The 98346-nt window shown below is 71.8% G+C and carries 100 protein-coding genes and 3 pseudogenes; 30 read left to right on the top strand and 73 right to left on the bottom strand.

The features are described from left to right. Window positions 1-126: pseudogene (locus tag JXZ78_RS29500) on the top strand (IS5/IS1182 family transposase); the annotation flags it as partial. A 10-nt stretch (window positions 127-136) separates the two neighbouring features. Further along, window positions 137-877: a pyridoxine/pyridoxamine 5'-phosphate oxidase gene (locus JXZ78_RS29495; protein ID WP_030022397.1), complete on the top strand. Its 741-nt coding sequence runs from the start codon at window positions 137-139 to the stop codon at window positions 875-877. An 18-nt stretch (window positions 878-895) separates the two neighbouring features. Here JXZ78_RS29495 and JXZ78_RS29490 read toward each other — a convergent pair. The 3 genes and pseudogenes from JXZ78_RS29490 to JXZ78_RS29480 form a co-directional block, all read right to left on the bottom strand. Further along, window positions 896-1395, bottom strand: a pseudogene (locus JXZ78_RS29490) (GNAT family N-acetyltransferase). 53 nt (window positions 1396-1448) lie between these two features. Then, the gene (locus JXZ78_RS40870) at window positions 1449-2042 is read right to left on the bottom strand and encodes an META domain-containing protein (protein ID WP_157851669.1); all 594 of its coding nucleotides are present in this window, start codon (window positions 2040-2042) and stop codon (window positions 1449-1451) included. A 480-nt stretch (window positions 2043-2522) separates the two neighbouring features. Beyond that, on the bottom strand, window positions 2523-2993 hold the full coding sequence (locus JXZ78_RS29480; RefSeq protein ID WP_050502768.1) for a Zn-ribbon domain-containing OB-fold protein: 471 nt from the start codon (window positions 2991-2993) through the stop codon (window positions 2523-2525). 164 nt (window positions 2994-3157) lie between these two features. Between JXZ78_RS29480 and JXZ78_RS29475 the strand changes: the two genes are divergently transcribed. The 4 genes from JXZ78_RS29475 (at window position 3158) to JXZ78_RS29460 (ending at window position 8624) form a co-directional block, all read left to right on the top strand. Further along, window positions 3158-4519, top strand: a complete 1362-nt coding sequence (locus JXZ78_RS29475) for a flavin-containing monooxygenase (protein WP_238783458.1) — start codon at window positions 3158-3160, stop codon at window positions 4517-4519. 70 nt (window positions 4520-4589) lie between these two features. Beyond that, window positions 4590-6860, top strand: a complete 2271-nt coding sequence (locus JXZ78_RS29470; RefSeq protein ID WP_030022403.1) for an acetate--CoA ligase family protein — start codon at window positions 4590-4592, stop codon at window positions 6858-6860. A 94-nt stretch (window positions 6861-6954) separates the two neighbouring features. Further along, a complete protein-coding gene (locus JXZ78_RS29465) occupies window positions 6955-7851 on the top strand; it encodes an enoyl-CoA hydratase/isomerase family protein (protein ID WP_050502769.1) in 897 nt (298 codons plus the stop codon). 68 nt (window positions 7852-7919) lie between these two features. Next, the gene (locus JXZ78_RS29460) at window positions 7920-8624 is read left to right on the top strand and encodes a flavin reductase family protein (protein ID WP_030022406.1); all 705 of its coding nucleotides are present in this window, start codon (window positions 7920-7922) and stop codon (window positions 8622-8624) included. 205 nt (window positions 8625-8829) lie between these two features. On the opposite strand, the gene JXZ78_RS29455 is transcribed toward JXZ78_RS29460, so the two are convergent. From JXZ78_RS29455 to JXZ78_RS29445, 3 genes are all read right to left on the bottom strand, one after another. Then, window positions 8830-9897, bottom strand: coding sequence for an alcohol dehydrogenase catalytic domain-containing protein (locus JXZ78_RS29455; RefSeq protein ID WP_030022407.1), 1068 nt, complete (start codon window positions 9895-9897; stop codon window positions 8830-8832). Further along, complete coding sequence (locus tag JXZ78_RS29450) at window positions 9897-11072, bottom strand: acyl-CoA dehydrogenase family protein (protein WP_030022408.1); 1176 nt, start codon at window positions 11070-11072, stop codon at window positions 9897-9899. Before JXZ78_RS29450 ends, JXZ78_RS29455 begins: the two co-directional genes overlap by 1 nt. Before the next feature lie 315 nt (window positions 11073-11387). Next, window positions 11388-12299 (bottom strand): SDR family oxidoreductase, encoded by a 912-nt coding sequence (locus JXZ78_RS29445; protein ID WP_030022409.1) that lies wholly within the window; start codon window positions 12297-12299, stop codon window positions 11388-11390. A 191-nt stretch (window positions 12300-12490) separates the two neighbouring features. On the opposite strand from JXZ78_RS29445, the gene JXZ78_RS29440 reads away from it, so the two are divergent. Continuing rightward, entirely contained in the window at window positions 12491-13432 is a 942-nt protein-coding gene (locus JXZ78_RS29440) for a cyclase family protein (RefSeq protein WP_030022410.1), read from the top strand. A 314-nt stretch (window positions 13433-13746) separates the two neighbouring features. Here JXZ78_RS29440 and JXZ78_RS29435 read toward each other — a convergent pair whose 3' ends face one another. From JXZ78_RS29435 to JXZ78_RS29410, 6 genes are all read right to left on the bottom strand, one after another. Beyond that, entirely contained in the window at window positions 13747-14220 is a 474-nt protein-coding gene (locus JXZ78_RS29435) for an ATP-binding protein (protein ID WP_030022411.1), read from the bottom strand. A 414-nt stretch (window positions 14221-14634) separates the two neighbouring features. Continuing rightward, window positions 14635-15759, bottom strand: a complete 1125-nt coding sequence (locus tag JXZ78_RS29430) for an acyl-CoA dehydrogenase family protein (protein WP_238783457.1) — start codon at window positions 15757-15759, stop codon at window positions 14635-14637. A gap of 9 nt (window positions 15760-15768) precedes the next feature. Beyond that, a complete protein-coding gene (locus tag JXZ78_RS29425; RefSeq protein WP_030022412.1) occupies window positions 15769-16905 on the bottom strand; it encodes an acyl-CoA dehydrogenase family protein in 1137 nt (378 codons plus the stop codon). Window positions 16906-17099: 194 nt separating this feature from the next. Further along, the gene (locus JXZ78_RS29420; RefSeq protein WP_238783456.1) at window positions 17100-20057 is read right to left on the bottom strand and encodes a serine/threonine kinase C-terminal domain-containing protein; all 2958 of its coding nucleotides are present in this window, start codon (window positions 20055-20057) and stop codon (window positions 17100-17102) included. Between the two features lie 280 nt (window positions 20058-20337). Then, entirely contained in the window at window positions 20338-22557 is a 2220-nt protein-coding gene (locus tag JXZ78_RS29415) for a serine/threonine-protein kinase (protein WP_238783455.1), read from the bottom strand. A gap of 746 nt (window positions 22558-23303) precedes the next feature. Beyond that, window positions 23304-25010, bottom strand: coding sequence for a glycerol-3-phosphate dehydrogenase/oxidase (locus JXZ78_RS29410; RefSeq protein WP_030022415.1), 1707 nt, complete (start codon window positions 25008-25010; stop codon window positions 23304-23306). 210 nt (window positions 25011-25220) lie between these two features. Between JXZ78_RS29410 and JXZ78_RS29405 the strand changes: the two genes are divergently transcribed. Both JXZ78_RS29405 and JXZ78_RS29400 read left to right on the top strand, forming a co-directional pair. Beyond that, window positions 25221-26513, top strand: a complete 1293-nt coding sequence (locus JXZ78_RS29405; RefSeq protein WP_030022416.1) for a nucleotide sugar dehydrogenase — start codon at window positions 25221-25223, stop codon at window positions 26511-26513. A 161-nt stretch (window positions 26514-26674) separates the two neighbouring features. Beyond that, complete coding sequence (locus JXZ78_RS29400; RefSeq protein ID WP_030022417.1) at window positions 26675-27202, top strand: hypothetical protein; 528 nt, start codon at window positions 26675-26677, stop codon at window positions 27200-27202. Window positions 27203-27279: 77 nt separating this feature from the next. On the opposite strand, the gene JXZ78_RS29395 is transcribed toward JXZ78_RS29400, so the two are convergent. From JXZ78_RS29395 to JXZ78_RS29375, 5 genes are all read right to left on the bottom strand, one after another. Next, window positions 27280-28407 (bottom strand): GuaB3 family IMP dehydrogenase-related protein, encoded by a 1128-nt coding sequence (locus JXZ78_RS29395; protein ID WP_030022418.1) that lies wholly within the window; start codon window positions 28405-28407, stop codon window positions 27280-27282. A gap of 73 nt (window positions 28408-28480) precedes the next feature. Further along, complete coding sequence (locus JXZ78_RS29390; protein WP_030022419.1) at window positions 28481-28753, bottom strand: hypothetical protein; 273 nt, start codon at window positions 28751-28753, stop codon at window positions 28481-28483. A gap of 37 nt (window positions 28754-28790) precedes the next feature. Next, complete coding sequence (gene guaB / locus JXZ78_RS29385; RefSeq protein ID WP_030022420.1) at window positions 28791-30293, bottom strand: IMP dehydrogenase; 1503 nt, start codon at window positions 30291-30293, stop codon at window positions 28791-28793. A 266-nt stretch (window positions 30294-30559) separates the two neighbouring features. Beyond that, the gene (locus JXZ78_RS29380) at window positions 30560-31135 is read right to left on the bottom strand and encodes a sigma-70 family RNA polymerase sigma factor (RefSeq protein WP_030022422.1); all 576 of its coding nucleotides are present in this window, start codon (window positions 31133-31135) and stop codon (window positions 30560-30562) included. 281 nt (window positions 31136-31416) lie between these two features. Next, entirely contained in the window at window positions 31417-32028 is a 612-nt protein-coding gene (locus tag JXZ78_RS29375; RefSeq protein ID WP_003948568.1) for a response regulator transcription factor, read from the bottom strand. 388 nt (window positions 32029-32416) lie between these two features. On the opposite strand from JXZ78_RS29375, the gene JXZ78_RS29370 reads away from it, so the two are divergent. Further along, window positions 32417-32749 (top strand): WhiB family transcriptional regulator, encoded by a 333-nt coding sequence (locus tag JXZ78_RS29370; protein ID WP_030022424.1) that lies wholly within the window; start codon window positions 32417-32419, stop codon window positions 32747-32749. Between the two features lie 213 nt (window positions 32750-32962). Here the strand turns inward: JXZ78_RS29370 and JXZ78_RS29365 are convergent, their stop codons facing one another. Further along, on the bottom strand, window positions 32963-33874 hold the full coding sequence (locus JXZ78_RS29365) for a LysR family transcriptional regulator (protein ID WP_030022425.1): 912 nt from the start codon (window positions 33872-33874) through the stop codon (window positions 32963-32965). 79 nt (window positions 33875-33953) lie between these two features. Here JXZ78_RS29365 and JXZ78_RS29360 point away from each other — a divergent pair, with 79 nt between their 5' ends. Together JXZ78_RS29360 and JXZ78_RS29355 are read left to right on the top strand one after the other, a co-directional pair. After that, window positions 33954-34619, top strand: coding sequence for an MOSC domain-containing protein (locus JXZ78_RS29360; protein WP_030022427.1), 666 nt, complete (start codon window positions 33954-33956; stop codon window positions 34617-34619). 85 nt (window positions 34620-34704) lie between these two features. Beyond that, window positions 34705-35478 carry an SDR family NAD(P)-dependent oxidoreductase gene (locus tag JXZ78_RS29355; RefSeq protein ID WP_030022428.1) on the top strand — a complete coding sequence of 258 codons (774 nt, stop codon included), beginning with the start codon at window positions 34705-34707 and terminating at the stop codon, window positions 35476-35478. A gap of 57 nt (window positions 35479-35535) precedes the next feature. Here JXZ78_RS29355 and JXZ78_RS29350 read toward each other — a convergent pair whose 3' ends face one another. Together JXZ78_RS29350 and JXZ78_RS29345 are read right to left on the bottom strand one after the other, a co-directional pair. Further along, window positions 35536-37092 (bottom strand): right-handed parallel beta-helix repeat-containing protein, encoded by a 1557-nt coding sequence (locus tag JXZ78_RS29350; protein WP_106968859.1) that lies wholly within the window; start codon window positions 37090-37092, stop codon window positions 35536-35538. 66 nt (window positions 37093-37158) lie between these two features. Next, a complete protein-coding gene (locus tag JXZ78_RS29345) occupies window positions 37159-39147 on the bottom strand; it encodes a DUF2264 domain-containing protein (RefSeq protein ID WP_050502771.1) in 1989 nt (662 codons plus the stop codon). 302 nt (window positions 39148-39449) lie between these two features. Between JXZ78_RS29345 and JXZ78_RS29340 the strand changes: the two genes are divergently transcribed. From JXZ78_RS29340 to JXZ78_RS29310, 7 genes are all read left to right on the top strand, one after another. Beyond that, window positions 39450-40664, top strand: a complete 1215-nt coding sequence (locus JXZ78_RS29340; RefSeq protein WP_050502772.1) for a LacI family DNA-binding transcriptional regulator — start codon at window positions 39450-39452, stop codon at window positions 40662-40664. 213 nt (window positions 40665-40877) lie between these two features. After that, window positions 40878-42197: an ABC transporter substrate-binding protein gene (locus JXZ78_RS29335; RefSeq protein ID WP_030022433.1), complete on the top strand. Its 1320-nt coding sequence runs from the start codon at window positions 40878-40880 to the stop codon at window positions 42195-42197. Further along, complete coding sequence (locus JXZ78_RS29330; RefSeq protein WP_238783454.1) at window positions 42194-43213, top strand: carbohydrate ABC transporter permease; 1020 nt, start codon at window positions 42194-42196, stop codon at window positions 43211-43213. Before JXZ78_RS29335 ends, JXZ78_RS29330 begins: the two co-directional genes overlap by 4 nt. Continuing rightward, window positions 43213-44160: a carbohydrate ABC transporter permease gene (locus JXZ78_RS29325; protein WP_238783453.1), complete on the top strand. Its 948-nt coding sequence runs from the start codon at window positions 43213-43215 to the stop codon at window positions 44158-44160. Before JXZ78_RS29330 ends, JXZ78_RS29325 begins: the two co-directional genes overlap by 1 nt. 28 nt (window positions 44161-44188) lie before the next feature. Continuing rightward, a complete protein-coding gene (locus JXZ78_RS29320) occupies window positions 44189-45238 on the top strand; it encodes a hydroxyacid dehydrogenase (RefSeq protein WP_030022436.1) in 1050 nt (349 codons plus the stop codon). 141 nt (window positions 45239-45379) lie between these two features. Continuing rightward, window positions 45380-46213: a hypothetical protein gene (locus tag JXZ78_RS29315; protein WP_238783452.1), complete on the top strand. Its 834-nt coding sequence runs from the start codon at window positions 45380-45382 to the stop codon at window positions 46211-46213. A 5-nt stretch (window positions 46214-46218) separates the two neighbouring features. After that, window positions 46219-46584, top strand: coding sequence for a GntR family transcriptional regulator (locus tag JXZ78_RS29310; RefSeq protein WP_030022438.1), 366 nt, complete (start codon window positions 46219-46221; stop codon window positions 46582-46584). A gap of 77 nt (window positions 46585-46661) precedes the next feature. On the opposite strand, the gene groL is transcribed toward JXZ78_RS29310, so the two are convergent. After that, window positions 46662-48284 carry a chaperonin GroEL gene (groL, locus tag JXZ78_RS29305; protein WP_030022439.1) on the bottom strand — a complete coding sequence of 541 codons (1623 nt, stop codon included), beginning with the start codon at window positions 48282-48284 and terminating at the stop codon, window positions 46662-46664. Between the two features lie 103 nt (window positions 48285-48387). Beyond that, entirely contained in the window at window positions 48388-48696 is a 309-nt protein-coding gene (gene groES / locus JXZ78_RS29300) for a co-chaperone GroES (RefSeq protein WP_030022440.1), read from the bottom strand. An 841-nt stretch (window positions 48697-49537) separates the two neighbouring features. Here groES and JXZ78_RS29295 point away from each other — a divergent pair. From JXZ78_RS29295 to JXZ78_RS29275, 5 genes are all read left to right on the top strand, one after another. Continuing rightward, complete coding sequence (locus JXZ78_RS29295) at window positions 49538-50218, top strand: response regulator transcription factor (RefSeq protein WP_030016947.1); 681 nt, start codon at window positions 49538-49540, stop codon at window positions 50216-50218. Beyond that, window positions 50208-51677, top strand: coding sequence for a sensor histidine kinase (locus JXZ78_RS29290; RefSeq protein WP_030016948.1), 1470 nt, complete (start codon window positions 50208-50210; stop codon window positions 51675-51677). The genes JXZ78_RS29295 and JXZ78_RS29290 overlap by 11 nt, the downstream gene beginning before the upstream one ends. A gap of 165 nt (window positions 51678-51842) precedes the next feature. Next, entirely contained in the window at window positions 51843-53051 is a 1209-nt protein-coding gene (locus JXZ78_RS29285; protein WP_030016949.1) for an LCP family protein, read from the top strand. 50 nt (window positions 53052-53101) lie between these two features. Beyond that, window positions 53102-54637 (top strand): FtsW/RodA/SpoVE family cell cycle protein, encoded by a 1536-nt coding sequence (locus JXZ78_RS29280; protein WP_078623882.1) that lies wholly within the window; start codon window positions 53102-53104, stop codon window positions 54635-54637. 55 nt (window positions 54638-54692) lie between these two features. Continuing rightward, the gene (locus tag JXZ78_RS29275) at window positions 54693-55898 is read left to right on the top strand and encodes a class I SAM-dependent methyltransferase (protein WP_050501944.1); all 1206 of its coding nucleotides are present in this window, start codon (window positions 54693-54695) and stop codon (window positions 55896-55898) included. Between the two features lie 28 nt (window positions 55899-55926). Here the strand turns inward: JXZ78_RS29275 and JXZ78_RS29270 are convergent, their stop codons facing one another. The 6 genes from JXZ78_RS29270 to tsaB all read right to left on the bottom strand — a co-directional run bounded on the left by JXZ78_RS29270 (window position 55927) and on the right by tsaB (window position 59497). Then, window positions 55927-56292: a hypothetical protein gene (locus tag JXZ78_RS29270; protein ID WP_030016952.1), complete on the bottom strand. Its 366-nt coding sequence runs from the start codon at window positions 56290-56292 to the stop codon at window positions 55927-55929. A gap of 86 nt (window positions 56293-56378) precedes the next feature. Further along, on the bottom strand, window positions 56379-56651 hold the full coding sequence (locus tag JXZ78_RS29265; protein ID WP_030016953.1) for a hypothetical protein: 273 nt from the start codon (window positions 56649-56651) through the stop codon (window positions 56379-56381). Further along, on the bottom strand, window positions 56648-57004 hold the full coding sequence (locus tag JXZ78_RS29260; protein WP_030016954.1) for a hypothetical protein: 357 nt from the start codon (window positions 57002-57004) through the stop codon (window positions 56648-56650). The genes JXZ78_RS29265 and JXZ78_RS29260 overlap by 4 nt, the downstream gene beginning before the upstream one ends. Before the next feature lie 120 nt (window positions 57005-57124). Further along, on the bottom strand, window positions 57125-58258 hold the full coding sequence (tsaD, locus tag JXZ78_RS29255) for a tRNA (adenosine(37)-N6)-threonylcarbamoyltransferase complex transferase subunit TsaD (RefSeq protein ID WP_030016955.1): 1134 nt from the start codon (window positions 58256-58258) through the stop codon (window positions 57125-57127). Further along, entirely contained in the window at window positions 58251-58784 is a 534-nt protein-coding gene (rimI, locus tag JXZ78_RS29250; RefSeq protein ID WP_050501951.1) for a ribosomal protein S18-alanine N-acetyltransferase, read from the bottom strand. Before rimI ends, tsaD begins: the two co-directional genes overlap by 8 nt. Window positions 58785-58837: 53 nt before the next feature. Next, the gene (gene tsaB / locus JXZ78_RS29245; protein WP_030016957.1) at window positions 58838-59497 is read right to left on the bottom strand and encodes a tRNA (adenosine(37)-N6)-threonylcarbamoyltransferase complex dimerization subunit type 1 TsaB; all 660 of its coding nucleotides are present in this window, start codon (window positions 59495-59497) and stop codon (window positions 58838-58840) included. An 86-nt stretch (window positions 59498-59583) separates the two neighbouring features. Here tsaB and JXZ78_RS29240 point away from each other — a divergent pair, with 86 nt between their 5' ends. Next, window positions 59584-60150 (top strand): hypothetical protein, encoded by a 567-nt coding sequence (locus tag JXZ78_RS29240; protein WP_030016958.1) that lies wholly within the window; start codon window positions 59584-59586, stop codon window positions 60148-60150. A gap of 43 nt (window positions 60151-60193) precedes the next feature. On the opposite strand, the gene JXZ78_RS29235 is transcribed toward JXZ78_RS29240, so the two are convergent. The 7 genes from JXZ78_RS29235 to glmS all read right to left on the bottom strand — a co-directional run bounded on the left by JXZ78_RS29235 (window position 60194) and on the right by glmS (window position 67536). After that, on the bottom strand, window positions 60194-60418 hold the full coding sequence (locus tag JXZ78_RS29235; protein WP_030016959.1) for a hypothetical protein: 225 nt from the start codon (window positions 60416-60418) through the stop codon (window positions 60194-60196). A gap of 141 nt (window positions 60419-60559) precedes the next feature. Continuing rightward, entirely contained in the window at window positions 60560-61096 is a 537-nt protein-coding gene (tsaE, locus tag JXZ78_RS29230) for a tRNA (adenosine(37)-N6)-threonylcarbamoyltransferase complex ATPase subunit type 1 TsaE (protein ID WP_030016960.1), read from the bottom strand. 92 nt (window positions 61097-61188) lie between these two features. Then, complete coding sequence (locus JXZ78_RS29225) at window positions 61189-62460, bottom strand: alpha/beta fold hydrolase (RefSeq protein ID WP_030016961.1); 1272 nt, start codon at window positions 62458-62460, stop codon at window positions 61189-61191. After that, window positions 62457-63617: an alanine racemase gene (gene alr / locus JXZ78_RS29220; protein ID WP_030016962.1), complete on the bottom strand. Its 1161-nt coding sequence runs from the start codon at window positions 63615-63617 to the stop codon at window positions 62457-62459. Before alr ends, JXZ78_RS29225 begins: the two co-directional genes overlap by 4 nt. 97 nt (window positions 63618-63714) lie before the next feature. Continuing rightward, complete coding sequence (locus JXZ78_RS29215) at window positions 63715-65142, bottom strand: NAD(P)H-hydrate dehydratase (protein ID WP_030016963.1); 1428 nt, start codon at window positions 65140-65142, stop codon at window positions 63715-63717. Between the two features lie 181 nt (window positions 65143-65323). Beyond that, the gene (locus JXZ78_RS29210; protein WP_030016964.1) at window positions 65324-65692 is read right to left on the bottom strand and encodes a holo-ACP synthase; all 369 of its coding nucleotides are present in this window, start codon (window positions 65690-65692) and stop codon (window positions 65324-65326) included. Further along, a complete protein-coding gene (glmS, locus tag JXZ78_RS29205; protein ID WP_238783451.1) occupies window positions 65689-67536 on the bottom strand; it encodes a glutamine--fructose-6-phosphate transaminase (isomerizing) in 1848 nt (615 codons plus the stop codon). Before glmS ends, JXZ78_RS29210 begins: the two co-directional genes overlap by 4 nt. Window positions 67537-67730: 194 nt before the next feature. Here glmS and coaA point away from each other — a divergent pair, with 194 nt between their 5' ends. Next, window positions 67731-68729 (top strand): type I pantothenate kinase, encoded by a 999-nt coding sequence (gene coaA, locus JXZ78_RS29200; RefSeq protein WP_030016966.1) that lies wholly within the window; start codon window positions 67731-67733, stop codon window positions 68727-68729. Between the two features lie 36 nt (window positions 68730-68765). Next, entirely contained in the window at window positions 68766-69692 is a 927-nt protein-coding gene (locus JXZ78_RS29195) for a DUF389 domain-containing protein (protein ID WP_030016967.1), read from the top strand. Window positions 69693-69702: 10 nt separating this feature from the next. Here JXZ78_RS29195 and glmM read toward each other — a convergent pair whose 3' ends face one another. The 5 genes from glmM to JXZ78_RS29170 form a co-directional block, all read right to left on the bottom strand. Beyond that, window positions 69703-71061 carry a phosphoglucosamine mutase gene (gene glmM / locus JXZ78_RS29190; protein WP_030016968.1) on the bottom strand — a complete coding sequence of 453 codons (1359 nt, stop codon included), beginning with the start codon at window positions 71059-71061 and terminating at the stop codon, window positions 69703-69705. Between the two features lie 142 nt (window positions 71062-71203). Further along, complete coding sequence (gene rpsI / locus JXZ78_RS29185; RefSeq protein ID WP_030016969.1) at window positions 71204-71710, bottom strand: 30S ribosomal protein S9; 507 nt, start codon at window positions 71708-71710, stop codon at window positions 71204-71206. A gap of 41 nt (window positions 71711-71751) precedes the next feature. Further along, window positions 71752-72195 (bottom strand): 50S ribosomal protein L13, encoded by a 444-nt coding sequence (gene rplM, locus JXZ78_RS29180; protein ID WP_030016970.1) that lies wholly within the window; start codon window positions 72193-72195, stop codon window positions 71752-71754. Between the two features lie 205 nt (window positions 72196-72400). Then, window positions 72401-73657 (bottom strand): glycosyltransferase 87 family protein, encoded by a 1257-nt coding sequence (locus tag JXZ78_RS29175; protein WP_030016971.1) that lies wholly within the window; start codon window positions 73655-73657, stop codon window positions 72401-72403. A gap of 64 nt (window positions 73658-73721) precedes the next feature. Next, window positions 73722-75350 carry an ABC-F family ATP-binding cassette domain-containing protein gene (locus JXZ78_RS29170; protein WP_030016972.1) on the bottom strand — a complete coding sequence of 543 codons (1629 nt, stop codon included), beginning with the start codon at window positions 75348-75350 and terminating at the stop codon, window positions 73722-73724. Between the two features lie 57 nt (window positions 75351-75407). On the opposite strand from JXZ78_RS29170, the gene JXZ78_RS29165 reads away from it, so the two are divergent. Continuing rightward, window positions 75408-76229 carry a hypothetical protein gene (locus JXZ78_RS29165; RefSeq protein ID WP_030016973.1) on the top strand — a complete coding sequence of 274 codons (822 nt, stop codon included), beginning with the start codon at window positions 75408-75410 and terminating at the stop codon, window positions 76227-76229. 19 nt (window positions 76230-76248) lie between these two features. Here JXZ78_RS29165 and truA read toward each other — a convergent pair whose 3' ends face one another. From truA to JXZ78_RS29000, 33 genes are all read right to left on the bottom strand, one after another. Beyond that, entirely contained in the window at window positions 76249-77100 is an 852-nt protein-coding gene (truA, locus tag JXZ78_RS29160) for a tRNA pseudouridine(38-40) synthase TruA (protein ID WP_030016974.1), read from the bottom strand. A 140-nt stretch (window positions 77101-77240) separates the two neighbouring features. Continuing rightward, complete coding sequence (gene rplQ / locus JXZ78_RS29155) at window positions 77241-77735, bottom strand: 50S ribosomal protein L17 (RefSeq protein ID WP_030016975.1); 495 nt, start codon at window positions 77733-77735, stop codon at window positions 77241-77243. A gap of 256 nt (window positions 77736-77991) precedes the next feature. Then, complete coding sequence (locus JXZ78_RS29150; RefSeq protein WP_003956430.1) at window positions 77992-79014, bottom strand: DNA-directed RNA polymerase subunit alpha; 1023 nt, start codon at window positions 79012-79014, stop codon at window positions 77992-77994. A gap of 197 nt (window positions 79015-79211) precedes the next feature. Then, window positions 79212-79616, bottom strand: coding sequence for a 30S ribosomal protein S11 (gene rpsK, locus JXZ78_RS29145; RefSeq protein WP_004571845.1), 405 nt, complete (start codon window positions 79614-79616; stop codon window positions 79212-79214). A 64-nt stretch (window positions 79617-79680) separates the two neighbouring features. Then, window positions 79681-80061, bottom strand: a complete 381-nt coding sequence (rpsM, locus tag JXZ78_RS29140; protein WP_004571844.1) for a 30S ribosomal protein S13 — start codon at window positions 80059-80061, stop codon at window positions 79681-79683. Between the two features lie 216 nt (window positions 80062-80277). Continuing rightward, complete coding sequence (rpmJ, locus tag JXZ78_RS29135; RefSeq protein WP_003956441.1) at window positions 80278-80391, bottom strand: 50S ribosomal protein L36; 114 nt, start codon at window positions 80389-80391, stop codon at window positions 80278-80280. A 58-nt stretch (window positions 80392-80449) separates the two neighbouring features. After that, entirely contained in the window at window positions 80450-80671 is a 222-nt protein-coding gene (gene infA / locus JXZ78_RS29130; protein WP_003956442.1) for a translation initiation factor IF-1, read from the bottom strand. A gap of 194 nt (window positions 80672-80865) precedes the next feature. Beyond that, on the bottom strand, window positions 80866-81702 hold the full coding sequence (gene map / locus JXZ78_RS29125; RefSeq protein ID WP_030016976.1) for a type I methionyl aminopeptidase: 837 nt from the start codon (window positions 81700-81702) through the stop codon (window positions 80866-80868). A gap of 127 nt (window positions 81703-81829) precedes the next feature. Continuing rightward, entirely contained in the window at window positions 81830-82480 is a 651-nt protein-coding gene (locus tag JXZ78_RS29120; RefSeq protein ID WP_030016977.1) for an adenylate kinase, read from the bottom strand. Next, on the bottom strand, window positions 82480-83793 hold the full coding sequence (gene secY / locus JXZ78_RS29115; RefSeq protein ID WP_030016978.1) for a preprotein translocase subunit SecY: 1314 nt from the start codon (window positions 83791-83793) through the stop codon (window positions 82480-82482). Before secY ends, JXZ78_RS29120 begins: the two co-directional genes overlap by 1 nt. A 236-nt stretch (window positions 83794-84029) precedes the next feature. After that, window positions 84030-84485 (bottom strand): 50S ribosomal protein L15, encoded by a 456-nt coding sequence (rplO, locus tag JXZ78_RS29110; protein ID WP_030016979.1) that lies wholly within the window; start codon window positions 84483-84485, stop codon window positions 84030-84032. Window position 84486: 1 nt separating this feature from the next. After that, window positions 84487-84669 (bottom strand): 50S ribosomal protein L30, encoded by a 183-nt coding sequence (gene rpmD, locus JXZ78_RS29105; RefSeq protein WP_030016980.1) that lies wholly within the window; start codon window positions 84667-84669, stop codon window positions 84487-84489. Next, window positions 84669-85274 (bottom strand): 30S ribosomal protein S5, encoded by a 606-nt coding sequence (gene rpsE / locus JXZ78_RS29100; protein ID WP_030016981.1) that lies wholly within the window; start codon window positions 85272-85274, stop codon window positions 84669-84671. The genes rpmD and rpsE overlap by 1 nt, the downstream gene beginning before the upstream one ends. A gap of 45 nt (window positions 85275-85319) precedes the next feature. Then, complete coding sequence (gene rplR, locus JXZ78_RS29095; RefSeq protein ID WP_030016982.1) at window positions 85320-85703, bottom strand: 50S ribosomal protein L18; 384 nt, start codon at window positions 85701-85703, stop codon at window positions 85320-85322. Window positions 85704-85706: 3 nt separating this feature from the next. Further along, window positions 85707-86246 (bottom strand): 50S ribosomal protein L6, encoded by a 540-nt coding sequence (gene rplF / locus JXZ78_RS29090; RefSeq protein ID WP_030016983.1) that lies wholly within the window; start codon window positions 86244-86246, stop codon window positions 85707-85709. Between the two features lie 22 nt (window positions 86247-86268). Next, window positions 86269-86667: a 30S ribosomal protein S8 gene (rpsH, locus tag JXZ78_RS29085; RefSeq protein ID WP_004571835.1), complete on the bottom strand. Its 399-nt coding sequence runs from the start codon at window positions 86665-86667 to the stop codon at window positions 86269-86271. 266 nt (window positions 86668-86933) lie between these two features. Beyond that, window positions 86934-87119 (bottom strand): type Z 30S ribosomal protein S14, encoded by a 186-nt coding sequence (locus JXZ78_RS29080; RefSeq protein WP_004571834.1) that lies wholly within the window; start codon window positions 87117-87119, stop codon window positions 86934-86936. Between the two features lie 2 nt (window positions 87120-87121). Then, on the bottom strand, window positions 87122-87682 hold the full coding sequence (rplE, locus tag JXZ78_RS29075; protein WP_030016984.1) for a 50S ribosomal protein L5: 561 nt from the start codon (window positions 87680-87682) through the stop codon (window positions 87122-87124). Further along, on the bottom strand, window positions 87682-88005 hold the full coding sequence (gene rplX / locus JXZ78_RS29070) for a 50S ribosomal protein L24 (RefSeq protein WP_030016985.1): 324 nt from the start codon (window positions 88003-88005) through the stop codon (window positions 87682-87684). Before rplX ends, rplE begins: the two co-directional genes overlap by 1 nt. 3 nt (window positions 88006-88008) lie before the next feature. After that, window positions 88009-88377 carry a 50S ribosomal protein L14 gene (gene rplN, locus JXZ78_RS29065; RefSeq protein WP_003974257.1) on the bottom strand — a complete coding sequence of 123 codons (369 nt, stop codon included), beginning with the start codon at window positions 88375-88377 and terminating at the stop codon, window positions 88009-88011. Between the two features lie 131 nt (window positions 88378-88508). After that, window positions 88509-88793 carry a 30S ribosomal protein S17 gene (gene rpsQ, locus JXZ78_RS29060; RefSeq protein ID WP_004571831.1) on the bottom strand — a complete coding sequence of 95 codons (285 nt, stop codon included), beginning with the start codon at window positions 88791-88793 and terminating at the stop codon, window positions 88509-88511. Next, a complete protein-coding gene (gene rpmC / locus JXZ78_RS29055) occupies window positions 88793-89017 on the bottom strand; it encodes a 50S ribosomal protein L29 (RefSeq protein WP_030016986.1) in 225 nt (74 codons plus the stop codon). Before rpmC ends, rpsQ begins: the two co-directional genes overlap by 1 nt. Continuing rightward, complete coding sequence (gene rplP, locus JXZ78_RS29050; protein WP_004571829.1) at window positions 89017-89436, bottom strand: 50S ribosomal protein L16; 420 nt, start codon at window positions 89434-89436, stop codon at window positions 89017-89019. Before rplP ends, rpmC begins: the two co-directional genes overlap by 1 nt. A 5-nt stretch (window positions 89437-89441) precedes the next feature. Next, window positions 89442-90272, bottom strand: coding sequence for a 30S ribosomal protein S3 (gene rpsC, locus JXZ78_RS29045; RefSeq protein WP_030016987.1), 831 nt, complete (start codon window positions 90270-90272; stop codon window positions 89442-89444). Beyond that, complete coding sequence (rplV, locus tag JXZ78_RS29040) at window positions 90272-90619, bottom strand: 50S ribosomal protein L22 (protein WP_006604878.1); 348 nt, start codon at window positions 90617-90619, stop codon at window positions 90272-90274. Before rplV ends, rpsC begins: the two co-directional genes overlap by 1 nt. A 44-nt stretch (window positions 90620-90663) precedes the next feature. Continuing rightward, window positions 90664-90945: a 30S ribosomal protein S19 gene (rpsS, locus tag JXZ78_RS29035; protein ID WP_030016988.1), complete on the bottom strand. Its 282-nt coding sequence runs from the start codon at window positions 90943-90945 to the stop codon at window positions 90664-90666. Window positions 90946-90957: 12 nt separating this feature from the next. Beyond that, window positions 90958-91794: a 50S ribosomal protein L2 gene (gene rplB, locus JXZ78_RS29030; RefSeq protein WP_030016989.1), complete on the bottom strand. Its 837-nt coding sequence runs from the start codon at window positions 91792-91794 to the stop codon at window positions 90958-90960. Window positions 91795-91833: 39 nt separating this feature from the next. Further along, window positions 91834-92157, bottom strand: a complete 324-nt coding sequence (gene rplW / locus JXZ78_RS29025) for a 50S ribosomal protein L23 (RefSeq protein WP_030016990.1) — start codon at window positions 92155-92157, stop codon at window positions 91834-91836. Then, window positions 92157-92807, bottom strand: coding sequence for a 50S ribosomal protein L4 (rplD, locus tag JXZ78_RS29020; RefSeq protein ID WP_030016991.1), 651 nt, complete (start codon window positions 92805-92807; stop codon window positions 92157-92159). Before rplD ends, rplW begins: the two co-directional genes overlap by 1 nt. A gap of 8 nt (window positions 92808-92815) precedes the next feature. Continuing rightward, complete coding sequence (gene rplC, locus JXZ78_RS29015; RefSeq protein WP_030016992.1) at window positions 92816-93460, bottom strand: 50S ribosomal protein L3; 645 nt, start codon at window positions 93458-93460, stop codon at window positions 92816-92818. 14 nt (window positions 93461-93474) lie between these two features. Next, window positions 93475-93783: a 30S ribosomal protein S10 gene (rpsJ, locus tag JXZ78_RS29010; RefSeq protein ID WP_004571821.1), complete on the bottom strand. Its 309-nt coding sequence runs from the start codon at window positions 93781-93783 to the stop codon at window positions 93475-93477. 440 nt (window positions 93784-94223) lie between these two features. After that, the gene (locus JXZ78_RS29005) at window positions 94224-95135 is read right to left on the bottom strand and encodes a helix-turn-helix transcriptional regulator (protein ID WP_030016993.1); all 912 of its coding nucleotides are present in this window, start codon (window positions 95133-95135) and stop codon (window positions 94224-94226) included. A gap of 146 nt (window positions 95136-95281) precedes the next feature. Continuing rightward, on the bottom strand, window positions 95282-95581 hold the full coding sequence (locus JXZ78_RS29000) for a hypothetical protein (protein WP_238783450.1): 300 nt from the start codon (window positions 95579-95581) through the stop codon (window positions 95282-95284). Between the two features lie 684 nt (window positions 95582-96265). On the opposite strand from JXZ78_RS29000, the gene JXZ78_RS28995 reads away from it, so the two are divergent. Then, a complete protein-coding gene (locus tag JXZ78_RS28995; protein WP_050501945.1) occupies window positions 96266-97639 on the top strand; it encodes an MFS transporter in 1374 nt (457 codons plus the stop codon). Between the two features lie 250 nt (window positions 97640-97889). Continuing rightward, a pseudogene (locus tag JXZ78_RS28990) lies at window positions 97890-98346 on the top strand (hypothetical protein); the annotation flags it as partial.

The following is a 98346-nucleotide window of genomic DNA, read 5'->3' as shown; positions in this document are numbered from 1 at the left end:
CAGTTCCGCGCGATCGCGACCCGGTTCGACAAGCTCGGCGACCGCTACCGTGCCGGAGTTGTCCTGGCTTCCTTGATCCTCTGGCTCCGCGAGTCCACGGGTGATCATTTGTCAGACAGGTCCTAGGCTGCCGACCATGGTCGAACACCCGGCAGAGAACGCGCCCCGGCACACGGGGACGAGTACGGGAGCGGGCGCGGACAACGGCCCGGACGCCGACGAACGCTTCCACGCGCTCCTCCGCTCCCTCCGCGTCTGGGACTGCGAGCTGCCCGCCGTCGACCCAGACCCGGCGCACGCCCCGGCCGACCCGCTGCCGTTCTTCCGGCAGTGGCTGCGGGAGGCCGCGGAGGCGGGCGTGCCCGAGCCGCACACCATGACGCTGGCGACGGCGGACGCGTCCGGCGACCCGAACGTCCGCACCCTGATGCTGCACGACGCCGACGAGCGCGGCTGGCACTTCGCCACCCACCGCGGCAGCCGCAAGGGCCGCGAACTGGCCACCCGTCCGCGTGCCGCCCTCGGCTTCTACTGGGCGGGCCTCGGCCGCCAGGTCCGCGTACGGGGCCGGGTCACCGAGGCGGGCCCGGAGGAGAGCGCGGCCGACCTCCACCGCCGCTCGACGGGCGCCCTGGCCGCCGCGTTGGTGGGCCGCCAGAGTGAAGTCCTCGCCTCGTACGCGGACCTCGAACGCGCCTCGGAGGCCGCCTGGGACCGGGCCCGGCAGGAACCGGACGCACCCGTACCGAGCTGGACGCTGTACGTCCTGCGCCCGGACGAGGTGGAGTTCTTCCAGGGCGACGCCCGCCGACGGCACGTACGCATCAACTACCGCCGCGAGGGCGCCATCTGGGCCCGCGAACTCCTCTGGCCGTAGGCCCGGCCCGGCCGGTGGTCAGAACCGCTGGTACATGATGTGCAGGCCGACGTAGCCCTTGGTGGGGTGCAGGAAGCCCTCGGGGGGGTCGCCACGATGTCGAAGCCGAGGGACTGCCAGAGGGCAACGGCGCGGGTGTTGGTCTCGACCACCGCGTTGAACTGCATGGCACGGAAGCCCGTCGCGCGGGCCCACTCGACGGCGTACTCGCCGAGCGCGCGGCCCACACCGCGGCCGCCGTGGGCCGGATCGACCATGAAGGAGGCGCTGGCGATGTGCGCGGCGCCGCCCATGTGGTTGGCGTTCATCTTGGCCGTGCCGAGGACCGTACCGTCGTCGTCCACGGCGACGACCGTGCGGCTCGGCGGGGCGAGCATCCACATCGTACGGCCGGTCGCCTCGTCCATGTCGCGGGCGAAGGTGTACGTTTCGCCGGCCGCGACGATGCCGCGGAAAAACGGCCAGACGGCAGGCCAGTCGGCCGCGTTCGCTTCTCGAATCAGCACGCGCGCCAGCATGCCGGGGACGGACGCGGCGGGCCAGCGATTTCCCGGGCCGGGCGGGCGAGCGGCTACGGGCGGGGCGTGCCGCTGAGGTAAAGGGTGGTGATGTAGGGGTCGTCACCCCGACGTATCGTCATGCCGTCGCGATCCGCCACGTACTGGTAGGTCTGCGCCTTCAGGAGCGCGAGCGCCTGCTGTTCGTCGTCCCGTTTCCTTTCGGAACAGGTGTGGTCCGTGGTGAGCCGTGGGTCGTGGAAGAAGACGTGCGTGCCGGCGAAGTCGGACTTGGCGGTGAAGTCGTTGCACCCGAGCTTGCCGGTGACGGTGCCGTCCGGCTGGAAGTCGAAATACAGCTCGGTGCTGGAGTCGAAACGGTACGGGGAGTCGTACATCTGCGCTCGGACCGGCCGGTACCGGGTGCCGAAGAACTCCTCGTGGCTGTTGGGCACCAGAGTGACCGTCTCGCCGCGGTCATTCTTCAGTTCCAGGGAATTCCGCGGGCTTCGGGGCTTCCCGGATGTCTCCGGCTTCCCGGGCCGCCGACTCTCCGGCTCCTCGGGCTCCGGGTCGGCGTCTGCGGGTTTTTCGGTGATCGTCAGCGGGCCCTGGAGGAAGGCCTTGAGTCCTTCCTCGTAGGCCACCACCTCCTCGAAGTCGGTCACCTCGGGGCCGCACCGGGCACTCTTCCGCGGTCCCGGCCATTCCGGAGGCTCGCCTGCCTTCCCTCCCAGAGTCAGCTCGGCCGCCCCCAGCCGCGCTTTCACCCGGAACGCCTCGCATCCGTAGGCACCCGACGCAGTCCCGTCATCATGCACTTCGATCCACGGGCGCCCGACGGACGTCCCGAAGAACTCGTACGGCACCTGCTTGCCCTTGAAGTCCTGCACTGCCCAGACCCCTCGCGACAACAGCCCGCCCGCACCGCCCGGCCCCTTCCGCGCGTCCGGGGTGGCCGAGGCGTACGCCGAGGAACCACGCCCCGGCCCGGCACTCCCGGCGGTCGATGTCGCGCCGCACGCCGAAACCGCGACGAGGGCCACCACACCGGCACCGGCCGACACCAGAGTGCGTCTTCGGAACGTACGCGTCACCATGACCGTAGAACGCGCGTCCCACAGCAGCAGTTCCCAGCCGCGTGGGGTTCAGGCGGGGCGAAATACGGGGACGGCAATTCCTGAAGCGTCCGCGGTACGGAAGCACACCCGTAACGCCATGCCGATGCGCAGGTCCGCCTCCGGGCAGTCGACGACCTCCGTCATCATCCGCGGTCCCTCGGCCAGGTCCACCACCGCGGCCACGTACGGGACGCGCTCGCCGAACGGCGGGAGGTCGTTCCGGTGCACGACTGACCACGTGTAGAGCGTGGCCCGGCCGCTCGCCTCCTCCCACTCCACCTCTTCGCTCCAGCAACGCGGGCAGAACTCGCGCGGGTAGTGGTGCACCGCCCCACAGCCGTCGGCGCGACAGCGGCGCAGCAACAGTCGGCCCTGGGCCGCCGCGTCCCAGTAGACACGGCTGAACGCGTCGATGCCGGGCAGGTCGAACCTGGGCACGGCGGGCGGCGCCGCCACCGCTTCCCCGGACCCGGACGTGGATGCCGCCTTCGGTCTCATTCCGGACCACCCGCTTCAGCTCGACGCACGGCGCACGGTGGCCACCGCCACTACGCCTGACGGCACGTCAGTTCACTTGACGTTGGCCTGGATGCGCAAGGGGGCCGGCACGGGCAGTGCCGCGTACGGCGACATGCGCGCCGTACGCGGTTACCCTCACCGGCATGCCGGACGACGCAGCGCACGCCAGCTCCTCCGCATCCCGTTCCCCCGCGTCCCGTTCCCCCGCGTCCCGATCCCCCGCGGGCAGCGCACCCGCGGACGGCGCCACCGCGCCCGGGACGGCGGCCGCCTCAGTCGTCCCGCCCGCCGCCGTCCCGCCCGTGTACGTCGTCGGGGGCGGGCCGGGCGGGCTCGCCACGGCCGCCGCGCTCGGCGCCTACGGCATCCGTGCCGTCGTCCTCGAAAAGGCCGACGCGGTGGGCGCTTCCTGGCGGGGCCATTACGACCGTCTGCGACTGCACACCACGCGCCGCCTCTCCGGCCTGCCGGGTCTGCCCATCCCGCGCGCCTACGGGCGGTGGGTCGCGCGCGACGACGTGGTGCGCTACCTGGAGCAGTACGCCGCGCACCACGACCTCGAAGTCGCCACGGGCGTCGAAGTACGGCGCGTGGACCGGGGCGCGGACGGCGGGTGGGTGCTCCACGCGAACGGCGGGCGCGAGCCGGCCGCCCGTACGGTCGTGATCGCCACCGGCTACAACCACACCCCGCACCTCCCCGACTGGCCCGGCCGCGACACCTACCCGGGCGAACTCCTGCACGCCGGCGACTACCGCAACGCCGCGCCGTACGCGGGCAAGGACGTCCTGGTCGTCGGCACCGGCAACACCGGAGCCGAGATCGCCGTCGACCTGGCGGAAGGCGGCGCGGCCCGGGTACGGCTGGCGGTCCGCACCGCCCCGCACATCGTGCGCCGCTCGACGGCGGGCTGGCCCGCCCAGGCGACGGGCATCCTCGTACGGCGTCTGCCTCCGCGCGCGGTGGACCGAGCGGCCCGGGTGATGCGCCGCCTGTCCGTACCGGACCTGTCGGCACACGGCCTGCCGATGCCGGACACCGGGCTGTACAGCCGGGTCCTGGAAGGGGCGATCCCCGTCCAGGACGTGGGGCTGATCGACGCCGTACAGCGCGGAGCGGTACGGCCGGTGGCGGCCGTGGCATCCTTCGACGGCGGCGTCGTACGGCTCACGGACGGCGACGCGATCGAACCGGAGGCCGTCATCGCCGCCACCGGTTACCGGCGCGGCCTGGACGGCCTCGTCGGCCATCTCGGCCTCCTCGACACCCGCGGCCGCCCGCGCGTCCACGGCCCCCGCACCCTCCCCTCCTGCCCGGACCTCTACTTCACCGGCTACACCAACCCGATCAGCGGCATGTTCCGCGAGCTGTCCCACGACGCCCGCCGCATCGCCCACGCCATCGCCGAGGCCCACGCCCGCCAGGCCTCGGCCCCCACGCCCACGTCGGCGCCCACACCCACACTCGATCCCGATCCCGATCCCGTACGACCCATTCCTGACTGAGCGTCAGGTGCCCTAACCTGACGAGGCGTCAGTTGGATCGGCACTCGTCACACGGGAGCGGGCGTCAGCGATGCTTGGATCGACTCACGGCAGTCTCACCACTCACTCCAGCCCCGCCCGCGTAGTGGCCTGCGGGGCCACCCCACCGCACACCGTGCACGGCACGGCCGCACCGCCCACGGGCGGACCGCGCACCGACGGCACGCCCGCCGGCACCACGGGGCCCGACCTGGACGTCAGCGGGCGCCCGCTGTACGCCCCCGTCCCCGACCTGGACCGGTTCTTCCGGCCCGGGGCGGTCGCGGTGGTCGGCGCCTCCGACAGCGAGGGCCGCCCGAACACCGGCATCACCCGCCAGCTCATCGCGTGGGCCGAACGTGTCGGTGCCCGCCTCTACCCGGTCAACCCGGGCCGCCGCAGCGTCTTCGGCCTGCCCTGTCTCACCTCCGTCTCCGACCTGCCCGAGCAGGCCGATCTCGCCGTACTGCTGGTCGCGGACCCCGTACCCGTCATCGAGGAACTGGCCGACGCCAAGGTCAGGTTCGCGGTCGCCTTCGCCTCCGGCTTCGCCGAGACCGGGGCGGCCGGTGCCGCCGCCCAGGACCGGCTCGCCGAGGCCGTGGCCCGTACCGGCATCCGGCTGCTCGGCCCGAACACCAACCTCAACGCCTTCGCGTCGTTCCGCGAGGACCTGGACGGCCCCGCCATCGCCCTGATCACCCAGTCAGGCCACCAGGGCCGCCCCGTCTTCTCCCTCCAGGAGCTGGGCATCCGCCTCTCGCACTGGGCCCCGACCGGCAACGAGGCCGATCTGGAGACCGCCGACTTCCTCTCCTACTTCGCCTCCCGTCCCGAGGTCGGCGCCGTCGCCGCGTACATCGAAGGGTTCAAGGACGGCCGGAGCTTCCTGCTCGCCGCCGACCGGGCGGCCCGCAACAAGGTCCCGGTCGTCGCCGTCAAGGTCGGCCGCACCGAGGCCGGGGCCCGTACGGCCGCCTCGCACACCGGCAAACTGACCGGTGCCGACGCGGTGGTGGACGCGGCCATGCGGCAGTTCGGAGTGATCCGGGTGGACGGACTGGACGAGTTGCAGGACACCGCGGCCCTGCTCGCCCGGGCCCGTACGCCGACGGCCGACGGCGTCGCCGTCTATTCGATATCCGGGGGCACCGGCGCCCACTTCGCGGACCTGGCGACGGCCGCCGGGCTCCGGCTGCCCGCACTGGACCGCGCCAAGCAGGACGAGCTGCACCAGTGGATCCCGGACTACCTGAGCGTCGCCAACCCGGTGGACAGCGGCGGGCACCCGGTCGGTGACCGGCGCGGCCGCAAGATCATTGACGCGCTGCTCGCCGACCCGTCCATCGGCGTACTGATCTGTCCGATCACCGGCCCGTTCCCGCCGATGAGCGACAAGCTGGCGCAGGATCTCGTGGACGCGGCGGAGGCGACGGACAAGCTGGTGTGCGTCGTCTGGGGCTCGCCCGTCGGCACCGAGGACGCCTACCGGCACACCCTCCTCGGCTCCCAGCGCGTGGCGACCTTCCGCACCTTCGCGAACTGCGTCACGGCCGTACGCGCCCATCTCGCCCACCACCGCTTCACCGCCGGCTACCGCTCCCCCTTCGACGAAGCGCCGCGCACGCCGTCGCCCTCCGCGCGCAAGGCGCAGGACCTGCTGCGCCCGGGCCAGCAGCTCAGCGAACACGCGGCGAAGCAGCTCCTGCGCGCCTACGGGATCAGGGTGCCGCGCGAGCAGCTCGTCACCAGCGCGGCGGCGGCCGTGCGCGCCGCGAGCCTGGTCGGCTACCCCGTCGTCATGAAGGCGTCCGCGCCGCAGCTCGCGCACAAGACGGAGCTCGGGCTCGTCAAGACCGGGCTGACCTCCGCCAGCCAGGTCAGGGACGCCTATCGGGAGCTGGCCGACATCGCCCGCTGCGAAGGCATCGAACTGGACGGAGTGCTCGTCTGCCAGATGGTCGAGCGGGGCGTGGAGATGGTCGTGGGCGTCACCCCGGACCGCCTCTTCGGGCCGACCGTGACGGTCGGACTGGGCGGGGTGCTCGTCGAGGTCCTGCGGGACACGGCCGTCGGCGTGCCGCCCTTCGGCGAGGACCGGGCCCGCGCGATGCTCGGCGAACTGCGCGGCCACGCCCTGCTGGAGGGCGTACGGGGAGGGCGGCCGGCCGACGTGGACGCGCTCGTCGAGGTCGTCCTGCGCGTCCAGCGGATGGCACTGGACCTGAGCGGCGAACTCGCCGAACTGGACATCAACCCGCTGATGGTGCTGCCGCGCGGCCAGGGCGCCGTCGCACTCGACGCGCTCGCCGTCTGCCACTGACCGCGTGAGCGGACCGGCGGCCCGCACGGCCGCCCGGGCGCTCGCCCTCCCGCGGGCTCTCCCCGTCGACCACAGAACTCGGAGCCGCCTCACCATGGCCCCCACCCCCGATTCCCCCGCTTCCGTCTCCGCTGATTCCTTGATACTCCACACCACTGACAACGGCGTGCTGCAGATCACCCTCAACCGCCCGGCCGCCCTCAATGCCATCACCCCTGACCTGCGCGAACGCCTCATCGAGCAACTTTCCGAGGCGTCCGCCGACCCGGACGTGCGCGCTGTCGTCGTCACCGGAACGGGCAAAGGTTTCTGCGCGGGGGCCGACCTCCGCGGCGGGCCGGGCGGCGGAAGGCCAGGCGGTAGCGGGCCGGGTGGCGGAGGGCCGGGTGGCGGAGGGCCAGGCAGCGGCGCGCAGCCGCCCGAGCGGGTCGCGGGCGACGTGGCCCGTCTGATCCGGCGCGGCGCCCAGCGCCTCGTCTCCGCCGTACTCGACTGCGAGAAACCCGTCCTCGCCGCCGTCAACGGCACCGCCGCCGGGCTCGGCGCGCACCTCGCCTTCGCCTGCGACCTGGTGGTGGCGGCCGAGTCCGCCACGTTCATCGAGGTGTTCGCGCGCCGCGGCCTCGTACCGGACGGCGGCGGCGCGTACCTGCTGCCGCGGCTCGTCGGGCCGCAGCGCGCGAAGGAGCTGCTGTTCTTCGGCGACGCCGTCACGGCGGCCGACGCCGAACGCATGGGGCTGGTCAACCGGGTGGTGCCGGACGCGGGCCTGAAGAAGGCCGCGCAGGACTGGGCGGAACGGCTCGCCGCCGGCCCGACCCGGGCCCTCGCCCTCACGAAGCAGCTGGTCAACGCCTCGATGGACGGCGACCGCGGCACGGCGTTCGCGGCCGAGGCAGCGGCCCAGGAGATCAACATGACGACGGCGGACGCGCGGGAGGGGGTGACGGCCTTCGTGGAGCGCCGTCGGCCCACGTATCGGGGGCGATGATGGGGTGGGGGCGGTGAGGAAGGCCCGCCGCCCTTCCTAACTGACGGCCCGTCAGGTTCAATGGAGCCATGATGGGACACGCCGGTATGGCAGCCATCGCGGTGCGCTATCTGCGGTCGGTGGGCGCGCCGACCTCATCCGGGGCGCCGACCTCGGCCGGGGCCCCGGCCCCGGGCCCGACCCCGGACCGCGCCACCACCACACCGCCGCGCCCTGCCCTCAGGGCCGTACGGGAGGACGAGCGCGCGCCACTGGACCCGACGGCGTTCCGCGACGTCCTCGGTCACTTCGCCAGCGGCGTCACGGTCATCACCGCCCCCGCTCCCGCGCCCGCCCCCGCGCCCTGCGCGGCCGGCGCCCCGCCCGACGCCCCCGCGGGCTTCGCCTGTCAGTCCTTCGCGTCGCTCTCCCTCGACCCGCCGCTGGTCACGTTCATGGTGGCCCGTACGTCCACGACCTGGCCCCGGATCGCCCGCGCGGGCGTCTTCTGCGTCAACATCCTGGGCGCGGACCAGGAGGGCCTGTGCCGCGCCTTCGCGGTCAGCGGCGCCGACAAGTTCGCGGGCGTCACCCACACGCCCGCGCCCGTCACCGGCTCACCGCGCCTGGCGGGCGTCCCGGCCTGGATCGACTGCACGATCCAGGCCGTGCACACCGGCGGCGACCACCTCATCGTCGTGGGCCGGGTCGCCGCCCTCGGCACGGACCCGGGAGCCGCCGGAGCCGGCCCACTCCTGTTCCACCGGGGCGCTTTCGGCCGCTTCAGCGCGTAGGACGGGCCCGCCCTGCCGGAAGCCGGAGGGACCGGAGGGAAGCGGGCGGAGGGCGTCCGTACTGGCGGGCGGCACGCCGGCCCCCCAGTACGGTGCCCCGCCTCCCCGTACGCCGACCCGCCAGCCCGCCCCCTCAGAACGTCGTCTCGTCACCCCTTCACCCCGTCATCCCGCCCTCCAGCCCTCCCGCCCTCCAGCCCTCCCGTCAGAACGTCAGCACTCCCCGCGCCACCCGCCCCCTCCGCAGGTCCGCCACCGCCGCGTCGAAGTCCTTGATCGCGTAAGTCCTGGTCACCAGCTCGTCCAGGAGGAGGCGGCCCTCCTCGTAGAACCTCGCGTACCGCGCGATGTCGCGCTGCGGGCGGGACGAGCCGTAGCGGCAGCCCAGGATGGACTTGTCCAGGTACATCGACGAGACCAGGAACGACGCCTCGGCGGCGGCCGGGGGCACGCCCAGCAGTACCGCCTGACCGTGCCGGCCGAGGAGGTCCACGGCCTGCCGGATCAGCTCCGTACGGCCCACGCACTCGAAGGCGTGGTCGGCGCCGTAGGGCAGGACGCCGCGTACGGCCTCGACGGTGTCCGGCACCGCCGACGCGTCCACGAAGTGCGTCGCACCGAAGAGCCGCGCCACCGCCTCCTTGGCCGGGTCGAGGTCCACGGCGACGCGCACCGAGGCGCCGGCCAGCCGGGCGCCCTGGAGCACGTTCAGCCCGACACCGCCCGTGCCGATCACCACCACCGTGTCGCCCTGCTCCACCCGCGCACGGTTCAGGACGGCGCCGACCCCGGTCAGCACACCGCACCCGATCAGCGCCGCCGACGTCAGCGGTATCGCACGGGGAATCCGCACCGCCTGCACGGCCCGCACGACCGTACGCTCGGCGAAGGCCGAGTTGGACGCGAAGCTGTAGACCTCCCGGCCGCCGTGCCGGAACGGCTTCCCGGGCACCCCGATCGAGGCGCGGCACATCGTCGGCCGGCCACGGTCGCACTCCGCGCACGTCCCGCAGTTGGCCAGCGTGGACAGCGCGACATGATCTCCTGCCACTACATGTGTGACCCCGTCCCCCACCTCCTCGACGACACCCGCACCCTCGTGCCCCAGCACCACCGGCACCGGATAAGGAATCGTCCCATCGACCACTGACACATCGCTGTGGCACAGCCCCGCCGCCCGGACACCGACCAGCACCTCGCCGGGCCCTGGCTCCCGTACCTCCAGGTCGTCCACGACCCGCGGCCGGTCCCCCTCGAACATGACGCCTCGCATCACCGCTCCCGCCCTCCGCCGAGGCCGAGCACCCGCCCGGCAACGATCGTGCGCTGGATCTCGTCCGAACCGCCGTAGACCGTGTCGGCCCGGCTGAAGAGGAACCGCCGCTGCACCGCGTCGAGTTCGTACGCGGCATCCGCCGTCCACGGCTGCGGACCGCACACCGCGCCCGCTCCCCGTACCTGCATGGCCAACTCCCCCATCCGCTGGTGCCAGCCGGACCACAGCAGCTTCGCCACACTGGGCGCGCCCGCGTCCCCGGCCGCCGGCCCGAGCGTGCGCAGCGCGTTCCACCGCATCACCCGCAGCTCGGCCCACTGACGTACGAGCCGGCCCCGCAGTACGGGATCGTCCACCGCCCCCGTACGCACCGCCTCGCGAACGACGTCACGCAACTCTGCTGTGAATGCGACCTGTTGGGCGAGCGTGGAGACGCCGCGCTCCAGCGCCAGCAGCCCCATGGCCACCCGCCACCCGGCGCCGGGGCCGCCCACCACATGCCCGGCGCGCGCCACCGCCCCGTCGAAGAACACCTCGTTGAACTCGGACGTCCCCGTCATCTGCCGGATCGGCCGTACCTCGACGCGCCCCGGCTGGTCCATCGGCACCAGCAGGAAGGACAGCCCCCGGTGCCGCCGCTCCCCCGGATCGGTCCTGGCCAGCACGAAGCACCAGTCGGCCTCCCGCGCGAGCGAGGTCCAGATCTTCTGCCCGCTGATCCGGTACGTGCCCCCGTCCCGCTCGGCCACCGTACGGACCGCCGCGAGGTCCGAGCCCGCGCCGGGCTCGCTGTACCCCTGGCACCACAGTTCCTCGCCCCGCGCGACGGGCGGCAGGAAACGTTTCCGCTGCGCGTCGTCCCCGTAAGCGATCAGCGTCGGCGCCAGCAGTTGCTCCCCGATGTGCCCCACCCGCTCCGGCGCACGCGCCGCGGCGTACTCCTCGGCCCACACCACCTGCTGCGTCAGCGAGGCCCCCCGGTTCCCGAACGAACCGTAAGCACGGTCCCACCCGATCCCGACCCACCCACAACGCCCCAACTCCCGCTCCCAGGCCCGCCGTACGCGAAATGACTCACGCCCGGACAGCCACCCCTCGCGCAGATGCTCAGCCAGCCAGCAACGCACCTCCCCCCGAAACACCCTGTCTTCGACCCCGACCGAAAAATCCACCACAAGCCTCCCACCGAGATCAGCCCCCACCCACCCCTCCACCCACCCCCCAACGGAAGGGGGCGGGCCGGAGCGGCCTGCCGCGCAGTCCCGCCCCCGAACCTTGACAGCCCCGCGCAGCGACCACGGCCCGCCGCAGGCGCAACGGCGCCGCACCCGAAGGCGAACCGCCACCGCCAGTACGCGAAACCGCGCCCAACGGGCGCAGCCCAGCGGCCACAGCCCGCCGCGGGCGCGAACAACGCCGCACCCGAAGGCGAACCGCCACCGGCGAACCGGAAACCCGCGCCCAACGGGCGCCGCGCACCCGGTGCCCTACACGTTGGGACGCCGCCCCCCGGCCGCGTCAGCGGCCATCGCCTCCACCCGGGACAGCAACGGCATCGGATCGACCCCCACCGTCCCCGGAAGAAACTCCGCGATCTTCTCCGGCGTCCACCCACCCTCCGCGTACCCGGAGCGCAGCTCCCTCGGCTGGGCCCACACCGCGATCTTCGGGCCGGCCACCGTGTAGACCTGCCCGGTGATGCGTTCCTGCTGGGCGCGGTCGCTGAGCAGGTAGACGACGAGCGCCGCGACGTCCTCGGGCTCGCCGATCTCCGTCAGCTCCGTCGGTACGCCGGCGGACATCCGCGTACGGGCGACGGGGGCGACCGCGTTGGCGGTCACGCCGTACCGGCTGAGGCCGAGCGCGGCGCTGCGCACCAGCGAGATGACGCCGCCCTTGGCCGCGGCGTAGTTGGCCTGCGAGACGCTGCCCTGGTGGTTGCCGCTGGTGAAGCCGACGAGGGTGCCGGACCGCTGCCGGCGCATGACCGCCGAGGCCGCCCGGAACACGGTGAACGTGCCCTTCAGGTGGGTGGCGACGACCGGGTCCCACTCCTCCTCGGTCATGTTGAAGAGCATCCGTTCGCGCAGGATGCCGGCCACGCACACCACACCGTCCACGCGCCCGTAGCGGGTGAGCGCCGTGTCGACGAGGTGCTGGCCGCCCGCCATCGTGGACACGTCGTCCGCGACGGCGACCGCCTCGCCGCCCGCCTGCTCGATCTCCTTGACCACCGCCTCGGCGACCTCGTTGCTCGGTCCGGCGCCGTCGACCGCCACCCCGTAGTCGTTGACGACCACCTTGGCGCCCTGTGCGGCGCAGGCCAGGGCCACCGCGCGCCCGATGCCGCGGCCCGCACCGGTGACGGCGATCACCTTGTCCGTCAAGAAGTTCCCCATGCCGAGCCCCTTCCCGCAGTTTCTGACGGCCCGTTAGATTTTTGAGCAGAGCCGCACCGAGCACAAGACCCGGCACAGCCCGACGCGCACCCCGGCGCAGCCCGACACCCCGCGAAGCCCCTGAAACCCCCCGCCCCCCGAAGCCCCGAATCATCGAAGTCCCGAAGTCCCGAAGCCACCGAGGAGCCCCCATGCCACTCCCCGCCGAGTTCCACGCCCTGGCCAAACGCGTGAACAACTGGGGCCGCTGGGGCGCGGACGACGAGATCGGCACGCTGAACCTGCTCACGCCCGACGTCGTACGGGAGGCCGCCGCCACCGTCCGCTCCGGCCGCCGCATCGCCCTCGCGCTGCCGCTGCGGCAGGACGGCGTGCAGACCGGCCTGATCCCCGGCCGGGTCAACCCCCTGCACACCATGACCGCGATCAACCAGGAACTCTTCGGCCCGGGGACGGTCGCCACCTCCGACGACGCCGTCACCATGGGCCTCCAGGCGGCCACCCACTGGGACGGCCTGACCCATGTCTCGCACTCCGGCCGGCTCTACAACGACCGCCCCGCCGGCTCCGTCACCGCGCACGGCGGCGCCACCGTCCTCGGCATCGAGAAAGCGCCCCCGATCGTTTCGCGCGGCGTCCTGCTCGACGTGGCCCGCGCCCGCCGCGGGGATTCCGACGGGCCCGGGAGGCTGCCTGCCGGGCACGCGGTGACCCCGGAGGACCTCGACGCGGCGGAGGAGCTGGCCGGGACACGGGTACGGTCCGGCGACATCGTGCTGGTCCGCACCGGGCAGATCCAGCACTACCTGGCGGGCGACCGGGACGCGTACGCCTTCCCGTCCCCCGGGCTGTCGATCCGTACGCCCGAGTGGTTCCACGCCCGCGACGTCGCGGCCGTCGCCGACGACACCCTCACCTTCGAGATCTTCCCGCCGGAGATCGACAACCTCTGGATGCCCGTGCACGCGCTGCACCTGGTGGAGATGGGCATGATCCAGGGCCAGAACTGGAATCTGGAGGAGCTGGCCGGGGCCTGCGCGGAGGAGAACCGTTACGCGTTCTTCCTCACCGCGATGGCCGAGCCGTTCGTGGGCGGCACCGGCACACCGGTGGCGCCGGTCGCGGTCCTCTGAGGCGGGTCACACGGGCCGGGACCACCCACGCGGGGAGGGCAAGGCCGTACGAAGCGGAAGGACGGCCGCAGGAAGCGGGCGAGCGGCCTTACGGGCGGCCGCGACGCCCCGGCCGGGTGGCGGTACGCCCGTGCGCACCCCGAGCGTGGCACCGCGGACCACCACCCGGCTACGGGACACGATCCGCACTCGCCGAGGCCGCGGCCTCCCGGCCCTCGTACCTCGACGTCCCCTCGCGGCGCATCGCTCCACCCCAGCGTGATCACGTGCACACGGCACGTCAACTACCGGTCCGTACTTTCCTCCGGTCAGCGTCAGGCGCGGTGCGGGACGGCACAGTGCGGGTCGTACGTGCCCAGGTCCGAGCCCGCCGGCATCAGCATCGACTGCCCGCGGTCCACCTCGCACCAGATGCTCTTCCCGGCCCCCTCCGGCCGCCAGCCCCAGCGGTCCGCCAGGCCGTCGACCAGCTCCAGACCGCGGCCGTTCGTGTCGTCACCGTCGGCACGCCGGGGGCGCGGCGCGCGGGTACTGCGGTCCGCGACCTCGACCCGTACGGTGCCCACCACGGCGCCCGAGCCCGAGAAGCACATCCGCAGCTCGGCGGGGTTCCCGGTATGCACGACGGCATTGGTGACCAACTCGGAGATCAGCAGGATCAGCGTCTCCGCCAGCGGCTCGTCGTCCCCTATGCCCGAGCCGGCCAGCCGCGACCTGGCCCACCTCCGGGCCCGCCCCACCTCCGCGGGGTCAGGCCGGACTTCCAACTGCACCTGAAGCACCTGCACCGCTCACACCATCCGAACCGGCGGACACATCGCCTCGCGCCTCCTCGGGGTCACACTCCGTGACCCCGGTGATGCACAGCATGGTTGACGTTCAGTCACCCCAACAAGCGCTTCGGGCATATTCCAGCGCAAGGGAGTATGCGTAGTGCATACTGTGCGACGCGCATTGCCGGGAGTCGAACAAGAGGGCTTCACACCCCTCCTTCGGGGGCGGGTGGAGCGCGTTCGGCATCCCGGGTCGGTCACTACGACCCCACGGGAACAGTTGCGCCTCAGAACCACTCGCACCCAAGGGAGCGTACCCGAGCGGGGCGCCGACTCCCCCCTGTGACGAGTTACGCCTAGGACACAACCCGATTCCGACCCTCCGTGACCGCTTGTGTGTACGGAGTCCGACATTCCGCACACAACCCGCTAGACACCGACATCGTCGGCCAGCAGCGCCTCGGCGAGTGCTTCCTCCGCCTTTCCACCGCTTTGCCACTGTTCGACTCGGCACCACGCCCGTTTGAGATGGAGATGCACGTCGGCCTCCCAGGTGAAGCCCGTACCGCCGTGCACCTGGAGACAGTCCCGGGCGTTGCGGACGGCGGCCTCGTCGGCGAGCACCTTGGCGCCGACTACGGGGAGTGACCGTTCAGTGAGCGAAGCCGCATATACGGCACTTCGCGCTATTTCCACTCTTATCAGCATCTCGGCGCACAGGTGTTTCACCGCCTGGAACGATCCGATCCGCACGCCGAACTGCTCTCGGCTCCGGGCGTGTTGCACGGCCATCTCGACCGTACGGGCAGCGCTGCCCAGCTGGAGCGCCGCGGTCAGCAGAGCGGCCTCACGGCGCAGCCGGGGTACGTCCAGAGAGCGCGGCGCGCTGCGCGGGTAGGACGTCACGCGCGCGAGCGGCGTGAGGGGGTCGATCGAGCGGACGGGTTCCAGGACGGGCCAGTCGGGGGCGTTCCAGAAGGCTCTGCCGCGGGCGCCCGACGCCGGGCCACTCTCCACCAGGCCGTCCGCCTCCGAACCGGCGGCCTCCGATCCGTCCGCCCCTCCCAGATCGCCGCGCTCGCCGGGATCGCAGGGAGCCCGGGGAGCCCGGGGAGCCCGGGGAGTGCAGGGAGTGCAGGGATCACCAGGATCACCGCCCTCCAGCAAGATCAACTCATCGCAGTCCCCAGGGTGTTCCCACAGACACTCCCCACCCCGCCCCGCATCGCACAGCCCCGCCACCCGCTCCCCCGTCGCCACCCCCGGCACCACCCCCGCCAGCAGCTGTCCCGCCACCAGCGGGCCCGGCAGCAGCGCCCGCCCGGCCTCCTCGAAGACCAGCACCGCGTCCGGCAGGCCGAGCCCCACCCCGCCGTCCGCCTCCGGCAGCCGCAGCGCGAAGAACCCGGCCGCGCCCAGCTCGCGCCAGAGCGCGCGGTCGAGCGCGGGGGCCTCCACCGCCTCCCGCAGCCGGTCCCTCCCGAAGCGCCGCGTCAGCAGTTCGCGGGTTCCCGCCTGCAAGGCCTGTTGATCAGCGGTGGGTCGGAGGTCCACGGCGCCCGTTCACCGTCCCTTCGGCAGGCCGAGGATGCGCTCGGCGATGATGTCGCGCTGGATCTGCGAGGTACCGGCGGCGATCGTGTACGAGAGGGACGACAGCCGGTCCGCCGTCCACTGCTGGTCCGCGTCCAGCGCGCCGCACGGCCCCAGCACCTCGGCGGCCGCGTCGTACAGCTCCTGGCGGACCTGCGAGTAGCGCAGCTTGAAGACCGAGCCGCCCGCGTCCGGCACCCCGCCCGCGTCCCGGGCCGCGCCGACGTTGCGCTGGATGAGCCGCCACAGGGCCGTGAACTCGGCGTTCAGCCGGCCCAGCCGGCGCCGCAGCACCGGGTCGTCCCAGCGCCCGTTCGCCCGTGCCGCGCGGGCCAGCCCGCCGAGCGTGCGGCGGCAGGCGACGACCTCGCCGACGAAGGCGGTGCCCCGCTCGAAGGAGAGCGTGACCATGGTGACGCGCCAGCCGTCGTGCTCGGCACCGACCCGGTTGGCCACCGGCACCCGCACCTCGTCGAGGAAGACCTCCGCGAACTCGGCCGGACCGACCAGCGTACGCAGCGGCCGTACGGTGATCCCGGGCGCGTCCATCGGCATCGCCAGCCAGGAGATCCCCCGGTGTCGGTGCGCCTCCGGATCCGTACGCACCAGCAACTCGCACCAGTCCGCGATCTCCGCGTGCGAGGTCCAGACCTTCTGCCCGGTGACCACGTAGTCGTCGCCGTCGCGCACCGCGCGGGTGCGCAGGGCGGCGAGGTCGGAGCCTGCCTCCGGCTCGCTGAAGCCCTGGCACCAGACCTCGTCGCCGCGCACGACCGGCGGCAGCCAGCGGGCGCGCTGCTCGTCCGTGCCCTCGGCGGCGATGGTCGGCCCGGCGTGCAGCAGCCCGACGAAGTTGGCGCCCACGTAGGGCGCACCGGCGCGCTCCGTCTCCTCCAGGAAGATCAGCCGCCGGGTGGGCGAGGCGTCCCAGTGCACGGCGCCGTACCCGGCGTCGTACAGCCGCCGCTGCCAGCCGAGGTCGTAGGCGCGCCGGCCCGGCCAGTCCAGCGGGTCGGGCCGGGCGGGCAGGTCCGGGAGTGTCTTGGCGAGCCACTCCCGCAGGCGGGCCCGGAACTCCTCCTCCTCGGGCGCGTACGTCAGGTCCATCAGGCGAGGCCGAGGCCGAGGTCGGGCGTGCGGATCGCGTTGCCGCGCATCGACTTGTACACGGTCTCCTCCTGGTCCCCCGCACGCGGTTCTTCCGACCGGTGCCCGACGGGCGCGTGTGCGCCGCTTCCTGACGGGGCGTCAGTTACGAGGCTAGCCGCGCGCCCCGGAGCCGACAAGGCGCGGACCGACGGCTAGTTGGGGCGGTAGGAGCCCGTCGCCTGGTCGTAGAGGCGGTCGACCTCGCGGCGTTCGTTGTCCGGGCCGATGACCTGGACGACGTGGTAGCGGCCCTTGTGGATCATCGCGAGGTTGCGTACGTAGACCTGGCGGCCGCTGCTGTCCTGCCAGGTGAAGGTGCCCTCGGCCATCGCGGCCCGGCCGACGTCGATGCGGCGCAGGCCGGAGGAGCCGGACCAGCTGGACTCGCGGTACGGGGCCAGTTCCGCCTCCTTGTCCTGCTGGTAGGCCATCGGATCGGTGCCGTAGCGGGACGTGGTGTCGCGGCCGGGCACGATCAGCAGCTCGAAGTCGTTACCCAGGTAACGGATCTGGCCGCGCTCGTTCTCCCCGCGGCGCTGCCAGCCCTGGTGGACGGCGACCTGGAAGCCTTTCGGGTCCTTGCGCACCGCGAAGCCTTCGGCGAGGTCGGCGGGTTCGGTCGTCTGCGGCTGCTGTTTGCGTGAGCCCTGGTCGCCGGACCGGCTGCCGGAGCTGTCGTCAGGTGTCGAGCTCTGCGTGCCCACGGCGCCCTTGCGTTCACGGACGCTGTCCGCGCCGCCCTCCCCCGGGCCGGCCTTCGGCATGAACAGCACCGCGACCAGGATCGTGCCCACGACCAGGAGGATCACCAGCCCGACGAGAAGCAGCCCGAGGCGGCGCGGGCTGCGTCCGCCCGGGGACGAGGCGCCCTCGTTCCGCCGGGGCTGCTTGGCGGGGCGGGGCTGCTTGGCCGGGCGGGGCTGCTTGGGGGTGCGGGACGGGCCGGACCGGTGCGAGTGCTGGGTCGCGGCCGCTGCGTGCTGGGTCGCGGCCGCTGCGTGCGGGGGCGGGGGTGGGGCGGAGTGGTGGAGGGACTGGTGGACGGGCGGCTGGTACTGAGGGGGTGACTGGGGCTGGGACTGGGACGGGGACGGGAATGAGGGGTGGGGCTGAGGCTGGGACTGAGGTGTCGGTGGCGTGAGGAGCTGCGGCTGCTGCTCGGCGGGCGCTTCGGAGAGGCCGGGCTGGGCGTGCTGGGTGGTCTCCCGGAAGGCCGCGGCCGGACGCTTGCCCTTCGGCTGCCGCGGCGGCTTGGCCGGGCGCGGGGGCCGGGACTGGCGCGCCTTCTTGTGCCGTCCCTTGCGGACGAGTTCGCCCCGGCGCCGGAGGATCGGGAGCCGCCGCGAGTCGGCCGGCCCTTCCAGCGACGGTACGGTCACGACCCGGCTGCCCACCTCGGGCTCCGGCGCGGTACGGATCAGCGACCGCAGCCAGCCGCGCAGCTCCTCGAAGTCCGGGCGGTCGGCCGGGTCCTGCCGCATCAGCGACTCGACGACCGGCCGCAGCGCGCCGCACTCCTCGGCGTACGACGGCGGTTCCGAGCACACCAGCTGCACCAGCTCGGCGGCGCTGTCCTCGGGGTAGGCGGAGTGCCCCTGCACGATCCGGAACAGCAGTGCGCCGACCGCCCACAGGTCGGTGGCGGGGCCGATCGGCGGCGCGAGCTGCCAGTTGGCGTGGACCGGTCCCGCCTGTTCCGGGGCCCAGCGCTCGGTGACCGCGCCGACGACGTTGATCCGTATCTGCCGGGCCCGCTCGGCGGCCAGGGCCGCGCCCGGGCGCCCGTAGGCAGCGGGCTGGTCCGGACGCTCCGCATACTCCGCCGGGTGCTCCGACTGCTCCGGACGCTCCGACCGCTCCGACCGCTCCGACCGCTCCGGATCATTCGATTCCGCACCCTCCTTGGACAAGGAGGGGCCCGCCTCCGGCGCCGGGCGCTGCACCGGCAGCGGGTGCGGCACCTGGATACCTCCGGGCCGCGGCCCCGGCCCCACCCCCGGTCCGGGCAGGCTGCCGCCGTACGTGACACTGCCCGGCCGCTCCGGCGCGACCGGTGACGCCGGTGTGACCGGTGACGCCGGTGTGACCGGTGACGCCGGTACAGCCGATGGCGTCGGTGACGTCGGCGCGGTGATGTGATCCCGGTACGGGCTGAAGTGCGGGTCGGCGGGGTGTGCGGGATCGGTGGCCGCCATCGCGTTCTCGCCGGTGGCCGTACGGGCGGCCGCCGCCCGGGTGCCCGCCTGGTAGGCGGCTATCGCCCCGGCCCGGGCCCGGCGCGGGTCCGCTTCGGGTGCGGCGTCCGGCTCCCCGCCACCGTCCCCGGCCGTCGCTCCGGGGCCGGCCGGCTCCGCCGCCATCTCATCCGACGCGGCGGCCTGCCCCGGCACCGCCGCACGCTCCCCCGCGTCGGCACCTTCCCCCTCCTCCGGCACCGGGTCGTACCCGCACAGCGCTTCCTCCGCCGCGCCCGCTGCCAGGCCGGTCAGGATGGCCCGCCCGTCGTCGCACACCAGGACCGTGCGGACGGTGATGTTGCGGTGGGTCCAGCCGTGCGCGTGCAGGGCGCGGAGGGCGGTGAGGATGTCGGCGGCGACCTCCGCCGCCCGGTGCGGGGTGAGGGTGCGTTCGGCGAGGAGCGCGGCGAGCGGGCGGGCGGCGACGCGTTCACTGACGATCCACAGACTGCCGTCCTGGGCGAAGACGTCGAAGACCTGGTCGAGTTGCGGGTGGTCGGGCAGCCGGGCCGCGGCGGTCGCGGCCTCCAGGGCGCGCCGTACGGCGGGGTCCCGCGGCGTCCGGTCGGCGCCGGACAGCCGGTGTCCGGGACCGTGCCCGTGCCCGTGCCCGTGCCCGGGCCCATGTCCGGTTCCGTGCCCATGTCCGGTTCCGTGCCCGTATCCGTACCCGCCCGGCGCGGGACGTCCGCCCGCACGGCCGGTGTCCAGGAGCTCCGCGTCCACGACTTCGGGCAGCGGCACCTGGCGTACGAGGACCTCCTGCCCGCTGTACGTGTCGAAGGCGCGGGTCTCGGCGAACTCGTACTCGTCCGCCGGCGGCACCGGCAGGCGGTAGCGCTCGGCGAGCACTCTTCCCGCGTACTCGTCCACGACGCCTCCCCAGCGCGCGATTCACGCCGCCTGCCCGGCTTTGCCCGGGAACTCCCGGTTCCACTGGTTACCCCCAGTGGTCAAAACCGGTCGCATTCCCTCCGATTGCGGCTGCGTACGGTCTTCGGGGTCTCACGATACGTGCCGGGAGCGTGGGTTGAGGAGCGCTCCGGCCAACAGTTCCCCCAGGACTTCGCTCGCGCCCTGCGCCCGTCACCCCGCACACCGCGTCGGCCTGCGCACCTCTGGATACGCGGGTCGGCACGCGGGAAGCGGTGGGTCAGTCCTTCACCTGGAAGGTCGCGAACACGGTGTCCCTCAGCTGACGGCACTCCGCCGCGTCCCAGGCGTCCGCCTTGCAGGTGACCATGATGGCGTAGCCGTGCTGGTCGTCCGCCCGGAAACCGCGGTTGAGCACGCGGACGTCCTGGCCGCTCTGCTTGCGCGTGAACGACCAGTCGGCGACCGTCGGGTACCCCCGCCACTCGATCGGCTTGATGTCGATGCGCCGGTAGTCCTGGACGCTGCCGCGCACGGCGGGCTCCAGGCCGCGCCAGGCGGCCGCGGCGTCGCTGCCGGGCTTGGCGTTGTAGTCGATCTGGACGCGCGGGAAGCCGCCCGACGCGCTGTAGATCGCGCCGGAGTTCTGGCCGGCCGTGTCCGTCTGCTTCCAGCCGGACGGCAGCGCCACGGCGAAGTGGAATCCGGGGTGGCTCACCGTGCCGTAGCCCTGCGGCACCGCCTTGTCCTTGGCGTCGCCGCCCGGCTTGCCGCTCTGGCCGTTCCGACCGCTGTCCGGCGTGCCGTCCGTCGGCCGGCTGGGAGTGTCCCCGGCGGTCGCCGGGGCGGAGCCGGCCTGACCCGTGGCCGCCTTGTCGGCGCCCGCCGCCCGGCCGCCGTCCTTCTCGTCGCCCCCGCTGAGCGCGAAGGCCAGCACCGTGCCGAGCACGGCGAGCACCACGACCACGGCGGCGATGACGAGCGTACGGCGGGGTACGACGTCGGTGACGGACGCCCGCGGCGGGCCGGACGGGCGCGCGCCGTCGTCCGGCTTCGGCTCCGGCTTGGCGGCGGCGGCCGCGGCGGCCGCCGCCTTGCGCACCGCCTGGAGCGCGGTCCGTACCTTCTCCTTCGCGCCCTCCGACTCGAAGCCCGTCCGGCCGGCCGAGCCGACCGCCGTCGGCCAGTTCTTCGGCCCGTTCGTCGAGCCGGTCTGCGCCGACGACTGGCCGGTGGTGCTCCGCGTCGTCGAGGCGGTCGCCGCCTTGGCGCCGGAGCCCGTACCCGCGGCCGTCATGCCCGTACCCGTACCCGCGCCCGATCCGGTGCGCGAGCCCGGTCCGGTACGGGAACCGGAGCCCGTACGCGACCCGGCGTCCGTGAGCGGACCGGCGGCCGACGCCGTGCGGGCAGCCGCGCCCGCCCCCGCGCCCGTAGCCGGCGCGTCCGGCCGCGACGCACCGCGGCCCGCTTCCGGTGCGCGTCTCTCCGTGTCCTTGCCGCGCTGCTTGGGCTTCCACTGCGGGCGCGGCACCGACGGCTTCGACCGCGCCGTCTCCCGGCCGCGGTCCTTGGCCGGCGCGGCGGGCTCCTCGGGGACGACGGGCAGGGCCATCGCGCGGGTCGCGTCCGGAGCGGGCGGTTCCGGTCCGGTGCCCTCCGGCGCGCTGGCCGCGTCCAGCAGCAGCGCCCGCGCCGCCGGGGTGTCGAGCCGCCCCGCCGGGTCCTTGACCAGCAGGCCGTAGATGACTTCTTCCAGCACACCGGCGCTCTTCGGCGGCTCCAGCGGCTCGGTCATCACCGCGGTCAGGGTGGCGATCGCCGACCCCTTGTCGTACGGCGGCACGCCCTCGACACAGGCGTACAGCAGGCCGCCCAGCGACCACAGGTCCGCCGGCGGGCCCGGCTTCTGGCCGCGGGCCCGCTCGGGCGATATGTACGAGGGCGCGCCGACGAGCATGCCGGTGGAGGTCACCGAGGGGTCGCCCTCGACCTGGGCGATGCCGAAGTCGGTGAGCACGACCCGGCCGTCGTCGGACATCAGGACGTTGGAGGGCTTCACGTCACGGTGCAGGATGCCCTCGCGGTGGGCGGCGTTCAGCACGTCGAGGACGGCGAGGCCGACCTCGGCCGCCCGGCGCGGCGTCAGCGGGCCGTCGTCACGCACCACCTCGGCGAGCGAGCGGCCCTCGACCAGCTCCATGACAATCCACGGGCGGTCGTCCTCGTCGACCACGTCGAAGACCGTGACCGCGCCGTTGTTGCGGATCCGGGCGATCGCCTTGGCCTCCCGCAGCGTACGGGTGATCAGGCGGCGCTTCTCGTCCTCCTCGACCCCGCCAGGGAAGCGCAGTTCCTTGACCGCGACCGTACGGCCGAGCACCTCGTCCCGTGCGCGCCAGACCGTACCCATTCCGCCCCGGCCGAGGACTTCGGCGAGCCGGTACCGGCCGGCGAGCAGCCTGCCCTCCTTGCCGTCCATCTCGACCTCGTCGCCCACTGAATCCCCTCTGCAATCCAGCCGAGTTGGCATCTCGAACACTTGTCGATCACCAAACTGGCCCAACTCGGACAACCCACCCTGGCGGAGCCTTCATTCTCTCTCATCCGCGCCCGTGGGGAAGGCCAGGGTCCACGACTCGGCGCCTGTTGTGCACCCGCCATGATGGCCTGTACGGGCGCCGTCCCCGCTGACGAGGGCATCGTCGGCGCGGTGCCGGCAGGCCCCGGGACGGCGGACGGCGGCGGGAAACGCCGGGGAACAGCAGGAACGAGAACGGCACCACGACGCACCGCCCGCCCCTTCCACACCTCCGGCACCCCCGACACCACCGGCCTCATCTCCTCCAGCGTCTCCCGCGTCCCTTCCGTCACCCCGTCCGGTTCCGGTCCCCTTCCTTCCACGCCGGCACCACCCCCTCCGGTTCTCCCCGCGCCGCACGCGCCCCACCCGCCGCACCTTCCTTCGCCTGCTCACCCTCACCGTCACCGGCATCGCCACCGGGACGCCTGCCGGCCGACCTCGCTCGGGAGGTCACCGGGACGCCAAGCCGGCCACCCTCACTCGGGACGCCACCGGGTCCGTCTTCCGGACGTCTCGGGACGCCCTCGGGAGGCCACCGGGTCACCTGCCGGACGCCGTCGGACCGCCACCGGTACACCGCCACCGGTACCAGGACAGAGTTCTGCCGGGCGGCCCCCGACGTGTCGGGTCCGCCCGGCAGAGCGGGCTGAGGCCAGAGGCCCCTACAGCGGCACGATGTCCGGCGCCCCCAGCCGTGCCGCGTCGGCGGTCAGGTCGTCCGGCTGCCGCTGCGACTCGCGCTCCGCCTCCACCCGCTTCTCGTAGTGCTGCACCTCGCGGTCGACCTGGTCCGCGTCCCAGCCCAGGACCGGCGCCATCAGCTCCGCGCACTCGCGGGCGCTGCGGGTGCCCCGGTCGAAGGTCTCGATGGAGATGCGCGTACGCCGGGTGAGGACGTCGTCGAGGTGCCGGGCGCCCTCGTGGGTGCAGGCGTAGACGACCTCGGCGCGCAGGTAGTCGTCGGCGGCGGCGAGCGGCTCGCCGAGCCCGGGGTCGGCGAGGACGAGTTCGAAAACCTCGTCGGCCAGGGAGCCGTAACGGTTCAGCAGATGCTCGACGCGCACCACGTGCAGGCCGGTGCGCGCGGCCGTGCGGGCCCGCGCGTTCCACCGCGCCCTGTAGCCCTCCGCGCCGACGAGCGGCGTGTCCTCGGTGACGCACTCGGCCACCCGCTGGTCGAGCCCGTGCACCGCCTCGTCCACCGCGTCCTTGGCCATCACCCGGTACGTCGTGTACTTGCCGCCCGCGACCACCACGACCCCCGGCACCGGGTGCGCGACCGTGTGCTCGCGCGACAGCTTGCTGGTCGCGTCCGACTCACCGGCCAGCAGGGGGCGCAGGCCCGCGTAGACGCCCTCGACGTCGTCGCGGGTCAGCGGCGTGGCGAGCACCGAGTTCACGTGCTCCAGCAGATAGTCGATGTCGGCGCTGGACGCCGCCGGGTGCGCCTTGTCCAGGTCCCAGTCCGTGTCGGTCGTGCCGACGATCCAGTGCCGGCCCCACGGGATGACGAAGAGCACGCTCTTCTCCGTGCGCAGGATCAGCCCGGTCGTCGAGTGGATGCGGTCCTTGGGCACGACCAGGTGGATGCCCTTGGACGCGCGTACGTGGAACTGGCCGCGCTCGCCGATCAGGGCCTGGGTGTCGTCGGTCCACACGCCGGTCGCGTTCACCACCTGGCGCGCCCGCACCTCGTACTCGCCGCCCGCCTCCACGTCCTGCACCCGGGCGCCGACGACGCGTTCGCCCTCGCGCAGGAAGCCGACCACCCTGGCCCGGTTGGCGGCGTCCGCCCCGTACGCGGTCGCGGTGCGGACGAGGTTCATCACGAAGCGGGCGTCGTCCATCTGGGCGTCGTAGTACTGCAACGCGCCGACCAGGGCGTCCTTCTTCAGGCAGGGCGCGACGCGCAGGGCGCGCTTGTGCGAGAGGTGCCGGTGGACGGGCAGGCCGCGGCCGTGCCCGGAGGAGACCGACATGCCGTCGTACAGGGCGACACCGGAGCCCGCGTACCAGCGCTCCCAGCCCTTGTGGGTGAGCGGGTAGAGGAACGGCACGGGCTTGACCAGGTGCGGCGCGAGCCGTTCCAGCAGCAGCCCGCGCTCCTTCAGCGCTTCCCGCACGAGCGCGAAGTCCAGCATCTCCAGATACCGCAGTCCGCCGTGGATGAGCTTGCTCGACCGGCTCGACGTGCCCGAGGCCCAGTCGCGGGCCTCGACCAGTCCGGTGTCCAGGCCGCGGGTCGCCGCGTCCAGTGCCGTGCCGGCGCCGACGACTCCGCCGCCGACCACCAAAATGTCCAGCTCCCGTTCCGCCATCCGTGCGAGCGCTTCGGCACGCTGGGCCGGTCCGAGTGTCGCTGTCCTCACCGCTGCCTCCCGCTGTGGTCGGGGCCACACTCCCCGTCCGTCGATTTTGGCCGCGCCACCGGCCCGTATCCACCCTCCGGCGGGCCGGGCAACACCCCGCCGCCCCCGATCCGCCAATCCCCATTCTGGGCCAAATGTCCGCTTAGTCTACTTATGCTCTTATGCTTCACCGCCTCATCCGGAACCGCTCGGGAAGGACGGCAGCCAGCCATGCCCGCAGACCTCGCCGTCATCGGACTAGGCCATATCGGTCTCCCCCTCGCCCAGGCCGCCACCCTCGCCGGCGTCCGCACCATCGGCTACGACCCCGGACCGCCGCCGGCGACGGCCGCCCCGGACCCGCCCTCGGCCGCGCCCCCGGAAGGGCGCGCGGCCCACACCGCACACAGTCCGCTCTCCGCGTCCGAGACCCGCCGGCTGCTCGCGGCCGGCTTCCGCGTCACCGACGACCCCACCGTGCTCGGCCGGGTCCGTACGGCAGTCATCTGCGCCCCCACCCCACTCGGCGCGGACGGCGCCCTCGACCTGACCGCGGTCGCCGACGCCGCACGCGTACTGGCGGCGCGGCTGCGCCCGCACACCACGGTCGTCCTGGAGTCCACCGTCTACCCGGGCACCACCGAGGAATTCCTGCGCCCCCTCCTGGAAGAGGGCTCCGGTCTGACCGCAGGACGCGACTTCCACCTCGCCTGCTCCCCCGCCCGCCACGACCCCGGCAACCGCGCGCACCGCTACAGCACCGTCCCGAAGGTCATCGGCGGCCTGACCCCCGCCTGCACGGAGGCCGCGGCGGCGTTCTACGCCCGGCTCACCGACAAGGTCGTCCGCGCGCGCGGCCCGCGCGAGGCGGAGACGGCCAAGTTGCTGGAGACCAACTACCGGCATCTGAACATCGCGCTCATGAACGAGATGGCAGTGCTCTGCCACGACATCGGCGTCGACCTGTGGGACGTCATCCGCTGCGCCGAGACCAAGCCGTTCGGGTTCCAGGCGTTCCGCCCCGGCCCGGGGGTCGGCGGGCACACCGCCCCCATCGACCCCAACTACTACTCCTACAAGGGGCGTTCACTCGGCTACCCGCTGCGCCTGGTCGAGCTGGCGCAGGAGGTCAACAGCCGGATGCCGCGCTACGTCGTACAGCGCAGCGCGACCCTGCTCAACGAGCACGGCAAGTCCGCGCGTGGCGCCCGCGTCCTGCTGCTCGGCGTCACGTACAAGCCGGACACCGGCGACGAGGAAGGCTCCCCGGCCCGCGAAGTCGCCTCCCGGCTCATGGAGTTGGGCGCGCACATCACGTACCACGATCCGTACGTCCATCAGTGGCAGGTCCGCGACCGGCCCGTCCCGCGCGCCGACGCCCTCTACGAGGCGGCCGCCGGGGCCGACCTGACGCTGCTGCTCCAGCACCACCGCACATACGACCTCCAGGGTCTGGCGGTGAAGGCCCAGCTCCTCCTGGACACCCGGGGGGCGACACCGACGGGGGCCGCGCACCGGCTCTGACCTGCGGCGCGCAGTCCGCCCAGCGGCCGGCGGGGGACAAATCCATAGTGGACATGTCAGACCGGTCTGTTAATTTGTTCCGGCGCATCGAACGTGTGCGCGTCCACGCCGACCGGTCCCGCGCCCGACGCCGCGACGGTCTCCACCTCGGGGGAATCTTCATGAGCCAGTCCATGCCGCCCGCGCCTCAGCAGCCGCAGCAGCCCCACCAGCCGCAGCAGGCTCCGTACGGCGCTCCCGCACCGGGCGGCTTCCCGGCACCGATGGCCCCGCCGGCCGCCCGCCAGGGCAACGCCGGCCTGGCCGTCGCGCTCGGTGTCGTCACCACGCTGGTCGCGGCCGGCGTCTACGGCGCGGTCCTCAAGGCCGTCGACGGCGCCTCGATCGGCTACGCGGCGCTCGCCGTCGGCGCTCTGATCGGCGCCGTCATGGGCAAGGTGGGCGGCCGCAACGCCGCGCTGCCCGTGGTCGGCGCGGTGCTCGGCCTGCTCGGGCTCTACCTCGGCCAGGTCTTCGGCATGGCCCTGATCACGTCCGACGCCCTGCGCGCCCCGCTCACCGAGACCGTCTTCGACCACTTCGACCTGGTTCACACCGTGTGGAAGGAGTACCTCGGCGCGATCGACGTGGTCTTCTACCTGCTGGCGGCGGCCGGCGGCTTCCAGGTCGCGAAGAAGCTGGGCGCCTGACACCCCGCGCGCACGCCGAAGGGCCCGGACCGCACGAGGTGTGCGGTCCGGGCCCTTCGGCGTCCGGGCGTCGTGCCTCAGCGGTTGTCGTGCTGCGACGGCGCGACCGTCACCTCGACCCGCTGGAACTCCTTGAGCTCGGAGTAGCCGGTGGTCGCCATCGCCCGGCGCAGCGCGCCGAAGAAGTTCATCGAACCGTCCGGCGTGTTCGAGGGACCGCACAGGATCTCCTCGGTGGTGCCGACCGCACCCAGGTCCATCCGCTTGCCGCGCGGCACGTCCGGGTGGACGGCCTCCATGCCCCAGTGGTGGCCGCGGCCCGGCGCGTCGGTGGCGCGCGCCAGCGGCGAGCCCATCATGACCGCGTCCGCGCCGCAGGCGACGGCCTTGGGCAGGTCGCCGGACCAGCCCACGCCGCCGTCGGCGATGACGTGGACGTAGCGGCCGCCGGACTCGTCCATGTAGTCCCGGCGGGCGGCGGCCACGTCGGCCACCGCGGTCGCCATCGGCACCTGGATGCCGAGCACGTTACGGGTGGTGTGCGCGGCGCCGCCGCCGAAGCCGACGAGCACGCCCGCCGCGCCGGTGCGCATCAGGTGCAGGGCCGCGGTGTACGTGGCGCAGCCGCCGACGATCACCGGGACGTCCAGCTCGTAGATGAACTGCTTCAGGTTCAGCGGCTCGGCGGCCGAGGAGACGTGCTCCGCGGAGACGGTGGTGCCGCGGATCACGAAGATGTCCACGCCCGCGTCCACGACGGCCTTGGAGAACTCGGCCGTGCGCTGCGGCGAGAGCGCGGCGGCGGTGACGACACCGGAGTCGCGCACCTCCTTGATGCGCTGCCCGATCAGCTCTTCCTTGATCGGCGCGGCGTAGATCTCCTGGAGCCGCTTGGTGGCGGCCTCGCCGTCCAGCTCCGCGATCTCCGCGAGCAGCGGCTCCGGGTCCTCGTAGCGCGTCCAGAGCCCTTCCAGGTTCAGTACGCCCAGGCCGCCCAGCTCACCGATGCGGATCGCGGTCTGCGGGGAGACGACCGAGTCCATCGGGGCCGCCAGGAACGGCAGCTCGAAACGGTAGGCATCGATCTGCCAGGCGATCGAGACCTCCTTCGGGTCGCGGGTGCGCCGACTCGGTACGACGGCGATGTCGTCGAAGGCGTACGCCCGGCGGCCGCGCTTGCCGCGCCCGATCTCGATCTCAGTCACGTGTGTGGCCCTTCCATACGATTACGTCCCCAGTATCCCCGACCGGGGACGCTGGGGACGTATCAGGGCTTGATCACTCCTCGTTTTCGAGGAGTACCTGCGATGTGTCCACGACATGGACCACAAGGACGATCAGCAGGCCCTCGCTGATGACGTACTCGATCGCGATGTTCTGGGTGAGCGCCAGCGACCGGGTGTTCTCGTCGTTCGAGATCGGTATCGAGATCTTCGGCCGCGGGTCGTCCGCCAGCTTCTTGAGGCCCCGCTCCAGCAGAGCCCTGTGGTCCTCGGGCAAACTGTCGCGGATCTGGGCCGCGCGTTCGCTGTAGCTCACCGAGTACAACATCTGACCCCCTTGAACAGGCGCCCCAAGCCTACCGGCTTCACCGCCGCGCGTAGTTCGGCGCCTCGGTCACCATCTGCACGTCGTGCGGGTGGCTCTCCTTCAGGCCCGCCGCCGTGATGCGGACGAAGCGGCCCTTGTCCTTCAGCTCCTCGATGCTCGCGGAGCCGACGTAGCCCATGGAGGCGCGCAGGCCGCCGACGAGCTGGTGGGCCACCGAGCCGAGCGGGCCGCGGTAGGGGACCTGGCCCTCGATGCCCTCGGGGACCAGCTTGTCCTCGGAGAGGACGTTGTCCTGGAAGTAGCGGTCCTTGGAGAAGGAGCGCGCCTGGCCGCGGGACTGCATCGCGCCGAGCGAGCCCATGCCGCGGTACGACTTGAACTGCTTGCCGTTGATGAAGACCATCTCGCCCGGCGACTCCTCGCAGCCGGCCAGCAGCGAGCCCAGCATGACCGTGTCGGCGCCGGCCGCGATGGCCTTGGCGATGTCGCCGGAGAACTGCAGGCCGCCGTCGCCGATCAGCGGCACGCCCGCCGCGTTCGCGGCCTGCGCGGCCTCGTAGATCGCGGTGACCTGCGGCACGCCGACACCGGCGACCACACGGGTGGTGCAGATCGAGCCCGGGCCGACACCGACCTTGATGCCGTCCGCACCGGCGTCGATCAGCGCCTGGGCGCCGTCACGGGTGGCGACGTTGCCGCCGACCACGTCGACGCGGACGTTGGACTTCACCTTGGCGATCATGTCGAGGATGCCGCGGCTGTGGCCGTGCGCGCTGTCCACGACCAGGAAGTCCGCACCGGCCTCGACCAGCGCCTGGGCGCGGTCGAACGCCTCGTCGCCGACGCCCACCGCGGCACCGACGACCAGCCGGCCCTCGGAGTCCTTGGCCGCGTTCGGGTACTTCTCGGCCTTCACGAAGTCCTTGACCGTGATCAGGCCCTTGAGCACGCCCGCGTCGTCGACCAGCGGCAGCTTCTCGATCTTGTGGCGGCGGAGCAGCTCGACGGCGTCCTCGCCGGAGATGCCGACCTTGCCGGTGACCAGCGGCATCGGGGTCATGACCTCGCGCACCTGGCGGCTGCGGTCCAGCTCGAAGGCCATGTCGCGGTTGGTGACGATGCCCAGCAGCTTGCCCGCCGGGTCGGTGACCGGCACCCCGCTGATGCGGAACTTCGCACAGAGCGCGTCCGCCTCGACGAGGGTGGCGTCCGGGCGGACCGTGATCGGGTCGGTGACCATGCCGGACTCGGAGCGCTTGACCAGGTCGACCTGATTGGCCTGGTCCTCGATGGACAGGTTGCGGTGCAGCACGCCCGCGCCGCCCTGCCGCGCCATGGCGATCGCCATCCGCGCCTCGGTGACCTTGTCCATCGCGGCGGACAGCAGCGGGATGTTGACCTTCACGTTGCGCGAGACCCGGGACGCCGTGTCGACCGCGTTCGGCAGCACCTCGGAGGCGCCGGGCAGCAGCAGCACGTCGTCATATGTCAGACCGAGCATCGCGAATTTGGCGGGCATTCCGTCGACGTTGTCAGTCATGACACCTTCCCAAATGGTCTTGCCTCAGCGCGGACACCCATGCTAACGGCCACCACAGGCGTCTCATTCCACAACCGGTGAGGAGCGCATCACTTGTGCGTTCCTATGAAATGGCCGCGGCACGGACGTACGTTCCTACGGCTGTACGTTTCTTCGACTGTACGTTCCCGCACGGCGTCCGGCCGCCCCGGCCTCCACCGGGGCCGGGCAGCCCTTTCGCCGGGCACCGGAACGCCACCGGGGCACGCCGCGCCCCGCCGGTCCGGTCACTGCTCGGCCAGCGCCCGAAGCCGGCTCAGCGCCCGGTGCTGCGCGACTCGCACCGCGCCCGGCGACATCCCCAGCATCTGTCCGGTCTCCTCGGCCGTCAGCCCGACCGCGACCCGCAGCAGCACCAGCTCACGCTGGTTCTCCGGCAGGTTGGCCAGCAGCTTCTTGGCCCACTCGGCGTCACTGCTGAGCAGCGCCCGCTCCTCGGGGCCCAGCGAGTCGTCCGGCTTCTCGGGCATCTCGTTGGACGGCACGGCCGTGCTGCCGGGGCCGCGCATCGCGGCCCGCTGGAGGTCGGCGACCTTGTGGGCGGCGATGGCGAAGACGAACGCCTCGAACGGCTTTCCGGTGTCCCGGTAGCGCGGCAGCGCGCAGAGCACCGCGACGCAGACCTCCTGCGCCAGGTCCTCCACGAAGTGCCGCGCGTCACCCGGCAGCCGGGACAGCCGGGTGCGGCAGTAGCGCAGGGCGAGGGGATGCACATGGGCCAGCAGGTCGTGGGTGGCCCGGCGATCCCCTTCCACGGCGCGTGCGACGAGATCGCCGATCTCCTGAATCCCGTCATCGCGCATCGGTCCATGGTGCCTTGGCGCGGCGCGATCCGCGGCATCAGGTCCGTACTTGTGCACCGAAGCGTTATGCGCGGCAGGTGCGCCGGCTGTCATCTCCCGCGCCCTCCCCTCGCACCGGATCGGCCCGTCCCCGAGGAACTCCATACCTCAAGGATGCGGCACCGCGCGCCGAACCGGGATTCCGCTCCCGGACCGGCACCTGCGGGACCTCCTGCCACCCCGCCCGCCACGCGGCGGGCGGGGACCCTCATTCCCCCGCATCGCTGCACGTCACGGCCGTCCTAGCGGACCAGACCCCAGCGGAATCCGAGCGCGACCGCATGGGCCCGGTCGGAGGCGCCGAGCTTCTTGAACAGCCGCCGGGCGTGGGTCTTGACCGTGTCCTCGGAGAGGAACAGCTCACGTCCGATCTCCGCGTTGGAGCGGCCGTGACTCATGCCCTCCAGCACCTGGATCTCGCGCGCGGTGAGCGTCGGCGCGGCACCCATCTCGGCGGACCGCAGCCTGCGCGGCGCGAGCCGCCAGGTGGGGTCCGCGAGCGCCTGGGTGACCGTCGCGCGCAGCTCGGCGCGTGAGGCGTCCTTGTGCAGATAGCCGCGGGCGCCGGCCGCGACCGCCAGGGCGACCCCGTCCAGATCCTCGGCGACCGTGAGCATGATGATGCGGGCGCCCGGGTCGGCGGAGAGCAGCCGGCGCACCGTCTCGACTCCGCCCAGCCCGGGCATCCGCACGTCCATCAAGATCAGGTCGGAGCGATCGGCGCCCCAGCGGCGGAGGACTTCCTCGCCGTTGGCCGCCGTCGTCACACGCTCTACACCGGGCACGGTCGCGACCGCGCGGCGGAGCGCCTCTCGGGCAAGCGGGGAGTCGTCACAGACGAGGACGGATGTCATGACGGTCCTCCGCGGCTCTCACAGCTGCTGCGCGTCACCTTGAGCCTCCAGGCTGGTACGTATCGTCACCTGAGCGATCGACCGCCTCGGACACCTGCCCGAGACCTACCTCCGCCAACCGCTTCCGCCCTTCCAACGACGGTCACTCGAAAGAGTTACGGGTTGGACAGCCGCCTTCGGCACTCTACGTGAGGGCCCGGACACGCAGAAGATGTGCGGCCGTAGATCGCCCTCCTTCATGGCGCTATGCCCTATTTGGTGGCTTTTCTTCCGTTTTAACGGTGTCTGTGGCTAGATTCGCAATGAGTCATATTTACATCTACTTAGACAGTAGATGTACGGTCGTGAGCACCGAGCCCGAACCGGTATCGCTTCGAGGGGACTAGCAATGGCAGATTTCTCGCGCCTTCCGGGCCCGAACGCAGATCTCTGGGACTGGCAGCTGCTCGCCGCGTGCCGTGGCGTGGACAGTTCCCTCTTCTTCCACCCCGAGGGCGAACGCGGTGCCGCCCGCAGCGCGCGTGAGACCTCGGCGAAAGAGGTGTGCATGCGCTGCCCGGTGCGCGCCCAGTGCGCGGCGCACGCCCTCGCGGTCCGCGAGCCGTACGGGGTGTGGGGCGGGCTGACGGAGGACGAGCGCGAAGAGCTGATGGGCCGGGCGCGGCACCGGCTGGTGCCGGCGACGGCGGCGATGGGGCACCCCGGTGCCGGGGGTGGCTGAGCACACGGACTGAAGAAACGTTTCTTCGACAACTTCACCCGATCGGCGCAGTCGGCAGTCGGGCCGGGTCCCCGCCGCCTCGCCGCGCGCCACCTGCGACCTGCCGTCTGCCGTCTTGTCGTCTGTCGCCTGCCGTCTGCCGTCTGCCGTCTGCGGCCTGCCGCCCCCGGACGCCTCAGCGGCCGACCCGTTCCGCCGCCCCGTCCCGCCGCCTCAGTCCCCGACCGCGCCCGCCAGCCGCCCGAGCATCGCCTCGACCGCCGGGACCTGGGCGAGGTCCGGCAGGGTGAGCGCCACGACCTCGCGCTGCACGCACGGCTCCATCGCGACCGTACGGACCCCCTTGTGCCGTACCGACTCCAGCGCCAGCTCCGGCAGTACGGCGACGCCCAGACCCGCGCCCACCAGCCCGATCACCGCCGGGTAGTCGTCCGTCGCGAAGTCGATGCGCGGCGTGAAGCCGGCCCCCTCGCAGACCTCGACCAGGTGCCGCCGGCAGCGCGGGCAGCCCGCGATCCACGGCTCGCCGGCCAGGTCGGCGTAGCCCGCCGTCCCGGCGCCGGCCAGCCGGTGCGTCTCCGGGACCAGGCCCACCAGCCGGTCGACCAGGACCGGCCGGACGACCAGGTCGTCCCACTCCGCCTCGGCGGCGGGGTCCGCGCCGCGCACCTCCGGGTAGCGGAAGGCCAGCGTGATCTCGCAGTCGCCGTTGCGCAGCATCTCGACCGAGCGCGGCGGCTCGGCCTCGACCAGGGAGACTCGGGTGCCGGGGTGGTCGGCGCGCATGGCGGCCAGGGCGGCGGGCACCAGCGTCGAGCTGCCGGAGGGGAAGGAGACCAGCCGTACCCGCCCGGCGCGCAGCCCGGCGATGGCGGCGACCTCCTCCTCGGCGGCGGTCAGCCCGGCCAGGATGCCGGTGGCGTGGCGTACCAGCGCCTCGCCCGCCTGCGTCAGCCGCATCTCGCGGCCCGTACGGATCAGCAGCGGGGTGCCCGCCGACTGTTCGAGGGCCTTCATCTGCTGGCTGACGGCGGGCTGGGTGCAGCCCAGCTCGCGGGCGGCGGCGGAGAAGGAGCCGGTCCGGTGGACGGCGCGCAGTACACGGAGATGACGGGCCTCGATCATGCTTCGAGCATAAGCGGACCTTGGGGCGAGCGGGAAATAATGACTCGCGACTTTGGCTGGATGCCAGTAGCGTGCCGCCATGAAGCTTCTGTCTGTGAACGTGGGGCGGCCGGGGCCCATGGAGTACCCCGGCGCCACGGGCAGTACGGGCATCGGAAAGCAGCCCGTCGACGGACCGGTGGCGGTCTCCGCGCCCGGCCCCAAGGGGGTCGCCGGCAGCGGTCTGGCCGGGGACGCGGTGGTCAATCTCCGGCATCACGGCGGCGACGACCAGGCGGTGTACGCGTACGCCCGCGAGGATCTGGACGCCTGGGAGAAGGAGCTGGGCCGGACGCTGCCCGCCGGGATGTTCGGGGAGAACTTCACCACCAGCGGCCTGGACGTGACGCACGCGCTGATCGGCGAACGCTGGCGCGTGGGCCCTCGGCTGCTGCTGGAGGTGACCTCCGCGCGCATCCCCTGCATGACCTTCCAGGGGCGGCTGGGCGAACCTGGCTGGATCAAGCGCTTCACGCGGGCCGGTGCGCCCGGCGCGTACCTGCGGGTCCTGGAGCCGGGCCAGGTCCGGGCCGGGGACACGATCACCGTCGAGCACCGCCCGGACCACGACGTGACGATCGCCCTCGCCTTCCGCGGCATGACCACGGGGCGCGAGGTGCTGCCGCGGCTCCTGGAGGCGGGGGCGGCACTCCACCCCGAGCTGCGCGAATGGGCGCTCAAGTACATCCGCGCACAAGAGGCTTGAACCCGGCTGAACGGGGCGCCCGTACCCCGGCCGGCGGGTACCGGCCGGGGCGAGTGGCGTACGCGGATGCGGATAGCGTGCCCGTATGACGACTGCATTGATTACGGGAGCGACGGCGGGCATCGGCGCCGCTTTCGCCCGCCGGCTGGCGGGCGACGGCCACAACCTGGTGCTCGTGGCGCGCAACGAGAAGCGGCTGCGCGAGCAGGCCACCGAGCTGCACGACCGGCACGGCGTCGAGGTGTCCGTGCTGGTCGCCGACCTGGCGACGGAGGACGGCATCGCCGCGGTCGAGCAGCGGCTCGGCGACCGCACCCATCCGGTGGACCTGCTGGTCAACAACGCGGGCTTCGGCAACAAGGGCGAGTTCCTGGACGTGCCGATGGCCGACGAGCTGAAGATGCTCAAGGTGCACTGCGAGGCGGTGCTGCGGCTGACGTCGGAGGCGCTGAAGGGGATGCGCGAGCGGCGTCGCGGCGGGGTCGTCAACGTGGCCTCGGTGGCTGCGTTCGTGCCGCGCGGCACGTACGGGGCGAGCAAGGCGTGGGTCGTGCAGTTCACCCAGGGCGCCGCCCGCGACCTGGCGGGCAGCAACGTACGGCTGATGGCGCTGTGCCCGGGCTTCGTGCGGACCGAGTTCCACGAGCGGGCCGGAATGGGGACGGACAGCATCCCCGACTGGATGTGGCTGGACGCCGACAAGCTGGTGGACGCTGCGATGAAGGACCTCGCGCGCGGCAAGTCGCTGTCCATCCCGGACCCGCGCTACAAGGCGCTGATGGGCGTGGCGAAGCTGGCGCCGCGCAACCTGCTCGGCGGGATCACGTCGAAGACGGGACGCAAGTACGGGCCGCAGTGACGCGGTGCGGTACGGGCCGTGGGTGAGGCGCCCTCGGCCCGTACCGTCCTGGAGTCGTCAGCGGACGCCGGGGCCCTCGTATGCGCCGATGGTGGGGGCTCCGGCGGGCAGCGGTGTGCCGAAGTAGTCGCGGCCGCCGTTGCCCGCGACGTGCTGTCCGGCAGCGTGGGCAGGTGACCCGGCGGTGAGACGGAAGTCGTCGCGCAGTCCGGGGTCGGCCGTGGTGCCGCCGGGGTTGGCGGGCAGGTGCGCCGGTGGCAGGCCGTGGAAGACGTTGTGGTCGAAGCGCAGGCCGGGTGTGGGGTTCTTGAGGGCGTAGCCGCCCTGTCCGCGGCTGGCGAAGATGTTGTTGCGGATGGTCAGCCGGTGGTCGGTGGTGGTGGGGGACGTGGTGTCGTCCTGGACCAGGTAGGCGGGGATGCGGGTCGTGTTCAGGAAGCTGTTGTTGTAGATGCGGGTGTCGAGGACGGGGCCGGCACAGTTCTGGATCAGCCGTGCGCCGTCGTTGCGGCTGACGTTGTAGCGGACGGTGGTGCCGACGGTCTTGGCGCCGCTGTACGGGCACAGCAGCAGGAAGCCGCCCGCGTTGTCGTGGCTGTTGTTGTACTGGAACACCGTGTTCCGGGAGGCGCCGTCCGCGTCGAAGGACATGCCGTCGTGTGTGTTGCCACCGCCGGAGACCTCGTTGAACTGGACGAGGGTGTCGTCCGTGTTGAACGTCCAGACTCCCGCGTTGGCCGAGGGCGAGCGGAGCTGGAAGCCGTCCACCCGGTTGTGCTCGACGACGGCGCCCGCCGTGGTGTCCAGCTTGATGCCGTCGCCCGCCAGTGACCTGAGGGTGTTGTGGTGGACGCGGACCCGGGTGCTCGGGGTCCAGGCGCCGGGGTAGGTGTGCGGGTCCTGCTGGTTGCCGACGAGGGGGCGCCGGGACCAGGTGGACTTGAAGTACACGCCCTCCCGGTCGACGTCCTCGATGCGGTTCCCGGCGATCTCCAGTCCGTCGTAGCGGCTGGGCCGTGCGGTGCCCTCCACCGCGACGTGGACACCGCTGGATCCGGTCAGGGTCTTGGCGTCGCCGCCGCGTACGTCGTGCACGTACAGCCCGGTGACCGCGATCCCGCGGGCGGTGCCGTAGTCGGTCAGGCGCAGCCGTACGCCGTTGCGTTCGCTGCCGGGACGTGCCGCGTTGACGATTTCCAGCGCGCTGAGCCGTACGTACTGCGTGTTGGCCAGCAGCACGGTGTCGTGGGCGCCGGCGCCGTCCAGTCGGGCACGGGCGGCGGCGCTCCCGTAGTCGGCGATGGTGAAGGGCGCGGTGGCGGAGCCCTCGCCCCTGGGGGCGAGGGTGCCGGTGCAGGTACTGCCGCGGCGGAACAGCAGGCGGTCACCGGGGCCGTACGGCTGGGCGTTGGCCTGGGCCAGGGAGGACCAGGGGCGGGCGCGCGAGCCGTCGCCCCCGGCGGGCGCGGCGCAATCGACGTGGAAGACGTGGCCTGCCGAAGCGGAGGGGCGGTCGGCGGCGCGCGCGCCGGGGGCTGTGACGAGCGTGAGCGCGGCGGACAGGACGAGCACGGTGGGTGTCGCGCGCGCGGCGGCGCGCGGCCCGGGTCTCATGGTGCGGTACCTGTTCCGGTTCCTGCTCCGGTACCTGTTCCGGGTCTCATGGTCCGTGGGCCTCCGTTACGGGGCGGTGGCGGTGTCCGCGGTCAGGGTCAGGGCGCTGGTGGTGCCGTCCTTCCAGGTCACGTGGATGTCGTGGGAGCCGCTGAGCCGGACCTCGGCCAGGGTGCGGGCCGGTTCCGGGCCGGGCTCGGCGGTGAGCGAGGCGATCGAGACGAACAGGGCGCCTTCGGGGGCGTCGGGCACCGTGCCGTCGAGGCAGGCGGTGCTGGTGCGCTCCCCGAAGGGCGTGCTGCCGGTCGGCACGGTCCGCGGTTGTCCGGCGTCCTTCGTGAAGCCGTGTACGGCGTGCAGCTGGGCGGCCGGTCCGTCGTCCGGGACGGCCCAGCCGGTCTGCCGTACGGGGGTGCCGGGCGCGGCCCCGGTGACGAGGTGGACGCGCACCTCGGCGCGGCCGTGCGCCAGGGTCGCGGACAGGACCCGTACTCCGGCGAGTTCGGAGCCGTCCGCGCGGCGCGGGGTGTGCGCCGAGGCGGCCCAGCCGGGGCCGCTGCCCAGCGGTTCGACCGGGCCGCGGCCGGTGGGTGTGCCGTCCACGAGCAGCGCGAAGTGGTTGTCCGGGGTCGCGGCGGGGGTGGTGTCGGAGCCGGGGTTCGCCGACGTGTCCACGACCGCCACGGTCTCTTCCGCGGCCGACGGCCCCGTACGCGTCGAGTAGGCGAACCGCGCGTAGTTCGGGTCGGCCGGGCCGAAGACCGAGGAGCTGCCGTGGTTGTGCAGCCTGACCAGCCCGTCGGCCGCCGTGGACTGCACGAGCAGACCGGGCGCGCGCAGCGTGGTGACGGCGTCCTTGGTCTCGGCGGGCAGCGGCTCCTCGCGCTCGGTCCAGGCGGGGTGGCCGTCCGGCAGCAGCAGGCCGAGCAGCCCCTTGGACGCCCAGTACGGGGAGGCGGGCCCCGAGTAGCCCTGGAGCATCGGCGCGTACGGGCCGTACCAGCCGAGCGGCAGGAGGCCCTCGTCCGTCACCGCGCCGTGGTCGATGAAGTGCCGCAGGGTGCCGGAGGCGAGGCGGCGGGTGGCGCCGGGGGTGAGCGGGGTGTGGCCGGTGAGGGCGCCGAGCCAGGGCGCGGCGAGGGTGGCGAAGCGGTAGGTGAGGGAGCGGCCGAAGGGCATCGGCGCGCCGTTGGCGTCGAACATGCGGCGGTAGCCGTCGAGGTGGGCGCGCAGCCGCTCGCCGTACGTGTCGAGCAGCGCGCGGTCGCCGGAGAGATGGGCGTGCAGGACGGGATAGAAATGCAGCGCCCAGCCGTTGTAGTGGTCGAACGCCTGGTTGTCGCCGTCGCTGTACCACCCCTCGCCCCGGTACCAGCCGTCGATGCGCTCCAGCGCGCGGTCGACGGACGCCTGCGCGCGTTCCGTCTCGACGCCCGCGTCGAGGAGGAAACCGCCGACGGTCAGGCCGAACAGCCACCAGTTGTTGTCGATGGGCGGCGGGTCGAGAGCGGGCAGCAGCCAGTCCACGGCCCGGGTGCGGACCTCGTCGTCCAGGGTGTCCCAGAGCCAGGGGCGGGTCAGCCGCAGGCCGAGGGCGATGGAGGCGGACTCGACGATGGCCTGCCGAGTGTCCGGGATGACCGGCCAGGCGTCGGGGTGCTTGCCGTCGAGCCCGGGTTCGGTCACCGGGTGCCCGGTGCCCGCGGCGAGCCCTTCGCCGTACCGTGCCAGGTAGCCGTGCGGGTCCCGGCCGCCGCTGCCGGCCACCCGGAAGGCGGCCGCGAGGAAGGTGCGCGCGTAGCCTTCCAGACCGTCCGAGCGCGGCCCCGACCAACTGGGGCGGGCGCCCGGGAGGTTGACGAGGCCGTTCCGGGGTGACGCGTACGGAGTGACCGCTTGCAGGAGGCTGTCGGCCGTGGCCTCCCAGTGCGCACGGGTCCAGCCGGTGTACGGGCTGCGCTCGCGGTCCTCCGGCGGAAGGGCGCCGGACTTCCGGCCGGTGGGCTGAACGGGCTGTGAGGGCTGGGCGGGCTGCGGGGGCTGGGGCACGGTCATGAGCGCTTCCCTTACGGTCGACGACCCCAGGAATCCTCAACTCGCCGCGATCGAACGTCAAGAGCACCTGATCGAACGACCGTTTACTGGGCGGCTCGATCACGCTGGACTAGGGTGCGTCTTCACCTTTTCACCCTGGAGACGGACCGGAGCCGGGGCCGGGGCCTGGACCGGGACCGGAGCCGGGGCCTGGACCGGGACCGGAGCCGGGACCGGAGCCGGGATCGGGGCCGGGATCGGGACCGCCCGCCGTCCCGGCCGTCACCGGTCCGGGTCCACCACACCGCGAGGGGGCTGCCGCCGTGCGCGAGCGTGCTGTGCAACGTCATGACCGCCTGCTGTCCTTGGTACGGCAACGCGGCTCGGCCCGCGTCACCGACCTGGCCGACCAGCTCGGCGTCTCGCCCGTCACCGTACGGCGCGACGTCGAGACGCTGACCGGCAAGGGCCTGCTCGACCGGGTGCACGGCGCGGTGTCCTGGCCCCGGCGGCACGACCGCGCCGCCGACGGCCACGCGCCCGCCGCCGAGGGGCCGGTGCTGGGCCTGCTGGCGCCCTCGGCCACGTACTACTTCGCCGACGTGATCCGCGGCGCCCACGAGGCCGCGGCGCGGGCCGGGGCCCGGCTGGTCCTGCGGATATCCGGCTACCGGCCCGAGGAGGACCCGGTGCGCGCCGAGGGGCTGCTGTCCGCCGGGGCCGAAGGGCTGCTCGTCGCGCCGGGCTGGCGCGGGCCGGGCGACCCGGCCGAGTACGGCGGCTGGGTCGCCGGACTCCCCGTGCCCGTCGTGCTGTTGGAGCGCAGCGTGCCGCCGGACAGCCCGCTGGCGGGGCTGGACCGGGTGTGCTCGGACCACGGCCACGGGGTGCTGCTCGCGCTGCGCCACCTGATCGCCCGTGGACACCCCGCGCCGCTGCTGGTGGCCCGCGCCGACAGCCCGACGGCGCTCGCCGTGCGCGAGGGGTACGACGCGGCGCTGCGCGCCCTCGGCGTGCCGCGGCCGCGGCCGGCGATCGGGTCGGTGCCCGCCGATCTGGACCCGGCGGGCTTCGAGCGGGCCGTACGGGAGCTACGGGCGGCGGTGGCCTCGGGGGAGGCGACGGCGGCGCTGGTGCACAACGACGTGGACGCGATCCAGATCGTGCAGCGGCTCGCGGAACTGGGCGTACGGGTGCCGCGCGACTTGGCCCTGGTCGCGTACGACGACGAGGTGGCGGCGCTGGCGGACACGCCGCTGACGGCCGTGGCGCCGCCCAAGCGGGAGGTGGGGCGGCAGGCCGCCGGCCTGCTGATGCACCGGCTGCGCGAGCGGGGCGTCGGGGGCGGGGACGGGGCGGCAGGCGGCGGGGAGCCGGGCGGGGAAGGTCCCGGAGGTCTCGGAGAGCCGGGGCCGCGGCGCCACCTCACCCTGCTGCCGACCCTACGGGTCCGCGCTTCGTGCGGGGCGGGAAGCGGTACGGGCGCGGGAAGCGGTACGGGGTCAGGCGAGGGCGGCGACGGCTCCCGCCCCGCCTGACCGCCACCGGTCCACCCGCTCCACCCGCTCCACCCCGCCTGACCGCCACCCGCCGTCCGGCCACCCCCGGACGCCACACCCGCCTCCCCCATCCTGTTCTTTTTTCGATCAATCAATCTTTCGCTCTTGACTTCGCTCAAGGCCGGCCCAAGGATCGCGGATCGCGGCCATCACCTTCGCGCCGCGCCCTCCCTCATGCTCAGGAGCCGTGCCATGAGCCCAAGTTGGAGCAGAACGACGCTCGCGCTGGCCGGCGGCCTCACCGCCCTGGCCCTGTTGACGGCCTGCGGCGGCGGTGGCGCCGCCGGGAGCGAAGGCACCGTCACCCTCACGTACTGGGGCTGGACCAAGGGCACGCGACAGGCCGTGGACGCGTTCAACGCCACCCACCGCGACACGAAGGTACGGTTCGAGGAGATCCCCTCGGGCACCGCGGGCGGGTACGCCAAGATCTCCAACGCGGTCAAGGCGGGCAACGCGCCCGACCTGGTCAGCGTCGAGTACCCGACGCTCCCCGAGTTCGTCAGCCAGGGCGCCGTCAAGGACATCACCCCGTACGTGACGCCGGAACTGAAGCGGAAGCTGCTGCCGCAGGCCGTCCGGCTCACCACCCTCGGCGGCCGGAACTGGGCCGTCCCCTTCGACGCCGCGCCGCAGGTCTTCTACTACCGCAAGGACTTCTTCACCCGGCACAGGATCGAGGTGCCGCGGACCTGGGACGCCTTCCGCTCCGCTGCCGCCGCCGTGAAGAAGGCCGACCCGAGGGCGCGCATCGGCACCTTCTTCCCCGACGACCCGACCACCTTCGAGGCGATGGTCTGGCAGGCCGGCGCCCACTGGTTCGCCACCCAGGGCGACTCCTGGAAGCTGGACACCACCGACCCGGCGACCAGGAAGGTCACCGACTACTGGCAGGGCCTTCTCAAGGACGGCCTGGTGCACACCCACGTCTCCTTCAGCCCCGGGTGGACCAACTCGCTCAAGAGCGGCGCCACCGTCGGCTACCTCGGCGCCTCCTGGGGCGCGGGCGTCCTGAAGGGCACCCTGCCCGACCAGAGCGGCAAGTGGGCCGCGGCGCCCGTGCCGAGCTGGGACGGCCGGCCCGCCAGCGGCATGCTCGGCGGCTCCACGACCGCCGTGACCAAGAGCAGCCGCCACACCGAGGCCGCGGTGCGGTTCGCGACCTGGATGTCCACCTCCGCCGACGCGGTCCGGGCCCGGGTCGCCTCCGGCGAGTCCAGTGCCTACCCGGCCGCCGCGGCGCTGCGCCCGGTCGCCCGGCGGGCGTTCGACACCCGCTACTACGGCGGCCAGGACGTCTACGCCCTCTTCGACGCCGCGGCCGCCTCGGTCGACGGGAAGTGGGGCTGGGGCCCGGCCACCGGCACCACCAACACCACGCTCAAGGACGAGTTCGGCAAGGTCGCGGGCGCGGGCGGCGGCACGGGCTCGCTCGCCGCCGCCGTACGCGCCGGCAGCGACGCGACGGTACGTGAACTGAGGAAGCGCGGCCTGAAGGTCATGGGCCGGTGAACGCCAAGGCGCGGGCCGTCACCGTCCTGCTCACCCCCTTTTTCGCCCTGTTCGCCGTGGTCATGGTCCTCCCGGTCGGGTACGCGGTCTGGCTCAGCCTCTTCACCGAGCAGCAGTCCGGCCTCGGCTTCGGCGGTACGCACACGGTCTTCAGCGGACTCGGCAACTACGCGGCGGCGCTCGGCGACCACGCCTTCCGCGACGGCTTCCTCGTCCTGCTCGGCTACTGCGCCCTCTACCTCCCCCTCCTGCTGGCCGGTGCGCTGACACTGGCCCTGCTCCTGGACTCCGCCCTCGCCCGCGCCCGGCGCGTCTTCCAGCTCGCCCTCTTCCTGCCGCACGCCGTGCCCGGCATCATCGCCGCCCTGATCTGGGTCTACCTCTACACGCCCCAGCTCAGCCCGGTCGTGGCCGCGCTGGAGTCCGGCGGCGCCGGCGTCGACTTCCTGTCCCCCGCCGGGGCGCTGCCCTCGGTCGTCAACATCGCCCTGTGGGAGTGGCTCGGCTACAACATGGTCATCTTCTACGCCGCCCTCCAGGCCGTGGACCGCTCGGTGATCGAGGCCGCGACGGTGGACGGCGCGGGCGCCTGGCGCGTCGCGACCGGTATCAAGATCCCCCTCATCCGCTCCTCCCTCGTCATGGTGGCCCTCTTCACCGTCATCGGCTCGCTCCAGCTCTTCACCGAGCCGCTGATCCTCAACCAGGGGTCCGGCTCCGCCGTCACCTCCTCCTGGACGCCGAACATGTACGCCTACACCGCCGCCTTCGCCCGCAACGACTACGGCCTCGCGGCCGCCTCCTCCGTCCTGCTCGCCCTCGTCGCCGCGCTGCTGTCCTTCGCCGTCACCCGTCTCTCCGGCCGGTCCGCCAGGCCCGGCCGGTCACCCCGGCCCGGCCGCCGCCTGCCGGCCGCTCCCCGTACCCCGCTCACCCACCCGGTCCCGTCCCGTACGCCCCTCGCTCACCCAGACGCGTCCCCTGCCCCGCTCGCCCACCCGAAGGGCAGGCCCTGATGGCGCCCCCACCCCGCACCGCCGTCACCGGCCCGGGCCCGACGGCCCTTGCCTCCGCGCCCGTACGCCCGTCCCGCACCCCGTCCGTACGCGCCGCCGACCGCCGTCCGCGCGGCCGCTGGCTGTCCCCCGCCGCCGTCAATGCGGCCCTCGGCCTCGCCGTCCTCTACACGCTCCTCCCCCTCGTCTGGCTGGTCACCGCCGCCACCAAGGACGCGGGCGGCCTGCTGGCCGGGGACGCCCTGTCCTTCGAGGGCTTCGACCTGTCCGGCAACCTCTCCCGCCTCGCCTCGGAGGGCGGCGGCATCTACTTCCGGTGGTACGCCAACAGCCTGCTCTACGCGGGCGTCGGCGCCGCGCTCTGCGCCCTGATCTGCGTGGCCGCCGGTTACGCCTTCGACAAGTACCGGTTCCCGGGCAAGGAGAAGCTGTTCGGCGTCGTCCTGCTCGGCGTGCTGGTCCCCACCACGGCGCTGGCCCTCCCCCTCTATCTGCTGGCCAGCCGGACCGGCCTGGTCAACACCTACTGGTCGGTGCTGGTGCCCGTACTCGTCAACCCGTTCGGCGTATACCTGGCGCGGGTCTTCAGCGCCGGCTACATCCCGGACGAGGCGCTGGAAGCGGCCCGTATCGACGGCGCGGGCGAGCTGCGCGTCTTCTGGTCCATCGGCCTGCGTATGGTCGCGCCGGGCCTGGTGACCGTCTTCCTCTTCCAGTTCACCGCGATCTGGAACAACTTCTTCCTCCCCCTCGTGATGCTCTCCGACCAGCGGCTCTTCCCCGTGAGCCTCGGCCTGTACGCCTGGAACGGCAACGCGCACGGCGAGCCGTCCTTCTACCCCCTCGTCGTCACCGGCTCCCTCCTCGCCGTCGTCCCCCTGATCATCGCCTTCGTGACCCTCCAGCGGCACTGGAAGGCCGGACTCGCCGCCGGAAGCGTCAGATGACGCCCCGAACCAGGAGCACGCTTCCACCATGCACCACACCACTGACAATCGGCCTGACCAGGCACGATCCCTCCCCGCGCTGCTGCTCGCGATGGAACCCGGCCTCGCCGGGCGCCTGTTCGCCGACCGGCACCGCGTCCGTCTGACAGCCCTCGCCCGCACCGACCCCGGCCTGGTGGCCCACGACTTGGCCGACCCGCCCCCGGCCGTGGCCGCCGCACTGGCCGACGCCGAGGTCCTCCTGACGTCGTGGGGAGCGACCCCGCTGACCGCCGCCGTCCTCGACCGGGCCCCGCGCCTGCGCGCCGTCGTCCACGCCGGCGGGTCGGTCAAACCCCATGTCACCGCGGCCTGTTGGGACCGCGACATCACCGTCGCCTCGGCGGCCGCCGCCAACGCGCAGCCCGTCGCCGAGTACACGCTCGCCGCGATCCTCTTCGCCAACAAGCGCGTCCTGCACTCCGCACACCGCTACCGCGCGCTGCGCGCCCCCCACGACTGGCTCCGGGAACTGGACGGCGCCGGCAACCACCGCCGCACCGTGGGCGTGATCGGCGCCTCCCGCATCGGCCGCCGCGTCATCGAACTCCTGCGCCCCTTCGACCTGACGGTCCTCCTCCACGACCCGTACGTGGACGAGACCGAAGCCGACCGTCTCGGCGTCGCCCTCGCCCCCTTGGACGACCTCTGCGCCGCCTCCGACGTGATCACCGTCCACGCGCCGCAACTGCCCGCGACCCACCACCTGCTCGACGCCCGGCGGCTGGCCCTTCTGCCCGACGGCGCCACCCTGATCAACACCGCCCGCGGCACCCTCGTCGACGGAACGGCCCTGCTCCCCGAGCTGGTCTCCGGCCGTATCAACGCCGTACTCGACGTCACGGACCCCGAGCTCCCGCACCCCGACTCCCCCCTCTACGACCTGCCCAACGTCCTGCTCACCCCGCACGTCGCCGGTTCCCTCGGCGGCGAACTGCACCGCATGGCCGACCAGGCCCTGGACGAACTGGAGCGGTACACGCAGGGATCGCCGTTCATGGATCCCGTACGTCCGGAAGGGCTCGGGCGGTCGGCCTGAGGCCGGAGCCAAGGCCGGCACTGAAGGCCACCCACCGTCCCCAGCGCCGTCAAGTAGCGCCCGCGGGCGGCCACTTCACCATTGACTTGTCGCAAGCCTTGTCGCACCGTGTTGAGACAAGGGTTGAGGCAAGGAGGCGTCATGCCGAAAGGAACGACTCCGCACCACGACCGGTCGGTACGGCCGGTCGACCTCGAACGGGCCGGCGCGTGGCTGGCCCACCACGGCCTGCCCGACGACCGGCCGACACCGTTGCTGGCCACACGCCTGGCGGCCCGGCGAGGCGCCCGCCTCGCCGCTGATGTCCTGCTGGCCGCGTTCATCATCGCGGTCTCCCTCATCTACACCGTCCACCGCCCCGACGGCGACGCGGTGGACGGGCCCGGGCCTCTCCGGCACTGGTCGCTGCTGATCCCGACGGCGGTGGTGGCCGGGCTGGTGCTGGCCCAGTCGCTGCTGGACCGGCGGGTGCGGCAGGCCGACCGGCGGGCCGCGGCGACGCTGCCGCGACGGGCGGCCCACCCGGTCCGGCTCGGCTGGCGCACCGTGCTCGGCGGGCCGCGTGCCGCCTTCGCGGTGGTGACGTTCGCGGGCGCGACGGCGCTGGCGATCCATGCCCTGACCGTGCAGGACTCCACCGCGCGGTACGCGGCGGCCCTCCTGCTCATCGGGCTGGGCGGGCTCGCGGCCGGCATGCTCGTCCAGTTGCGCCATGTGCTGGAGCGCCCGGTCGTGGCCGACGACGCAAGCTCGCTGACCGCCGACGTCACCCTGCGGGTCGAGGACGCCCGCCACGTCGCCACCCCCTCCGTGGTGTGGTGCCTGCCGACCGTGTCGGTGCTCGCCACCGGGCTCGGCTGGTGGACCGTCGCCTGGATCGCCTTCGTCGCCCTGAGCGTCATCGCGCTCGCCCTGATCACAGCGCGGACCGCACCGAGCTCCACGGTGGCACAGCACGTCATGAGCGCCCGGTGAGACCGATGATCGTCATCGACCCGGCCTCCCCCGTCCCGCCGTTCGAGCAGCTCCGGGCCCAGCTCGCCCGGCAGATCCAGGACCGCACACTGGCCGTGGGCACCCGGCTGCCGGCCATCCGACGCCTGGCCGCGGACCTCGGCCTGGCCGCCAACACCGTCGGCCGGTCCTACCGGGAACTGGAGGAGGCGGGGCTGATCGAGACCCGCGGAGCGGCCGGATCGTTCGTGTCAGCGGCCGGCGAGAAGGGACGCGAACGGGCTCGCCGCGCCGCCGCCGAGTTCGCCGCCGTCGTCGCCCGCGCCAGCATCGACACCGACGAGGCGGTCCGTATCGTCCGGGCGGCGCTCGCCGACGGCTCCGCGGGGTGACGGCGGGGAGCCCCGTCAACGGGACGAGGCCCGGTCCCCTCGAAAGGGGGCCGGGCCTCGAACGGCTGTGAGCTGCCTCAGTGGGCGTGGCCGTGGCCGTGACCGGCCTCGGGCTCCTCCTCGGCCGGCTTCTCGACGACCAGGGTCTCGGTCGTGAGCAGCAGCGAGGCGATCGACGCGGCGTTCTCCAGCGCCGAGCGGGTGACCTTGACCGGGTCGATGACGCCGGCCTTCACCAGGTCGCCGTACTCGCCGGTCGCGGCGTTGAAGCCCTGGTTCTTGTCCAGCTCCGCCACCTTCGAGGTGATGACGTAGCCCTCCAGGCCGGCGTTCTCGGCGATCCAGCGCAGCGGCTCGACGGCGGCGCGGCGGACCACGGCGACACCGGTGGCCTCGTCGCCCTCCTTGCCGAGGGAGCCTTCCAGCACCTTGGCGGCGTGCACCAGGGCGGAGCCACCACCGGAGACGATGCCCTCCTCGACCGCGGCGCGGGTCGCGGAGATGGCGTCCTCCAGACGGTGCTTCTTCTCCTTGAGCTCGACCTCGGTGGCCGCACCCACACGGATCACGCAGACGCCGCCGGCCAGCTTCGCCAGGCGCTCCTGGAGCTTCTCGCGGTCCCAGTCCGAGTCGGTGGACTCGATCTCGCCCTTGATCTGGTTGACGCGGCCCTCGACGTCGGCGGAGTTGCCGCCGCCGTCCACGATGGTCGTGTCGTCCTTGGTGACGGTCACGCGGCGGGCGGTGCCCAGCACGTCCAGACCGGCCTGGTCGAGCTTGAGGCCGACCTCCTCGGCGATGACGGTCGCGCCGGTCAGCGCGGCCATGTCACCGAGCATCGCCTTGCGGCGGTCGCCGAAGCCGGGCGCCTTGACGGCGACGGCGTTGAACGTGCCGCGGATCTTGTTGACGACCAGGGTCGACAGGGCCTCGCCCTCGACGTCCTCGGCGATGATCAGCAGCGGCTTGGAGGAGCCGGCCTGGATGACCTTCTCCAGCAGCGGCAGCAGGTCCTGGATCGAGCCGATCTTGCCCTGGTGGATCAGGATGTACGGGTCCTCCAGGACCGCTTCCATCCGCTCCTGGTCGGTGACCATGTAGGGCGAGAGGTAACCCTTGTCGAAGGCCATGCCCTCGGTGAAGTCCAGCTCCAGACCGAAGGTGTTGGACTCCTCGACGGTGATCACACCGTCCTTGCCGACCTTGTCCATCGCCTCGGCGATCAGCTCGCCGACCTGCTTGTCCTGGGCGGACAGACCGGCGACGGCGGCGATGTCGGACTTCTCGTCGATCGGGCGGGCGGTCGCGAGGAGGTCCTCGGACACGGCCTTGACCGCGGCGTCGATGCCCTTCTTCAGGGCGGCCGGGGAAGCGCCCGCGGCGACGTTGCGCAGACCCTCACGGACCAGCGCCTGCGCCAGCACGGTGGCGGTGGTGGTGCCGTCACCAGCGATGTCGTTGGTCTTGGTCGCCACCTCCTTCACCAGCTGCGCGCCGAGGTTCTCGTACGGGTCGTCGACCTCGACCTCACGGGCGATGGTCACACCGTCGTTGGTGATGGTCGGGGCGCCGAACTTCTTGTCGATGACGACGTTGCGGCCCTTGGGGCCGATCGTCACCTTCACGGTGTCGGCAAGCTTGTTGACGCCGCGCTCAAGGGCGCGACGGGCGTCCTCGTCGAACTTCAGGATCTTCGCCATGAGTTACGTGTCCTTAGTCGTTCTCTGCAACGAACTGCGCCCCGGGAAACCGGTTGTTTAGACGCGGGAACCAGGGGCGCAGATCAAGGCAATCTTCGGTGAATTACTTCTCGATGATCGCGAGCACGTCGCGCGCCGAGAGGACGAGGTACTCGTCGCCGTTGTACTTCACCTCGGTGCCGCCGTACTTGCTGTAGAGAACGACGTCACCCACCTGGACGTCGAGCGGCAGGCGCTCGCCGTTCTCGAAGCGGCCCGGACCCACGGCGAGGACGGCGCCCTCCTGGGGCTTCTCCTTCGCGGTGTCGGGAATGACCAGGCCCGAAGCCGTGGTCTGCTCGGCGTCGAGCGGCTGGACCACGATGCGGTCCTCGAGCGGCTTGATGGCAACCTTGGAGCTGGCGGTCGTCACGATCCGACCTCCCCCTTCGGAGATCTCACGGGGTTAACTGTCTGAGGTGGCGACCAGGTCGATCCGTCGTCGCGGGTGCCGGACCTGCCCGTCGCTGTGTTTGGCACTCCCCGGTGGAGAGTGCCAGAGCCGAGACTATGACGCGGTTAGCACTCGGTCAAGCGGAGTGCCAATGCGCCTTCGGCGCGTCTTTCGGGGGGGGTGCTGGCACGGGGGCACCTTGCCCAGGTGGGGGGCTTGGCAATCCTGGGTTTGTGGTGCGCTTCGCGCGGGGGTGGTGGGTTGACGTTTGGCTCGCATGGGTTCGTTGTGGGGCGGGGGCGCGCAGGGGGCCAACTCCTCGGCACCGTGTACGTCGCCCAGGGTGTGTTGGTGAACCGGGGGCTCCCGGCTGCCTGCGGGGATGGCCCCCTACGCGCCCCCTCCGGCCGGATTGGCGAGGCTAGGTCGGTGGGGGGAAGAAAAAGAACGATCACCCTGGTGCCCGCCCACCTGGTGGAGAGCCGCACGGGGTGGATGGCGGTAGGGCGGCTGGGCTGGCCTGGCCGTATGCCAGGGGCTCGCGTCTGTCTTGGCTTGTGAAATCCCCAGCCCGATCGTTCGGATAGTCGCCGGACGGCCAGGGCTCGGGGGTACGCAGGGGTCTCCCCGCAGGCAGTCCGCACGCTGGCCAACGCCTGGGATTCACTGAAGCTAAAGGATGCTGTGGGAGCACCCCCGGCCGGAGGCTGGGGGAGAGTGACCCCGGAGTGCCCCCGAGCCCCCACCCACCGGACCTTTTGCGCAGGACGCGCGCCCCCACACGCCCCCGGGAATAGGGCCGAACCATGACAATGGGTTCATGCACATACTGGTCGTGGAGGACGAAGAGGGGCTTGCCGACTCCTTGCGGCGGGGGCTGGCTGCTGAGGGGCACTGGGTGGATGTGGCCCGGGACGGGCATCGGGGGCTGGAGTTGGCGCTGGCCGGGGCGTATGACGCGATCGTGCTGGATGTGATGCTGCCGGGGCCCAGCGGGTACGAGATCTGTGGGCGGCTGCGGCGTCGGGACGACTGGACGCCGGTGCTGATGCTGACCGCCAAGGACGGCGAGTACGACGTGGCCGAAGGGCTGGACGCGGGCGCCGATGACTATCTGACCAAGCCGTTTTCGTTTGTCGTGCTGCTGGCCCGGCTGCGGGCGCTCACCCGGCGTGGGCGTGCTGCCGAGCGGCCGCGCACCTTGCAGAGCGGTGATCTCACACTGGACGCCGATGCCCGGCGCTGTCGTCGTGGCGATACCGAGATCGAGCTGACCGCCCGCGAGCTGGGTGTGCTGCGCTGTCTCATGGCGGGCGAGGGGCAGGCGGTCGCCAAGCGGGACATTCTCGACGAGGTGTGGGACTCGCCGGCCGACGTGGACCCGAACATCGTCGAGGTGTACGTCTCGTCGCTGCGCAAGAAGGTGGACGTGCCGTTCGGCCGCCATTCCATCCGTACGGTGCACGGCACGGGGTACCGGATGGCGCCCGATGACGGCTGAGAACCGCCGTCGGGCCCGGTTCCGGGCCGGGCCCGCTTCCATGCGCGGCCGCACCGCCGCGGCCGCGGCGCTCGCGATGGGCCTCGTACTGGCCGTCGGGGGTGGCTGGCTGTACGTGTTGTTGCGGGCGAATCTTCTGGACAACACCACCAGTCGTACGGAAGTGGCCGCCCGTAAGGTCGCCGCGCAGGCGGACACGGGTGCCCTGCCGGAGGTGCTGCCTTCGCCCGCCGAGGGCGTCGACCTGGTGCTGGTTCTGGACGCGGCGGGGCAGGTCGTCGCGACCAGTCTCCGTACCGCCGACCCGCTGGCCGCCGAGTTGCGGGGCTTGCGGCCGTCGCCGGGCCAGGATTCCGCCGACCGCGTGCTGACCGGCTCGCCCGCCGCGGCGGCGGGCGGTACGCGCGCGGACGTGGTGGTGGTCCGGGCGTCGCCGCCCGGCGGCAGCGGGCAGGAGCGGTACGTGTACGCCGTGACCGTGCTCTCGGACGTGGACGACGCGACCCACGCCATCGGCGTGGCCCTGCTGGCCAGCGCCCCGCCGCTGATCGCGCTGGCCGCCGCCATCGCGTGGGCGGTGACGGGCCTGGCGCTGCGCCCGGTGACCGCCATCAGGACCGAGCTGGCCGCCGTCAGCGAGAGCGAGCTGGACCGGCGGGTGCCGGACCCGGCGGGCGGTGACGAGATCGCGCTGATGGCCCGTACGGTCAACGCCACCCTGGACCGGCTGGAGCAGGCCGTCACCCGGCAGCGCCAGTTCGTCGCGGACGCGTCGCACGAGCTGCGCAATCCGATCGCGGCGGTGCGGTCCCGGCTGGAGGTGGCGCTCGCGGGCGGGGCCGGCGGCGACGGTGAGCATCAGAAGTCCGTACGCGCGGCGCTCCGGGACACCGAGCGTCTACAGCGGATCGCCGCCGACCTGCTGCTTCTCGCGCGGCTCGACGCGCATGCCTCGCGGGGCGCGGAGCCGGTGGATCTGGCGCTGCTGGCGGCGGAGGAGGCCGCGCGCCGTCCGGTGGGCGGCGGGCCGCGGCTGGTCGTCGAGGCGGGTGAGCCCGTTCCCGTGCGGGGTGATCCGGCGCAGCTGGAGCGCCTGCTGACCAATCTGGTCGACAACGCGCTGCGGTATGCGGCGTCCGAGGTGCGGGTCGTGGCGTGGAGGGAGGGGGGTGGGCACGAGGGTGCCGCCGGTCGGGCCGTGCTGGAAGTGGTGGATGACGGGCCCGGTGTTCCGGAGGCGGACCGGGGCAAGGTCTTCGAGCGGTTCGCCCGGCTCGACGCGGCGCGTGACCGGGAGACCGGCGGTACGGGGCTGGGGCTGGCCATCGCCCGGGGGGTCGCCCGCGCGCACGGCGGGGATCTGACCGTGCGGGCGCGGGAGGACGGGCGCGCCGGTGCCCGCTTTGTGCTCGTGTTGCCCGTACCGCCTGGTGGGCAGGGGCGGTCCGGGAGCTCCTGACGGGGGCGGCCGGGCTGAGGGGCTGCTCCTGAGCGGCTCTTCAGGACTTTCAGACTTTCTTCAGTGGCGGGCCGCCAGCCTGGTCGGATGAAGCACCGTCGTAGGCCCACCGCTCCGGACACCGTCCGCCCGCGAGGGCGCCGGCACCGGTCCCGGCGTCGTGTCGTGTTGCGCAGGCTGGCCCTGTGCGTCGCCGTGCTCCTGCTGGGTACGGCGGGCGCCGGCTGGTACTTCTACCAGGATCTCGCCGCGCGGATCGGCTCGTCGCGGGCGCTCGGCGACGGGGCGCCCAGATCGTCCGGCGGGGCGGTCAACATCCTGCTGATGGGGCTGGACAGCCGTAAGGACCAGAACGGGAACGACCTGCCGAAGGACGTGCTGGCGAAGCTGCACGCGGGCGCCTCGTCCGACATCGGCGGTTACAACACCAACACGCTGATGCTGCTGCATGTGCCTGCCGGCGGGGGGCGGGCCACTGCGTTCTCGATTCCCCGCGACGATCTCGTGGACATCCCGGGGCACGGCAAGGACAAGATCAAGAAGGCGTACGGGCTGGCCAAGGCCGCGACGGAGGAGCGGCTGGCGCGGCAGGGCGTCACCGATCACGACCGGCTGGAGCACGAGGGCCGGGAGGCCGGGCGGCGGGCCCAGATCGCGACGGTGCGTGCCTTCCTCGGCGTGCCGGTCGACCACTTCGCCGAGGTGAACCTGGTGGGGTTCCTGCACATCGCGGACGCGCTCGACGGCGTACCGGTGTGCCTGAAGCACGCGGTGCGGGACCGGTACTCGGGTGCCGACTTCCCGGCCGGGCGGCAGACGCTCGACGGGCCGCAGTCGCTGGCCTTTGTACGGCAGCGGCACGGGCTGCCCGCGGGCGACCTGGACCGTACGCGCCGCCAGCAGGCGTTCCTCGCCTCCGCCACGCACAAGCTGAACTCGGCCGGCACCTTCACCGACCCGCTGCGGCTGCTGAAGCTGACGGATGTCGCGAAGCAGGACCTGGTGATCGACGAGGGCTGGGACCTGCTGTCGTTCCTCCAGCAGGCGAAGAACCTTTCGGGAGGGAATGTACGATTCACCACGCTGCCCGTGGAGGGCTTCGCCACGCATCACGGTGAGGACGTGAACCGGGTGGATCCGGACAAGATACGGCGGCTCGTCGCCCGCGAAACCAGGCCGGAGGCCGACCGTTCCGCCGCTCCCACCAGCGGCGACGCGCCCGATGGCGGGTCTGTCGCACCCCGGTCGGCTGTGGGAACCCTGCAACCGTCACCCTCGTCTTCCTCCTCGACGGTGGAGTCCGGCCCCGGAGCGGAAGGTTCCGGGCAGACGGCTCCCATGATGGACGGCGGAGGCATCCCGTGCGTGGACTGACGAGCTCGCTCCGGCCCCTCGGGGGGCCGGAGAGCGACGCCGAGCGCACCATGACGTTCGCCGCTCTCGCCCAGGCCCCGAACCGGCGGCGTACGGAGATGTGGCTGCTCGCCTTCGCCGTACTGATCACGGTCTTCGGCTACACGTACACCGGTCTGTCGATGAACGGCCGGGTGCCCGCCGGGCTGCCCGGCTTCGCCGCCGCCGCCTTCTTCATGGCGCTCGTCCCGCACCTGGTCGTGCGCCGCTTCGCGCCGCGCGCCGACCCGCTGATCCTGCCGCTCGCCACCCTGCTGTCCGGCATCGGCCTGGTGCTGCTGAACCGCCTCGACATCACGTACGCGGCCAAACCCAGCCTGCACATGACCCCGGCAGCGGACGGGCAGCTGGTGTGGACGGTCATCGGGGTGGCGGTCTGTACGGCCGCGCTGATGCTGCTGCGCGACCACCGCTTCCTCCAGCGGTACATCTACCTGACGATGGCCGTCGCGCTGGTGCTGCTGATGGCCCCGGCGTTCTTCCCCGGTGACACGTTCGGCGCCAAGCGGTGGATCTTCGTGGGGCCGCTGTCGTTGCAGCCCGGCGAGTTCGTGAAGATCATGATCGCGGTGTTCTTCGCGGGCTACCTGACGCTCAACCGCGACGCGCTCGCCCTCTCCGGACGCCGCGTCATGGGCGTCCAGCTGCCGCCGGGCCGCCAGCTCGGACCGATCTTCACCATCTGGGTCATCAGCCTCCTGGTACTGGTCTTCGAACGCGACCTCGGCACCTCGCTGATCTTCTTCGGCCTCTTCGTGATCACCCTCTACATGGCCACCGAGCGCACCAGCTGGGTGCTGTGCGGCCTGGCCATGGCGGTGATCGGCGCCGCCGTCGTCGGCTCGACCGAACCACACGTCAAGGGGCGGGTGATGGCCTGGCTGCACCCCATGGACATCTTCCTGCCCGAGAAGGAGCGGCCGCCGGGCCTGATATCCGAGCAGGCCGCGCAGGCCCTGTTCAGCTTCGGCAGCGGCGGCATCAGCGGTACGGGCCTGGGCCAGGGACACCCCGAACTGATCGGCTTCGCGGGCAACAGCGACTTCATCCTCACCACCGTCGGCGAGGAACTGGGCCTCGCCGGCGTGATGGCCGTCCTGCTCCTGTACGTCCTGCTCGCCCAGCGCGGCCTGCGCGTCGGCCTCCTCGCCCGCGACCCCTTCGGCAAGCTGCTGGCGGTCGGCCTGGCCAGCTCGCTGCTGCTCCAGGTCTTCGTCGTCGCGGGCGGCGTCACCGGGCTGATACCCCTGACCGGCAAGGCACTGCCCTTCCTGGCCAAGGGCGGGTCCTCGCTCGTCGCGAACTGGGTCATGGTCGCGCTGCTCATCCGCATCAGCGACAGCGCGCAGCGCCGCCGTGAGCCGGTGGGAGAGCCGACCGGACGGCGCGGGCGGCGTGGACGGCGCGCCGCGGGCGCCGCGGTGGACCTGGACGCCACCCAGGCCACTCCCCGCGTGAACCCGGCCGCCCTGCCCGCCCCGGTCCTGCCCCGGGACGGCGGCCGCACCCCCGGCCACGGCCGCCGCGCCCGCCGCTCACGCGGCTGACAGCGCCCCGTCACCACCGGCCCCCTCCGCTCCCCGCCGCGCGCGCTGGCCCACAATGGACCGGGTGAACCAGGCGAACGACCTCGACTCCTTCTCCGCGCTGCACACGCCCGAAGGCCAGGCCCTGCTGGCCGAACTGCGCGACCACGACCCGGCCGACGAACTGGCGACCGCGACCCGGCTGCGGCGCGCCCACCCGGCACCGCTGGTCTCCGCCGCGCTGGGACAGGCGCGGCTGCGCCAGCGCGCCGCGGCCAAGTTCGGGGCGGACGCCGCGCGCATGTACTTCACGCCCAACGGCGTCGAACAGTCCACGCGCAGCACGGTCGCCGCCCACCGCGCCACCCGCCTCGCCGCCCTCGGCGTCCGCACGCTCGCCGACCTGTGCTCCGGCATCGGCGGCGACGCCATCGCCCTGGCCCGCGCCGGCATCCACGTGCTGGCCGTCGACCGCGACCCGCTGACCTGCGCGGCGGCCCGCGCCAACGCGGAGGCGCTGGGGCTGGCCGACCGGATCGAGGTGCGCTGCGCGGACGTCACCGAGGTGGACACCTCGGCGTACGACGCGGTGTTCGTCGACCCGGCACGGCGCGGCGGCCGGGGCGGGCGCGGTGGGCGGATCTTCGATCCGGAGGCGTACTCGCCGCCGCTGTCCTGGGCCGTCCAGGCCGCCCGTACGGCGCCGCACGCCGCCCTGAAGATCGCGCCGGGCATCCCGCACGAGGTCGTCCCCGACGAGGCGGAGGCGGAGTGGATCTCCGACGGCGGCGACGTGAAGGAGGCCGTCCTGTGGTTCGGCACCGCGCCCGGCACGCGCCGCGCCACACTCCTGCCCGCCGGTGACTTCCTGCTGGGCACCGGCCTGCCGGACCCCGAGCCGGGCCCGGTCGGCCGCTGGCTGTACGAGCCGGACGGCGCCGTCATCCGCGCGCACCTCGTCGTGGAGGTCGCCCAGCAGGTGGACGGCCGCCTGATCGACCCGACCATCGCCTACGTCACGGCCGACGAGCACCGCCCGACCCCGTACGCCACCGCGTACGAGATCACCGACACGCTGCCGTTCAACGTCAAGAAGCTCCGGGCGCTGCTGCGCGAACGCGGTGTCGGCGTCGCCGTCATCAAGAAACGCGGCTCGGCCGTCGAACCCGAGGAACTGCGCAAGAAGCTGAAGCTGTCGGGGCCGAACTCCTGCGTGGTGTTCCTGACGCGGGTGGCCGGGGCGCCCACGATGCTGCTGGGGCGCGCGGCACCGGCCTGCTGAGGCCGCCTATGCCCGGTCCTGAGGCCGCCTACGCCCGGTCCGTCAGCTCCTCCGCGAACACCTGCGACAGGGGCTGCGGGCCGACGTACTGCTGACAGGTGCACTGCCCCGGCTCGTACGCGACCGGCTTCTTCTCCGCGTCCCAGGCCGTCGGCACCTGGACCGCCTCATGGCACCTGCCCTGCTTGTCATGCTTGGCGAGATGGTGCGTACACCCGCACACCGCCTCTGGCGGCCGCTGCGCCGCCTCCAGCTCCAGCCGCTCGCGCCGCGTGCCTTCCAGCCGCTCCATCTTCCGCGCGTGCCGCGTACTCATCGCCTTCCGCCCGACATCCGCGACCTTCGCGAAACCCCCCGCCATGAAGAACGCGAACACCCACCAGATCCAGTTCACAGCCTGCCGCCTCCCCGTAACCACATATGCGAGCTATAACCAGGGTATGACCTGGCGTCAGGGGGCGAGTGGGGCAGGGCGTTCTCTCAGAGGCTCGCGAACGGCGGAATGACGCGTGTGACGGCCACCAGCTTGCTTCGGGGAAGCGGCAGGAAGAAGAAATAGCCGCCTGCCGCATCCATCCGGCGCAATCCACCTGGGCGAGGACCGTAGCCCATGTCGGTGATGTCTACACCCACTTCGGCCAGTTCGACGAGCTGGCCGACCAGATGCTCGACCTCAGCCACCACCTCGGCCGGAAGGCCGCCCGTCACATGCCGGGTGTCGGGGTCGTACTCCCCCTTCCACGGCTCCTTCAAGACGTTTCCTGCGCTACGGCGGCGTGGGCGGCGTCCAGGATGCGGCCCAGTTCGGCCACCGCGCTCCGGGCCTCTTCCACGTCGTCGGTGGCCACGGCCAGGTCTTCCAGTTCCCGGAACCTGGCGGCGACCCCGGGGTGACGCTGGATGTGCACGTAAACGGCCCACTGCATCGTGAAGCGGCGCAATGGCAACAGGTCGGAGCCCTGTCGCGCCTGGTCGGCGGCGTGCGACAGTTCGCGGGTGAAGGCCGGCAGGGCCGCAGGCGCGATCTGCGCCACGGCCTCACGCAACAGCGTGATCGAGGCTTGTGGCTGTGGGATGAGGGGGCTCTCGGAAGCGCTGGCGGTCATCGGTTCTCCCCTGGGCGGGATGCTGGGCCGTGGGCCCAGAGTAGCCAGCGGGAACCGGGACGCTTCATGCGAACGAGTGGCGCGGCAGGTGCCGTGAGGCGTGTCGCGGCGGCTCTCCCCCTACGAGTACAAGTTGTCCTTGCTCAGCTCGTGGAAGTGGTCGTGGTCATGACCGTGGCCCCCGTGGCCGTGGGCCCCGTGATCGTGGTCCGGGGCCGGTACGTGGGGCTCCGTCACCGGCAGGGAGGAGTCGGCCGGGAGGTCCCAGGCGGAGGCGGGGCGGTTGCGGGCGACCATTTCGGCGCCGAGGGCGGCGACCATGGCGCCGTTGTCGGTGCAGAGTTTGGGGCGGGGGACGCGCAGGGTGATGCCCGCCTTCTCGCAGCGGTGCTGGGCCAGCGCGCGGAGGCGGGAGTTGGCGGCGACGCCGCCGCCGATCATCAGGTGGTCGACGCCGTTGTCCTTGCAGGCGCGTACGGCCTTGCGGGTCAGGACGTCGACGACCGCTTCCTGGAAGGACGCCGCGACGTCCGCGACCGGGACCTCCTCGCCCGCGGCGCGCTTCGCCTCGATCCAGCGGGCGACGGCCGTCTTGAGGCCGGAGAAGGAGAAGTCGTAGACGGGGTCGCGGGAGCCGGTCAGGCCGCGCGGGAAGCGGATCGCCTCCGGGTCGCCCTCGCGCGCGTAGCGGTCGATGACCGGACCGCCCGGGAAGCCCAGGTGCAGGACGCGGGCGACCTTGTCGAACGCCTCGCCCGCCGCGTCGTCGATGGTCGAGCCGAGGGGGCGTACGTCGGAGGTGATGTCGGGGGCCAGCAGGAGCGAGGAGTGGCCGCCGGAGACCAGCAGGGCCATCGTCGGTTCGGGCAGGGCGCCGTGTTCCAACTGGTCGACGCAGATGTGCGAGGCGAGGTGGTTGACGCCGTAGAGCGGCTTGCCGAGGGCGTAGGCGTACGCCTTGGCCGCCGAGACACCGACGAGCAGGGCGCCCGCCAGGCCGGGGCCGGCGGTGACCGCGATGCCGTCGAGGTCGGACGCCGCCACCCCGGCCTCCTTCAGGGCACGCTGGATGGTGGGGACCATCGCCTCCAGATGCGCGCGCGAGGCCACCTCCGGGACGACGCCGCCGAAGCGCGCGTGCTCGTCGACGCTGGAGGCGACGGCGTCCGCGAGGAGCGTGTGGCCGCGCACGATGCCGACGCCGGTTTCGTCGCAGGAGGTCTCGATGCCGAGGACGAGCGGTTCGTCAGCCATGGGTCCGGTTTCCTTGCGCGGGGGGTGGGGAGGAGGGGGCGTCGTCGGCCGGCCCGGGGGCGGAATCGGCCGGGGATTCGGAGGGGGACTCGGTGGTACGGCGCATGACGAGGGCGTCCACGTTGCCGGGCTGGTAGTAGCCGCGCCGGAAGCCGATCGGCTCGAAGCCGAACCGCTCGTACAGGCGCTGTGCCCGGGTGTTGTCGACGCGCACTTCGAGCAGCACCTCGGCGCATTCGAAGGCGGTGGCGGCGGACAGCAGCTCGGTCAGCAGCCGGGCGCCGAGGCCGGAGCCCCACTGGTCGCGGGCGGTGGCGATGGTCTGGATGTCGCCGGTGCCGTCGACGGCGGCCAGGCCGCCGTAGCCGACCAGGCGGCCGTCCCGTTCGGCGACGAGGTAGCGGCGGTTGGCGGCCGGGCCGCGCGCGTGCGCCAGCTCGGACCAGAACATGCCCGCCGACCAGGCGTCCTCGGGGAACAGCTCGCGCTCCAGGTCCAGCACCGGCGCGATGTCCCACCAGCGCATCTCGCGGAGTACGGCGCCGTCGCGCGCGCCGTCTCCGGCCGCCGTCCGCGCGGTCACTTGGGGGTGACCACCTTGTAGTTGGCGGGCACCTGCGCGTCCGGGCGGCGCAGGTACAGCGGCTGCGGCGGCAGCAGTTCCGCGCCGCGCGCGAGCTTCTCGGCGGCCAGCCCGGCGAGCGCGCCCGCGGACTGGTGCTCCGGGCCGCCGTCCCGTACGCCGGTGAACGTGCCGGCGTACAGCAGCGCGCCCGCGCCCACCGACGGCAGCGCGCCGGCCTCGTCGGCGATGTCCGCGGGGCGGTCCACGGCGGGCTCGGTGAGCCGCGTGCGGGCGTCGGCGTAGCGCGCCCAGTAGACCTCCTTGCGGCGGGCGTCGGTCGCCACCAGGAACGGCTCGTCGAGCCCGGCGGCGTACGCGATGCCGTCCAGCGTGCACAGGCCGTGCACCGGCACGTCGAGCGCGGCCCCGAACGTCGCGGCCGTGACGAGACCGACCCGCAGGCCCGTGTACGGGCCGGGGCCGACGCCGACGACGATGTCGGTCACCGCGCCGAGTTTCACGCCGGCCTCGGCGAGGACCCGGTCGACGGCGGGCAGCAGCAGTTCGCCGTGCCGGCGGGCGTCCACCTGGCGCTCCTCGGCGAGGACGCGGGAGCCGTCGTGGACGGCGACGGTGACGGCGGGGGTTGCGGTGTCCAGAGCAAGCAGCAGCACGCCTCCAAGACTACGGCGCGGCCGCGGGTGCCTTGCCGGGTGCTACCGTCACCCGTAGTCACGCGCGTACGAAAGGTGGCACGGCGGTGTCCGCAAAGAGCAGCTCGATCGTCACCGCTCTGACCACGGTTGCGCTCGCCGCCGTCGGTTTCCTGGCCTACCAGGCGTCCGCCTCGGCCCCCGACCACATCACTCCGGGCAAGCAGCCGTCGTCGACCGCGAGCCCGGCTCCCGGCAAGGGCAAGGGCGGCGCGGACCAGCAGAAGACCGAGGTGCCGGTGCCGGCCGACTCGGGCGAGGGCGAGCGGGTCGTCTACGCGCTGGGCGCGCGGCGGGTGTGGCTGGTCACGGCGGACGGCAAGGTGAAGCGGACGTACGAGGTCACGCCGAGCTCCGTCAGCCCGGCCCCGGGCACGTACAAGGTCAGCGGCCGGACCCTGAAGCTCACCGGCTCCGACGGGGTGCCGGTCGAGCACGTGGTGCGTTTCGCCATGGCCGACGGTGTGGTGGTCGGCTTCAGCGCGGCGGTCGACGGCTCCATGCCGGACCCGAACGCGACGAAGAAGACCGGCGGCATCCGCGAGGCGCGTGCGGACGGCACGGCGATGTGGGACTTCGCGCTGAACAAGACGAAGATCGTCGTCGTGAAGTGAGCCGGGGCGGGGCGTAAGCCGACGCGCGGGGCGCGCGCCCCCGCTATGCCGCGTCGCGCGCGTCGCCCTCGATGTCCTCGGAGTTCTCGGTGCCCTCGGCGCTCTCGGTGCCCTCGGCGTCTTCCGCTCCCTCGGCCCGGGACGGCGGCCGCGGGGGCGTGGACACCGCGCTGGCCGCGGCGCACGCCGCCAGCAGCTGGTTCATGGTCGGCGTCGGTTCGGCCGCGCCGTTGCGGACCGCTGCGGTGACGGGCTGGTGGGCCGACATGGATGCCTCCCGTGGCTCCTGGGCAAGCGGGCGTAGTTAGGCAGACCTAACCGGCTCTCTCTTCACCCATGTGACCACGTTCGGCGCCGCGCGCGCAACATCTTCCCGACGGCTTGTCGGAAACTACGGTACGGGCGCCGCCTACACCCCGGCCAGCACCGTCAGGTCCACGTCCGCCCAGCGCGCCCCGACACCGCGCACCGTGACCTCGCGCACGTCGTCCTCGTCCGGCGCCTCCCCGTCGGCGGACGCGGCGGGCGCGTCCGCGCCGACGGCGCGCTCGATGACCACGTGCAGCCGGTCCTCGGACAGCTCCTCGACCTTGCCGTCGCCCCACTCCACGACCACCACCGACTCGGGCAGCGACACGTCGAGGTCCAGGTCCTCCATCTCGTCCAGGCCGCCGCCGAGCCGGTACGCGTCCACGTGCACCAGGGCCGGTCCGCCGGCCAGCGGCGGGTGCACCCGGGCGATCACGAAGGTCGGCGAGGTGACCGCGCCGCGCACGCCGAGGCCCTCGCCCAGCCCGCGGGTCAGCGTCGTCTTGCCCGCGCCCAGCTCCCCGGTCAGCAGCACCAGGTCCCCCGGGCGCAGCAGCCCGGCCAGGGCGCGGCCCAACTCCTGCATCCGCTGGGGCGAGTTGACGGTTACGTGCTCGATCGTCTCGGTGGCGCTCATGCGCCGATGGTACGGCGCGCACAACCGGCATTTCGAACCCGTCCGCGGCGGACGGACGCCGCCGGGCCCGTCCGGACCCGACGGCCGCGCCGCTACGCCCGCGCCGACCGGGCAGCCGCCGCCGTCGCCGCCGCCCGCTCGATCAGCGTCTCCAGATGGCCGCTGACCACCTCGGGGCGCTCCAGCATCACCAGATGGCCCGCCCCCGCCTCGCACACCGACTCAGCGCCCGGCAGCAGCCCGGCGATGGCGTCGCTGTGGTCGGACGGCGTGATCAGGTCCCGGTCGCCGGCCAGCACCAGCGCCGGTACGGGGTCGAACGCGACCAGCGCCTCGGTCTTGTCGTGCACGGCGAAGGCCGGGAAGAACTCGGCGACGACGTCGATCGGGGTCGCCTCGATCATCCGCTCGGCGAACCGCGCCACCCCCGGGTCCACCTCTTTCGGCGTACCGAAGGAGTAGCGCTTGACCAGCCCGGCGAAGAGGTCGGCGGTCGCCCGGCGGCCCTTCTCGACCAGCTCGCTCTGCGCGCCGAGCGCCTTGAGCACGCCCGGCGCGAAACGGTGGAACGCCTTGACGCCCAGCGACGGCAGGCCGAAGGCGACCTCGCTGAGCCGGCCCGCCGAGGTGCCGATCAGGGCCACGCCGACCACCCGCTCCGCGACGTACTCCGGGTACTGGTCGGCCAGCGCCATCACCGTCATACCGCCCATGGAGTGCCCGACCAGCACGATCGGCCCCTCGGGCACGGCGGCGTCCAGCACCGCCTTCAGGTCCCGGCCCAGCAGCTCGATGGTGACCGGTTCGGTGCCGTCGCGCTGGGCCCGGCCGCGCTCCGAGCGGCCGTGGCTGCGCTGGTCCCAGTGGACGCTGCGCACCGCGCCGCGCAGGGCCGCGCGCTGGAAGTGCCAGGAGTCCTGGTTCAGGCAGTAGCCGTGGCTGAAGACGACCGTGGGCGCTCCGGAGCGGCGCCCCAGCAGCCCCAGCAGCCGCTTGCGGCGCGCGCCGCCGGCACCGCCGCCCTTGCCGCTCCGGCTGCCCTTGCCGTCCTTGCCGTCGTCCGGCTCGTCGATCTCGTAGTGCAGCTCCGTGCCGTCCTCGGCGACCGCCGTGCCCGGTGTGCCGCGCAGCGTGCCGTACGGGCCCGCCGCGTCCAGCGCGAGCCGCGCCTTGCGCCGTACGCCCCGGCCGACCGTCAGCCGCTCGACGGCGACGCCCGCCGCGGCGCCCGCGGCGACCACGCCGAGCGCGACGCCCGCGAGGCTCGCGCGCCGTCCCGCCCGGGTCCAGTTGCCGGCCGTCGTGGCCGCTTCGGCCGCCGCGTCGATCGCGGCGTCGGCGGCCGCCCCCGTCCTGTCGCTCATGTCCCGCTCCCCGTGTCCGCGCGTTCGTCGACATAGACGCGTGGCACCCGGGTACCGATCCGCGTAACGATCTCGTACCCGATCGTGCCCGTCGCACGCGCCCAGTCCTCGACGCCCGGCTCCCCCCGGTCCCCCGGGCCGAACAGCACGGCCACGTCGCCCACCTGGGCCGGGTCCCCGCCGAGGTCCACCACGAACTGGTCCATCGCGACGGTGCCGGCGACCGTCCGCCATTTGCCCGCGACCAGCACCGGTCCGCTGTTCGACGCATGGCGGGGGATGCCGTCGGCGTAGCCGAGCGGGACCAGGGCGAGGGTGGTCTCCCCGGCCGTCGTGTAGCGGTGCCCGTACGAGACGCCGTGGCCGCCGGGTACGTGCTTGACCGACGCCAGGGACGCCTCCAGCGTCATCGCGGGCCGCAGCCCGAAGTCCTCCGGCGCGCCCATCTCGGGGCTGGGCGAGACACCGTAGATGCCGATACCGGCACGTACCAGGTCGAAGTGCGCGTGCGGGAGGCTGAGCAGCGCCGGGGTGTTGGCGTGGTGGCGCACCTCCGGGTCCAGGCCCGCCCGGCGGGCCACCGCGTCCGCGTCGGCGAAGACCGCGAGCTGCGCGTCGATGGAGGGGTGACCGGGCTCGTCGGCGCAGGCGAAGTGCGACCAGACGCCGGTGACCCGTATCGCGCCCTCGGCCTCGGCGGCACGGGCGGCGGCGACCAGTTCGGGCCAGTCGACGGGCTGGCAGCCGCTGCGCCCCAGCCCCGTGTCGACCTTCAGCTGGACGCGGGCGGTACGGCCGCACGCGCGCGCCGCCGCGGTCACCTCGGCCAGCGCCCACATGCCGCTGACCGACACGTCGATGTCCTGCTCGACGGCCTGCCGCCAGGGCCCGCCGGGCGTCCACAGCCAGCACATCAGCCGGCCGGTGTCGCCCGCGGCGCGCAGCGCGAACGCCTCCTCGGGGAGCGCGGTGCCCAGCCACGTCGCCCCGGCCTCCCGGGCCGCGCGGGCGCACCGGAGCGCGCCGTGGCCGTACGCGTCCGACTTCACCACGGCCATCAGCTCGGCCCGGGGCGCCCGGGCCCGCAGCGCCCGCACGTTGGAGCGCACCGCGTCGAGGTCCACGGCCGCACGGGCCCGCATGGCTGCATGGTTCATCCACCCAGTGTCGCAGAACGGGGTGTTGGGGCCGGGAGAGACGGGTGCGCGGGAGTGCGCACGGGCGCCCGCGGTACAGGCTCGCGCCCCGGCGCCCTCAGTGGCGGCCGACGTCCCGCCACGCCGCGCCCAGCGCCCCGGCCACGTCCGTCGCCAGGATCGGCGCGCCGTCCGGGGTGGCCGCCAGCCGGGCGGCCAGACCGTGCAGGTACGCGCCGACGGCGGCCGCGTCGTGCGCGGGCAGGCCGGTGGCCAGCAGGGACCCGGTCAGTCCGGACAGCACGTCGCCGCTGCCCGCGGTGGCGAGCCAGCCCGTGCCGGTGGGGTTGGCGCGCACCGGGCCGCCCGCCGCGCCGGCGACGAGGGTCGTGGAGCCCTTCAGGAGGGCCGTGGCGCCGTACCGCTCGGCCAGTTCCCGTACGGAGCGCAGGCGGGACGCCTCCACGTCCGCCCGGCCGGTGCCGAGCAGGGCAGCGGCCTCCCCGGCGTGCGGGGTGAGCAGGGTCGGCGCGCCGCGGCCCCGTACCCGCGCCGGGTCCAGGAAGCGCAGCCCGTCGGCGTCCACCAGGACGGGGACGTCCGAGTCGAGGACGTCCGCCATGGCGTCCCCCTCGTCGCCGATGCCGGGCCCGATGACCCAGGACTGCACGCGGCCCGCCTTCGAGGGCGGCCCGGCGTGCACCAGGGTCTCCGGGAACTGCGCGAGCACGGCGTCGGCCGCCGGGCCCACGTACCGTACGGCCCCGGCGCCGCCCCGCAGCGCCCCGGAGACCGCCAGGACGGCCGCGCCCGGGTAGCGCGCCGAGCCCGCGACGACACCCACCACGCCACGCCGGTACTTGTCGCTCTCCACCGTGGGACGCGGCAGCAGCTCCGCCACGTCCGCGTACTGAAGCGCCTCGGCCGTCGCGTCCCCGGGCAGCTCCAGGCCGATGTCCACCAGCCGCAGCGCGCCCGCGTACTCGCGCGCCGGGTCGATCAGCAGCCCCGGCTTGTACGCGCCGAACGTCACCGTCGCGTCGGCCCGTACGGCGTCGCCCGCCACCTCCCCGGTGTCCGCGTCCACTCCGCTCGGCAGGTCGACGGAGACGACCAGGGACCGCCGCGCCGCGTCGGCCAGCCGGGCCGCCTCCGGCCGCAGCCCGCCCTTACCGCCGATACCGACGATCCCGTCCACGACGAGGTCGGCCCGCGCGAGATCGGCCAGGGCGTCGCCGGACACCCGGCCGCCCGCCGCGCGCAGCGCCGCCAGGCCGCCCGCGTGGGCCCGGTCGGGGGACAGCAGGACGGCACGTACGCCCGCGCCGCGCCGGGCCAGCCGGGCGCCCGCGTACAGGGCGTCGCCGCCGTTGTCACCGCTGCCCACGAGCAGCACGACCCGCGATCCGTACACCCGCCCCAGCAGCTCCGCGCAGGCCACCGCGAGACCGGCGGCGGCCCGCTGCATCAGGGCCCCTTCGGGCAGCCGCGCCATCAGGTCCCGCTCGGCCGCCCGTACGACATCCACGCTGTACGCAGTCCTCATGCCCCCAGTCTCACCCCGGACGGCGCGGGCATTCCTCCCGGCTCGCCCGGCCGACGGCGGCGCGTACGGACACGGGAGCGGCGCCGCGCGACGGATACGCGCACGGCCCGGCCGACGACCGTCCGTCCGTCCGGATAGGGGCCCGGCGTACGGGCAGGCACCCGGTCCGGCCGCCCGCCGCTCACCCCTCCGCGATCACCACCGCCGAAGCCACACCCGCGTCATGACTGAGCGACACGTGCCAGGACCGCACGCCGAGTTCCGCCGCGCGCTCCGCGACCGTCCCGCGGATCTTGAGTATCGGCTGCCCGGAATCCAGCACCGCCACCTCCGCGTCCGTCCACCGCAGCCCGGCCGGCGCCCCCAGCGCCTTGGCCACCGCCTCCTTGGCCGCGAACCGCGCGGCGAGCGAGGCGATGCCCCGGCGCTCGCCGCTGGGCAGCGTCAGCTCCCGTTCGACGAACAGCCGCGTCGCCATGTCCGGGGTGCGCTCCAGCGCCGCCGCGAACCGGTCGATCTCGGCGACGTCGATCCCCACCCCGATGATCATTCGACGGTCACCGACTTGGCGAGGTTGCGCGGCTGGTCGACCTCGTTGCCGCGGGCGGTGGCCAGTTCGCAGGCGAAGACCTGGAGCGGCACGGTGGTGACCATCGGCTGGAGCAGGGTGGGCGTGCGCGGGACGCGCACCAGGTGGTCCGCGTACGGGACGACCGTCTCGTCCCCCTCCTCGGCGATGACGATGGTGAGCGCGCCCCGGGCCCGGATCTCCTGGATGTTGGAGACGATCTTGTCGTACAGCACGGACCGGCCGCGCGGCGACGGCACGACCACGACGACCGGCACGCCCTCCTCGATCAGCGCGATCGGCCCGTGCTTCAGCTCGCCCGCCGCGAAGCCCTCCGCGTGCATGTACGCGAGTTCCTTGAGCTTCAGCGCGCCCTCCAGGGCGACGGGATAGCCCACGTGCCGCCCGAGGAAGAGCACCGTGTTCTTCTCCGCGAGGCCGCGCGCCAGCTCCCGTACCGGCTCCATCGTCCCCAGGACCTGGTCGACCTGGGTGCCGATCGCGGCCAGTTCGCGCACCACCGCCCGGATCTCGTCACCCCACTGGGTGCCGCGCACCTGGCCCAGGTACAGCGCGAGGAGGTAGCAGGCCACCAGCTGCGTCAGGAACGCCTTGGTCGAGGCGACCGCGACCTCGGGACCCGCGTGCGTGTAGAGCACCGCGTCCGACTCGCGGGGAATCGTCGAGCCGTTGGTGTTGCACACCGCGAGCACCTTCGCGCCCTGCTCACGGGCGTGCCGTACGGCCATCAGGGTGTCCATCGTCTCGCCGGACTGCGAGATGGCGACGACCAGGGTGCGCGGGTCCAGGATCGGGTCGCGGTAGCGGAACTCGCTGGCCAGCTCCACCTCGCAGGGGATGCGCGTCCAGTGCTCGATCGCGTACTTGGCGATCATCCCGGCGTGGAAGGCGGTGCCGCAGGCCACTATCACCACCTTGGTGGCCTCGCGCAGCACCGAGTCCTCGATGCGGACCTCGTCCAGCGAGAGCACCCCGGACTCGCCCACCCGGCCCAGCAGCGTGTCGGCGACGGCCTTCGGCTGCTCGGCGATCTCCTTGAGCATGAAGTAGTCGTAGCCGCCCTTCTCGGCGGCCGACGCGTCCCAGTCCACGTGGAAGTTCCGCACCTCGCCCGGCGCGCCGTCGAAGCCGGTGACCGTCACCCCGTCCCGGCGCACCTCCACGACCTGGTCCTGGCCCAGTTCGACGGCCTCACGGGTGTACGAGATGAACGCCGCCACGTCCGACGCCAGGAACGCCTCGTCCTCGCCGATGCCCACCACCAGCGGGGAGTTGCGGCGCGCGCCCACCACCACGTCCGGCGCGTCCGCGTGCACCGCGACCAGCGTGAACGCGCCCTCCAGCCGGCGGCACACCTGGCGCATCGCCTCGGCCAGGTCCCCGCAGGAGGAGAAGTTCTCCGCCAGCAGGTGTCCGACGACCTCGGTGTCCGTCTCGGAGCCCAGCGTGTGGCCGCGCTCCGCCAGTTCCGCGCGCAGGGCCGCGAAGTTCTCGATGATGCCGTTGTGGACGACGGCGACCCGCCCGGCGTTGTCCAGATGCGGGTGGGCGTTGGTGTCGGTCGGCGCGCCGTGCGTGGCCCACCGGGTGTGCCCGATCCCGGTCGTACCGGCCGGCAGCGGACGGTCGGCCAGTTCCTTGTCCAGATTGGCGAGTTTGCCGGCCTTCTTGGCCGCCGCCAGCCCGCCGTCGGCGAGCACGGCCACCCCGGCCGAGTCGTAGCCGCGGTACTCCAGCCGCTTCAGCCCGGTGAGCACGACGTCCAGGGCGGACCGGCCGCCCGCATACCCCACGATTCCGCACATGAGGGCAGCCTACGGGGCCGCGCGAGCCCGCCCCGCGCGCCATCCGGCCAACGGCGCCGCGCACCGGACCCGCACCCTCCGCCGCCACGCGCGCCGCCCGGGACCGCCGTGCCCCGTACGCGCGACACGCGGACCGGGCGGCCACAACCCCACCCCGGGGTGAACCGGCCCCCGCGCCTGCGGACAATGGGCGCGTGCCCCTCACCACAGAGCCGACCGAGTCGCAGCACCGCCGCCGCGCCGAGCGCTCGCCGTACGTCGACCTGACGCGCGCCGAGTGGAGCGCCCTGCGGGAGAAGACCCCGCTGCCGCTGACCGCCGAGGAGGTCGAGCGGCTGCGCGGCCTGGGCGACGTGATCGACCTGGACGAGGTACGCGACGTCTACCTCCCGCTGTCCCGCCTGCTCAACCTGTACGTGGGCGCCTCCAGCAACCTGCGCGGCGCGCTGAACACCTTCCTCGGTGACGCGGGCGGCGGCCACGGCGCGCAGCCCGGCACACCGTTCGTCATAGGGGTCGCGGGCAGCGTGGCGGTCGGCAAGTCCACCACCGCCCGGCTCCTCCAGGCACTGCTGGCCCGCTGGCCGGAGCACCCGCGCGTCGAACTGGTCACCACCGACGGCTTCCTGTTCCCCAACGCCGAACTGCACCGCCGCGGCCTGATGTCCCGCAAGGGCTTCCCCGAGTCGTACGACCGCCGCGCCCTGACCCGCTTCGTCGCCGATGTGAAGTCCGGGAAGGCCGAGGTCAGCGCCCCGGTCTACTCCCACCTGATCTACGACATCGTGCCCGGCGAACGGCTGACCGTGCACCGGCCCGACATCCTGATCGTCGAGGGCCTGAACGTCCTCCAGCCCGCCCTGCCCGGCAAGGACGGACGCACCCGCCTGGGCCTCGCGGACTTCTTCGACTTCTCGGTGTACGTGGACGCCCGCACGGAGGACATCGAGCGCTGGTACCTGGGCCGGTTCCGCAAACTGCGCGAGACCGCCTTCCAGAACCCGTTCTCGTACTTCCGCAAGTACACCCAGGTCTCCGAGGAGGAAGCCCTCGACTATGCGCGGATGATCTGGCGCACCGTCAACAAGCCCAACCTGGAACAGAACGTCGCACCGACCCGCGGCCGTGCCAACCTCGTGCTGCGCAAGGGGCCCGACCACAAGGTGCAGCGGCTGTCCTTGCGCAAGCTCTGACGACGGCGATCCGCCGCCTTCCACGAGAGGTACACCGTGCTGCACCTGCGCATGATCGTTCCCGCCTGCCGTACGCAGGCCGTGCTGCACCTGGTGGAGAACACCGTCGGCACCACCCACCTCGCCGTCCTGACCGGCGCCGCGCGCGAACCGCGCGGGGACGTGATCCTGTGCGACGTGGCCCGTGAGGCCGCTGACGGCCTGCTGCACGAGCTGCGGGCGCTCGGCATCGACCGGGACGGCTCGATCGCCGTCGAGAACATCGACCTGTCCCTGTCCACCCGCGCGGACACGGCGGAGAAGGACGCGCCCGGCGAGGGCGCGGACGCCGTGCTGTGGGAGTCGCTGGCCGACGCCACCCACGAGGAGTCCACGCTCTCCGTCACCTATCTGGCGTTCCTGACGCTCGCCACGATGATCGCGGCCTGCGGCGTGGTGCTGGACAACGCGATCCTGATCGTCGGCGCGATGGCCGTCGGCCCGGAGTTCGGCCCGCTGGCCGGCGTCTGCACCGCCCTGGTGCGCCGCGCGCCCCGGCTGGCCTGGCGCTCCCTGCTGGCACTGGTCGTGGGCTTCGCGGTGGCGATGGCGGCGACGGTGGGCTTCAGCCTGTTCATGGACGCGGTGGGGCTCTTCGACGCCGGGGCGCTGACGGCGGACCGCCCGAACACGAACTTCATCTACCGGCCGGACTGGTTCTCGTTCGTGGTCGCCGTCCTCGCCGGAATCGCCGGTGTCCTCTCGCTGACCTCGGCGAAGTCCGGCGCGCTGGTCGGCGTGGCGATCTCGGTCACCACCGTCCCGGCCGCCGCCAACGCCGCCGTCGCCTTCGGCTACCGCTCGTACAAGCAGGCGTGGGGCTCCACGGAACAACTCCTGCTGAACCTGGCCGGCATCGTCGTCGCGGGCACGCTGACGCTGCTGGCCCAGAAGCTCTTCTGGGCCAGGCAGCGGCAGCGCTGACCGGCCGGTGTCAGCCGAGCGCCGACTTCACCACATCCGCCAGACGGCCGGCCACGGCCCCCGCCTGCTCGATGTCGGCGGCCTCGACCATGACGCGCACCAGCGGCTCCGTGCCCGAGGGGCGCAGCAGGACGCGGCCGGTGGTGCCCAGCTCGCGCTCCGCCTCCGCGACGGCCGAGGTGACCTCCGGCGACGTGCCGACCCGGGACTTGTCCACGTCCGGCACGTTGACCAGTACCTGCGGCAGGCGCTGCATGACGCCCGCCAGCTCGCTCAGCGGGCGGCCGGTCGCCGCGACGCGGGCGGCCAGCATCAGGCCGGTGAGCGTGCCGTCGCCGGTCGTCGCGTGGTCCAGCGCGATGACGTGCCCGGACTGCTCGCCGCCGAGCGCGAAGCCGCCGGCCTTCATCTCCTCCAGGACGTACCGGTCGCCGACCGCCGTCTGGACGAAGGTCAGGCCCTCGCGCTCCATGGCCAGCTTGAAGCCCAGGTTGGACATCACGGTCGCCACGACGGTGTCCTTGCGCAGCGTGCCCGCCTCGCGCATCCCGAGGGCGAGGACGGCCAGGATCTGGTCGCCGTCGATCTCGTTGCCGTCGCGGTCCACCGCCAGGCAGCGGTCCGCGTCGCCGTCGTGCGCCACGCCGAGGTCCGCGCCGTGCTCGACCACCGCGGCGCACAGGCCGGACAGGTGGGTGGAGCCGCAGTCGTCGTTGATGTTCAGGCCGTCGGGGTCGGCGCCGATGGTGACGACCTCGGCACCGGCCCGCGCGAACGCCTCCGGGGAGACGCGGGAGGCCGCGCCGTGCGCGCCGTCGATGACGACCTTCAGGCCGTCCAGGCGGTTGGGCAGTACGCCCACCAGGTGCGCGACGTAGTTGTCAAAGCCCTGGTCGTAGTCCTTGACCCGGCCCACGCCGGCGCCGGTCGGCCGGTCCCACGGCTCGCCGGAGCTGTGCGAGCGGTACGTGCGCTCGATGCGGTCCTCCAGCTCGTCGGCAAGCTTGTGGCCGCCGCGGGCGAAGAACTTGATGCCGTTGTCGGGCATCGGGTTGTGGCTGGCGGAGAGCATCACGCCCAGGTCCGCGCCGAGCGAGCCGGTCAGGTACGCCACGGCCGGGGTCGGCAGCACACCCACCCGCAGGACGTCCACACCCGCGCTGGCCAGGCCCGCGACCACGGCGGCCTCCAGGAACTCCCCCGACGCCCGCGGATCGCGGCCGACCACGGCCACCGGCCGATGCCCCGCAAACGTGCCGGCTTCCGCGAGCACGTGCGCCGCCGCGACCGACAGACCGAGCGCCAGCTCCGCCGTGAGATCCGCGTTGGCGACACCGCGCACACCGTCCGTGCCGAAGAGTCGTCCCACTGGTGTCCTCCGAGTTGATGTACGTGGACCAGGGCATTGCGTCCAGGTATACGCCGCTGGTCCCGGATAGCCGAACGCCCCGGCAGCACGGATCGTGCCACCGGGGCGTTCGCCAAGAGCTGCGCGAGCAGCCGAGCGGCAATTAGCGCTTGCTGTACTGCGGCGCCTTGCGGGCCTTCTTCAGACCGGCCTTCTTGCGCTCGACCGCACGGTCGTCGCGCTTGAGGAAGCCGGCCTTCTTCAGCGGGCCGCGGTTGTTGTCCTCGTCCGCCTCGTTCAGCGCACGGGCCACGCCCAGGCGCAGCGCACCGGCCTGGCCGGAGATGCCGCCGCCGGAGATGCGGGCCACCACGTCGTAGCGGTTGTCGAGCTCGAGCACCTTGAAGGGCTCGTTGACTTCCTGCTGGTGCACCTTGTTCGGGAAGTAACCCTCAAGGGTGCGGCCGTTGATCTTCCACTGGCCGGAGCCGGGGATGATCCGCACGCGGGCGATGGCGTTCTTGCGACGGCCCAGGCCGGCGGCCGGCTGCGGGTCACCGAAGCGCGACGCGAGCGACTCGGAGGTGTACTCACCCTCCAGCGGAACCTCGGTCTCGGTGGTGTACTCCTCGACCTCGTCCAGCGGGGTCTCGGGGGTGGTCTCAGCCACGATTCTCCTCAGATTCTCTTCGTCTTAGGGGGTGGCCGGACTTACTGCGCGACCTGGGTGATCTCGAACGGGACCGGCTGCTGCGCAGCGTGCGGGTGCTCGGCGCCCGCGTAGACCTTCAGCTTCGAGAGCATCTGACGGCCCAGGGTGTTCTTGGGGAGCATGCCCTTGACGGCCTTCTCGACGGCCTTCTCGGGGTTCTTCTCGAGGAGCTCGTCGTAGCGCACCGAGCGCAGACCGCCCGGGAAGCCGGAGTGGCGGTAGGCCATCTTCTGGCTGCGCTTGTTGCCGGACAGGTGCACCTTGTCGGCGTTGACGATGATGACGAAGTCACCGGTGTCGACGTGCGGCGCGTACACCGGCTTGTGCTTGCCCCTCAGGAGGGACGCGGCCTGGGAGGCCAGACGGCCCAGGACAACGTCCTGCGCGTCAATGATGTGCCACTGGCGCTGGACATCGCCGGGCTTGGGGCTGAACGTACGCACGGTTAGCCTTCGCTTCTTCAGTGAATAGGGTCCTGTACTGGTCACCTCGGTCGATCTCCAGCACTGGCGGCACCGCGGGTGACGCAACCCGGGTTCCTGCCGCTGGTCATCGGCCCGGTGGACCGGCGTAAGGGCCCCTCACGTGAGATAGAGCAAGCCAATACGCATAACGAACTGGCAGAATACCGGGCCGCCCCCAGCCGGGTCAAAACACGTCCCGAACCGGCGTACGATCCGTGCCCTCGGGCCCCATGGGCATGATAGCCACCGCCCGCAGTACCCGCGGCCGTACGCAGGTCCATGCCAGCACGGCGGCCACCGTGCACAGCATCACCGTGTCCTTGAAGGCCCGCCGGTGCAGTCCCTCCAGGTGCGGCCAGGAGAGCCCGCTGATCTGCGGCACCAGGGCGATCCAGAACCAGACCGTACGGGCCGCCGACCCCGGCAGCACCACGGAGGCGACCAGCGGCGGCAGCACCACCAGCAGGTAGTGGTCGAAGGACGGCCGGGACACCAGGAAGGCCGCCAGCATCAGCATCGCGGCGGTCTCCACCAGCCGCTGCGCCCCCTGGTCGCCGCGCCGCCACCGCAGCCACGCACAGCCCGTCCCCGCGACCGCCGCGACCGCGGCCACTCCGTACGCCGCGGTCTCGGGCACGCCCAGCCGGGTGAGGATCATCCCGGGCGAGGCGTCGAAGGGGCGGGCGAAGCTGTCCTGGCCATGCAGCAGGAACGGCAGCGTACGGGTGAAGAACATGCCCGGGCGCGGCATCACCAGCGCCGCCAGTACGGACGCCACGGCCGGCACCGCCACCGCCACCGCGAGGGCCCGCCACCGCCGCGCGAGGACCAGGAGCAGCAGCAGCGGCGCCAGCATCGGCTTGACCGCCAGCGCGAGCCCCAGGACCGCGCCCGCGGCGGTCCACCGGGAGCGCAGCGCCAGCAGCAGCACAAGGGGCAGCGCCGCCACCGAGGCCAGCGTCCAGTTCCCGATGTTCACGACGTTGCGGAACGGCTCGAAGAACGCCAGGGCCACCACGCCGAGCGCCGCCAGCCGGCTCCCTACGGGAATTCGGAAGATCCGCAGCGAGGCGAGCCACCCCAGCAGCACCAGCCCCACCCCAACCACCGGCACCAGCAGCCGCAGCTTCCCGGCGGACAGCAGCGCCTCGGGCACCGCGGCCAGCACCGCGCTCGGCAGATACAGGAACCGCTTGTCGGCATACGGAGCGTCACCGTCCAGCAGCGCCCGCGCCGCCTTCACGACGAAGTCGTTGTCCATGCCGACCGTGGGGCTGTGCCGCTGCACATGGAAGATCACCGCCCCCATCAGGGCGGCGGCCACCGCCCACAGGGGCCACGGGGCCCGCCGGAGCAGCCACCCGACGACCGGCGAGTCCGCGGGCCGCACCGCGTCCCGGACCTCGCCAGCACCCGCTATGCCCGTTTTCTCCGTGCTCATGCGTCCATCTAAGAGCCGCCCCCACGGCCCCACCACCGGACGGGAACCAAGCGGTGACGTCCCGCTACCGCTTGCGCTCCACTCTCCGCTCGTCCCACACCGGCTCCGTCGTCTCCCGCACCCGCCCGTCCGAACCGAAGACCAGGTACCGGTCGAAGGACCGCGCGAACCAGCGGTCGTGCGTCACCGCCAGCACCGTCCCCTCATACGCCTCCAGCCCCTCCTGAAGCGCCTCCGCGCTCTCCAGGTCGAGGTTGTCGGTCGGCTCGTCCAGCAGCAGGGCGGTCGTCCCCGCCAGCTCCAGCAGCAGGATCTGGAAACGCGCCTGCTGGCCGCCGGACAGCCGGTCGAAGCGCTGCTCGGCCTGGCGCTCCAGCTCGTACCGGCGCAGCGCGCTCATCGCCTTGCCACGGTCCTTGGCGTGTTCCGTCCACAGGATGTCCAGAAGGATGCGCCCCTCCAGTTCCGGGTGGGCGTGGGTCTGCGCGAAGTGACCGGGCACGACGCGGGCGCCCAGCTTCCAGGTCCCCGTGTGCGCCACCGGATTCTCGGGGTCCCCCGCCAGCAGCCGCAGGAAGTGCGACTTCCCGGAGCCGTTCGACCCCAGCACCGCGACCCGCTCCCCGTAGAAGACCTCCAGGTCGAACGGCTTCATCAGCCCGGTCAGCTCAAGGTTCTCGCAGGTCACCGCCCGTACGCCGGTACGGCCACCCTTCAGCCGCATGGTGATCTCCTGCTCGCGCGGCGGCTCCGGGGGCGGCCCGGCCTCCTCGAACTTGCGCAGCCGGGTCTGGGCCGCGTGGTACCGCGAGGCCAGCTCGTGGCTGTTCTCCGCCGCCTGCCGCAGACTGCGCACCAGCTTCTTCAGCTGCTCGTGCTTCTCGTCCCAGCGCCGCCGCAGCTCCTCGAAGCGCGCGAAGCGCTCCTTACGGGCATCGTGGTACGTGCCGAAGCCACCGCCGTGCACCCATACGTCCGACCCGGCGGGCCCCGGCTCGACGCTGACGATCTTCTCGGCGGAGCGGGCCAGCAGCTCCCGGTCGTGGCTGACGAACAGCACCGTCTTCTTCGTCTCGCGCAGCCGCTCCTCCAGCCAGCGCTTGCCCGGCACGTCCAGATAGTTGTCCGGCTCGTCCAACAGCAGCACCTCGTCGGTGCCACGCAGCAGTGACTCCAGCACCAGCCGCTTCTGCTCGCCGCCACTGAGCGTGCGCACCTGCCGCCACTGCGCCTTCTCGTACGGGACGCCCAGCGCGGCCATGGTGCACATGTCCCACACCGTCTCGGCCTCGTACCCGCGCGCCTCGGCCCAGTCGCTGAGCGCCTGCGCGTACGCCATCTGCGCGGCCTCGTCGTCGACGGTCATCACCGCGTGCTCGGCGGCGTCCACGGCCGCGGCAGCCTCCCTGAGCCGCGGCTGCGCCACCGAAACCAGCAGGTCACGCACGGTGCGCTCATCCCGTACGGACCCCACGAACTGCGGCATCACCCCCAGCCCGCCACTGACCGTCACCGCGCCGCCGTGCGGCTGCAGCTCCCCCGCGATCAGCCGCAGCAGCGTCGTCTTGCCCGCCCCGTTGGCGCCGACCAGGGCGACCGAGGCCCCCTCGCCGACCCTGAAGGACACGTCGCCCAACAGCACCCGCCCGTCCGGCAGGTAGTACTCCAGATGCCCGGCCTCCACGTGTCCCATAGCCCCGGATTCTCTCCGCCCGCCGTGCGATCCACCAACCGGTTTAGGATGCGCGGCATGAGCTTTGGGAATGGCGGGCCGTTCGGCCCCGGGGGACCGGACTTTTCGACTCCTGACTGGGACGCGCTCGCCGACGAGAGCGAGGCGCGCGGCCGCCGCAAGCGATGGCTGCTGATCGGCGGCGGGGCGCTGGCGACCGCGGCCGTGGCCGGCATCGTCGCCACCGCCGTCATCACCAGCAACAAGGGCGGCGACCTGCCGCACCCCGTGACCCTGCCGTCCGAGTCCGCCGCCCCCGAACCCTCCTTCTCCGAGGTCTCGGTCCCCCCGCCGCCGAACCCGCGGGACTACATCACCGACCCCAAGAAGGACACCGCCGCCCTCACCCCCGCCGGCCTCTTCCCCGACAAGGCCATGGTGCTCGGCAAGAACAGCTACCCCCGGCACAGCACCGCCGTCACCGACGACTGCACGGCCGGCACCTACGGCGCCCTCGGCTCGCTGCTCCAGCACAACGGCTGCAAGAAGCTGCTGCGCGCCACCTACGCCAAGGACGGCGTGGCGGTCACCGTCGGCGTCGCGGTCTTCGACTCCAAGGCCGCCGCGTTCAAGGTCAAGGCCGCCGACAAGCCCGGTCTCGCACCGCTGGCAGGCGACGGCGTCGGCTCCTTCTGCCAGGGCTCGCCCTGCACCACGTACGCCAACGCCACCGGCCGCTACGCCTACTTCACCATCGCCGGCAACCTGGACGGCTCGCCCGTCACCAAGGCGTCCGCCCAGGCCCTCCAGATAGGGCGGGACGGCGGCCAGTACGCCTTCAACCGCATCTGGCAGCGGGGCAAGGACCAGGCGGCCAAGGCCGCCCGCGCCCAGTCCTGACGCCCCCCCGGGGGGCGGCTCAGCAGCAGCCGCCCCCCGGCAGGGTCCGCTTGTTGCGCGCCTCCTTGTTACGGGCCATGAGCTGGTCGTCCGCCGGATAGCCGACCTCTTCCAGCGTCAGCCCGTGCGGCCGTACGACGTGCACCGCCGAGTCCCGCACCCCGGCCGCCAGCACCTTGCCCGGCCACTCCACCGGCCGGTGCCCGTCCCCCACGAACAGCAGCGCGCCCACCAGCGAGCGCACCATGTTGTGGCAGAACGCGTCCGCCTTCACCGTCGCCGTGACGATCCCGTCCGCGTCCCGCACCCAGCTCAGCGTCTGGAGCGTACGGATCGTCGTCGCGCCCTCACGCCGCTTGCAGTACGCCGCGAAGTCGTGCTCCCCCAGCAGCGCCTGCGACGCCGCGTTCATCGCGTCGACGTCCAGGTCCCAGTCGTGCCACAGCACATGGCCGCGCAGCAGCGGGTCCACGCCGCCCGGGTGGTCGGTCACCCGGTACGCGTACCGCCGCCAGATCGCCGAGAACCGCGCGTTGAACCCGTACGGCGCCTCGGCCGCCCGCCACACCCGTACGTCCTTCGGCAGCCGCCCGGCCAGCCGCCGCAGCAGCTTGTCCGCGTGCTCGGCCCACAGCTCCGCCGGCAGGTCCACGTGCGCCACCTGCCCGCGCGCGTGCACCCCGGCGTCCGTCCGCCCCGCCACCGTCAGCTCGTACGTCTCCGCCGACCGCGTCACCGTCCGCAGCGCGGTCTCCAGCTCCTCCTGGACCGTGCGCCGCGCGCGCTGCTTCGCCCAGCCCGAGAAGTCCTTCCCGTCGTAGGAAAGGTCCAGCCGCACCCGTACGAACCCGGGCTCCACTTCATCGCTCACGCGTGCATCCTCTCAAGCGGAACGGGCCCGCCCCCCTGAGGGGAGCGGGCCCGTCCTAGGTCCTGTCGTCACATTCCCGTTGTCCGCCCGAAGGGCGGGAGGCGGGAGTTTGACGACAGGGCCTACGGCCTGTGTCAGGCTCAGGCGTCCTTCGACTCCTCGGCCGGGGCCTCGGCGGCCTCGCCCTTGGTGTCCTCGGCCTTGGCGGCCTCGTCGGACTCCTTCACCGCGCGCTTGGCAGCGGCCTCGGCCTCGGCAACGGTGGCCTTCTTGGCGATCTCGCCCTCGACCAGCTCGATGACGGCCATCGGGGCGTTGTCGCCACGACGGTTGCCGATCTTGGTGATGCGGGTGTAGCCACCCGGGCGCTCCTCGAAGCGCGGGGCGATCTCCGTGAAGAGCGTGTGCACGACGCTCTTGTCCGAGATCAGCTGCATGACCTGGCGACGGTTGTGAAGGTCACCCTTCTTCGCCTTGGTCACCAGACGCTCGGCGTACGGACGCAGACGACGGGCCTTGGCCTCGGTCGTCGTGATGCGGCCGTGCTCGAACAGCGCGGTGGCCAGGTTGCGCAGCATGAGACGCTCGTGCGCTGCGCTGCCGCCCAGACGGGCACCCTTGGCGGGCTTCGGCATGGTATTTCTCCTTCATTGCTGCACCGGCCGTATCAGGTACCGGTGTCAGTTCCCACGTGGCGGCCGCCACGTAGAAGATCGTTCGCACTGGAAGCGGCCGGGCTACCCCGACGCTTCCAGTCTCGGCGAGGCTCATTCATCCAGCCCGGCCGAAATCAAGCCCGTCCGGCGCTTGAGGACGAGGCCTCAGGGCCGATCAAGCCTGCACCCGAACACGGCGGGCCAGCCGACTTCAGCCGGCCCGCCGCAGGCGGGCTCAGTACTGCTCGGTCTCCACGAACCCGGCGTCCGCGTCGTCGTCGGCGCCGAAGGCGTCGGCGGCGGCGGTCGGGTCGAACCCGGGGGGCGAGTCCTTCAGGGCCAGGCCCATGCCGGCCAGCTTCGCCTTGACCTCGTCGATCGACTTCGCACCGAAGTTGCGGATGTCGAGCAGGTCGGCCTCGGAGCGGGCCACGAGCTCACCCACGGAGTGGATGCCCTCGCGCTTGAGGCAGTTGTACGACCGAACGGTGAGCTCCAGCTCCTCGATCGGCAGCGCCAGGTCGGCGGCCAGGGCGGCGTCCGTGGGGGACGGGCCCATGTCGATGCCCTCGGCGTCGATGTTCAGCTCGCGCGCCAGACCGAACAGCTCGACCAGGGTCTTGCCGGCCGACGCCATGGCGTCACGCGGACGCATGGCCTGCTTGGTCTCGACGTCGACGATCAGCTTGTCGAAGTCGGTGCGCTGCTCGACACGGGTCGCCTCGACCTTGTAGGTGACCTTCAGCACGGGGCTGTAGATGGAGTCGACCGGGATACGGCCGATCTCCTGGCCGACCTGCTTGTTCTGCACGGCGGAGACGTAGCCGCGACCGCGCTCGACGGTCAGCTCCATCTCCAGCTTGCCCTTGCCGTTGAGGGTGGCGAGGACCAGGTCGGGGTTGTGCACCTCGACACCGGCCGGCGGGGCGATGTCCGCGGCGGTGACCAGGCCGGGGCCCTGCTTGCGCAGGTACATCACGACGGGCTCGTCGTGCTCCGAGGAGACGACCAGCTGCTTGATGTTCAGGATGAGGTCGGTGACGTCCTCCTTGACGCCCGGCACGGTGGTGAACTCGTGCAGGACACCGTCGATGCGGATGGACGTGACCGCCGCACCCGGGATCGAGGAGAGGAGCGTACGACGCAGGGAGTTGCCGAGGGTGTAGCCGAAGCCCGGCTCCAGCGGCTCGATCACGAACCGCGAGCGGTATTCGTCGACGACCTCTTCGGTCAGCGAGGGACGCTGAGCGATCAGCATGAGGTGTTTCGCCTTCCAGTCATGGCACCCGCTATTTGATGCCAGCTGCGCCGGACGGTGGCCCGGCGGTGTCTACAAGGGTACGGGCGGCACGGCGCGGCTCCCAGGAGTCGCGGCGTACCGCCCGAAAAGTGCCCGGTGCCGGGCCGCGCCGGAGCGCGGACCGACAGGCTGCGGCCCTTACAGGCCGCGCGACGTCAGACGCGACGACGCTTGGGGGGACGGCAGCCGTTGTGCGGCGTGGGGGTGACGTCCTGGATCGAGCCGACCTCCAGGCCGGTGGCCTGGAGCGAGCGGATCGCGGTCTCACGGCCGGAGCCGGGACCCTTGACGAAGACGTCGACCTTGCGCATGCCGTGCTCCTGCGCGCGGCGGGCGGCCGACTCGGCAGCCATCTGCGCGGCGAACGGCGTGGACTTGCGCGAGCCCTTGAAGCCCACGTGGCCCGCCGAGGCCCAGGAGATCACGTTGCCCGTGGGGTCGGTGATCGAGACGATGGTGTTGTTGAACGTGCTCTTGATGTGAGCGTGCCCGTGGGCGACGTTCTTCTTCTCCTTGCGGCGCACCTTCTTGGCGCCGGCCGTACGGCCCTTCGGAGGCATGTATTACTCCCGGTGGAGGTGGTCGGTCCTACAGCGAAGACCGCTGATGAGCGTCCGCTGAGGACTACTTCTTGCCCGGCTTCTTCTTGCCGGCGATCGCGCGACGCGGGCCCTTGCGGGTACGGGCGTTCGTGCTGGTGCGCTGACCGTGCACCGGCAGGCCGCGGCGGTGACGCAGACCCTGGTAGCAGCCGATCTCGACCTTGCGGCGGATGTCGGCCTGGATCTCGCGACGGAGGTCACCCTCGGTCTTGAGGTTGTTGTCCACGTACTCGCGGATCTTGACCAGGTCTTCCTCGGCCAGGTCGCGAACGCGGGTGTCCGGGTTCACGCCGGTGGCGGCGAGGGTCTGCTGCGACAGGGTGCGCCCGATGCCGAAGACGTAGGTGAGGGCGACCTCGACGCGCTTGTCGCGCGGGAGATCAACGCCTGCGAGGCGTGCCATGGATTGGCTCCTGAGGTATTCGGAGGTCTTCCGCAGCACCGTTCCCGTAAGACTCTGGAGCATTACGAGCCGGGTCCCCGGCCTCCGAGCCGGGGGTGTCGTCCCCTGCGTGCGCCCTGGGGGCGGGCACGAGAGGTCGGGTGTCTGCGTATGTACGTATTACTGTGCGTATGCGTCGCGCGAAGATACTGCGAAATGCAGAGAGGTCGGCGTGCGTCAGCCCTGGCGCTGCTTGTGGCGCAGGTTGTCGCAGATCACCATGACCCGGCCGTGGCGGCGGATCACCTTGCACTTGTCGCAGATCTTCTTGACGCTCGGCTTGACCTTCATGGGTGTGAGGTTCTCCGGGTCAGTGCCGCCACCCCGCAGAAGGGGGCGTCGACAAGATCTACTTGTAGCGGTAGACGATCCGGCCACGCGTCAGGTCGTAGGGAGACAGCTCCACGACGACCCGGTCATCCGGAAGGATGCGGATGTAGTGCATCCGCATCTTGCCGCTGATGTGCGCGAGGACCTTGTGACCGTTCTGAAGCTCCACCTTGAACATCGCGTTCGGGAGGGACTCGATCACGGTGCCCTCGATTTCGATGGCACCTTGCTTCTTGGCCACGCTTCGCCCTTCGAATCGGCTACCTTGATCGACTACGTGCGGGACGCGTACCCGGCAAACAGGCACACGGATGCACGACAGCCGACGCGTCAGTCTACGTCAGCGTTCCCGAAAAGACGAATCCACGATTATTGCCCACGGACAGTGATCGTTACGCCTCGGGTCCGGCCCGTACCGCCGGCCGGGTGCGGGCCTCAGGCCAGCGGGTCGGGCGCCGCCTCGATGCCCAGCTCGGCCAGTTTCGCCTTGCCGCCGTCGGGCGCGGTCAGCACCAGCGGGCCCTGCTCGGTCAGCGCGACCGAGTGCTCCCAGTGCGAGGACCAGCTGCCGTCGTTCGACTTGACCGTCCAGTCGTCTTCCAGCACGTGGGTCTTGGCCGTACCCAGGTTGACCATGGGCTCGATGGCGATGCAGAAGCCCGGGACCAGCTTCGGACCGCGGCCGCGCTTGCGGTCGACGTAGTTCAGCAGGTGCGGGTCCATGTGCATCTGCGAGCCGATGCCGTGGCCGCCGTAGTCCTCGACGATGCCGTACTTGCCGTTGGCCGGACGCGGCTGGCGGCGGATGTAGCCCTCGATCGCCTTGGAGATGTCGACCAGGCGGTTGCCCTTGCGGACGGCGGCGATGCCGGCCCACATGGACTCCTCGGTCACCCGGCTCAGCTCCACCAGCTCCGGAGCGTGACCGGAGCCCACGAAGGCGGTGTAGGCCGCGTCGCCGTGCCAGCCGTCGATGATCGCGCCGCAGTCGATGGAGATGATGTCGCCGTCGGCGAGCACGGTCTCGGTGTCGGGGATGCCGTGGACGACGACGTCGTTGACCGACGTGCAGATCGTCGCGGGGAAGCCGCCGTACCCGAGGAAGTTCGACTTGGCGCCGTGCTCGGCCAGCACCTTGCGCGCGGCGTCGTCCAGGTCCTTGGTGGTGGCGCCGGGCACCGCCACCTCACGGGTGGCCGCGTGGATGGCGGCGACCACCAGCCCCGCCTCGCGCATCTTCGCGATCTGCTCGGGGTTCTTGATCTCCACCATGGGGGCTGACGCCTTCCTCACACCGACTGCTACGACACTGCCGCGGCCGCACGGGCCGCCCCATACACGATACGGCCGCGGCGCCCATGCCCGGGCACCGCGGCCGTACGTGTGCTTCTCGTGCCTGTCAGGCCTTGCCGAGCGCGGCCATCGCGCGCTGGGTGACCTCGTCGACCTTGCCGAGGGCCAGGATCGTGACGACCAGGTCCTGGGCCTTGTAGTGGTCGATGATCGGCTCGGTCTCCGTGTGGTAGACCTCCAGCCGCTTGCGGACGGTGTCCTCGCGGTCGTCCTCGCGCTGGTACAGGTCACCGCCGCAGAGGTCGCAGACGCCCTCGGTCTTCGGCTGGTGGTAGTCCACGTGGAAGACGTGGCTGCTGTCGTTGCGGCAGATCCGGCGGCCGGCGATCCGCTTGACGACCTCGTCCTCGGGGACCTCCAGGTCCAGGACGGCGTCGAGCTTCACGCCCTTGCTCCCGAGGAACGCGTCCAGCGCCTCGGCCTGGCCGATGTTGCGCGGGAAGCCGTCCAGCAGGAAGCCGTTCTCGGCGTCCGGCTGGTCCATCCGGTCCTCGGCCATCGCGATCGTCACCGAGTCGGGGACCAGGTTGCCCGCGTCCATGTAGGACTTGGCCTCTTTGCCCAGGTCGGTGCCCTGGCTGATGTTGGCGCGGAACAGGTCGCCCGTGGAGATGTGCGGGATCGAGAGGTTCTTGGCGAGGTACGCGGCCTGCGTACCCTTGCCTGCCCCAGGAGGCCCGACGAGGACGATTCGCATCAGCGGAGGAACCCTTCGTAGTTGCGCTGCTGGAGCTGGCTCTCGATCTGCTTCACGGTCTCCAGACCCACACCCACGATGATCAGGATGCTCGTCCCGCCGAACGGGAAGTTCTGGTTGGCCTTGAACAGCACCAACGCCACGGTGGGCACCAGCGCGATCAGACCCAGATACAGCGAGCCCGGCCACGTGATCCGGTTGAGCACGTAGCTGAGGTACTCGGCCGTGGGGCGACCGGCCCGGATCCCCGGGATGAAGCCACCATACTTCTTCATGTTGTCGGCAACTTCTTCGGGGTTGAAGGAGATGGCGACGTAGAAGAACGCGAAGAAGACGATCAGCAGGAAGTACGTGACGATGTAGACCGGGTGGTTGCCCTTGGTGAAGTTGGTTTCGATCCAGGTCGCCCAGCCGGCCTTCGACCCGCTGAACTGTGCCACCAGGGCCGGGATGTAGAGCAGCGACGAAGCGAAGATGACGGGGATCACACCCGCCTGGTTCACCTTGAGCGGGATGTAGGTGGACGTACCGCCGTACGAGCGACGTCCGATCATCCGCTTGGCGTACTGCACGGGGATCCGCCGCTGGGCCTGCTCGACGAAGACGACCAGGGCGACCATCGCCAGACCCACGACGATGACGGCGAAGAACTCGATCCAGCCGTCGGCCAGCTTGCCGGACATCTTGATCTGCCACAGCGAACCGGGGAAGCCGGCGGCGATACCGACGAACATCAGGATCGACATGCCGTTGCCGATGCCGCGGTCGGTCACCAGCTCACCGAGCCACATGACCATGGCCGTACCGGCGGTCATCGTGATGACCATGGTGATGGTCGTGAAGATCGAATCGCTCGGCACGATCTCACTGGCGACGGGGCAGCCCTGGAACAGCGCGCCGCTCTTGGCGGTCGCGACCAGGCCGGTGCCCTGGAGGACCGCCAGCGCGACGGTCAGGTACCGGGTGTACTGAGTGATCTTTGCCTGTCCGGACTGTCCCTCTTTCTTGAGGGCCTCCAGACGCGGGATGACCACGGTCAGCAGCTGGAGGATGATGCTTGCCGTGATGTACGGCATGATCCCCAGCGCGAAGATCGTGATCTGGAGCAGCGCACCACCGCTGAACATGTTCACCAGGCCGAAGAGGCCGCCGTTGGCGCCGGCCTGCTTCATGCAGGTGTCGACATTGGAGTAGTTCACCCCGGGCACCGGAACGTGCGCTCCGAGCCGGTAGACGAGCACAATGCCCAACGTGAACAGCAGCTTCTTGCGCAGGTCGGGCGTCTTGAACGCTCGGGCGAACGCGGTGAGCACGGTGCCTCCTGCGCCTCCCGCCTCTGGAGCGAGAGGTGACGGTCTTGAGGATCGACGAATACAAAGCGGCCAAAACCGCGCAGGACATTAGCCCACGCGGTGGGGGTCCAGGGGAAGAACCCCCGGAAAATACAGCAACAGTGCACGCCACCTTACCGGCGACCATGCCCCCCTTGGAACGACCAACCGGGGATGCCCCAATACGTGGGCATCCCCGGTCAGTTGATTCACTGAGCTCAGATGAGCTCGGTGACGCTGCCACCGGCAGCGGTGATCTTCTCCTTGGCGGAGCCGGAGACGGAGTCCACCGTCACCGTCAGCGCCACGGAGATCTCGCCCTGGCCCAGGACCTTGACGAGCTCGTTCTTGCGCACCGCGCCCTTGGCGACCAGGTCGGTCACCGTGACCTCGCCACCCTGCGGGTAGAGCGCGGCCAGCTTGTCCAGGTTCACGACCTGGAACTGCTTGTGGGCGGGGTTCTTGAAGCCCTTCAGCTTCGGGAGGCGCATGTGGAGGGGCATCTGCCCGCCCTCGAAGCGCTCCGGAACCTGGTAACGGGCCTTCGTGCCCTTGGTACCACGACCTGCGGTCTTACCCTTGGACGCCTCACCACGACCCACACGGGTCTTGGCGGTCTTGGCGCCCGGGGCAGGACGGAGGTTGTGGACCTTCAGCGGGTTGTTCTCCGCCATGTCAGTCGACCTCCTCGACCGTCACGAGGTGGCGGACGGTGTGCACCATGCCGCGGTACTCGGGGCGGTCTTCCTTGACAACCACGTCGTTGATCTTCTTGAGACCGAGCGAACGCAGGGTGTCGCGGTGGTTCTGCTTGCTGCCGATGATGGACTTGGTCTGCGTGATCTTGAGCGAAGCCATTACGCGTTCACCCCGGCACGCGCCCGCAGCAGAGCGGCGGGAGCAACGTCCTCCAGCGGCAGGCCACGGCGGGCAGCGATCTCCTCGGGCCGCTGAAGGCCCTGGAGCGCGGCGCGCGTGGCGTGCACGATGTTGATCGGGTTCGACGAACCGAGCGACTTGCTCAGCACGTCGTGGATGCCCGCGCACTCCAGCACGGCACGCACCGGGCCACCGGCGATCACACCGGTACCGGGGGAAGCCGGCTTGAGCAGGACGACGCCCGCGGCCTCTTCGCCCTGGATGGGGTGCGGGATGGTGCCACCGATACGGGGGACCTTGAAGAAGTGCTTCTTGGCCTCCTCAACACCCTTGGCGATGGCGGCCGGCACCTCCTTGGCCTTGCCGTAACCGACACCCACGGTGCCGTCACCGTCGCCCACCACGACCAGCGCGGTGAAGCTGAAGCGACGACCACCCTTCACAACCTTGGCGACGCGGTTGATTGCGACAACACGCTCGACGTAGGCGGTCTTCTCGGCAGCTGCGCCGCCGTCCCGCCGGTCCTTACGGTCCCGCCGCTCGCCGCCACCGGCACCGCTCCCGCGGCGCTGGGGTCCAGCCATTGGATTTACCTCTCTCTGTTACGTCCGCTAGCTCGGAACCGGGGCTTAGAACTTCAGCCCGGCTTCGCGGGCGGCGTCGGCCAGAGCGGCAATCCGCCCGGCGTACTGCTTGCCACCACGGTCGAACACGACGGCCTCGACGCCGGCGGCCTTGGCGCGCTCGGCGACCAGGGATCCGACCTGCTTGGCCAGGTCCGTCTTGTTGCCCTCGCCGCCGCGGATCGACGCGTCCAGGGTCGACGCCGACGCCAGGGTGTGCCCCTGGATGTCGTCGATGACCTGGGCGGTGATACCGCGGTTGGACCGCGTCACGACCAGACGCGGACGCTCCGGCGTACCCGAAATCCGCTTGCGGATGCGGATGTGGCGACGCTTGGCGGCGGCGCGCTTGTAGGCGTCACCCTTCGCGACCTTCACACCGTATGCCATGGCTTACTTACCAGCCTTTCCGACCTTGCGGCGGATGACCTCGCCGGCGTACTTGACGCCCTTGGCCTTGTACGGGTCGGGCTTGCGCAGCTTGCGGATGTTCGCGGCGACCTCGCCGACCTTCTGCTTGTCGATGCCCTCGACGCTCAGCTTGGTCGGGGACTCGACCTTGAACGAGATGCCCTCGGGCGCCTCGACCAGGATCGGGTGGCTGTAACCGAGCGAGAACTCCAGGTTGGAGCCCTTCGCCTGGACGCGGTAACCGACACCGCTGATCTCGAGCGCCTTGCTGAATCCCTGGGTCACGCCGGTGATCATGTTCGCCACCAGCGTGCGGGACAGGCCGTGCAGGGCCTTGTTCTGACGCTCGTCGTTCGGGCGGGTGACGGCGATGAAACCGTCCTCACCCTTGGCGACCTCGATGGGCGCGGCGACGGTGTGCTGCAGGGAGCCCTTGGGACCCTTCACCGAGACCGTGCGACCGTCGATGGTGACGTCCACACCAGCGGGAACCTGGATGGGCAGCTTGCCAATACGCGACATTAGCTATTCCTCCGTTCCCGAATTACCAGACGTAGGCGAGAACTTCTCCGCCTACGCCCTTCTTGCTGGCCTGCTGACCGGTGAGGAGACCGTGCGACGTGGAGATGATCGCCACGCCCAGGCCGCCGAGCACCTTCGGCAGGTTGGTGGACTTTGCGTAGACCCGCAGGCCCGGCTTCGAGATGCGCTTGATGCCGGCGATCGACCGCTCACGGTTCGGACCGAACTTCAGCTCGAGGATGAGGTTCTTGCCGACCTCGGCGTCCTCGACCTTCCAGCCGGTGATGTAACCCTCCTGCTGGAGGATCTCCGCGATGTGCGACTTGATCTTGCTGTGCGGCATCACGACGGTGTCGTGGTACGCCGAGTTCGCGTTACGCAGACGCGTGAGCATGTCTGCGATGGGGTCAGTCATGGTCATGAATTGGCCTTCGGCCTCTCTCGCCGGGGTTTCCTGTATGCGCCATCCCTCTCCCCGAGCTGGGTCGGGACGGGTGCGGCGCGGGGACCTTCGGCGTAGTAAGTCGTTCCTGGGCGGCGGGGCGCCCAACCCTTCTACCCTACGGGATCAAAGGGCGGGGCCCCGCCGAACAGATGCTTACCGAGAGACTCCGGAACCACCCACATGATTCCTGCCGTCCGCCGGGGCGCCCGTGCGGGCGCTGGTCGGACGTGCGGGAGGGGGTGTTACCAGGAGCTCTTGGTCACGCCCGGCAGCTCGCCACGGTGAGCCATCTCACGGAGGCACACGCGGCACAGGCCGAACTTGCGGTAGACGGAGTGCGGGCGGCCGCAACGCTGGCAACGCGTGTACGCGCGCACAGCGAACTTCGGCTTGCGGGCCGCCTTAGCGATCAGAGCCTTCTTCGCCACGGTCAGTTCTCCTTGAACGGGAAGCCGAGGTGACGAAGCAGGGCGCGGCCCTCATCGTCGTTGGACGCCGTGGTGACCACGGTGATGTCCATGCCCCGCTGCCGGTCGATCTTGTCCTGGTCGATCTCGTGGAACATGACCTGCTCCGTGAGACCGAAGGTGTAGTTGCCCCGACCGTCGAACTGCTTCGGGGACAGACCACGGAAGTCGCGGATGCGCGGCAGCGCGAGCGACAGCAGGCGGTCCAGGAACTCCCACATGCGGTCACCGCGGAGGGTGACGTGGGCACCGATCGGCTGGCCCTCGCGCAGCTTGAACTGCGCGATGGACTTACGGGCCTTGGTGACGGCCGGCTTCTGGCCGGTGATCGTGGTGAGGTCCTTGATGGCACCCTCGATCAGCTTGGAGTCGCGGGCGGCGTCGCCCACACCCATGTTGACCACGATCTTGGTCAGACCGGGGATCTGCATGACGTTCTCGTAGGAGAACTCGTCCTTCAGCTTCCCGGCGATCTCTTCGCGGTAGCGCTGCTTGAGGCGCGGCGCGTTGGTGGTGGCAGTCATCAGATGTCCTCACCGGTCCGCTTGGCAACGCGGATCTTGTTGCCCTCTTCGTCGAAGCGGTACCCGACGCGGGTGACGACCTTGTTGCCGTCCTTCTCCACGACCAGCTGAACGTTGCTGACGTGGATGGGGGCCTCGGTCGTCACGATGCCGCCGGTCTGCGAGCCGCGAGCGGTCTGACCGGCCTTGGTGTGCTTCTTGACCCGGTTGACACCCTCGACCAGGACACGGTCCTCACGGGGGAAGGCCGCGATGACCTTGCCCTGCTTGCCCTTGTCCTTGCCGGTGATGATCTGGACCAGGTCGCCCTTCTTGATCTTCATCGGTTACAGCACCTCCGGCGCGAGCGAGATGATCTTCATGAACTTCTTCTCGCGCAGCTCCCGGCCCACCGGGCCGAAGATGCGGGTGCCGCGGGGGTCGCCATCGTTCTTGAGGATGACGGCCGCGTTCTCGTCGAAGCGGATGTACGAGCCGTCCGGACGGCGGCGCTCCTTGACGGTGCGAACGATGACCGCCTTGACGACGTCACCCTTCTTCACGTTGCCACCGGGGATCGCATCCTTGACGGTGGCGACGATGACGTCACCGATGCCCGCGTAGCGGCGGCCCGAGCCACCGAGAACACGGATGGTGAGAATTTCCTTCGCACCCGTGTTGTCGGCGACCCGAAGCCGCGACTCCTGCTGGATCACGTCTATCTCCTGATCGTCTGCCGGTTCCCGGCGGGGGCCTCATTGCTGAGGCCCACCGCCGAGCCTGGCGGAACTGACCTGGGGGAAACCCCCCAGGCGGTATCTAGCGGAATTCCCTGACGGGAAATTCCTTACTTGGCCTTCTCGAGGATCTCGACGATGCGCCAGCGCTTGCTCGCCGACAGCGGACGCGTCTCCATCAGGAGGACGCGGTCGCCGACACCGGCAGCGTTCTGCTCGTCGTGCGCCTTGAGCTTGTTCGTACGGCGGATGACCTTGCCGTACAGCGCGTGCTTGACACGGTCCTCGACAGCGACGACGACGGTCTTGTCCATCTTGTCGCTGACGACGAGACCCTCGCGGGTCTTGCGGAAGCCGCGCTGCTCGTTCGTCTCAGTCACATTCTTCTCGCTCATCAGGCGCTCTCCACCGTCTCGATGCCGAGCTCGCGCTCACGCATCAGGGTGTAGATCCGGGCGATGTCCTTGCGGACGGCCTTCAGCCGGCCGTGGTTCTCAAGCTGTCCGGTCGCCGCCTGGAAGCGGAGGTTGAACAGCTCCTCCTTGGCCTCACGCAGCTTCTTGACGAGGTCCTCGCCATTCAGCTCGCGCAGCTCGGTCGCCTTGGTACCGGCCGCCATCACGACTCACCTGCCTCGCGCCGCACGATGCGGCACTTCATCGGAAGCTTGTGGGCGGCGCGGGTCAGCGCCTCCTTCGCAACCTTTTCGTTCGGGAAGGACAGCTCGAACATCACCCGACCGGGCTTGACGTTCGCGACCCACCACTCCGGAGAACCCTTACCGGAACCCATGCGGGTCTCGGCCGGCTTCTTCGTCAGCGGGCGGTCCGGGTAAATGTTGATCCAGACCTTGCCGCCACGCTTGATGTGACGGGTCATGGCGATACGAGCGGACTCGATCTGCCGGTTCGTCACGTAGGCGGGGGTCACGGCCTGAATGCCGTACTCACCGAAGGCAAGCTCGGTGCCACCCTTGGCCATACCGTTGCGCTTCGGGTGGTGCTGCTTGCGGTGCTTGACCCTGCGAGGGATCAGCATGTCGGTCAGCCCTCCGTTCCGGTGCTCTCAGCAGCCGGAGCAGCGGCAGCGGCCTCGGCCTTGGGGGCCTCGGCAGCGGCGTTCTGCTGCGGCTTGCGGCCGCCACGGCCGCCACGCTCGCCACCGCGGCGCGGACGGTCGTTGCCGCCCCCACCACGGGCCGGGCGGTTGCCCGCACGGGCGGCGGCGTTCTCGGCGCGGACCTCGGCGATGTTCTTGACGTCGCCCTTGTAGATCCAGACCTTCACACCGATACGGCCGAAGGTCGTCTTGGCCTCGAAGAAGCCGTAGTCGACGTTGGCGCGGAGCGTGTGCAGGGGCACGCGGCCCTCGCGGTAGAACTCCGAGCGCGACATCTCGGCGCCGCCGAGACGGCCACCACACTGGATCTTGATGCCCTTGGCGCCGGCCTTCATCGTCGACTGCATGCTCTTGCGCATGGCACGACGGAAGGAGACGCGGGAGGACAGCTGCTCGGCGACGGCCTGGGCCACGAGCTGAGCATCGGTCTCGGGGTTCTTGACCTCGAGGATGTTCAGCTGGACCTGCTTGCCGGTCAGCTTCTCCAGTTCGCCGCGGATACGGTCGGCCTCGGCGCCGCGGCGGCCGATGACGATGCCCGGACGAGCGGTGTGGATGTCGACGCGGACGCGCTCACGGGTGCGCTCGATCTCCACCTTCGAGATGCCGGCGCGCTCCATGCCCTTCGTCATCATGCGACGAATGGCGACGTCTTCCTTGACGTAGTCCTTGTACAGCTTGTCGGCGTACCAACGCGACTTGAAGTCGGTGGTGATGCCGAGCCGGAACCCGTGCGGGTTTACCTTCTGGCCCATTACCGGGTTCCTTCCTTGCTGCTGACGACCACGGTGATGTGGCTGGTCCGCTTGCGGATCCGGTAGGCACGGCCCTGAGCACGCGGGCGGAACCGCTTCAGGGTCGGACCCTCGTCGACGTACGCCTCGGAAATGACGAGGCTGCCGGCGTCGGTGTGGTCGTAGTTGTGCGCCGCGTTGGCAATGGCGCTGTCCAGCACCTTGCCGACGGGCACGCTCGCGGCCTGCGGGGCGAAACGCAGGACCGCCTGAGCCTCCGTGGCATCCATGCCACGGATAAGGTCCACCACGCGGCGGGCCTTCATGGGCGTGACGCGGATGTACCGCGCCTGGGCCCTGGCTTCCATGGTTGTCCCTTCGGTGTCAGTCATAGTCTTCGCACTCCGGTCGATCAGCGACGACGCGACTTGCGGTCGTCCTTCTCGTGGCCGCGGAAGGTGCGGGTCGGCGCAAACTCGCCGAGCTTGTGGCCGACCATCGACTCGGTGACGAACACCGGGACGTGCTTGCGGCCGTCGTGCACCGCGATCGTGTGGCCGAGCATGGCCGGGACGATCATGGAGCGGCGGGACCAGGTCTTGATGACGTTCTTGGTGCCGGCTTCGTTCTGCGTGTCCACCTTCTTGCTCAGGTGGTCGTCGACGAAGGGCCCCTTCTTGAGACTACGCGGCATCTAAACCCGCTCCTAGCGCTTCTTGTTCGTCTTGCGGCGGCGGACGATGTACTTGTTCGAAGCCTTCTTCGGCGAACGCGTACGACCCTCCTTCTGGCCCCAGGGCGAGACCGGGTGGCGACCACCGGAGGTCTTGCCCTCACCACCACCGTGCGGGTGGTCGACCGGGTTCATCACGACACCACGCACGGTCGGGCGGACGCCCTTCCAGCGCATACGGCCGGCCTTGCCCCAGTTGATGTTCGACTGCTCGGCATTGCCGACCTCGCCGACGGTGGCGCGGCAGCGCACGTCGACCAGGCGGATCTCACCGGACGGCATACGAAGGTGGGCCATGGAGCCCTCCTTCGCCAGCAGCTGCACGGAGGCACCCGCGGAGCGGGCGAACTTCGCGCCGCCGCCGGGCCGCAGCTCGATGGCGTGGATCGTCGTACCGACCGGGATGTGGCGCAGCGGCAGGTTGTTGCCCGGCTTGATGTCGGCGCCCTGGCCGTTCTCAATCCGAGCACCCTGCACCAGGCCACGCGGCGCGATGATGTAGCGCTTCTCGCCGTCTGCGTAGTGCAGCAGCGCGATGCGCGCGGTGCGGTTGGGGTCGTACTCGATGTGCGCGACCTTGGCCGGCACGCCGTCCTTGTCGTGACGACGGAAGTCGATCACGCGGTAGGCGCGCTTGTGGCCACCACCCTGGTGGCGAACGGTCACACGACCGGCGTTGTTACGGCCGCCCTTGCTGTGCAGCGGGCGGACCAGCGACTTCTCCGGCGTGGACCGCGTGATCTCGACAAAGTCGGCGACGCTGGAGCCACGACGGCCCGGGGTCGTCGGCTTGTACTTGCGGATACCCATTTCTCAGTCCTCGTCCGATTCCGGACGACTCGGACTCCGTTAGGAGACCGGGCCGCCGAAGATGTCGATACGGTCGCCCTCGGCGAGGGTCACGATGGCGCGCTTGGTGTTCGCGCGCTTACCGAAACCGGTGCGGGTGCGCTTGCGCTTGCCCTGGCGGTTGATCGTGTTGACCCCGGTGACCTTGACCGAGAAGACCGCCTCGACGGCCTGCTTGATCTGGGTCTTGTTCGCACGCGGGTCGACGATGAACGTGTACTTGTTCTCGTCCAGCAGCGCGTAGCTCTTCTCGGAGACGACCGGCTTGACCAGAAGGTCGCGCGGGTCCGAGAAGGACTTGCTGGTAACGGTCGCCTCAGTCATCAGGCGGCGCTCCCTTCGAGCTCAGCGGCCTTGGGACCAGCCACGAAGGACTCGAAGGCGGCCTTGGTGAAGACCACGTCGTCGGAGACGAGCACGTCGTACGTGTTCAGCTGGCCCGGCTCCAGGATGTGGACCTGGGGCAGGTTGCGGGCGGAGAGCCACGCGGCCTGGTCGGCGCGCTCGGCGACCAGCAGCACGTGCTTGCGCTCGCTGATCTTGCCGAGGAGAGCCTTGGCGGCCTTCGTGGAGACCTCGCCCTCGACCACGCCGGAGACGACGTGGACGCGGCTGTTGCGGGCCCGGTCGGTGAGGGCACCGCGCAGGGCGGCGGCCTTCATCTTCTTCGGGGTCCGCTGCGAGTAGTCACGCGGCACGGGACCGTGCACGACGCCACCGCCGGCGAACTGCGGCGCACGGGTCGAACCCTGGCGCGCGCGGCCGGTGCCCTTCTGGCGGTACGGCTTCTTGCCACCGCCGCGGACCTCGCCACGGGTCTTGGTCTTGTGCGTGCCCTGACGGGCCGCGGCCAGCTGCGCGACGACGACCTGGTGGATCAGCGGAACGCTGACCTTCGCGTCGAAGATCTCCGTGGGGAGCTCGACGGTCCCGGCCTTGTCGCCTGCCGGCGAAAGGATGTCAATGGTGCTCATCGGTTACCTCAGGCCCCCTTGGCCGCGGTACGGACCAGGACGAGGCCGCCGTTCGGACCAGGAACTGCGCCCTTGATGAGCAGCAGGCCCTTCTCCGCGTCAACGGCATGGACGGTCAGGTTCTGGGTGGTGACCCGCTCATTGCCCATACGGCCGGCCATCCGCATGCCCTTGAACACGCGGCCCGGGGTGGCACAGCCACCGATGGAGCCCGGCTTGCGGTGCACGCGGTGGGCACCGTGCGAAGCCTTGCCGCCGTGGAAGCCGTGACGCTTCATGACACCGGCGAAGCCCTTGCCCTTGCTCTTGCCGGTCACGTCCACCTTGACGCCGGACTCGAAGGTCTCGGCGGTCAGCTCCTGGCCGAGGGTGTACTCACTGGCGTCAGTGGTACGGACCTCGACGAGGTGACGGCGGGGGGTGACGTCGGCCTTCGCGAAGTGGCCCTTGAGGGGCTTGTTCACCTTGCGCGGGTCGATCTCGCCGAAGGCGATCTGGACGGAGTCGTAGCCGTCCTGGTCATTGGTGCGCACCTGGGTAACGACGCAGGGGCCGGCCTTGACCACAGTGACCGGGACGACACGGTTGTTCTCGTCCCAGACCTGGGTCATGCCGAGCTTCTCGCCCAGGATGCCCTTGATCTGCTTAGCCATCTCTACTGCGCCTCTCAGAGCTTGATCTCGATGTCAACGCCGGCCGGAAGGTCCAGGCGCATCAGCGAGTCAACGGTCTTGGGCGTCGGGTCGAGGATGTCGATCAGGCGCTTGTGCGTGCGCATCTCGAAGTGCTCGCGCGAGTCCTTGTACTTGTGCGGCGACTTGATGACGCAGTACACGTTCTTCTCGGTGGGGAGCGGCACCGGGCCCGCGACCGACGCACCAGTACGGGTCACCGTCTCGACGATCTTCTTCGCCGACGTGTCGATGACCTCGTGGTCGTAGGCCTTGAGCCGGATGCGGATCTTCTGTCCCGCCATGGCTACTTCGTAGTCCTGTCTCTCGTAACGCTCTGGGACCCGGTACGTTGCCGTTCATCCTCCGACCCTCCGACCCACGCGGTCGGGCGTGTCGCGCTCCTTCCCGCAGATCCCCGCAAGGGCGATCCTTCGAGAAGGAAAACGTGGGGGATGAACACCCACCGGGCGCCTGGCTGAGGCACCCCGCTGCACTTCCCGGAAGATTCCCGTACTTCCGTCCCTGATAAGGAACGACGAATACCTAGGACTCGCTTCCAGTCCCCCCGGCGGGAGGCGCGCAGCATCGGCACTCAACCGAGCAACCTGGACAGTGTGCCACACCAGCGGCGAACGCTGCCAATCGGGCGGGAGATCGTACACCGCGTCACACCGTCCGGATGCACGGACCCGCCTCCGGCGTGCCGGGGCGGACCGCCGCCGAGGCCGCTACGGGCCCGCCCTCACGCCGCGATCGCCAGCTGCCACTGGATACGGGCGGACTCCTCCGCGTGACGGTCGTCACCCTCCACGGCGAAGGTCGCGTGCGGGAAGTCGCGGATCTGACGGAGCCACTCGCCGACCGTCGCCGTGCCGGGTACGGGGACCACGCGGTCCGAGCGGTCCGCCCCGCGGCTGGCGAGGACGGTGACCGTGAACTGGTCGGTCTCGGTGACCAGCACCACGTCGTGCGGGAACTGCGCGACCCGCTCCATGACCCCGCGGACCGGTTCGCGCCCGTCGGCCACCACCAGGACGTGGTTGCCGTGCTCGTCCGTGGTCCCTTCGAACCCCGCCAGTATGCCGAGGAACCGGTTTATGTGGCGGTTGCGCAGCTCGTCGATGACACGCTGCCGCCCTTCCTGGAAGCCCGTGGTCGCGGCGAACCGGAACGTCAGCGAGACCCGGCCGGCCAGCGCCACGTCGATCTCCGCCATCTCCTCGCGCGTGGGGTGGGCCGCCCCGTCGTCGAGGCCGTACGCCGCGAGCCAGCGGTTGACCTCCGACCACAGCCACGCCTGGGAGCGCCCGACGGTGCCCTCGGCGGCCGGGAAGGGGGCGCCCTGGGCCTTGCGCACCCCGGCGGCCCACTGAGCGACGTTCTGCCGGGAGCGGCCCGTGCGCTCGGCGATCTCGTGTATCCCGACCAGGTCGCGGTCGAGGCGGCGCACCCGCAGGCGCGGTACAGCGGCGTGCACCGCCGAGGCCGCTTCGAGGGCGGCCCGGACCGCGCAGTCGCCGGGCCAGGCGATGCTGAGCAGGTCGGTGCCGCCGGCCCGCGCCAGGAGGGCGTCGCAGGTGTCGCGCAGCGCATCGACGGCGTCCTGGTCGTCGACGGTCGCACCCGTGACGACGAAGGTGAAGTCGTAGTCCATGGCGGCGTCCCCCTAGTCCTTGGGCAGGGTTGCAGGTCTGTTGTCGTTCGTCAACAGACAAAGCATGACAAAACCCCACGCGGCTCGCATGGGCAACTGTCGCAAAACGCACGGCCGCCGACGGCCCATCTCAGTTGACGCGACGGTCACGCTTCGCCGCGCGGCATCCCCGTCAGACTGCGGTTCGCCGCGTCCCCCGGCAGCGGACACCGCGCCGCCAGCCGGTCGATCACGCGCGCGTGCGCGGTGGGGCTGCGCGGGGTGCCCGCCACCGGGATGACCGTGCACCGCCCCGCACACGGGCAGTAGAGCCGCCCCCAGTGCCCGTCCTTGCGCAGCACCCAGCCGCGGGCCGCCCACTTCTCCAGCACCCGCCGCACGTCCTTCTTGGGGTGATCGCAGGGCCTGATCTCGCTGCCGACCACCCCCTCACCGCCCGTCGGCACGTACGGAAGGCACCGGGGGCCCGGGGCGCACGCGCGGCTTCGGAGCGGGAGCGGAGCCGGCGCTCCGCGGCACGGCACGGGTGACGGGGTGAGCAAGGACCACGAGCGGCTGACTCCTCTGGTGCCGGCTGGACTTCCTGGCGACGCCTGACCCCCCGGCGCGAGCCGCCCCTCCCCGGGCGGTGACGCTCCGACACCAGTACGTTACTCCAAATGACGGAAGGTCCCCCGGCATTTCGAGCGCGCCGCACCCGGGATACGAACTTCCGCACCGTACGGCGCGGCGCACGGCGCGCCCCGCTCCCCCGCTCCGGCTCACGACCGCGCACCGCCGAAGGCTCCCCGGGCGCCGGGCGCGAAAAATTGTCCGGCGCGAACAGCGGCACGCCGTATCGAATGACCGCAAAAATCCTACAGCTCACAAGAAATGGAAGCCTTACGGCTGAAGCTGCGCACCCGGCGACTATGCCGCACCCCCGAGGGAATCCTGAACCATGTCGACCGGGCGAGCAGGAAGGAGGATTTCATGCAGCGTTCCCATTCCGGAGGCCGTTTCCGGCGCGGCGGCCGCGCCCGTTCCAGAACCCGTTCTTTCCCCGGACACCGATCGTGCCGCGGAGAAAGAAAACCCGGCCGCGCGCACGGGAGACGGACGGCCCCGGGCCCCGGGCGAGGGCGGCGGGCGTGACCGGGGCGCCGGGCCCCGCCTCCGCCGCCCTCCCGCCCGGCCGCGAGGACGGCTCCGCGCGCCGCGCCACGACGACGTTCGGCTCCCTGCGCATCCGCAACTACCGGCTGTTCACCGTCGGCCAGGCCGTCTCCCACACCGGCACCTGGATGCAGCGCATCGCCCAGGACTGGCTGGTCGTCGAGCTGACCGGCTCCCCCGCCGCCGTCGGCTTCACCATCGGACTCCAGTACGCGCCCATGCTGCTCCTCGGGCTGCACGGCGGCCTGATCGCCGACCGGCTGCCGATGCGCCGGCTGCTGCTGCACACGCAGGCCGCGCTGGGCACGACCGGGCTGGTCCTGGCCGTGCTGGTGCTGGCCGGCCAGGCACGGCCCTGGCACGTGTACGTCATGGCGGCCGTGCTGGGCCTGGTCTCCGTCGCGGACGCCCCCGCCCGGCAGGCGTTCGTCGCCGAGCTGGTCGGACCGGAGCACCTGCGCAACGCGGTCAGCCTGAACTCCGCCGTCTTCCAGACCGCGCGCCTGGTCGGCCCCGCCGTCGCCGGTGTGGTGATCACGGTGGTGGGCATCGGCTGGGCCTTCCTCCTCAACGCCCTCTCCTACCTCGCGCCCCTGACCGCCCTGCTGCTCATGCGCACCGCCGAGATGCACCCGGCCGAGCGCGCCCCGCACGGCCGCGGGCAGGTCAGGGCGGCCCTGCGGCAGGTCGGCCGCGACCCCGGCCTGCTGTGGCCGATCGTGCTGGTCGCCTTCATCGGAACGTTCGGGTTCAACTTCCCCGTCTGGCTGACCGCGTTCACCGTGCAGGTCTTCCGTACCGGCTCCGGCGTGTACGGACTGCTCAACTCGCTGCTGGCGGCGGGCGCGGTGGCGGGGGCGCTGTGGGCCGCGCGCAGCCTCGCGCCGCCGCGGCGGGTGCTGACCACGGCGGCGCTGCTGTTCGGCGCGCTGGAGACGGCCGCCGCCCTGGCGCCCGCCCTGTGGCTCTTCGCGGCCCTGCTGGTCCCGGTCGGCATGGCCGGTCTGGCCGTCACCGCCACCGCCAACGCGCACGTCCAGCTCACCGCCGACGCCGCGACGCGGGGCAGGGTGATGAGCCTCTTCAAGATCGCGTTCGTGGGCGGCACGCCGGTGGCCGCGCCGGCCGTCGGCTGGGTCACCGAGACCTGCGGCCCCCGCGCCGGTTTCCTCACCGGCGGCCTGACCTCGCTCGTGGCGGCCGCCGTCGTCGGCTGGGCGCTCTCCCGTCCGGCGGCGGAGACGGAACCGGGCACGGCGACGGGAACGACGTCCGGCACCGGGCCGGAACGGGAGACGGAAAAGACGCCAGACGGGGACGCGGACTCGGACACGGCCGCGAAGACCTGACCTCCGGCCGCGGGCCACGGCCTTTTCCGCACTGCCGGTATTCAGTACCACAGGGGCCACCACACCGGAGACCGCTATACAGGGAATTCCTGAGATCGACGTGTCGATCATCCGTCATTCCTTCACCTGCCCGATCCGACTCGCACCCACGAAAACACCCGTGAAAACACCCGGAAAAAGAAACGCACCGCACCGCCTTATGCCGAAAGCCCGTCCCCCGTCCGACCGTGCACCTCCGGAGGTCACCACCATGCCCCTGAACCCACCGGCCGAAGACCGCCCGCCGACGGCACACCGGGTCATCGCCGTGAGCGGACCGGCGTACGTGGGCAAGGACACCCAGCTCCGCATGCTGGCCCGCCGCGCCCCGCAGATCGAGATCGCCGCCCACGCGGAGACCTACGCCCCCCGGTGGCCCGCTCTGAGCGGCACGGAGGCGACCGGATGGTGGCTCGACGGCGCGTCCTACCAGGAGCTGGCGGACGTCCTCGCCGCGGCTTACCTGGCCCGCGCCCGGCAGCCCCGGGCCGGCGGGGGCCTGCGCTGCGTACGGCAGGGCCTGCCCATGCTGGAGGCGACGCTGGCCGCCGTCGCCGCCGTACGCGAGCGGTGCGGTACGGCGCGAGCGGCCCGTGCCGCGTGCGCGGCACTCGCGCCGTACCGCACCGCGCGGCGCGCCGCCGCGGAGACCCCCTACGGCGTCGTCC

The sequence above is a fragment of the Streptomyces monomycini genome (assembly GCF_022271435.1).
GTDB lineage: Bacteria > Actinomycetota > Actinomycetes > Streptomycetales > Streptomycetaceae > Streptomyces > Streptomyces monomycini.
The sequence above is the reverse complement of the archived record's forward strand: the minus strand, read 5'-3'. Positions and strand labels throughout refer to the sequence as shown.

What these genes read in the sequence shown, in the direction of transcription:
- JXZ78_RS29405 (WP_030022416.1), top strand. Translation starts at nt 25,221, where the DNA reads ATGCCCGCAGACCTCGCCGTCATCGGACTAGGCCATATCGGTCTCCCC.
- JXZ78_RS29005 (WP_030016993.1), bottom strand. Translation starts at nt 95,135, where the DNA reads ATGGACTACGACTTCACCTTCGTCGTCACGGGTGCGACCGTCGACGAC.
- JXZ78_RS29215 (WP_030016963.1), bottom strand. Translation starts at nt 65,142, where the DNA reads ATGAGGACTGCGTACAGCGTGGATGTCGTACGGGCGGCCGAGCGGGAC.
- JXZ78_RS29375 (WP_003948568.1), bottom strand. Translation starts at nt 32,028, where the DNA reads ATGACATCCGTCCTCGTCTGTGACGACTCCCCGCTTGCCCGAGAGGCG.
- JXZ78_RS29225 (WP_030016961.1), bottom strand. Translation starts at nt 62,460, where the DNA reads ATGAGCGACAGGACGGGGGCGGCCGCCGACGCCGCGATCGACGCGGCG.
- JXZ78_RS29370 (WP_030022424.1), top strand. Translation starts at nt 32,417, where the DNA reads ATGGCAGATTTCTCGCGCCTTCCGGGCCCGAACGCAGATCTCTGGGAC.
- tsaE (WP_030016960.1), bottom strand. Translation starts at nt 61,096, where the DNA reads ATGAGCGCCACCGAGACGATCGAGCACGTAACCGTCAACTCGCCCCAG.
- rplV (WP_006604878.1), bottom strand. Translation starts at nt 90,619, where the DNA reads ATGGAAGCCAGGGCCCAGGCGCGGTACATCCGCGTCACGCCCATGAAG.
- JXZ78_RS29465 (WP_050502769.1), top strand. Translation starts at nt 6,955, where the DNA reads ATGGCCCCCACCCCCGATTCCCCCGCTTCCGTCTCCGCTGATTCCTTG.
- rpsE (WP_030016981.1), bottom strand. Translation starts at nt 85,274, where the DNA reads ATGGCTGGACCCCAGCGCCGCGGGAGCGGTGCCGGTGGCGGCGAGCGG.
- rplO (WP_030016979.1), bottom strand. Translation starts at nt 84,485, where the DNA reads ATGGCGGAGAACAACCCGCTGAAGGTCCACAACCTCCGTCCTGCCCCG.
- JXZ78_RS29480 (WP_050502768.1), bottom strand. Translation starts at nt 2,993, where the DNA reads ATGAGACCGAAGGCGGCATCCACGTCCGGGTCCGGGGAAGCGGTGGCG.
- JXZ78_RS29350 (WP_106968859.1), bottom strand. Translation starts at nt 37,092, where the DNA reads ATGAGACCCGGGCCGCGCGCCGCCGCGCGCGCGACACCCACCGTGCTC.
- JXZ78_RS29360 (WP_030022427.1), top strand. Translation starts at nt 33,954, where the DNA reads ATGAAGCTTCTGTCTGTGAACGTGGGGCGGCCGGGGCCCATGGAGTAC.
- JXZ78_RS29470 (WP_030022403.1), top strand. Translation starts at nt 4,590, where the DNA reads ATGCTTGGATCGACTCACGGCAGTCTCACCACTCACTCCAGCCCCGCC.
- map (WP_030016976.1), bottom strand. Translation starts at nt 81,702, where the DNA reads ATGGTGGAGATCAAGAACCCCGAGCAGATCGCGAAGATGCGCGAGGCG.
- rpsJ (WP_004571821.1), bottom strand. Translation starts at nt 93,783, where the DNA reads ATGGCGGGACAGAAGATCCGCATCCGGCTCAAGGCCTACGACCACGAG.
- JXZ78_RS29310 (WP_030022438.1), top strand. Translation starts at nt 46,219, where the DNA reads ATGATCGTCATCGACCCGGCCTCCCCCGTCCCGCCGTTCGAGCAGCTC.
- JXZ78_RS29235 (WP_030016959.1), bottom strand. Translation starts at nt 60,418, where the DNA reads ATGTCGGCCCACCAGCCCGTCACCGCAGCGGTCCGCAACGGCGCGGCC.
- rpsS (WP_030016988.1), bottom strand. Translation starts at nt 90,945, where the DNA reads ATGCCGCGTAGTCTCAAGAAGGGGCCCTTCGTCGACGACCACCTGAGC.
- glmS (WP_238783451.1), bottom strand. Translation starts at nt 67,536, where the DNA reads ATGTGCGGAATCGTGGGGTATGCGGGCGGCCGGTCCGCCCTGGACGTC.
- JXZ78_RS29425 (WP_030022412.1), bottom strand. Translation starts at nt 16,905, where the DNA reads ATGGACCTGACGTACGCGCCCGAGGAGGAGGAGTTCCGGGCCCGCCTG.
- rpsM (WP_004571844.1), bottom strand. Translation starts at nt 80,061, where the DNA reads ATGGCACGCCTCGCAGGCGTTGATCTCCCGCGCGACAAGCGCGTCGAG.
- JXZ78_RS29335 (WP_030022433.1), top strand. Translation starts at nt 40,878, where the DNA reads ATGAGCCCAAGTTGGAGCAGAACGACGCTCGCGCTGGCCGGCGGCCTC.
- rpsQ (WP_004571831.1), bottom strand. Translation starts at nt 88,793, where the DNA reads ATGAGCGAGAAGAATGTGACTGAGACGAACGAGCAGCGCGGCTTCCGC.
- JXZ78_RS29165 (WP_030016973.1), top strand. Translation starts at nt 75,408, where the DNA reads ATGAGCTTTGGGAATGGCGGGCCGTTCGGCCCCGGGGGACCGGACTTT.
- JXZ78_RS29495 (WP_030022397.1), top strand. Translation starts at nt 137, where the DNA reads ATGGTCGAACACCCGGCAGAGAACGCGCCCCGGCACACGGGGACGAGT.
- JXZ78_RS29150 (WP_003956430.1), bottom strand. Translation starts at nt 79,014, where the DNA reads ATGCTGATCGCTCAGCGTCCCTCGCTGACCGAAGAGGTCGTCGACGAA.
- rpmD (WP_030016980.1), bottom strand. Translation starts at nt 84,669, where the DNA reads ATGGCTTCGCTCAAGATCACGCAGACCAAGTCCATCATCGGCAGCAAG.
- guaB (WP_030022420.1), bottom strand. Translation starts at nt 30,293, where the DNA reads ATGACTGACAACGTCGACGGAATGCCCGCCAAATTCGCGATGCTCGGT.
- alr (WP_030016962.1), bottom strand. Translation starts at nt 63,617, where the DNA reads ATGAACCATGCAGCCATGCGGGCCCGTGCGGCCGTGGACCTCGACGCG.
- rplR (WP_030016982.1), bottom strand. Translation starts at nt 85,703, where the DNA reads ATGGCATACGGTGTGAAGGTCGCGAAGGGTGACGCCTACAAGCGCGCC.
- rplF (WP_030016983.1), bottom strand. Translation starts at nt 86,246, where the DNA reads ATGTCGCGTATTGGCAAGCTGCCCATCCAGGTTCCCGCTGGTGTGGAC.
- JXZ78_RS29475 (WP_238783458.1), top strand. Translation starts at nt 3,158, where the DNA reads ATGCCGGACGACGCAGCGCACGCCAGCTCCTCCGCATCCCGTTCCCCC.
- rplX (WP_030016985.1), bottom strand. Translation starts at nt 88,005, where the DNA reads ATGAAGATCAAGAAGGGCGACCTGGTCCAGATCATCACCGGCAAGGAC.
- rpmJ (WP_003956441.1), bottom strand. Translation starts at nt 80,391, where the DNA reads ATGAAGGTCAAGCCGAGCGTCAAGAAGATCTGCGACAAGTGCAAGGTG.
- groL (WP_030022439.1), bottom strand. Translation starts at nt 48,284, where the DNA reads ATGGCGAAGATCCTGAAGTTCGACGAGGACGCCCGTCGCGCCCTTGAG.
- JXZ78_RS29455 (WP_030022407.1), bottom strand. Translation starts at nt 9,897, where the DNA reads ATGCGAGGCGTCATGTTCGAGGGGGACCGGCCGCGGGTCGTGGACGAC.
- JXZ78_RS29170 (WP_030016972.1), bottom strand. Translation starts at nt 75,350, where the DNA reads ATGGGACACGTGGAGGCCGGGCATCTGGAGTACTACCTGCCGGACGGG.
- JXZ78_RS29325 (WP_238783453.1), top strand. Translation starts at nt 43,213, where the DNA reads ATGGCGCCCCCACCCCGCACCGCCGTCACCGGCCCGGGCCCGACGGCC.
- rplC (WP_030016992.1), bottom strand. Translation starts at nt 93,460, where the DNA reads ATGGCTAAGCAGATCAAGGGCATCCTGGGCGAGAAGCTCGGCATGACC.
- JXZ78_RS29210 (WP_030016964.1), bottom strand. Translation starts at nt 65,692, where the DNA reads ATGATCATCGGGGTGGGGATCGACGTCGCCGAGATCGACCGGTTCGCG.
- JXZ78_RS29365 (WP_030022425.1), bottom strand. Translation starts at nt 33,874, where the DNA reads ATGATCGAGGCCCGTCATCTCCGTGTACTGCGCGCCGTCCACCGGACC.
- JXZ78_RS29295 (WP_030016947.1), top strand. Translation starts at nt 49,538, where the DNA reads ATGCACATACTGGTCGTGGAGGACGAAGAGGGGCTTGCCGACTCCTTG.
- tsaD (WP_030016955.1), bottom strand. Translation starts at nt 58,258, where the DNA reads ATGGCTGACGAACCGCTCGTCCTCGGCATCGAGACCTCCTGCGACGAA.
- JXZ78_RS29315 (WP_238783452.1), top strand. Translation starts at nt 45,380, where the DNA reads ATGCCGAAAGGAACGACTCCGCACCACGACCGGTCGGTACGGCCGGTC.
- JXZ78_RS29320 (WP_030022436.1), top strand. Translation starts at nt 44,189, where the DNA reads ATGCACCACACCACTGACAATCGGCCTGACCAGGCACGATCCCTCCCC.
- JXZ78_RS29440 (WP_030022410.1), top strand. Translation starts at nt 12,491, where the DNA reads ATGCCACTCCCCGCCGAGTTCCACGCCCTGGCCAAACGCGTGAACAAC.
- JXZ78_RS29290 (WP_030016948.1), top strand. Translation starts at nt 50,208, where the DNA reads ATGACGGCTGAGAACCGCCGTCGGGCCCGGTTCCGGGCCGGGCCCGCT.
- JXZ78_RS29400 (WP_030022417.1), top strand. Translation starts at nt 26,675, where the DNA reads ATGAGCCAGTCCATGCCGCCCGCGCCTCAGCAGCCGCAGCAGCCCCAC.
- JXZ78_RS29280 (WP_078623882.1), top strand. Translation starts at nt 53,102, where the DNA reads ATGACGTTCGCCGCTCTCGCCCAGGCCCCGAACCGGCGGCGTACGGAG.
- JXZ78_RS29390 (WP_030022419.1), bottom strand. Translation starts at nt 28,753, where the DNA reads ATGTTGTACTCGGTGAGCTACAGCGAACGCGCGGCCCAGATCCGCGAC.
- rimI (WP_050501951.1), bottom strand. Translation starts at nt 58,784, where the DNA reads ATGCGCTGGTGGGACATCGCGCCGGTGCTGGACCTGGAGCGCGAGCTG.
- JXZ78_RS29345 (WP_050502771.1), bottom strand. Translation starts at nt 39,147, where the DNA reads ATGACCGTGCCCCAGCCCCCGCAGCCCGCCCAGCCCTCACAGCCCGTT.
- rpsC (WP_030016987.1), bottom strand. Translation starts at nt 90,272, where the DNA reads ATGGGCCAGAAGGTAAACCCGCACGGGTTCCGGCTCGGCATCACCACC.
- JXZ78_RS29460 (WP_030022406.1), top strand. Translation starts at nt 7,920, where the DNA reads ATGATGGGACACGCCGGTATGGCAGCCATCGCGGTGCGCTATCTGCGG.
- rpsH (WP_004571835.1), bottom strand. Translation starts at nt 86,667, where the DNA reads ATGACCATGACTGACCCCATCGCAGACATGCTCACGCGTCTGCGTAAC.
- rpsK (WP_004571845.1), bottom strand. Translation starts at nt 79,616, where the DNA reads ATGCCTCCGAAGGGCCGTACGGCCGGCGCCAAGAAGGTGCGCCGCAAG.
- rpmC (WP_030016986.1), bottom strand. Translation starts at nt 89,017, where the DNA reads ATGGCGGCCGGTACCAAGGCGACCGAGCTGCGCGAGCTGAATGGCGAG.
- JXZ78_RS29355 (WP_030022428.1), top strand. Translation starts at nt 34,705, where the DNA reads ATGACGACTGCATTGATTACGGGAGCGACGGCGGGCATCGGCGCCGCT.
- rplP (WP_004571829.1), bottom strand. Translation starts at nt 89,436, where the DNA reads ATGCTGATCCCTCGCAGGGTCAAGCACCGCAAGCAGCACCACCCGAAG.
- JXZ78_RS29380 (WP_030022422.1), bottom strand. Translation starts at nt 31,135, where the DNA reads ATGCGCGATGACGGGATTCAGGAGATCGGCGATCTCGTCGCACGCGCC.
- rplB (WP_030016989.1), bottom strand. Translation starts at nt 91,794, where the DNA reads ATGGGTATCCGCAAGTACAAGCCGACGACCCCGGGCCGTCGTGGCTCC.
- JXZ78_RS29445 (WP_030022409.1), bottom strand. Translation starts at nt 12,299, where the DNA reads ATGGGGAACTTCTTGACGGACAAGGTGATCGCCGTCACCGGTGCGGGC.
- JXZ78_RS29275 (WP_050501944.1), top strand. Translation starts at nt 54,693, where the DNA reads ATGGACCGGGTGAACCAGGCGAACGACCTCGACTCCTTCTCCGCGCTG.
- rplE (WP_030016984.1), bottom strand. Translation starts at nt 87,682, where the DNA reads ATGACTGCCACCACCAACGCGCCGCGCCTCAAGCAGCGCTACCGCGAA.
- rplD (WP_030016991.1), bottom strand. Translation starts at nt 92,807, where the DNA reads ATGAGCACCATTGACATCCTTTCGCCGGCAGGCGACAAGGCCGGGACC.
- JXZ78_RS29260 (WP_030016954.1), bottom strand. Translation starts at nt 57,004, where the DNA reads ATGACCGCCAGCGCTTCCGAGAGCCCCCTCATCCCACAGCCACAAGCC.
- JXZ78_RS29120 (WP_030016977.1), bottom strand. Translation starts at nt 82,480, where the DNA reads ATGCGAATCGTCCTCGTCGGGCCTCCTGGGGCAGGCAAGGGTACGCAG.
- JXZ78_RS29175 (WP_030016971.1), bottom strand. Translation starts at nt 73,657, where the DNA reads ATGAGCACGGAGAAAACGGGCATAGCGGGTGCTGGCGAGGTCCGGGAC.
- rplW (WP_030016990.1), bottom strand. Translation starts at nt 92,157, where the DNA reads ATGACTGAGGCGACCGTTACCAGCAAGTCCTTCTCGGACCCGCGCGAC.
- rplQ (WP_030016975.1), bottom strand. Translation starts at nt 77,735, where the DNA reads ATGCCGAAGCCCGCCAAGGGTGCCCGTCTGGGCGGCAGCGCAGCGCAC.